The organism is Nitrosomonas sp. Nm34 (assembly GCF_900113925.1).
In the GTDB taxonomy this organism is placed as follows: Bacteria; Pseudomonadota; Gammaproteobacteria; order Burkholderiales; family Nitrosomonadaceae; genus Nitrosomonas.
In genome coordinates, this window is the sequence record NZ_FORD01000005.1 from 1 (window position 1) to 115,343 (window position 115,343).

Consider the following 115,343-nt stretch of genomic DNA (forward strand, 5'->3'; position numbering starts at 1 on the left):
TCGCGGTTTCCCCCTTGCGTTTCACTACGGTTGTCGTTACTAACTCCGGTTATCTCCTCTCAGATAACAAGTTTTAACCCATGCCGGGCACACTAGGGTGCAATAAGTGAAACGCATTGCACCAGATGGTGAAATAGCACATACGGTGCAATGCCTTATAGTTATTGCTCCTTACGCGGGTTATGTCACGATTTATCTACTTAGAAAGCTAATTGGAATCCAGTTGAATCCGCCTGTATTTAGTTTGCGTTGATGCGCACATACACAAGCGGGTGCTCTGATTTTCCATTAAGTTTTTCAATAGCTGCTGAAACATGATATTGCCTAAGCCAGTGATGTAAACTTGCTCTGAAGGCTCTATTGACATAGCCGATTTTCTGTCCCTGGCAAATTACCAGCAAAGCATCTTGATCTACCGGGTTATTCTGATCAACTGCAAACTCAACTGGATCATCTAAGTGAATATTGCTTACATCTAGGCAGGAAGTATGACGTATACCAGCGACCTCCATGAGGTAATCACATGGGGTTTCGCATTCGGAGAAATCCGGAACCAAGGCAAACCCATCGCTTGGTAAACGTGCGCCCGTATAGCCGAGTAAAGCCATATCAGAGTAGTTAAACGGATAAGGCAGGCGATGTTGAGCAAGAAATTCAGCAAAGTCCTCACGATTACGCGGTGGTAAGCGGCGCAGCAATGATTCAATGACGCCTTGGCGTACCTCGTTATGTTTCAGTCGGAATGCTGGAAAATCTTTAAAACCTGCTTTTCTAGCTGCTTCAAAATCAGGGTTATCTTTCAGATACCGAAAAACGATCTGGCCGCTGTTTTCTTGACATATCTCACCAATGACGCGCCGCGTACACGAGGGTGCATTTAAATCCAGCGGTTGCCAAGTCATCAGCAACCGGGAAGGTTCGATAATATGGCGCAGAAAATTCATAAGAGCATCGTTTTTAACAAGGCGAGCTGTGGTTGTGCCTTGGTTTGGGTTTGATTTTGCTTTCAGCGCGGGATGATCGAATGCGCTCGAGCAACACGCTTGCAGGCTCGTCGCTGGGATTCTGCGGCACCAGTTCACCGCGAAAGGCTTTGGCGAGCAGGGCAGGAGTGAGTTTTTCCACTTGAGTGCGGGCGGTGGTGTAGCGGGCTTCTAGGCGGTCGGCATAGGCGAACAAGGCCTCGACACGACGCACGATTTCTTTTTGTTCATCTATTGATGGGCATGGAAACTCTAGATCATTAAGGATAGCAAGATTGATATTTTTCTGAGCAGTAGCAGGAGCAAAGGATTTTATTTTTTTGCTCATGACATCAATTGACCATTTAATAAATTCTGGCAGGCATTTCTCAGGATTATTAATAAAACCGACAACGCTATCCGGAAAGCATGCTGGGTAAGTAAGAATCGCAGTATCGGCAATATTTGCGGCAATCGTAATACACACAGTGCCAGATGGCCATAGCTTGCTCTGCGCGAGACCAAACTCGCTATAGGTTTGGCTATGAGTAATAATTATTCCACCAGATTGCGCTATATCACCAGTTTGGATAAATGGGTAAGGCCCTCCATACAGTCGTGAATCATTGCGTGGACGGTGCTTTGACTTGCCTCTGTTTAATTCTCCAACGTCAGTAAACTTAACAGACTCCCATTTTACTTTGTCACTATTGATTTTTTGCCAATCTTCAGTCAACTTCCCCGAGGTTGCAGCAACAAGTACTGCTTGGCGGAAGCGTTTGAGGATGGCGGGGATACGGTCGAGGCGTTCGCGGCAAGCATCTACTCGCACGAGGAGAGTATCGAGTTTGTCGGCGATGCGTTTTTGTTCGTTGAGGGGGGCGAGAGGCACACTCCATTCTTTTATAATTGATTGCGATATATTTGGTTGTGCACCTCCTTTTCCTGCTTCAACAAAAGAATTCTTTTGAGAACATAGGTAGTAATACAAATATTCCTTTGAAGTGAGATCTTTATTAGGAATTCCAACAGCACAAGCCTGATTCGTAGTTGCTTCAATACCGAGAATACTAGTTTTTCCAATAGTTGCTCCATACATCGCAATAACAACAGAGCCAGCAGGAAATAGCTTTGCGCTGGAATTATTCAGGCCTTCTTGGGAAATTGTTTCATCGGTTGTAATAATGATGCGTTGACCGAGTTCTCCTGTTTTTATCCACGGTATTCCACCACCATAATAGCTAGGGTTATTTCTTGATGGTGTTCCCCCAGATCCCCAAGAAGCGATTTTCCCTAACACACTCAAGGTCCACCCTTTAGGAAGATCACTCACGCCTCAATCTCCTCGATATCCTCACCCAACTCTTCCAAGATCCCGCGCAGTTCTACCAACGCCCCTTCAAGCTCATCCATTGCTTCGTTTGCCAGTAAAGCGGGTTCGTGCAATTCTTCATTATCGACTTGGCTCTCATCCTTGAGCCAGGCAATATCCAGGCTGTCACCACGCGCAGTGATTTCCTCGCGGGTAAAGACGCGAAATCTTGCAATTTCTGGATTTCCGCTTTGACGGGAATGACGGGATTCGGTGTTGTTACCATGCGGGTCGGCGCCGAAAAAGGCTTCAAATTCAGCGAAATGCTCTTGCGTGAGCTGGGTACGCTTGCCAAACTGCGGCATGTTGGCGCGCAGGTCATAAACCCAGACTGCTTGGGTGTTACCTTTGTCGCTTTCGCCGCGCGTGAAGAACAATACATTGGTTTTCACCCCTTGCGCATAAAAAATGCCGGTGGGCAGACGTAAAATAGTGTGCAGGTTGCATTTGTCCATCAGATCACGGCGGATATGCGTGCCGACATTGCTTTCAAACAACACATTGTCCGGCAGTACCACGGCAGCGCGACCACCGGGTTTGAGTGCGCGGTAGATATGCTGCAAAAAGGCAAACTGCTTGTTGCTGGTGGCATAGGTGAAATCATCGCGGCTCGGCAGGCCGCCACCTTTCTTGGTGCCAAACGGCGGATTGGTCAGGATCAAGGTGGCTTTGGGCAGCGCCGCACCTTCCGGACTCAGGGTATCGCCATAGCGGATGCCGCTATCGATGCCATGCAACATCAAATTCATCAGCGCGAGGCGGTGAGCGTCCTGCACATGTTCCATGCCGTAAAAGGTGTTGTGACGGTATTTGCGTTGCTGCACTTCGATCAGGGCATCAAAGTCATGGTGTGTGCGTAGATAATGATTAGCGGCAATGAGAAAACCCCCTGTTCCTGCTGCTGGATCCTGAATGATATCAGTGAGTGTCGGCTGCATCACCCGCACCATGCAATTGACCAGCGGGCGAGGAGTAAAGTATTGCCCAGCACCTGATTTCTTTTCATTCGCATTCTTTTCCAGCAGCCCTTCATACAGATCACCCAAATCTTCCCGATGCACGCTGTACCAGTCCAGCTTGTCGATTTCAGCCACCAGCGTGGAAAGAGTGGCAGGCTTGCGGATGAAGCTGCTGGCATTGGCGAATATTTCCTGCACCAGGGTGGAGCCATGATTGCCCAGGTAGATGAGCAGCATCTTGTAAAATTCCAGCCGATCCGGCGCAGCCCGCGCCTCCAGATCAGCCCAGCGATACCCTTCCGGTAGCTGATCTTCAGTGCCGGTTTCATTGGCCATTTTGAGGAACAGCAAATAGGTGAGTTCGGTGACGTATTGGTGGTAAGTGACACCGTCATCCTTGAGGATGTTGCATAGATTCCACAGTTTGCTGACGATATCGGAGGTGATTTTGTTATTGGGTAAAACCATGTTGTTTCTTCTTTCTATCAATTAAGCCGAGTGAGTATCCGGCCAGAGTGAATCGTTAAAGCTATCCAGCACTTGCTGTAGTTCACCATTGAACAGCTTGTCCAGGCGATTGAAATCGCCGCCTTCGCGCTTGAACACGAGATCGGGGTCATCCAGCGCTTCGCGGTCTACCAGCAGGTTGGCTTTGGTCTGGGCCGCGATGCGCTTGAGCCAGTCACGCTGCGGGGTGGTCCAGCCCCGGCTGGCGAGCAGTTTTTGCAGGGCGTGGTCGACACGTTCGCTGTAGGGCAGCAGCGCATCGCCAATAGCAGCTTGGCGGATATAGCCGATGATGCGCGCGGCAATATCCTGGTTGGTCATTTCGCGCCAGGCGGTCGCCAGGTTCGTTTCGGTGAAGCCGGCCTTATGGAGTTCCAGCTCCAGCTTGCGTAATTGCTTACGGGTAAGATCGCGTGGACGTGTGCGCACAGTCAGCAGCGCCGGGATATCGTTGCTGTGTTGCTGGATGAAAGTGGTAAACTCCTTGAGATAATCTTCCGGTTTCTTGCCCTTACCATAGCCGCGTTCTACTTTATGCAGTTTGTCTTCATGCTCGGAGATTAACACAGGTGAGGCTGCCCCTGCGCACTTGCGATCAAGGATTTCGCCCAGATCTGGGTTTTGAGTAAACCATGCCGCTACTTCATCAAGCGGCATCGCTTTAAGCTTGTGGATGAATGCTTCAGGCGTCATGCCGGCTTTGATTTCGAAATCACGGGCAGCTTGCTCTGACAGATGTCGTTTCTTACTTTGCAGTTTGGCGAGCAATTGATCACGTACCAGTTGACGGGCTTCCTCGCTCTTGACCGTGGCCAGTTCCTGCGTCAATTGGCTGAAGCTGATTTTAGGGTTAATTACGACGGGCTGCATGTCAGTCATATCCGCCAGGGTTGCAAAAATCTGTACCGCGTCAAACACACGGAAAGCTTCTTTGCCAATTTCATCACACAAGCGGGTCGCGCGCCCGAGCATCTGGTCAAACAATATACGACTGTTTACCCGGCGCAGGAAGACCAGATTACAAATTTCAGGTACATCGATGCCTGTGGTCAGCAAATCAACCGTCACCGCCACATTGGGATTCAATTCGTTCTTGTAACGGCGGATCAGTTGCAGCGGTTTATCCGCCGCGCCGGTAATTTTGATGACTGCATCATCTTCCACGCTGCCATAGTGGACTGCAAAAGCCTGTTTGAGTAAATCAACGACCATGTCGGCATGCGCGTCCGTGGCGCAGAAGATCAGCGTTTTTTGACGCGAAGCAGGGTCCAGCTCCTTTGCCAAATACTCACACACCACCCGATTGAACGATTCGGTAATGACTTTGCGATTGAAATCCTCTACTTCAAGCTTGAGGTCGTCAGGCGTTTTGAAAAGCTCGATCTGATTGTAGTGCCCGTTGAAAACCTTGATATTTTCTCCTGCTTTCCAGTTGATGCCCTGGATGGAGAGTTCAGTTTGAATCTGAATCGGCGGCTCGTAATCAACCAGATAGCCATCAATCACTGCTTCGCGATAACTGTAGGTATAAATCGGTAAACCAAAAATTTCAGTCGTGTGCAAGGCTGGCGTGGCGGTCAGTCCGATTTTATACGCATCAAAGTAGTCCAGCACACGGCGATATTTGGAAATGTAATCGTCAAAACCACGGAAAGTCATTTCGGTATCGGACAGTTCTCTGTCCAACAGATAGCCACGATGGCACTCGTCCACCACAATGCAATCGTATTGATCCACACTGGGTGGTTGTGCATCCTCCGCAGCAAACAGCAGGCGTTGCACCATGCCTTGTACTGTGGCGATGTGTACTGCCGTGTCGGTATCCGGGGTTGGCTCATCCAGCTCCTTGATATTGAAGATATTGGCGAAGGTTTGCAGGTTCTCCATGCGCGTATCTTTGAAGGCGTTCGCTGCCTGTTCACCCAGCGCTGAGCGATCCACCAAAAATAAAATACGGCGAAAACGCTGCACCTTGAGTAAACGGTAAATCAAGGCAATACAAGTTTTGGTTTTGCCCGTGCCGGTCGCCATGGCTAATAACATCGCACGTTGTCCCGCCTCAATGCCTTTTTCTACGGCAAGAATCGCTTGCTGCTGATAGTCTCGCAACGGAAAGCCGTAGTGGAAAGGGGCTTGCGCGAGTTGCGCGTGCGCTTTTGCTTCATCACGCTTGATGAATTCTACTAAACCTTCTGGCGTATACCAGCCATTGAGAGGATGGCCCAGATTATCTGCGCGGCGCAGATCACAGAACCAGATACCGCTCTTGGTGGCAAGCTGACGTAGGAATGGACGTCCATTTGCTGAGAAGGCAAAGGGAATGCGATAAACATTCTCGTTACCCCAATTCTCTGCGGGTAATACGGTTTCATTGCTGGGCGTGAAGGTGCGGCTGTAACGCTTAGCCTGCTGCAAGGCGCCGGAAACATCGATATGTTTACGCTTGGCTTCCACCACGGCGACCGGTGTTAAGCCGATAAACAATACGTAATCGGCTGGACCACTTTCAGTCGGCCATTCGGCAATGGCACGGTTGCGGTTTTTCTCAGGACGAGTACCTTTCTTAAATTTGAGTACTTCTGAATCCGCTTCCCAACCGGCTTGGCGCAGTTGCTGGTCGATGAGTTTGCGGGTATCGGCTTCATCCAATTGCACGGCATCCACAGCCTTATTGGCGGCAGCGACTATTTTTACCAGGACATCTTTGGGCTGCGCCACGGTAGCGTTCTGCTGTTTGAGCAAGCTTTTTTCAAGTGCGAGCTTGGCTTGCTCTGTCTCAGCGGCCATATTTTCCCAGAAAGCTTGTTCATCCTTGGCTTCGCGTAATCTGGCCTCGGTGATACTTAATTTCTCGGTTACCTCGGCATGCGTTGCCTGATAATCAGAGAGTTCTTTTTTCAGACGCTCCAATTCAGTCTGTAACTCGGCGCTTTCATTAGGTGGTGCTTGGGGTGGAATAAAAGGGCCCGATTTATAGTTGGCATCCCTGAAAGTACGATGAAACCATAACCCCATTTCCCTGGTGAGTTTAAGCGTGGACAGCGCAGTGCGATGATCGCCGGCTAGTGAATGACTGGCTGCATTTCCTGCACGCCGTACCTCATTGAACATTTGAAAGACTTCACGCGGCATGACGCTATTATCCTGCAATCGCCGCAGCAGATCATATTGCGTTTCTTCGGAAGAGATGTAGAGGCCGGTGCGGGCAGCCAGCAACTGAGCCAGAGATTCAGCTAACTGGCGTAGCTTGAGAAGGCAGGTATTGGGATCATCTGCGAAATACTTTTCAGCAAGCATACCAAGACGTAGCAATTGCTCATCATGCTGGCTCAATACTGAAAAATTTGATATGACCATTTATTCTTATTCTTTTTTTGAACTTCATCTTCCTTCCAGTCTTATATTCTAATGGCATTAACACAAAAACCATAAATATTCTGATGGGTGCGGACACTATCCAGTCACCTTACATCGCTTGTTACCTTTGAAGTAGCTGAAAAACAATCACAAAATCTGAACTAAATCCGGTTTGGTTGTTGCTGTTGTTTAAAGGCATGCATGAATTTGCAAGATAGCCGTCAGGTGTCTCATGGCAGTAAAACGCCACAATATAAAGTAATGTAATTTGCATAAGCTAATTTCAAGCTACTGGAGAAAATGATGGGAAGAAGAAAAGCTAGCCTTGCAGAAGATTTGATGGATATAACAGTTGCACTGCCGTGGTGGATGGGAGTTATTCTTGCTGTTATCGCCTATAGCATTTTGCAGCATTATGCTGTACTTGAACTGCCAACTAATGCTGTTCCGGGGAAGATGAGCCATGTGGTCATTGAGAAAATGGGTCGAACTTTTGCTTACTATGGGCAATATATTCTGCCACTGCTATTTTTATCCGGTGCGTTGGGATCTTTTATCAAACGGCGCAAGCGTAAGAATCTTATCCAAACTGTTGGCAAGGGAAAACTCAGTGAGGGTTTGCGCGATATTAGCTGGAGAGATTTCGAATTGTTGGTAGGAGAAGCTTTTCGCATACATGGATTTTCAGTTGTGGAAACAGGTGGGGGTGGGGCTGATGGTGGCATTGATCTGGTCCTTAAAAAAGAAGGAGAAGTTTTTCTCGTTCAATGCAAGCAGTGGCGAGCTTATAAAGTATCAGTCAACGTGGTGCGCGAGCTGCTTGGCGTGATGGTAACAAAAGGAGCAACGGGTGGATTCGTGGTAACCTCTGGAGTCTTTACAGCGGAGGCAAAGTCATTCGCCAAAGGGCGAAATATTGAATTGATTGACGGCTCTGCGCTTTCGATCATGATCGAGAAAGCGCGTGCGAATGTGTCGGTTTGTTCTTCTACTGAAGAGAAGGTTTCTCAGGCACCCTCACCAACACCTGACATACCAATAAATGCGCCCGACTGCCCCAAATGTGGTGGCTCAATGGTGCAACGGGTAGCCAAGCAAGGGGAAAAGGCAGATATCCCATTTTGGGGATGCGCTGAATTTCCCAAATGCCGAGGAATCCGAGTTACCAATTGAAGTAGTAAAGTAAGATCCTCTTTCTTGTGAGCATCAGGCGTTTTGCTTCATTTGCTGCATACTAAAAATCCTTCTTATCCTGTGTGTTACGCGTTAGCGTTACTATCAGATTTAGGTCTATTCATCAGCGCAATAATCGTTGCAGTGGGAATAAACCCATCAATCTGTTCAGTCACATCGAGCGCTTCTAGCCCATAGAGCAATCCGCTTGGACCAAACATGGCTGCGCAAAGGGCACAGCCGATCAGTTCTCCTCCAAAGGGAATGATGAAAAGCGTGCGCCCCAGTGTGAAATCAATTAAGTCAAAGAGTATGCATACGGCGAGTTTGAGCCCCCACATAGTACATTCCTATTAGTTATCTTTAAAAATGATAATGATATTTTGAGAATATGAATTTAATTTTTGTGAAAGAAGCATATCATTTTCTGGTGAGAATACTGGACAGCTACCTCCGCTTTTACGGAATGGCATTGGTAACAATTCGCTGATATCAAAAGTTTTAAGTTGAGGGTGATCATTTAGTCTAGTAGTCAAGCTGCCTATTTTGGTTCCAGGTGAAATAAATTGGATTAGTGAAAGTGCAGTTTCAGGTAAGCGTCCACACGCTGGTTTTTAACCTCAAGCAGGTTATGACATTGAATTTGGTTAAATAACGTTATGCCATACATAGGGCAAATCTGCTCTTAATATGCCAGCTAATTCCATTTCTAAATCAAAACAAACTTTGTCGGCTCTACCTGGCTATATTAGTTATACAGTCTGCGGCTCGCCTTCGTGTCATGTTAGATTTGGAAATGGAATCAGGCAAATTGAGAGGGAAAAGATTCCTAAGCCAAAGTTTCCGTTAATTTTGCGATTTTCTTGGCCTGACATTGCTGGATTTTTTGTTTCTATTCGCTTTGGTTGAATTTTCCTACAAGCCCATGTTGCTTATCTTGTTTATGGCGGCCAGGTTTATGCATGCTAATCTAATATACCCTTTTGGTAACAAATATGTTAGAGCGTATCGGAATAGGGGTAGGAGCGGGTTAAGACAGAACCTAATTAATACTTACAAACACAATACCTACAAAAAGGCCGCATATGCGGCCTTTTTCTATATCTGGCTTGAGATTGAATTGCTCATCCGCAATCTATCACTCTGGTAACGAGTAAGTAGTTAATAATCGAGCTGACTATTAATAACGCGAGGTACCAGGGGTACTAGGACTACCAGGAGCACTAGGAATACTAGGAGTATCGGGAGTACCAGGACTACGCGGGGTGCCAGTAGTGCCAGGACTAGAAGGAGTACCTGGAATAACAGAGCTACCAGGGGTGCCAGGACTAACAGGCGTACCCGTGGTGTTCGGACTAGAAGGAGTGCCAGGAATAACAGAGCTACTAGGAGCACTAGGAGTATCCGGACTAACAGGAGTAGTACGAGAACTATGAGGAGTTCCAGGAGTGCTAGTACTAGCAGCAGGGTTCTGATCATTTGTGATACTCTGAGCAAATACGATGCTGGTAAACATAAATGTACTAGCCAATATTGTTGTTCCTATGGATGTTAAAGTTAATTTATACATAACTTGTCTCCTTAATTTATCGCTAATGCATAGAAATCCTTGAAGCAATGAATAAATACAATCAAGGCAAACATACTTTATTATTTAACAATATAAAGTAGTGATAAATAACAAAGCAATAATGCAGGTGCTTACAGTTTTTATCTTTTATGTGGAAAACTTCGATTTATTGACCCACAGGATTTCACATAGAACCCTTATTTCTTATCAAGCTCTGCAAAAACTTCTTTGGCTACCAGTAGCGCATTCACCGCGGCCGGGAAGCCGGCATACACCGCCATTTGGATGATCACCTCCACAATTTCCTGTCGGGTGCAGCCAACGTTTAACCCCCCTTGGATATGGGCTTTCAATTCGGTAGGCGCATTGCCGAGGGTGGTGAGGGAGGCAATGGTGGCGATTTGCCGTTCTTTCGGTGACAAAACGCCACGCGAATAAATATCACCGTATGGAAATTCGATAATAAAGCGGGCAAAGTCAGGTGCGATATCCTTGAGGGTATCCATGACGCCCTCACCGATATGTCCATGAATTCTGGCAAGGGCTTCTTGTCCGCGTGTGTAGCGATTTGATTCCATCAGATTTACCTATGAAAGTTATTAGACCGTATCAATTTTATGCTTTTTTCGGGATGAATTCTCTCTGGCTACCTGCTTCTTTAAGATCTACATCAGAGGGATGCTAAGCTCGAGCCTTTGTACCGATAGCTAAAAGTGATTATCCACAATTTTCGTGGATAAGGCTGTGGGTAACTGGGTTATGTCGAGGGAGAGTAAGGGTTATTTCGACTGCTTTAAAAAGAAGCTAACATTTGCACATGGTCCGTCTTTATTTTCATTATGCCACTTTTACATCAAACCCGGCTTTGTTGGTTTTGCCCTGCCGTATTATTCATCCTATCTGCAGCTCTCTTTTACGCCATTTTTGATTTAAAAAGGGAATAAATGTTTTTTACCTTCTATACACATAAACAAGGAAACGCGATATCTCGATATTAATCCGTTTGGCTAATTATCTACCGAAAATAAAGTACATTTGCGTTTTAAATTATGGACAGGTTAATTTGAATATTACCCATTGAAATCCTTTATTCACAATTTTCGTGGATAAGGCTGTGAGTAACTGCTTTATGTTGAGGTAGGATAAGGATTATTTCAAGTGCCTCAAAATGAGGCTGGCAGTTTGTACCATATATTGACTGCTATTTCTGTCAGCGTTTTTTTGTCTCTAATTCCATTTCTAAATCAAAACTAATTTTGTCGGCTTCACCTTGCCGTATGATTGATACTATCTGCAGCTCGCCTTTGCGTCATTTTTGATTTAGAAATGGAATAACCTGAAAATCTAGTGAAGCTGATCTAGAGACGGGTGTATTTGAGATGAATTGAAGGATGCGATGTGATCTATAAAAATTTTTTTCATCAAAGATGGATAGACCAAATATCTCATCTGTTGTTAAATTACCTTCATAGAAATGTGAGGGGTATTTGTTTTATTATGCGCACTCAAATTATTGGGGGATTAATTTTCAGCCTGTCTTGTATTGTTTCCTCTGCTGGCTTTGCAGAGGAGCGGAAGACGCTTGCCTGGTTGCATGAGGTCAAGTTCGGCATACTGCACCATGATACCGGTGGTTTGTGGAGCGGTTTCAATCGCGAGAGCGGGGTTGATTTCAATCTGGAAGCCATTTTTTCACCTCATATCAAATTTCTCGGTGGCAGCATTCGTCCCGCCTTTGGCGGGTCGGCGAATACAGCGGGGGATACCTCCAAGTTGTATACGGATATTCGTTGGCAATACGAGCACACCAGTGGGGTTTTTTTCGGTATTGGTATAGGCGGGGCCGTGCACAACGGTAAACTTCATTTTGAGCAACATGATCGTAAGGCACTCGGGTCACGTGTGCTGTTTCATATTCCGATTGAGATAGGCTATCGCCTCGGCGCCAGAACCTCGTTGTCGGTTTATTTTGATCATGTGTCCAATGCCTTTCTCGCAGATGAGAATGAAGGTATGGATACCTTGGGAGGACGCTTCGGTTTACGGTTCTAGCTTTCCCATTCCATAGCAGTACATTCAATTCTTTTTGATCAAAAGGAGTAGCTGAAGTTAGGCTCTCTAACGCTGTTCCAAGCTGCTCACTCTTTTTAACGGGAGGTTGTAAATGAGCGATCTCAAGTTGATTCTGGGGCGCATTTTAAATGCATTGCCCATTTCTCCGTTGCTGGGAATGCTGGGTCTCATGCTGCTGATCGTGGCGTTGACTTCTACGTTTTATACCATTCCGGCCGAGTCGGAAGGAATTGTGCTTCGCTTTGGCAAATATATCGAAAAAGTTCCGTCGGGCTTACACGTCAAGTTGCCGTTTGAAATTGATACTGTGATCTCGGTACCGACGCAGCGGCAGCAGAAACTGGAATTCGGTTTTGCCACACCCGGGTATACTAATCCCGATCAGGCTGGTGATGAGCCAGAGCTGGAGAAATCGATGGTAACCGGCGATCTGAATTCAGCTCTGGTGGAATGGATCGTGCAGTATCGCATTACGGATCCTGAAAAATACCTGTTTGATGTGCGCGACCCTGGCCTGACTTTACGGGATATTTCCGAGGCAGTGATGCGCGAGGTCGTAGGCGACCGCACGGTCGATGAGATCATTACTATCGGTCGGCAAGAGATTGAGGAAACTGCCTTAGCGCGTATTCGTCTGCTGGCAGAACACTATCAGTTGGGGATGACCATTAACCAGGTGCAGTTGAAAAATGTCAATCCACCGGAGCCGGTGCAGCCCTCTTTTAATGAAGTCAACCGTGCCCAGCAGGATCGGGAAAATGCCATTAATCTGGCCAACGGCGAGTACAACAAAGCGGTGCCGCGCGCACGCGGTGAAGCCGATCAGAAAATACGTGCAGCCGATGGCTATCGCTTTAAGCGCATTAATGAAGCCGAGGGGGATGTGGCTGCCTTCAATCAGTTGCTGGAACAATATCTCAAAGCGCCGGAAGTGACGCGCACCCGTATCTATCTGGAGACCCTGGGTGAAGTTTTGCCGCAAGCCAGGCAGCAAATTATCGTGGACGATACGGTGCAGCAGATCTTGCCGATGCTGCCTTTTCCAACCAGACCAGTGGAGATGCCGCAATGAAACAGTCGATAAAAAGCATCGTATTTATCCTGGCGGTCGTGATTCTGGTAGCGATGTCTACTTATACGGTCAATCAGACCGAGCAGGTTATTATTACCCAGTTTGGCAAGCCGGTAGGGGATCCGATTACGACGCCGGGATTGCATTTCAAACTGCCTTTTATCCAGCGCGTGAATAGTTTTGATAAACGCTATCTGGCCTGGGATGGGCCGATGGTGGAAATGTCAACCAAGGATAAAACTTATGTGCAGGTTGATACGTTTGCCCGCTGGCGGATTCAAGAGCCGATGCGCTACTACCTGCGACTGCGGGATGAACGCAGCGCTCAGTCACGCCTGGAAGATATCTTGGGTAGCGAAACGCGCACAGCCATTGCGCGGCACGAGCTTATCGAAGCAGTGCGTTCGGATAAAGACCGGCAACCACTGCAGGATGAGAGCTTGGGTTCTCTCACAGGTACAGGCACACTGGGGCAATTACGGCCGATCAAAATGGGCCGTGCTGCGATCGAGCAAGAAGTGTTCGACGCAGCCGCACCTAAATTGGCAGAGTTTGGCATTGAATTGCTCGATGTCCGCTTCAAGCGCATTCATTACAATCAGCAGGTACTGGAACGCATTTATCAGCGGATGATCAGTGAGCGGTTGCAGATTGCGCAGCGTTTCCGTTCGGAAGGTGAGGGGGAGGCAGCACGTATCACTGGTAATAAGGAGCGCGATATTAACGAGATCGCATCGACCGCTTACAAGCGTGTTCAGGAAATTCGTGGTGAAGCAGATGCCAAAGCGTCGGAAATCTACGCCAAGGCTTATGCGCAGAAACCTGAAGCTGCCGAATTTTATAAATTCATCAAGAGCATGGAGACCTACCGCAAGATTGTTAATGGCGGTGCTACCCTGGTGCTTTCAACCGATAGTGAGCTGTTTGCATTGCTTAAACGAATCGAACAGAAAGGGCAGAAAGAGCATTCAATCAATGAATGAATCTGACTGCTAACGGCAGGTTTTGGCTAATGAGTTCAAGGCAGCTTATTCTTGTTGAGTAGAGATCAATGGGTATTTATGCTTAATATGCTTCCATTGCTTGCCATCCTCATGCTAATAGGCTGTGCGAGGGGACAACCATTCATGGGGCGCTTTATCTGATTTGGAATGATTAGTTTTGTCGCTGACCACAACGAGATTGTCGAAGTCATTCGCAAATGCTCTACGCTGCTTTTTTTGTCCAGCTATCGGCGCCATGCCGGTGGGCATGCGCGAGGGGCACAATATGGTCGATATCGACCTCTGAATCTTGGGTAAATATTTTTTCGGGTATATAGACGCTAAATTACTTCAAAAACAGATTTCAAATACTAATTATCACCTTGAGATTTATTTATCCGGTTCTTGTCAATAATCGCCACTAGGATCAGAACGAAGGAAAGAAGTCTGACCAAATAGTAAACCGGCTCATTCTCGCTGGCGTTATAGCTCAGCCCGAGCAGAATTCTGTTTATTCCTTCCAGAGTAAAAGACACCGCGAAAAAAAGAAAGAAACGGTCGTACGTTCTTTTCCAGAAACGCAGGAAAAACAATCCGATCGTCAAATTCGTCATGGCTATCGCCCCCAGCAACAATTGACTCATAATTTTATCCTTATTCCGAATCCCAGATCAGCCCGTACAAGAACACCAGAACTGCCGCAAATGCCACTAATAAACGAATCATTGAAAAGTCAAAGTACGATACTAGCAACTTGTCAACAACCAAGAGCGTGTTGTTCAACGTCAAGCCGATAAAACACAAACCACCCCAGAGCAGCAGTTTATACCCGCTCCGGTGATAAGCTTTCAGCAGAAGCCAAGCGCACAGCAAGGCGGTTAAAGCGCATAACAGATAAACCGCTCCGATCATTCTTATTTATCCTCCCTCCTTATGAATTTGAAGGCATCGGCAAACTTCTGGACCCTGCTTTGTGGCTTATTGTGGATCAAATTCGTGACAGGGATTAAATATTTCGCATAAATTTCAGCAACACGATTTACCATCTCTGCCAGTTCAGGCGAGTTTGGTTGATAAATGTAACTGATTAAATTGTTTTCCTTGACTGCCAGAAATCCCTGTGCATGGAGGTGCGCTAAAATTTCTTGGGTTTGCTGTGGATTTATATAGAGCCTGCGGGCTAATGTCGCGCTGTCCCATTCAATTTCCGCTTGATTGCGAAGGAGCAGGAGTCCTTCCAATTCAGCGACGGAATCAATCTTATCAATAATGAACTGCCGCACCTCTTCAGGAATCAATTCATCTGCCATAATTAAATTAGTTTAAAATATTTTTCCGGACAAGGGCAATGGTTCAGAAATTTTTAATTACTGAAACAAAAGAAAGTTAAGTATTTTTCAGATAATTAAAAAAGAAGGAGCGATTTTCAGGTAAAGTTATTTTTTGGGAATTGCAGATTTATAAATAACAAAACTTAAACAATAATTCATTTTTTGCAGAAATACGGATTTTAACAAATTACCGAAGAAAAATTCGGCTTTGTCCTTTCGAATGTACAGGAAAAATAAACATTCTTTTTAATAACAATGGAATATGCGGGAAACGGTTTGATCGTCAACCGAACGGAAAATCATCTGAAATTGGCAAAATTTGTGTTCGATCAGCCACAGAAAGTGTTGGGTTGAGGCTCTTTTTTTGCTATTTGCATGAAAGACGCCCAGGGGGAAGGTCAGCTCAATCATGAAGAGAGCTGTAAAATCTGGGCTGCGATTTAGCTAGTTCCGAATGGATCAAAGACCTGTACAGATGCTCTGGGTGGTGTCCGAGAGAACAAGCCGAGATGATCAAGAATTTTGGTGATCGCAGCTTTCTCCAGGATGGCGACGATGATTTCGTTTTAACATCACGCTTTTTGAATCTGACCTGTTTGATCAAAAAGTAGAAATGGCGCGAAATGACCTGCAATACTGGCGCAAGCTGAGCTCGGAATTCATCAATGAAGATGAGTTGATCGTATCGACCGCTTACAAGCGTATTCAGGAAATTCGTGGTGAAGCGGATGCCAAAGCGTCGGAAAACCACGCCAAGACTTATGCGCAGAAATCTGAAGCTGCCGAATTTCAAGAGCATGGTAAATCTAGCGCAAGATTGTTAATGGCGGTGCTACCCTGGTGCTTTCAACCGATAGTGAGCTTTTGCATTGCTTAAACGAATCGAACAGAAAGAGCATTCAATCAATGAATGAATCTGACTGCTAACGGCAGGTTTTGGCTAATGAGTTCAAGGCAGCTTGTTCTTGTTGAGTAGAGATCAATTGGTATTTATGCTTAATGTGCTTCCATCGCTTGCCATATTCACACCAATAAGCTTTGCGAGGGGGCAACCATTCATGGGGCGCTTTATCTGATTTGGCATGATTAGCTTTGTCGCTGACCACAACAAGATTGTCGAAGTCATTCGCAAATGCTCTACGCCGCTTTTTTGTCCAGCTATCGGCGCCATGCCTGTGGGCATGCGCGAGGGGCACAATATGATCGATATCGACATCTGAAGCTTGGGTAAATATTTTGCCGGTATAGACACCAAACCACTTCCCGGCTATAACCGTGCAGCGACGGGAATCTTTGAATTTAACAGGGGCTGTACTCGTCGCAATCAGTAATTCTTGTCGTGTATTCTGGCAATCTCCATCTGCGTCGATCCAGTGCGGCCAATCTTTGCGGTTATAGGGTTTGCTGGTGAGCGGAGTATCTACTTTTGGCGGGTGACGCCCGATCTGTTTATCTGTGGCGCAACCATGAAGCATGACCAAAGTAGCGATAAGCAGGAGGAATAGAAAAACATTTCTCATGGATCAAATTGACTTAATTTTAGGGGGAGCTATTGTGAGGGATTGGATGAGATTTGACTAGAATTTAACTGCTAATTACCTTTCATAATCAAACCTGACTTTGCCGGTTTCACCTTGCCGATTATTGAGATTGTTTGCGGCTCGCCTTCGCGTCAAGTTTGATTGGGAAATGGAGTAAAGGGGAAGAGGCGGCGGTTGGATAGGCTATCAGCTCGTGTTACACTGAAAAAAAACCTCATTGAGCTATTTATGGTCTACTGCTTCAGCATAGGCGCATTGCGCTATCAATTTAATGGTTTGAGAGAGTTGCTCGCCAAGGCGTCTCCCGCTCGTTCGGGTGATTGCCTGGCAGGGGTTGCTGCTGAGACTTATGCCGAGCGGGTGGCGGCACGAATGTGTTTAGCGGAAGTACCCTTAGCACGCTTTCTAGAGGAATTGCTGATTCCTTATGAAGAGGATGAAGTGACGCGCTTAATCATTGATACGCATGATAAGCAGGCGTTTAGCGAGATCAGCCTCTGACGGTGGGTGATTTTCGCGACTGGCTGCTTACAGACAGTACTGATTCCGTCATTTTAAAGCATGTGGCAGCAGGCATTACCCCGGAAATGGCCGCTGCTGTGTGTAAGTTGATGCGCAACCAGGATTTGATCTTAGTAGCAAAGAAATGCCAGGTAATTACTACTTTTCGCGATACGATTGGTTTGCCTGGCCGTCTTTCTGTCCGCTTACAGCCTAACCATCCCACTGATGATGCGTGTGGCATTGCTGCTTCCATTCTTGATGGCCTGTTATACGGTTCAGGTGATGCCGTCATTGGCATTAATCCGGCATCGGACAGTTTGTCTGCTATGAGGGATCTGTACTATTTGGTAGATGAGATCATTCAACGCTACGATATTCCCACCCAATCCTGCATTCTTACCCATGTTACCAATCAGATTCAGTTAATTGAAAAAAATATACCGGTCGATCTGGTCTTTCAGTCGATTGCAGGGACTGAAAAGGCGAACAAGCATTTTGGCATTGATCTCTCGTTGCTGCATGAAGCCAGATCGGCCGCACTCTCCCTTAACCGTGGTACTGTCGGTAATAATGTCATGTATTTTGAGACTGGGCAGGGATCAGCACTATCGGCCGATGCCAATTTCGGAATAGATCAGCAGACGTGTGAGGCACGAGCTTATGCGGTTGCGCGTCATTTCTCTCCCTTGCTGACCAATACGGTCGTTGGCTTTATCGGGCCGGAGTATTTATACGACGGAAAGCAACTCATTCGTGCGGGGCTGGAGGATCATTTTTGTGGAAAATTGTTGGGGGTACCACTGGGCTGCGATGTTTGCTACACGAATCATGCCGAAATTGATCAGGATGATGTGGATACCTTAATGACTTTACTTGCTGCTGCGGGTGTCACTTTCATCATGGGCGTTCCCCGTGCGGATGACATCATGCTTAATTATCAGTCTACCTCTTTCTATGATGCGCTTTATTTACGTAAGGTGATGGGGCTGGATGTGGCTCCAGAGTTCGAGCAGTGGCTGAAGCGTGTGAATATTATGAATGATCAAGGTAAGATCCAACCGGTGGAGCCGGCGCATCCTTTATTGCAAGGGATACCTGAGCATTTACTCAATTTTAAAACGCCCAATGAGAAAGCTTGATAAGCCCATCCTGAGAAGAGATCCTTGGCAACAGTTGAAGAGGTTCACTCGTGCACGGATTGCCTTGGGAAGAGCTGGCAGCAGTCTGCCAACAAAAGAGTTGCTGGATTTTACTTTATCGCATGCCATGGCGAGAGATGCGGTCCATCTGGCTTTGAATGTGGCCGCCCTTGCGCGGGAGTTAGAAGGGCAGGAGTTCTCTATTCAGCTGGTACATAGCAAAGCACCTGATCGCATGAGTTATTTATTACGACCAGATTATGGACGGCAGCTAAATAAGCAAAGTAGACGGCAGTTACAGGCCATCAAACCTGTCATTCCATCTGGTGCAGTTAATTTGGTTATTGTCGTTGGCGATGGATTATCTTCATTGGCTATTGAGCGCCATGCCAAGCCATTGCTTATCGAAATAAAAAAGAATATTCCTGAGCAATGGAAACTGGATCCTGTTGTGATTGCCTCACAGGCACGTGTCGCATTGGCTGATGAAATTGGGGAGTTGCTGGCGGCTGATATCGTTGCCATACTGATTGGGGAACGCCCAGGATTGAGATCACCTGACAGCTTGAGCATTTATATGACTTATGCGCCCAAGGTTGGTTGTAGTGATGCAGACCGGAACTGTATTTCTAATATTTGTTCCGAGGGGTTATCTTATGACACTGCCGCAAATAAACTGCTCTGGTTGGCAAAAGAAGCGATACGGCGAAAGCTGTCCGGCGTAGCGCTAAAAGATGAAGGCAGTATGCAAGAAATCGCAATTATTGACCAGCATAGAAAACTGCTTTAACTGTCCCTCTCTAAGCATATTTATTATTTAAGCAAAACTTAACAAAAGCTTATTTCGAAAACAGTTACTCATTATTTTTACCGGAACGATTCTTGATGGTAGACTCTTCAGGAATATTCTTGCGAGGCGGTGAATTTTCTGGAATGGCTTGTTCAAAAGGAATATCTTTATCAGGTTCCCGCTCAGGAGGATTTTCAACAGGATCTCTTCTCGGGAGATCCTTTTGAGGCGGTTCTTTTTGAGGCGGTTCTTTTTGAGGAGGTTCCTTTTGAGGCAGGTTGTCTGTAGGAATAGGGGGAAAAGTTGGTTCTACGCAAGGTGCATTATCACCTGGTCCGATGTCGATATTTCTTTTAGGCATGTTTGCTCCTTCACTGGGTTACTTGTATCCGTAGTACAGCTACTATCATGAGAACAGTGTTTTTATGTAAATCATGATAGTGAATATCTATTACTTAGTCAGTTCGTTATCACACATAATTTAGCGATCAGATTCTTAATCTATTGTTAATCTGAATTTAATTTGGTTCTTCCGGAAATTGCGTACATAGGAGCAGTAGCAGGTTAAAGAGGCGATGGGAAAGTAGAGCAAGACAGATTGAAATAGCCGCTATTATTTTTAATGATCAGGCTTTTCAAAATATCGACGAGTTTGCTCTATCACGCTTTTGGCATAATAGGTTATTGTTATCAAAGCACGCGACATATTGCAAATTCCATAGTCGTTCGATAAAAGAGGATCAGTTCGTCTAAGAGCCCTATTTGCCGAAGTCGCAAGGTATCTTGTCGAGGAAAAATGATTCGTTGCTTTCGAACGATACCGATAGGTCAAAAGGCTGTCTATATTGATCTTCCAGTCCAGCGGGTAGCATGTGCTCCAAGTGCCGTGCAGTGCGCCAGGTAAAGGTACGGTTTGCCGATGAATGGTTATACTCAAGTTGTTTAATGAAAAACTGACCAAGCTGTGCCGCGATCTGCAGCGAGAAGCAGAGAATGGGTTGGGTAATCCCGTTCTGAGAGGCATTCGTTGGCTGCTGCTCAAGCAATTCTCTAATTCCAATTTTCAATAAAAAAGTGAATAATTTTTTTACATAAAACTATTTACTTACAAGATATTACGTAAAACTATAATTTATTTTTCTATTCAAAATTAGAATAAAATCATTGCCGCTCATCATGCAGGTATTCTTGCTTATTTCGACTTCAATCGCTTATCAACTGGACCATTGGAAGGCATCAACAACAAGATCAAAACATTACACAAAATGGCTTATGGTTTTAGAGGGGTAGATTCTTTAAACTGAAAATTATGGCGTTGCATGAAACCAGTTATGTTCTGGTCGGTTGAATTCAAAGTACGTATTTACCGGATGAACCCAAAGAAACTACTCTGATTGGCAAAAGAAGCGATACGGCGAAACCTGTCGGGTGTAACGTTAAAGGATGAAGGCAGTTTGCAAAAAATTGCTGTTATTGAGCAGCATAGAGAGCTGCTTTAATTACAGCAAATAAAAATCCTGGTTATCTTAATCCAGATAGTTACTGCTTACGGTAAAGGTGAGTAATGTCTGGAGTTTCATAGCTACAAACCCCAGACTTCCTAAGAGGGGAGTAGATCCCCTCTCTTGATACGTTATTAACCTTCCGGAGTAATCACATTATCCCAGGTAGGCGGTTGACCAACCAGCGTGATCGATACATCATCGCCAAAGTTAACGATGAAGGTATCGGCCTCTATTTTGATATTGGTAATATGGCTGGCTATCTCATCACGAGTTAAACCATATCCGGTGAAGTCCAGCATATCTCCTTCTTGGCCATTATATTTGTCAATTTTCCAGTGGCCCAGATCATGGAACACAAAATTATCTGCTCCTTCGTCACCTTGGCAATGTTCATTAGGACGAGCGTCGACATGTTTATGACCACCATGACCTTTACCACCATGGTCATCACCTTTGCCGCCTGATCCGCCTGGGCCTTTACCGCCATGATCATCATCTTTGCCGCCTGGACCTTTACCACCATGATCATCTTTGCCGCCTGGGCCTTTACCGCCATGATCATCATCTTTGCCGCCTGGGCCTTTACCGCCATGATCATCATCTTTGCCGCCTGGACCTTTACCACCATGTCATCATCTTTGCCGCCTGGGCCTTTACCGCCATGATCATCATCTTTGCCGCCTGGGCCTTTACCGCCATGATCATCATCCTTGCCGCCTGGGCCTTTACCACCATGATCATCCTTGCCGCCTGGGCCTTTACCGCCATGATCATCATCCTTGCCGCCTGGGCCTTTACCGCCATGATCATCTTTGCCGCCTGGGCCTTTACCGCCATGGTCAACAACGACATCATCCCAACTGATTTGACCAGGATGGACTCCTGCCAATGTGATCTCTACATTATCACCAAAGTTAACGATGAGGTTATCTGCCTCAATTTTGATATTGGTAACACGACTAGTTAGTTCTTCGCGTGATAAACCATATTTGGAGAAATCCAGCTTGTCTCCTTGCGACGCATTAAAGTCATCAATTTTGTAGTGTCCGGCATCGTGCAAAATAAAATTATCTGCCCCTGATCCGCCAACGTAATGTGCGTCTGGAAGGACTACGATATTATCATCACCACTTGTGCCACTGGTAGCAGTAAGTACTGCAGTAGTATCCACGCTCCCCGTATCACCGGTAGAAGTGCTTTGTTGTTGGGAATCACTTCCAGCCAAATCTTTAATAGCATCAGTATTTGCATTGTCAACGCTTGTGCTCGTCATGTTTTCACTGCTTGTAGCCATTATTTTCTCCATTTATTCTAAGCTAATGTAACTAAATAATTCTTACCATCACGTTAATATTAAGAATTGCTATCGTATAAATTCTTTATATCCTCCTTTAATGCATATAAAAGTTGTGACAATTTATAAGTAGCAATATTCGTGCCAAGAAAAATTAATCTTATTAATTAATGTATTAGGCTAGTACATTAGAAGAAAATTGCAGAAAATGTCGCCAATAATTAATCAATTTTCATAAATATATTTGTTTAAGACATAACGCTTTGTTTTTAAATGGTTTGTTATGTCGTAAATTAACGACTATTTTTATGCTTAATACATAGGCACATGATTTTAAAAGGATTGATTTGTCGTTGATTAGGGGGGTGTGATATAAAAAGGAGCCTGGTTCTGAGAAAACCACTTGAATGTGCAAGTGAATTCAATGTCTTATTCTAGGTTTTATTTAAGGATAAGGGCTCAGTCGGCAAATTCTTCCTGGAAGCGCTAATAAGTGGGTTTATACTGATAGACAAAGCGAACTTATAAATTTGGGAAAAGCCGGAAACCGCTGGGCGAGCTTGAATTAGAGCGCTACCGAATCAAGCGTAAGTTGGCAGGAATTAAAATGGAGCGAGATTTCATAAAAGAGTGTGCGGCTTATTTCGCAAGGGAATTGCGGTGAAATACGGTTTATGCAAAAACTGGGTTTACGTTGTTAGCAAAAACGCAAATTCAAGGTAACTACTCATTCTAATCATTGCTTACCGTGCCGGTTTCCCAATATATTGAAAAGGGTTCAAATTGAGCGAAATTAAATAAATAGCTCGCGTAAGGGAAATTCTTGGTGACAGACCTTACATTTGACATTTTTCCTTCATTTTATCTGCTGATGTCAAATGCATGGTCTGACTAAAGTCTGCTAAAACTGGATCTGCTTCTCTTTGAAATTCAAAATTGCCCCCTTAACCTTGGCTTTTTCCAAAGTTCTAGAAACTATTCCGGAATGGGATCTGAATTTTTAGTGAGATGATTAATTTGCTTTGTTCAAAGCATCGCATTTATCGAGAAATGCTTGTCGTTCAGTTTCATTATTTCTAAAAGCTGTAAGCGCTTTCTCCATTCCTTTCCCCGAACAATTGACTGCATTGGCTTCGGGAGGTCCTCCGTCGCAACCGATGAGAGCGATACTAAGACCAATAATACAAACGACACTATATCTAGTATTCATCTAAAACTTTCCTCTATAAATTTTATTATGGCTGGACGATTGCTTGTTGATGATTGCTTGGCGTTGGTCGGTCATATCGACCATACAAACCTCACCCTATTATTCTACCTGAATTAGATAACGTTGTATTGCTGGCAATATTTATCAGAGATTTAAACCATTACCTTACTTATCGGATCATGTAGTCTAAGTGTTATAGCATATAGTTTTGTTCAAGCATTTCCTGGCGTAATGTAAAAAATAAGTCAATGCTTCGGGATCTGTCTTGCATTTATCGATCACCAAGTGATGGTCTTCTTCAGGTTCACCAATCTGAAAAAGCCATGCGCGAATGATTTTAAGATCGTTCGCTAAATTTTTTGATGGTTTAGATCGTATTAAATCTTGGCTATTTGATACAATCTCGGTACGAGCAAATTCCTGAGCTGGTCTATCCATAATAGAGGGGTCATTCGATTTGAATTTAAGTGTTTGCCGTTTAGGTTTGCTCATGGTTTTATTTAAATATTATGTGATATTGTTGCCAAGTTACTAATAAAAAAGAAAAAACATGATTGCTATGAGCAAAAAACTATGAAAGCGTTCCGACTATTTTTAGCTGTTTGTTTCAAACAGAAATAATAATCTTAATAAATACAATAATATAAAACTTGTGTAAGTGATTAGCAAGCTTTATGGTACTGATTATATTGATTTTTGTAATGCTAATAGCATGATGAATGCTGGCAACAATTTTATTGATATTGATTCATCTATTCGAGAATCTGATATTTTTGTTATATATATTTGATTTTTATTGGTTATTTTTAATAAAATGATTATTCAGGGGAGTTAGAAGTGGCTGAATTATTTGAATCATCATTAAGCAGGTGTGATTTCATTTTTAGAGTGATTGATTTTCAGGATTGTCTTTAATCTAAAAGTGGCTTTTGGATTTGAAGAGAGTTTTTTGCTTTTTTTCTTTTAAAGCATTTGATTTTGCATTCCATATCATTCCATCAAACATAGCAAACATAGTGCGAAGGCGAGCCGCTGGCAGTATCAATCATACGGCAAGGAGAACCCGGTAAAGTCGGTTTAGAGTTATAAATGGATTAAGACACGCTCACTCATGACTTCAAAATGAGGGACTTTAGATGCTCGGCAACCGGACAGGCGAAATATCCGTCCATCTCTTAAAAATCAATTACTTATTTCTTAATGTTGACCAAATGCTGACCAAACATCTCAAGCGCCTTGCTACCTTGTTTTGTATCTGATGGCATCCACCGAGCGTAAATCTGAGTGGTAATTAATACATTGGAATGCCCCATCTGCTGAGACACCCACGCTAAATTTTCTCCGGCAGAAAGCATCATTGATGCAAATGTATGTCTAGTTTGATATGGATTTCTATATCTCACATTTGCACATTTCAATAACTGAATCCAATACAATTTCCTGATTTGCTGATCACCGGTCCATGGCTTTCCACTGCGAGGATTAAAAAATATCTTTCCGCCTTGCAACAATGTATATTGCTTTTGATTAATTAACGCTTGCTCGACAGGCGGAAGAATGTCAATCTCGCGTGTTCCTCGTTTGGTCTTTGTGGTTTCGTCGGCTTTAGATGCGTAGGTTAGCGCCTTATTAACCTTGATTTTCTTTCTGTCCCAATCAATATCAGTCCATTCCAGAGCGATCAACTCTGAAGTTCTCATTCCAGTCCAGAAAAAGACAACACACTGATTCTTGATTTGTCCGGTTGCGGCCTCAATGATTGCCTGCTGTTCTTCCTGTGTGAATGGGTCAACGTGGTCTTTGGTAACTGGAGCGGCATTGCGCTGATATGTCCAGCCAAGCAGTGGATTCGATTGAATCAGATCATCGTGCGCTGCGTCCTGCAAAGCAGTTCTAATCGGGCTTAGGATGTTGGATAGTCTCTTGTTTGTACAATTCATGCCAGCAGTCCATGTCCTTATGTCTGCACGGCTCAGCGATGTTAATAATTTCTTCCCGAATTTAGGGATAAACAAATTCTCTATTATCTTTCTATAATTATCAGCTGTACTTGCTTTGAGAGTAGGCTTTTTATTAGCAAGCCACTCTCTTAGGTAAATCTCAACGGTGTATTGTGATGGCGCAAATTTAATAGCGTTTTTTGATTTCGGGAAAGTATAAGAATAATCAAATGTACCTGATTCAATAGCGCTAAGAATCGCCGCTCGATACAGCGAAGCTTTCTTTAAGTTAGCGGGGGTGGGCTTGAGGTTAAGACGCTCGCGGCAACGCTGGCCCTTGTAGTAGAAGTCGATCTCGATTGACGAATCACTTGACTCTCTGACGCCTGGATACTTGTTTCCACCCATGTATGATAACCCTCCATGTTAATTAGTATTCTGCCGTCAGGTGCTTTAGTGTACTCCTGGCCCCTAGTCCATTGGCCACGAGAAATCTTTTGCCTGATCGCATCTGGCGTGTATCCAGTTACCTGACAGAATTTTTCAATGGTCACATAGTTTGCAATCATAAATTACAACCCCTTGCTTTCCTCATCAGTTGTCATGGTTTTTTGTTCTTTGTCTATCTGATGGCATGTTTTTTTCCTGTCCCAGCCAGATGCAGATAGCTATTCGGTGTTTGTTCTTTATCTTTTCCTTCAATCATGAACGAGGTGCCGCCCACGCCTTCGGTGACTCTCAAATAATCCACTTCGACTTTGGCCGAGTTGATAATTGTTTGGCTTAAACCTTCTATTACTTTCGCTTTCTCCAGATCCAGCGTGCCCTCTTTTACCCCGCGAATTGCTTCAAACAATATTCCCCTCAGTTCTTCTATATTATTTCCCATTGATTTTTCTCCTCAAAACACCCTTTAAACGTATGACCTGTTTTAAATTTTCAGGCAGATTCTGAACTGTGTTTCGCTCCATCAACTCTCGCCTGGTAACGAGTTTCAGATTGTTAATGTCGCAGTCCTGTTTATTGCCGTTGATAAATATTAGTGCTGTCCCTTTTGGTGGATATTCACCTCGATGCTGTTTCCACACTTCACGGTGTAGTAACCGCCATTGGTGCATTCCCTCTGCTACCTTGATTTCTATATAGCCATCGACATTTACTCGAGTGCTGCCGACAGGCCTCCAGTTAGCAGGTTTGCTTCCGGATTTATATTGAGTCTCATGCATCCTTCCAACGGAAGGAACACCTTTTACGCCCTTGTTCCATGGTATAAGCCCCTTTACAAATCTGCCTGTTGCAATGTCTCTCCCCATATCAAGCCCTCTTAAACTCAATCTTCCACGCGCTCATGATTTCAAGACCATAGCAACAAGTTGTGTTTTGTTTGCTGTTCGATCGGCTGAGGTGGTGCAATGCATTATGAATTGAGTTTGTCAATATCATAATTTTGTTATAACCTTTACATTCACTTCACACATGTTGCCAAGAGACGACAATGGCTGAACCTGATGTAAGATGGGCTGTATATCCATGGGATGAAGGTAAAGTTGCGCATAGTGAGGCTTTATGTGAATCATTATGTGATTCATCTTATACGCTGCCAGGTGATGGTGATTTAATCGTACGACCTTGCCTTGTTCATCCTGAGACATATGAGCCGATTCCTGTACGAGTTGTTGAGGTTCGGGAGTATCCTGAGATGGATCCACCAGTTCTGATTTTCGTTGTGACCCCAGCAGGTGATCTAAATTAAAGGAAAGCTCGTGCCCGATCATTGCAGTAAGTTCCATTTCAATCATTTATTCCAATCGATTTTCAAATTTGATAGGCTGCTTTCCACCGCCAGTGCGGCGCACATTACTGGTTAATTTGGGTTCGATGCGGTTAATGTCTGCCAGCTCACGTCGATCATCTGTATCGTCATCATCGATGTCATTAGATTTGTCTAACGATGAATCTGTGATCCTGTCGTGCATAAATATAGATGCCTGGTAATAGCGCTCTGATTTGTGCAAGCCTTTCTTCATGGCTTTGGCTCTGATCTTGTCATGGGCAAAACGCCCCCTGAACAGCTTAACCAATGCTTGGTGGTGGCTGTTTGGGTAGAAATGCGCCAACAGTTTTTCCTCGTCTTTAGACCAGAGGGTATACATTTATTAGCTCGCGGCAGGTTTCTAATATATTGTTGCTCATAACATTTCCCTTATTGTTAAATCTGTGGGTTCAAACTCAGCCCATTTATGAATCTCTATGCATAAAATCGTAAAACTCGTAATACAGGATGCTATTAATATTGCGAGCCTGTCTTATTGATTCGACTATGGATAATTTGCGATCACGCCAGAACCTGTAACGCTCCCAAAAACTCATATCTGCGGCCTCACATAATCAAACTTGTGTGCAATGTGTACTAATTGCTTTTCTTTTTTTCCGCCAACAAATTCCATGACTACTCCCATAAAAATTATTTGATTGAATCTTTGATGCTTTTATAGATTTCAGGATGCTGCTCCTTGAGCATTCTTGTTATCTTCAGATCGATTCTTTTGACTTTAGCCAAATCTACCTCTTCAACATAAATCAGTCTCACTAGCTCTCTTACTGGTTTTGGCATACTTCGACCTGACTCATATCTTGATCCGCCGGTTTGTGTAATTCCTACCGCGTTCCAAAATTCTTTCTGGCTCAGGCCAAACTTAAGCCTAAGTTCACGAAGATTTTCTATATTGCTAAATTGCCTGCTCATATCAATAACCTTTATTAACTATCACAACCAAGATCGTAACAGTCTTTTGATGACGTAGGCATAGTTAATGATCGTATGTCGACCGGATCGAGTTTCCCTTCCAGCCAGGCATAGTCACGGCCATACAGCTTCCCAATACATCTCACCTCGTAGAGGTTTCCATCGTGCCTGCCTCCTATGATCGGGTGGAATCTCACTTTCATTCCTAAGCTAATATTCATGAGCAGCATCCTTGTTTTTTGATTGAATCCAAAACCAATGGAAAATAAACGTCGTCAACTGAAAGTAATGTGCAAACCAGTGTTGCTACATACAGCACTGCGATAATCAACTGAAATACAATCTGCTGGATCAATTCGCGCATCGCTCCACTCTGATCTTTGGCTCAATGCCAAACTGATCTCTGGCCCATGTTTGTGCGGCTGATGAATTGGGGAACAGCATCTTTGTGCTGGTGTATAAGCCGCCAGGCCATGTGACTTTTATATGGAAGTGCGGTAATGGCTTTACTGTCACGGCTGATCTCATGATTGCTCCTCCACTATGCGGTAGATTTCTCTGATTGAATTCTGATCAAAGAAATTTGTTTGGCATCGCATATAATCATTGGTACTTGTTTTATACCATTCCCCTTTTCCAGGAACCCTAACCTCCCCAGTAAACTCAAACACAATGCGCTTAGGTTTTATCTTGCGGTAGCAGACCTGAATCCACATTTTGCAATCTGTGGTCAAGCCGTTTCGATGGATTAAACTGCTGCCATCAGTGTTCAGCACGTAGCAATCATCCTCGTACATTGGAATTCTCATGCCTATACACTCATACCCATCAAACGTGGGTACATTTATATTTTCAGTTCCCGCACTCATTTTTCCATCTCCGTTACTTTATAAATTGGCCATTCACGCTCCGTTTTTTCGTAACAAATTGGATATAGCAATCCATTTGTGCCCATCCAATACTCGCCGGGGCATCCGCGTCTAATTTCGCCGGTGTATTCAAATACGATGCGCTTTGGTGGCTTACTGTTTTCCATAATCCCTCCTTAAAATCTGCCAGCTCCCAGAACCCATGCTGGCGATGGTTAAAAGGAAACGCTCTGAGTGCGGATAGTTAGTTTTTGTTGTGTTGATGCGATCTACGCATTGTTTATATCCAATAAACGCAGAGTTTCTATGTATTCAAAGAAGCACATTTATTTAATATTTATGTAGCGTAAAACGCATAACCATAAAACGCAATATACGCTTCTTAAAAATGTGCGTCAATAGCTACAAATAGAATATTTGTTAAATGATGAATTGAGGGGTAAATTCAATCTAATTCGCGGTTATCAAATGCTCGTTTTAATTTGACCGTCTGTAATTGACGACAGCGTCATATAAGAAGAGAATCTCCACTTTTTGCTAATTACTCAAAGGGGAGGGGATGAAAAAATTAGCGATGATTTTGGCTGCGATTATGTTGTTATCAGGCTGTGTCACTATGGTGCGGGGAACTAAGCAGGATATATCGGTTAATACTGATCCCGCCGGAGCTGATGTAAAGTTTAATAATGGAGAAAGCTGCACATCGCCATGCACTATAAAAGCCAAGCGCAGTCATCCGCTGCAGGCAGTAATTAGCAAAGATGAATGCCGTCAATATGTGGTAAATATGTTTCCATTTGTATCTAGCGGCGCCATGTTTATGGGCGTTATGGGTGGATTCCTGGATTATTGGACTGGAGCATATCACGATCTACAGCCAAATCCTGTGACTGTTAATTTGGCGTGTGGAGAGCAGGCAGAAGTGGCCGTGCAAGACGAGAGAGAAAGAGCCATTCAATCCCAGCGATCCGCAGTAAGTGAGCGTGCGCATGCAGCAATAACTCCATCGGATGAGGCGAGAGGACACCCTAATTACGAAAAAGATCTTTATGAGTGCGATTGGTACGCAACCAGTAAAAAGGCTGATGTTGTAGGTAATGCATTGGCCGGAGCTGCTGTAGGGGCCGGAGTATCTGCGGCTGTGGGTGCGATATTTGGGGTGAGTGGAGATTTTGTTGGCAAATTGGCTGGGGCTGGAGCATTAACTACAGGGTTATCTTCCGGTGTCAATGCAATGGCTAGCAATAACGCTAGATACAATCAAGTAATGGTGCAGTGCATGAGGGATAAAGGGCATCACGTTTACTAATCAATAAAACAATAACAGGAAAAATAATAATGAAAAAATTTATCGTTGCTTTATTTTTATCGTTTATCGCTTTTAACTCAAGCGCATCTGACTACAGAATGAAGCGCTCTATCGTTTATTTTGAGGGCAACAGGGGCATTCTGGATACTTCTTCGGGAAATTTTGAATCATCAGGAACAATGAGACTGATTGACAAAAGTGTAACGCAGGAGGTTACTGTTTGTATGCAGGGAATCTGCCATGCCGTAAAAAACATATCAACTATAACTAATATAGCTCATGACAACTCAAAGATTACTGTCAAAAATGATTTATTAGGGTCAAGCGATATATACATAATTTCATTGGCACCTAATATTATAACTATGGCGATCTTTCCAGGAAATCTAACGGAAGTTGATGAGTGGGAGCCAATTAATCCTTTTGCTGGCACGGCGCAAGAAGTGCAAGAGAAAGACATTAATCAATCTGGTGACGGCCAAATAGGTTCAATGGTTGGCAATATTCTGAAAGATAAGTATTAATACTAGCCTACACCCAACGCCACGAGATGGGGCGTTTTTAAAATACTGCAAAGCAAAAATTTCTAAAACAAAATGTGGTCAAATAATCTATATGGAATTAGCACAAAACAATTAATATACTCTCACTCATAACGACACGTTAAATTAAAAACAAATGATTGCTCAAGATAAAGCGCAAGAATTGACACTGCATCTGGAGGGCATTGATTCAGATGAAGGCAACCTGCGCTTGAGTGTTTACGCTAAAAAGCTTGATGAGTTCAGGATACTTTTTGACGAGGCCAAGCATTTTGTTGATAAAGAAAATTGCAATGATGATTTGCTGGTAACCAATCTATCCCATAATAGCCCCACAGCAACAACTATCAAGTCTACTGGTGCAATGGGCGCCGAGGCTTTGGGTTTAATTGTGAGCACGATTAAAAACGCCAATTCTAAAAAATATGAGTTGGTTACTGATTCAACAGATTTTATTGAAAAATTAAGCGGTTTCTGCAAAACAAATTTTTACCAATTCAAACGGATTTGGTTTAGCTCTAACGGAATAACTCTAGCTTCTGTTACAAGAGAAACGGTTGAGTTTATTGATTCATTGTTAGAGCCAAAATATACAAGTATCGGAGAAGTAAAAGGAGTAGTAGAGGGGTATAACAGTCATTCAGATAAAAAATATTTTTATATTTACCCGCTTTTGGGAGGAAGGGTGAAATGTAATTTTCCGGCAACCAAAAGACATGAAGCAGCAAGCGCAGTGGAAAAAAATATTTTAGTCAGGGGCACATTGAAATATCGTCACAACAGCTTCTTCCCTTACGAAGTTGATGTGAGTGAAATTGAAGTTCTTGATAGTAATGAAGATCTACCAAAATTAAGAGATGTAAGTGGCGAGAATAATTTCAATAATTTAAATTCTGTTGAATCTATAAAAAGAATAAGAGATGAGTGGTAATCTGTCGGGCGAATATTGGGATACATGTGTTTTCCTTGCTTATATCAATAGAGAAGTTCATCGAAATGGCGAGGCAGAAGAAATCGATAATAGAGTTAGGTTATTTGAAAATGGATCACTTAACCTATTCACCTCGACAATTACAATAACAGAACTATATGAGGCTGGCAGATTTGACGAGCCAAATAGAAAGACGCTTAATAATATTTTTCATAGAACTAACTTTCAGTTTATTGAGGCTAACAGACAGGTATGCAATCTAGCTTCTGATATACGGAGTTACTTTAAACTGAACCCAGTTAAAGGCAAATACCCAACAACTCCTGATGCAATACAGGTTGCGTCGGCTATTGCTGTTAAAAAACATGGGGTTGATGGATTAAATCTTATAACATTAGACTCAAACAATAAAGCTAAAGAGCTTGCTTTCATTGATATGGCTCCTTATATAAAGCAAGCATATGGCGTGAATATTACCCGGCCCGATCCGCCCGGATTGTTTCGCTAGAACTCTTTTTACGTAACAACATGTTCACAAGAAAACTGCTTACAACAAAGCCCGCCCAGCGCGGGCTTTTTTATTGCCCGAAAAACAGAATAAAAAAATCGGCATCCTGTGGAGGTATGCCGATTTTTTTTGATGTTAAGACTTTGTTGCTCTCTTTAAGAAAATCCTATGTTCTACCACAGTGCCTATTATTTTCGCTCCTTGTGTCAAATCAGAGCTAATTGTTGGAAATGCATCATTGAGAGGCGATAAATCAAACGCAGGCTCTCCGTTAGTAATTATTTCTCTCATCTTATATTTTCTAAAATACGATTCCTTTCCAACGCTAGCAACAACAAAATCACCCGGCTCAGGCTTTACCTCTGGATCAACGATGACAGCATCACCCTTATTAAATTCTGGAGTCATAGATTCATCGGTGATATCCAACGCAAACGCTTTTAATGACAAGTTCCTCTCCGTAAACACAAATTTATCAGACTCAAAATTATTGCTTGTTATGTAGTCTGTCACCTGTTTGTCATTAATCAGCGACAGCTTACGGGTGCCAATTGTAGCTTTGCTTAAACCACCCCCGCTAGCTGTAAGCATAAATAATTCCTCTAATGTGCATTGAAGTGCTTGCAGAATTAAATTTAGCGTTTTCTCCCTGGGACGCTGCTTGCCCGATTCGATTCTTGATAGGTTGCTGTGATGCATGCTGCCGCCTAGCTCCTCTATTCTGTCACAAACATCTTGCAAGCCCATTCCTAGCGCGACTCTTCTCTGTCTTATCTTATTTCCTATTTTACTCATAGGGTCATTATTCATTATTGACGCCTCTCATAACAAGCACAGTCAAGCAGAAATGCGCTTGACGAATTGTAGTTAATAACGCACAATGCAGTTAAAATTTTTTGGCTTTTAATTTTTACATGACTCCACTACGAAGATTAAGGATAAGAAAAGGTCTCACTCTGCACCAAGCGTCAGAAGCCATAGGAATAGATTATTCCGGACTGCTTAGGATTGAGCGTGGCGAGAGATGGCCAAGAAAAGAGACTGCTAAAAAAATTGTTGAATATTTCAACAATGAGATAAGCGAAGAAGAGATCTTTTGGCCAGAGAAATACATTAACTAGATTCATTGTGTGCGTTATATGAACAATATATTAATTGCGGTATTAGACAAAATTAATTGTACGTTAGTACGTATTACGCACAAATACGGCAAATGCATACATGGAAAGTCTTATTTATCTGATGAGTCAATAGGAGCCTCCGGATTACCAATACAAGACGCATCCACCTCAGCCTTACCCGTCCTGATCCGCTCAGCCTGGATGACGGCTTCAATGATGGTTGCCCAAGCTGCAGCTGACCGCATATCAAGCGGCTCTGGTGGCTGTGTTTTGACTGGCGGCAAGAATTTTTCCATGACGTCTCCTTGTTAAATGGTGACGTCATTATTAAAGAATAAATAACAAGCGAAAACGCGAACATAGCGAGGCAATCGTGAAGCAGAACATTAAAAACACACATAGAGCGCTGTTTCTGGCTCTACAGGCTGGAGCAAAGCGCTACCCGGGTGGGATAAAGGCATTGGCTGAAGTGATTGAACTGAATGGAAGCACATTAGCGAACGGCATTAACCCTGACCACGATTGTCCACCACCCACCTTCGCAACGATTATTGAAATCATCTCGCTGGCTCAGTGCAAAGAGGCTGTGTTTTACATCAATCAGTTAGTTGGATGCGTTCCGGTCGACGTGGAGATAGCTAACAGAGAAGCCGAGGAAAGAACCAAAACGGTAGCGGTTTTATCTGTGATGGCCAAAGCGTCAGATGTGATAGCACATGGCTCTGAGGCTCTCAAAGATGGCCGTATCGATGCGTCAGAGTGCCAGCAGATATTGCAAGACCTGCAGAATTTGCTCGAGGAATCGACGAGCACTCACAGCATATTAAGAAAATAATTTTAGAGTAGTTGACATGACGATGCCCCATGACACCACTTCCCCCCAGCCGACTTTCCCACGGCATGGTGTTACGGGGCTCTTCTTAGGGAATGATTCCATGATTGGTAAAGAGATTAAATTGATCGGCTTAAGCGGGGCGATTGGTGCGGGTAAAAGCACGGTGGCTCAGCTTTTGAAAAATTCATATGGTTTTTCTGAGACCACTTTTAAAGAAGATATGGTTTGCTGCCTGGCTTATATATTCGAGGTGGACATGGATATCTTCAATGACCGCGCTCTGAAGGAAAAACCGCATGATGATCTGCTTGGTAGATCCCCCAGGGAGGTGATGCAGTCGTTTGGTACTGAATGGGGCAGAAAATTGATTCATCCGGATATCTGGGTGAAAAGAGTTAAGAATTTGATTGGCCATTATCCAAGGTTGGTTTTATCCGATGTTCGTTTCGACAATGAGGCGCAAATGATCAAGCGCAAAGGCGGGGTGATCTGGCACATTGAGCGCAAGAATAACCCATTTGTAGTCAATACCGGGCATGAAAGTGAGCACGGTATTGATGATAGGTTTATCGACCAGATCATTTGTAATGATAGGGATATGGATCAGTTGCGGGCTGAGGTTGCCGGGGCAATGGCTGGATTAACAGGAAGGGGATAAGCATGAATACAGCCTCACATATGCTTACTATTGAGCATCCAAATTTACTGGCTTCATTGAAGGTTATTGCTATTTCTGTCGCCATCTCTGAAGAGATCGCTGGTTCCCGTTTGAGTATTGGCGATGAGATAGTCGCGGATCGGGCCAGCCTGGTCGCTAGGAATATCAAAGATCAGCCAGCCAAGCCCTGCATTTCTGAGCCAGAATCTGATCCTGTTATCTTTGAGTCTTGCAATGGCTAGCCGCGGGTTGTCTTGTATGGATGCTGTGCCATCTTCCCTTTTAATAGGTGGTTTCATTGATACTTCAGGCAGCATGTTTGCTCTGATAACTGCCAGCTCGGCTATTAGCGTGGTCAGCTCGCTTGCCGATAGTGTTTCGTTGATTGACAGGCTTACAGATTTTTTGTCATCACTTAACTTCATGGCTTCTCCTTTGTTGTTAATAGTTTGGTGGAACTTTCTATTCTATCAGCATAGGAGAGGCCGCCTAAATAGGCGATTGGCAATGAATCAGTTAATGATTTTTAGTTTGATTAATAATAGAGGTGGCCAATGAGCGCGCCTCTAAAGGGTTATCCGAATCATGCTCATGAGCAATTATCACAACTCCATATCCCTGATCAATCGCTTCAAAGTACTGGGCTATTGATTCTGGGTCCAAATTCGAAACAGAGGAAGGATCGGGTACGAAGGTATCCAGGACTTTTGTTAGGCGGTATCCATAATTCATTAACGCAGAACGAGCCTGTATCTTTGCTCGTTCTTGAGAAGTCTCGGCAACAAAAATGATTGCATCAACCTTGACAATACTAGAATTGATTGCAGCTCTTGCACGTATTCCTTCGGCATACACAAGGTATATCTCTTTCATGGTTTTCTCTTTGCTATTAATGGCTTGCGGAACCTCTTATTTTATCAGCATCGGAGAAGCCGCCCATTGTACGAAGGTACAGGGGAAGTTATTCAAGAGTATCAATCATGGTTACTGATTCTTTTTCGCAAATTATTTTTACACATCCAGATAGCATAAACATGACGATGCCCCGTGACACCACTTCCTTCTCGCTGACTATCCCTCAGTGTGTGACGGGGCTCTTCCTAAGGAAAGATTCCATGGTTACTAAAGAGATTAAATTGATCGGGTTAAGCGTCAGATATTCTTCAAAAGAGATTGTGCGGATTCGCTCGTTAACTGGGAGGCTTCAATGTATACGGAAAGCGTTTGTCCTCTCGTTAAATTGTTTACCTTACCCGATCCGCGAATGTTTAGGTATCCGGAAATTATGTCACCGAGACTAATATCGCTGCCATCCGTTATGTCGAAAATCGTATATCCACGATCAGTCAGAACTGCGACGCGATCATATTTCTTCATAAGGACCATACCTCTACGCATGGTTTCTCCTTTGTTGTTAATAGTTTGGTGGAACCTACTATTCTATCAGCACAGGAGAGGCCGCGAATTATGATGCTGCTGACATCTCTAACTTTTCTGGCTTACTGCGGAGCTCCGGACTCAATTACATCCCATGTAGCTTGTTGGATTACGATCTCAGGTACGCCATGTTGTTTTAGCGCTTCGATGAAACTGGCTATTGATATGCCGGTATATAGATATTCATCTCTGCGCAAACCTTCGGTGATGTATAGCTTCACCAATGCCTGGTATTCGGGACATCCTTTGATTGGCGCTATTCTCTTCATGGAGTCCATTACATCAACCGGAACATTTATTGTAATGGACACCATGGGGCGGTCTTTCTGCAAGGGTTCTTTAGAGTATTCAGAAAACATAATGAGATTCCTCTTATGGTTATATGTGGAGTTCGGGAATTTAAGCAGAAAACGTACCAGATTTGGTCGCAACTTAAATGCGGATTAAGAGATGAAATACAGCTCAAATCATCAATTATCAAACTAGGCTAAGGAAAACGTAATGACAAACGATGAATATTTCATGCTTCTGGGAAAACAGACGCATATCAAAGATCAATCGATTAAGGCATACAACGAATCACAACGTCTTTATCGTGAGTTGCAATCATGGATACACGAATTGCATCTCCATAAGATGGATGAGCAGCTGACAAATCGCGGTCATACGCTGGTTGATCAATTGTTCGAGAGCAAAAAACTGGAGGCTTACTGGAAAGCTGAAGAAATCCAAATCAACAAGGCTTTAGCAGGGCAAACCAAGCCGCCAGAAGGTAATGCCTGATTGCTTATTTGACATGCTCTTGACACCGCTCACCCATCAGGATTGCGCTAATCAGCAGAGACTAAATGCTCTGCTTGATACCGGCTCAATCAATCAAAGCAGCTTGACCAAGGCAGCAACGATACCGATTGAGAACGCCATGAGCGTACCAAGTTTGATGATGAGGCGCTGCTCCAGTTGGATAAGACGCAAATCCACCATAGCGAAGCGTGAATCTATATCGCGTCTAAGGGATTCTATCTCTCGGTGCAAATCCTCTTTCGTGGCTAATAAATCTTCTTTGGTAATTAAGTCCTTGAGATTGACTTCAAGCACCTCGGACAGAGCTTTGGCCTCGGCTTCAGCCTGCGCAGATGGAACACCAGCTTCCTTTAGGGTATTCGCATATTTAAGCGTATCAAATGTAAGTGTTGTCATAGCCTTTCACTGGAAGAATCTGTTTTATCAAAACATAATAGATCATAGACCACAAGAAGATAATTATAAAGTACAGATTGACAGCCGCGTTTACCAGGCTTATCCCTTAGCTCAGATTATGCTCTGGCGTGTTTGGCGTAAGCTCAAAGATCACGTATCTTTCGCAGGAAATCATCAATTATTATTTCCGAGATTAATTCGTCAGCATAATGCTTATTCAGTAAGGCGGCCACACCGATCATTATTGATCGAGTCTTGTCAGGTAAAGTGTCCCAGTTTTCTTCAAGTTCATCTAAGAGCACATCAGCAAGTGCCGCTGGATCGAAAGGCGGTAGTTCATCTTCCTTTGAAAGAGACTCGAGGAAAACAAGCATCTTCTCATTCAACTCATCTTGCGTCATGTTGGCTCCTTGTTAAAAGATTGACAGTTTGCCATAGCATAGACTATTCTTTTGCTCAGGTGTCTCAAACACCCATACTTAAGCAGAAGCGGATACCGCACCCGACAGACAAGCGGTTTTTTTACGTCCATAGTTTTTCTATGGTCGAGCGTGCGGCTAATAAAACACCTGCCTTGGCAGGGAATATGCCCACCGACTTCTGCCGGTTTGAGACGCTCGACCACCCGCATATTGCCGACGGTCAACTCCACTCAAAGGAGCAGAAGAAAATGACAGAACTCACCGTTCTTACGACCAAAATCCGTCAACTCAACGGGCTATACTCCCTTAACGATTTACACAAAGCTGCTGGTAGTGAAGCTAAGCATGAACCAAATCAATTCATGCGTAATGCAATCACTCAAGAGCTGATTGAAGAAATTTCTAAATCCGCAGATTCGCGGAATTATGTTCCAGTCAAAATAACACGCGGTAAATCTGGTGGCACCTATGCATGCCGTGAACTGTTAATCGCGTACGCAGCATGGATAAGCGCTGCGTTCCATCTGAAAGTCATCAGAGTGTTTTTGGAGCAAGCAAACCCAGAAGTCATTCAGGCTGAACAAATCGCTAAGCAAGTCAGCAAACACCTCCAAAGAGCTATACCAAGTAAATACTGCCTGCTTCCTGAACATCAGGAAAAAGAAATCCTTGATCGCCTGCATAGGGTTTGGGGGATGTTTCACCCATTTAGCGAACAATTCATGGATTTGCTCGGAATGCTCCGCATTCTTCGTGGATGTCATCCTAATTACGATATTGAAGAGCCGAGCTATAGGGCTGTGATAAAGCAGCATGAGCTTGATAAGAAAAGCCGTGTGGGCAATGTTGGGTAGGAGAAGGGAAGAATGGATAAGAATATGAATCAACACATTGATTTCCAGCAAATAGCACGCGCAGCATTAGGACAGTCTTTAATTCTGCTTGGCAGGTGGTTGCCGGGTGGCAAGGTGGATGGACGTGAATATAAGTCGCTGAATCCTACGCGATCAGATAGCAAGATCGGTTCATTCGCGGTAAATCTTGATACTGGGAAATGGGGTGATTTTGCATCGGAAGATACCGGGCTGGATTTGATTAGTCTGTATGCCTATCTGAATGGATTATCCCAACTTGATGCCGCCAAGGAAGTGGCGCCACAGGTTGGGATTAACCTGGAGCAAGCTGAGCAACAGCAATATAAGCATATTAAAGCAGCAGCTGAGTCAGTCAAACAAGAGACAGAAAAAGCAGAATGGGTGCCGATATTGCCGGTACCGAAAGAAGCCGTTGATCCGCCAGTTGCTCACCCAGTGCGCGGACGATCACCAATGCATTGGGATTATTTCGATGCTGACGGCAAACTTTTGGGCGTGACACATCGTTTTGTCACATCCGATGGCGGCAAAGATGTGTTGCCATGCGTGTATGCACGTCATAGCAAGTCAGGTAAATGCGATTGGCGCTGGATGGCTTTTCCTGAACCAAGACCGCTCTATGGACTGTATGAGTTGGCACAAAACCCTGATAAACCTGTGTTGCTGATCGAGGGTGAGAAATGTGCTGATGCTGGACATGGGCTGCTGAAAGATTGGATTAACAATGTTACTTGGTCAGGCGGTACCAATGCGGTGGATAAAACCGACTGGTTACCATTGGCAATGACTAAGCAAACGATTTATGCCTTTCCTGATTGCGATGCGAAGCGACAGAAACTAAGCAAGCAGGAAAAAGAAGCCGGGGTTGATCCAGCCAGCAAGCCATTCTTGCCAGAGAACGAGCAGCCCGGAACCAAGGCCATGCTACGCGCGTATGCATTGATCAAGCAACATAATCCGAATGTGGATTTTCGCATGGTACAAATCCCTGCGCCTGGCTCAATGCCGGATGGGTGGGATATAGCCGATGCTATTCAGGAAGGCATGAGCGTTGAAGAGATCAAGCAGATGATCCTTAACGCTAAGCCGGTAGGAATCATGCTGGCTGATGAAAAATCAGCGAGCAAGCCGCCAAGGATAGCAGAAACAAGACGCAAGAAGCCTACCGGGCCGCCAGAAGAGGAACAACGTACGGTGCTGGATCGTTTTGCATTGATTTACAGCACTGAGACGGTATACGACATCGATACTGCTCTGGTGATGAGCGTGGCTGCCATGCGCTTGGCGCTGGGTAAAAGCTGTGTGGATTGGTGGTTACAGCATGAAAAACGTCGCATGATCAAGCCGGATCAATTGGTATTTGATCCAACTGGCAAGTGTAAGCTGCCAGCGATCAATCTATTCCGTGGCATTGAGATGGTGCCTAAGCCGGGAGATTTCGGGGCAATCATGGAACTGCTATACCATTTATGCGAGGAGTCAGCAGAGAGCGACCAAGGTGTGTTGGAGGTGGTGGAGTGGGTCATTAAATGGATTGCTCTTCCTCTTCAGCAGCTGGGTACGAAAATGCGCTCCGCGCTGGTCTTCCATGGTCCGCAGGGCACGGGCAAGAATCTATTCTTTGAGATTGTGGCTGCGATTTATGCCAGATATGCGATTGTGGTGGGTCAGGAGCAGCTGGAAGAGAAGCATAACGATTGGTGCTCTTCCAAGCTATTCATGATCGGTGATGAGGTGATTGCAAGAGCAAGCCTGTTCGACCAGAAGAACAAGCTGAAAGCGTTTATTACGGGTGAGACGATCCAGATCAATCCTAAGTTTCTGCCTATCCGGACTGAGAAGAACCACGTCAATGTGGTGTTTTTGTCCAATGAGGATCAGCCGCTTGCGCTGGAAGAATCAGACCGTCGCTATTTTGTAGTGTACACGCCACCCTCACGCAAGGATGATCTTTATGAGAGAGTGTCTGAGTGCATTGAAAACGGCGGTATTGAGGCGTTTTACCATTATCTGTTGTCGATTGATTTAACCGGCTTCACTGCCTTTTCCCGGCCGCTGATGACCGTGGCGAAACGTGAGTTGATCGATATTGGCATGAAGCCTGAGCATCGGTTCGTGTATGAATGGATTAAGGGTTTTCTGCCGGTATTCTTTTCACCCTGCACGGCAGGGCAACTATTCCGGTTATTCCAGCATTGGGCCTATATCAATGGTGAGCGCTCGCCACCACAGAATAAATTTACCGCAAGCATCAAGAATTTTATCGGCGTGCTGTCGGATAAAGCCGGTAGTACAGAGCCTTTGATGCGCTATAAGGTCGTCAAGCTCATACACTCGAATAACGGGCAGAAATGCGAACGCGTGTGGATTCCTAAGGGGCATGGTGTGCCTGATGGACAGACCGAAGGGGAGTGGATGACAGGGGCGATTGAGCGGTTTGAAGGCTACTTCCTTGATTACAAGGAGGGGAAATCATGCGTAAAAGCAGTCTAGGCGCGCGGTTACGCCGGTTACGCTTCGGTTACGCGTCAGTTACGCCTGAAACCCGCGTAGTTACGCAGTTACGCGACTTTTTGGCTTTTCCCATACACGCGCGCGAGAGATTTTTAAAAATCTTCCACGTCATGAAAAATTATTTTTTGCATGAGTTTGCGCTTCAAACCATGCGTAACCAGCGTAACCGCGTAACTACAGGCATTTCAGCCGTAACCAGTGCGTAACCAAACTTATTAGGCGTAACTGATATGAAAAAAGAAGAGGTAAGAAGAAATTTTTCAAAATGTTGTTCGGTAGCAGGCCAATTCAGAGAGGTATTCGGCAATGAGGTGCGATTGGTTTATGCGAATGAGAATGGGCAAGAGATTGGCAAGCAATCATCAGCTGGCATTGTGGTTGGTGGGGTCACCGGCGATATGTGGGTTGAGAAAAAGAAAGGGGTGAGAAATGGCGACCATTAGCATTGAGCAACAGATCGAGCAGGTTAAGCGTGATCTTAACCAGGTTGCGCAGAAGCAAGTTCCGTTCGCAATCAGGCTGACTGTGAATAAGCTGGCTGAGAATGCAAAGAAGAACTTCGATATGAAGGAGCTTCCACGAATTGACCGGCCAACCAGGTATGCTGCCAACATGATGCGGGTGCAATATGCGACCAAGACAGACTTGACCTCAACTATCAGAGTTAAGACTAAGAGCATGACGACCAAGCGAGGTGGCTTTGCTCCTGATGAAGTTCTGAGGCATTTATTCGAGGGAGGGCGGCGCATCAACAAAGGATTTGAAAAATTGATGCAACAAAAGGGAATGATGCCTAATGGATGGTTCGCTGTGCCAGGTGAAGGGGTCAGGTTAGATCAATATGGGAATATTCCACGGACGCTATTGACCCAACTGCTGGCCTATTTTCGAGCGTTCCAGGAGTCAGGCTTTAGAGCAAACATGACTGACAAAGGAAAGAAGGCTTTTGAGCGCAGGGCAGCCAGGGATCATTTCGCAGCTGCGCAACTTACTAGATTCTTCACTATCCAGCCAGGAGACAGAAGCAAATTACACCCTGGCATATGGTCAAAGTCAGGTTTTTTCGCGGGCGGAAAGATAAGAATTTCAAGAACACCTAAGCCCATTTTGATGTTCGTGAATGCGGCTCATTATCAACGCATGTTCAATCTGCCTGAAGTTGTAGAAAGGATAGTCAATCGTGATCTCAACCTTGAATTCAATAAAGCAATGGAACATGCATTGAAGACTGCGAAATGAATAACCAAGTCAATTGTTTTAATTGTCAGCGTTGGACAAGTCCAGAGGTAGAGCAAGACGCTTATATAGGCAACTTGCATGGTGAATGCAGTCGCTATCCCGCCTATCAGCTGGTGGAGGATACAGTCATAGAGACTAATGCTCGAACTGTTCCAAGTATGTTGTGTGATCAATTTAGACCAAGGAGATAAAGTAGAAATGCAAATAGGTAATTTAGATGTGAATCAGGCAATCGAGGCAGCCAAGAAAAGACTCAATGCGTCAATCTATGGGTATCAGAAAGACAGGCTTACTTTATATGTTGGTAAGAATGCTGAAGATAACAGGCTCAGGATAGGTGACTATGAGGCTTCAAATAATTTTGAAGCGTCTGTTTATGACAGCTGTGGCACGAAAATACTTGTGCTTGAAATGCCGTTGCGTGAAGTAAGTAAAGTACTCTCAAAAGAGGGCTAAGGTACTTCCAGAGGATAAACAGCCTGAGGGTAATGAAATGCTGGTTGGATCGCTAGGTTGTGATGTTTAAACATACTTAACACTTTGTATTTATTAAATTTAACAAAAAAATGGCTACTGTTAATCAGTCCGAGTTTGCGAAAATTTTAGGGTACAGCCGGGCAGCTGTTACTCAATTTAAGAAAGCTGGCAGGCTCGTGATGACAGAGGATGGCTTGGTGGATGTCGAAGCTAGCAAACAAAGGATTAAGGAGACAGCAGATCCGAACAGGGATGATGTTGTGCAGCGTCACGCTTCCGCGCGCGGTAGCAATATCGAGGATGACAGCGATACAGGACCAGGCTTCCAGGAAGCCAGGGCACTGAAAGAGCATTACCATGCGCTGCAGGCCAAGATCGATTATGAAACCAGAATAGGAGAACTGGTTGAACGTGCTGAGGTAGAGCGTGACTGGGTTGAGGTGGCAACTGTCCTGCGCACTAACCTGGAAAAAATACCCGACAGCATGGCATCTGTGCTGGCGGCTGAGACTGACTCTAGCAGGGTGCACGCAATATTGACTGAGCAGATTGAGAAAGTTCTGAAGAAGGCATCAGACCATATTGAAAGGCTGGCATGAGAGAGCATAAGCAAGCATTTGCCAGGGCGATATCCCCCCGTAAGAAACTGACCGTATCGCAATGGGCCGATGCCTGCCGCATCCTGTCTGGCAAATCCTCCAGTGAGCCTGGGGAATGGCGCACATCCAGAGCTCCTTATACCAGAGAAATTATGGATTCCTTATCAGTATCCAGTCCGGTGCAACGGATTGTGCTGATGTTTTCCGCGCAGACGAGTAAAACAGAAATTGGTCTGAACTGGCTGGGTTATATCATCCATCACTCACCCGCACCGGCGCTGGTAGTGGTACCGACTTTGGAAGTGCGCAAAAGGTGGGTCAAGCAGCGATTGAATCCGATGCTGGTCGATACTCCAGTGCTGGCGGAAATATTTGATGCCAGGCGTGCGAGGGATGCCAGCAACGCAGAAGACATCAAGGATTTCCCAGGCGGAGTCATTGTGATCGGGGGAGCCAACAGTCCTGCATCGCTGTCCTCGATGCCGATCAAGTATGTAATGTGTGACGAGGTAGACCGCTTTCCCTGGGAGGCGGGTCAGGAAGGTGATCCACTGGGTTTAATTGACGAGCGTACCAAAACGTTTCCGCGCCGGAAAGTTCTGCTGGTATCTACTCCTACCATCAAAGGTGCCAGCAGGATAGAAACTGAATACCTGAAATCTGATCAGCGGCGCTATTACGTGCCGTGTCTTCATTGCCAGGAAATGCAGACGCTGAAATGGTCCAACATCCGCTGGAGCATAGATGATTTTGAGGTGAAGCATGCATGGTATGTGTGCGAGCATTGCGGGGCAGAATTTGATGAGAGTTGCAAGACCTGGATGCTGGAGCATGGCCAATGGATACCGTCCTACCCTGGACGGGAAATTCGCGGCTATACCATCAACGGTCTTTATTCCCCCGATGGGTTAGGTTTTAAATGGGTCGAGATCGTCAGGCAATGGCTGGATGCACAATCCGATCAAACCAAGCTGAAACGGTTTATTAACACCACGCTTGGCGAAACGTGGGAAGACAAAGCATCCAAGCTCGACGTGCACGACATGTTGAAGTGTCTGGAGAATGTCCCTCAGCGTTCCATTCCAAAAGGTTGCCTGGCTCTGACGGTAGGCATCGATACTCAGGATAAATGGCTGGCTGTGAAGCTGCTCGGCTGGGGAGTCGACAACCTGTGGATTATCGAATGGCACACGATTGAGGGCGATACCACCAGGCCCGAAGTATGGGATAAATTAGAAGAATACCTTAATACCCCCTTGATCAATTCATGCGGTAACGCCATCCGCATCGAAGCGGCTGCGATCGATACCCGTGGACACAGAGGTGAGCAGGTCAAGAAGTTCATTGCGCGCAAAACATTGAAGGTACCTGTCTATGCTGTACAAGGCTCGACCACCAGGCTAGGCAGGGCGATTGCTACCACGGCATCCCATCCTGAAAAAACGCACAGAGGCAAAGTCGTCAAGACTGGCTATTCTTTATGGAACGTTGGTACCGAGTATTGCAAGGATTTTATTTACGGCACCTTGGCCAGTGATGAAAAGCTCCCTACCCATAAGCGGGTCATCCATTTTCCTGAAGGACTGACTGAAGATTATTTCAATGGGCTGCTATCGGAAATACTCGATCCGGAAACAAATCGATACATCAAAAGAAAGGGCGTTAAGCACCAACGCAATGAACCGCTCGACACGCTGGTTTATGCCTGGGCGATCGGTCATCACAACCGGGTCAGAATAGGCATGACTGCGCGCGGAGAATTCGATCCAGGCTATTGGACACGAAGAGAAGCCATCCTTGAAAACCCATCGCTTTTTACTTTCGAGCATCAAGATGCCGATAAGGTAGGGGCAATACCCAAACCCATACCAGAATCAGGAGGTATCTCACTCAATGGCTGGAGACGTGGATGATTGAAGAGAAAGATATCGTCGAGGATATTTTCTCTCAAATCAGAGAGATTATGGGCAACCAGTTTCATGGCGAGGTATTCATTAAACTCAATCAAATTGAAGCGAGAGTGCGCCAGAAGTGGGGCGGGACTGAACCGTATATTCCAAAAAACAGGGAAAAAAAGAAGGCAAAGGAGAAGGCGGCAAATGATTTGAAAAATGGAGTGCCTCCTAAAGAGGTTATCAAGTCTACAGGTATTAGTAGAACAGAAGTTTATCGTTTATTGAATCGCAATAGATAAGGGGTAATCATGGCAGGAATAACACTTGAGCAGGCAGAGGCTGAGCTTGATAGGTGGATGGAAGCAAACAAAAAAGTTGCTTCTGGACAATCCTATGAAATAGATGGGCGAAGGCTCGATAGGGTTAATGCAAAGGAAATCAGGGAACAGATAACCTACTGGAATGGTATGGTAAAAGACTTGTCAGTCAAAGCCAGAGGAAGAAGCAGATCAGCAAACGTGAGTCCAGGATGGTGATGAAATGAAAAATCTTCCTAAGATGAATTTTTTAGATCGAGCAATCGCGGTCATTGCTCCCGGCACCGCTTTAAACAGGATAAGAAATCGAACAGCTTTGGCGCTTTCCGGATCCTATACTGGAGGCTCAAGAAGCAGGGCGTCGATGAGAAACTGGAATCCATACGCAGGCGACGCAAACAGTGACATTATTTATGATCTGGAAATATTGAGAGCGAGGTCAAGAGATCTTGCGCGCAATGCTCCTATTGGTGGGGCTGCTATTAACTCGGTCGTCACTAATGTGATTGGCACCGGGCTATCGATGCAGTCAAATCCGGACACTAGGTTTCTTGGAATGACTGATGAGCAGGCTAACGAATTTAAGCGAGAGGTCGAAGCGGAGTGGTCTATCTGGTGTAGTAGCACTGAGTGCGACGTTTCGCGCAACATGAATTTCTATGGATTGCAGGGACTGGCTTTACGATCCATGCTGGAGTCAGGTGACGTGCTGGTATTAACCCCTGCCATCGCCAAGAAAAACAATCCTTACAGGCTGGCTATCCAGTTGATAGAATCGGACAGGATCAGCAATAAGGGCTATGCAGCCGATACCGATACTAAATTTGCTGGCGTTACTCTGGACAGTAACGGTGCGGCTATTAAATACGACATAGCAAAAAAACATCCGGGATCTTTATTAAGAGGGGGAAATGAATGGATTGAGGTGGACGCATTTGGACAGGATGGGCGAATAAATGCAATACATCTTTTGGACAAGACCAGACCGGGCCAGGTGCGTGGTGTTCCATTTCTTGCGCCAGTGATTGAGCAGCTCAAACAATTGTCTAGATACGCCGAGGCTGAGTTGCAGGCGGCAGTAGTGTCTGCCGCGCTTGCTATCTTCGTTAAGATGGATACGGACGCTTTTGAGAGTTTGTTTCAAGAAGACGCAAAACAGAGCTACATTAAAAATGCTGCTGGATGGGACGGTTCTCTCAATTTCACCATGGATGATTCAGGCAAGGTGATTAACCTGTTGCCCGGTGAGGACGTTTTATCTCCTGATTTAGGCAGGCCGAATGCAAACTTTGATCCTTTCTTTCTGGCGATGCTGAAACAAATAGGGCCAGTGTTAGAGATTCCGTTTGAGGTTTTAACCAAGCATTTCTCGGCCAGCTACTCTGCAAGCAGGGCTGCGCTATTGGATTTCTGGCGGATAGTCAGGAGACGCCGCGATTTTATGGCAACCTATTTTTGCGAACCGATCAAAGAGCTATGGTTCGAGGAGGCGGTATCATCAGGCAGAATCGCAGCTCCTGGCTTCTTTGCAGATATTAGAATCAGGCAGGCATATACTCGGGTTACGTGGGTAGGAGATGGCCCTGGCAGCATTGATCCATTGAAAGAAGTAAGCGCAGCTGAAAAGCGTATTGCAGTTGGCATCAGTACCAGAGAAAAGGAAACGGCTTCTTATGATGGGGGAGATTATGAATCCAACATTGAGCAGCTTGGCAAAGAGAAAAAGCTGATGGAAGCAGCTGGATTATCTACAGAATCAAAGGCAGTGGACACAGGATCGCTTGTTACTTCACCTGAGCAAACCTGAATATCATAAAAAGTCCCATTTTCCCCTAAAAATGGGACAGTCATATCTATAAAGTATAAGCCAGTTTATAGGACTGGCTTATGCAAATCACAGATGTACTGACTAGCCCTTGGGCTATCGTTCCCGAAAAATTACTTGAAATACATGCAATCTATGATGCTCGCGTGAAAGGTGAGCGCATAGACCTTGCGGCTGTGGAAGCTCGCATAGGGAAACCGTTAGCCAACGAAAGTCAGGGCTATCAAGTTAGTAACGGCGTGGCAGTCATCCCCATTCATGGCGTCATCGCCAAGAAAATGAATATGTTCGATGCCATATCCGGCGGTGTATCTACTCAATTAGTAGCACGGGATATTCGGGCAGCGGTTGATGATCCTGCCGTCAAGTCAATTCTCCTGCATATCGATTCACCAGGTGGAACAGTGGATGGTACGCAAACTCTGGCAAATCTGATTAAAGAGGCTTCAACGATTAAGCCGGTTATGACGTTTGCTGATGGCGTCATGGCGAGCGCGGCTTATTGGATCGGCTCTGCTGCCTCTGAAATTGTTTCATCTGGAGATACGACTCAGATCGGATCAATAGGTGTCGTCACTACCCATAAGGATATTTCCAAAGCCGAAGAACAGCGCGGCGTCAAAACTACAGAGATAAGCGCGGGTAAATATAAGCGCATTGCAAGTCAATTTTCCCCGCTTTCAGAAGAAGCTCAGGCCCACCTGCAAGACCAAGTGGATCAGCTCTACACCATATTTGTTGATTCTGTTGCAGAGAATAGAGGGATGTCGTCTGACGTTGTGCTGGAGCAAATGGCGGACGGGCGCGTATTTCTGAGTAAAGAGGCGCTTAAGCGCGGAATGATCGATCACATAGCAACCTTTGAACAAACGATTACTAACATGCAAAACGGAGTATGGCCAATGAATCAAGAGGTAACGAATCAACCAGCGGCAACAAGCGCAACCAATGCGCCGGTTGCAAACAAGCCGGTAAGCATTGATGAGATTAAAGCCGCGTATCCAGAAATCTCCCAGGCACTGATTAACGAAGGCGCGGAAAAAGAACGAGCTCGTATCAAATCCTGTGAAGAAGCCAGTATGCGCGGCTATGAAAATTTGGTGGCAAGCATGAAATTCGATGGCAAGTCTACCGGCGAAACCATAGCACTTGCAATCGTTCGGGAAGAACAAAAAATCCGCAACGATAAGAATGCGGCCTTTGTCTCCAATGCACCACAGCCAGTTAAATCAGATCCTGTGAATGCACTGGAAAAACCAAAAGACGAGGCAAAGGACAAAGTGAACGATCAATCATTGCCGCTTGAAGAACGCGCTAAAGCAGCATGGGATAGCGATGCAAGCTTGCGTGCTGAGTTCAGTTCATTCGGCTCCTATCTATCATTCGTTGAAGCAAATGGAGGAAAGCTGTAATGACAACCCTGGCCAAAGACCAACCACGAGATTTCTTGAAAGGTGATTTCCACGATTATCCGGTGATTGCATCGGACATTATTTATCAAGGTGCGGCAGTAGGAGATAACGGCTCAGGCTATGCAAGACCTTTACAGGCCGGTGATCCTTTCCGTGGCTTTGCTGATTATCGTGCTGACAATGCAGCTGGTGGGGCGGGTGATGTTTATGTTCGTTGCCGCACTCGTGGAAAGATCAGATTATCAATCTCCAGCCTGGCAATTACTGACGTGGGCAAAGATGTGTTCGCGTCAGATGATGACACATTCACTTTGACGCAGGGCACTAATACACGCATTGGTTATGTTTCCTCCTGGGTATCTAGTGGCGTCGGCATCGTGGAATTTAATGTGACGGAAGGTGTGCTGACTGAACTGACGGATAACTCCACAGGCACAGCCTCGGACACGATTGCTGCGATTACTGATGCTGCGACTAAAAATGCGGTTGCCTCACTTGCCGCAAAGGTGAACTCGCTCATTCGTAGATTAGGCAATTAATCCGGCGAACCATTTTAAGTTAATTACCAGGAGAATTTAAAAGCATGTCCCCAATTATTACAGAGCGTCGAGTAATCGGTGATTACTTCGAGCGGCTAAAACAAAACACTCAGAGCGCCTTAGTTGAATCTATTTGCACCCCTGTCATGACTTCTGATCAGGATAGCGAAGAATATGCGTGGATTGGTATGGTGCCAAGCATGGTAGAGCAGCGCGGTGAGAAACAGTTCGGTCAACTGCGTGATATTGCCTGGGCTGTTAAAAACGTGAAATATCAAAACGGTCTTTTAATTCCTGAGAAGCATCTTCTCTATGACAAGACCGGCCAGGTTCAAATTCGCGTTAATGAATTCGCTGATGCAACCACTAAGCACTGGTGGGTATTGGTTGCGGCTTTGATTATTGCTGGTGAATCAAGCGTGTGCTATGACGAGCAATATTTCTTCGACACTGATCACAGTGAAGGCAGTTCAGGAGTACAAAGCAATTCTATTACTCACAAAGTAGCTAAGACTACTGAGCCAACCGCAACAGAAATGATTGACGCCATTCTTAGCGGCGTGGAAGCAATGATTGGATTCAAGGATGACCGTGGCGAATTCGTCAATGAAGACCTTAACGAGTTCATTATCCTGACCGGAAAAAGCTTCGTGAAAAGTGGCTTGAAAGCTTTGAGCCAGTCTCAAATCGCAAAAGACAACGGCAGCGAATCAAACATTCTGATTGAGCAGGACTCATTCCGATTCCGTGTTGTTGCAAGCCCACGTATCAGCTGGACTGATCGCTTTGCATTAATCACACCCCAAGGCACACAGAAACCTTTCATTCGTCAGCAACGAGTTCCGAATCAAAATGGCACCGGCTTTAACTCTGATGGAATCAGATTGCGTACATGGTGGACTGATTCCGAATACTGCCGTGATCACGATGAAGTCAAGGTATCCGTAGAGACTGAGCGTGCGGCTGCATATGGTGACTGGAAAAAAGCCTGCTTGGTGACGTTGACTCTTTAAGCGGAAGCATTAGCCAGGCAAGCATATAAACCTATTTAACAGGAATCACCATATGAATAAATTAGTAATCACAGGAATGGTGGCGCATATAAATGCTGGCACCACTATTGGCTTGCATCCTGCTCAGGCAAAGGCAAGAGCGCATAGTCTCAAGCCCATTGCTGACGGTGTTTATGAAGTCATAACCAGAATCCAATTCAAGCGCGGTGAAATCATCGAGCTTGGCATTGACCTTCCTCGTAACCTGGCTGATCAGATGGAATCTGTGGACACACTGGAAACCTATGAAAGAGAGCTTGGGCCAAGCGAGGAAGAAATTCAGGCTGAGAAAGAGCGTGCGGAAAAGGAAAAGGCTGAGGCTGCGGCTAAAGAGCTGGCTGAAAAAGAACGGGATGAGGCTGAGCTAAAAGCTAAAGAGGAAGCTGAACTCAAAGCCGAAGCTGAGGCTGAGCGTAAAGCTAAGGAAGAGGAAGAACTCAAGGCCAAGCAAGAGTCTGAGCTGAAAGCAAAGCTGGAAGCTGACGAGGAAGCACGCCGCAAAGCTGCTAACGATGAAATGTTACAAAACATTAAAGCGCGGAATCAGGCAAAGCAAGAAGCTGAGCTAGAAGAAAAGGCAGAAGAAAAAAAGCAGGCATCAAAGCGTAAATAAATAGCATGGCCTTCGAGGAAGATTTAAGCCTATTCATTAACGAGGATACCCCTGGCTATACGGTGGCGACAATCCAGGGGCAGCAAGTAGGGGGCATCTTTCGCAATGGATATGCTGAGGCTGGAATGATCGGGACCAGCAATCCGTCATTTCTGTGCATAACGGAGCAGGTTAGCGAACTGATTACTAATCATGAGAATGGCGTGGCTAACGAGATCATCATTAAAGGTATCAGCTACTACGCGCAAGAAGCAGAGCATAGTGGTGATGGATTAACCAGGCTGCATCTCAGGAAGCTTTGACGATGGCGCATATCAGGCAACAACTGAGAGACAAGGCAAGGGTGATTGTGCAGGCTGCAATCAATCGGCCTGTCTATGGCAACAGAGCACATCAGATAGACGATGCCAGGCTTCCTTGTGCTGTGATCTTTACTGATCGTGACGCGAACGAAAGGGTTAACTTGTCGAGCATTGGCAAGAAAGTCTACATGACGATTCAAGTGTATTCGATAGCCAACCCTATCAAAGAAGCTGATGACTCGCTGGATGATCTCTGTGTTGCTATCGAGAATGCGTTCAATGCAGACACGACCATAAACGCTACCGACTTCTTCCTCGTTTCCACCTCGATTGATTTATTCGATGAAGGGGAGCGGCCAATTGCTATGGCGACACTGAATTATGAATTTGATTTTTTAGGGATAAGCAGTTCTGAGCAGTTAATTTAATTTTCATTAGGAGAAATCATGTCACTTTTTAAATCTGCTGGCGCCACGTTGCACATATCTTCTGCTACTCCAGCCTCATTTGATCAAGCTGGTTACAGTGCATTGAGCTATACCAAAGTTGGGCAAATTGAATCCATTGGTGATTTCGGACGCGAGCGTGAGATAAATAAATTTGTTCCACTCGATACTGGCATAGCCATGAAGGTAGTCGGCTCAGCTGATGCCGGTGCACCTGATATCGTGGTTGCACTGGATACGGATGACGCAGGCCAGATCATGATGAAGGCTGCATCGCGTTCTGATAATGCCTACTCAGTCAAGATCACTACTAAGCAAGGTGATATTTACTACATGCAGGTTTTCGTCAAGAAATGGAAGGTGCAAATCGGTGATGGCAACGCAATCACCAAAGCCTCTACAGCCCTTGAGATAGACAGCCAGCAAGGCGGCACTGATGTGGTAGAAGTTCTGGCTTAATTAACTTCGCATACAAACAAATAAAACAATCAGGAGTTAATAAACAATGGCTACCTTAACAGGAAGTATAAACATCACGCTGGCCATAGCTCTAGCCAACGTGATGGATATCGGGCAATCAAATTACCCTATCAATTTCGGGGTAAATTTCCCATTTGAAAATGGATCAGGAGATGGCCAGGCGAGTGCGGCGTGGACTGATGAGCGCACTATTGCTGCATCAGGTTCTGAAAATCTGGACATGGCTGGCGTGCTGGCTGATGCATTTGGCGCAACCTTTTCTGTCACCAAGATCAAAGGTCTGCTGGTTGCAGCGAACGCAAACAATACCAATGATGTTCTGGTCGGAGGGCATGCAAGCGCAGCCGTGGCCTCATTCTTTGGAGATGCCACAGATATCCTTCGAGTCAAACCAGGCGGCGCCATCGCTTTGATTGCTCCTAAAGCGGCAGGCTACGCGGTTATCCCAACTACGGCTGATCTAATCAAGGTGGCAAACAGCGCGGGCGGCACCCCAGTTACTTACAAGATTCTTATTATCGGAGCTTAGAACTTATGTGGATGCATAGAACAATTATTGTTCCTGCATCGCATGTAGGAATCGCAAGAGAATTAACGGAGGCGGCTGATCCAGCTGGTGCCGGTATGTTCACCACAAAGCTTTCTGCAACTGGTGATCTACCGGCTTCTCATTTTATCAGCAGTGGATTCATCAGAGAGCAATACGCATTAATCCTTGATGAGAAAGATGCTGCCTTAGTTCAAGCGATTTCAGATGCAGCGGGGATAGGATATACGCAGGAACAAATAGACGAACTGCTATCGTTAATTGATGTTAGCTCGGAAGATGCATTCGCGGCGTTAAATCGCCTCGGTCTGAGAATATGCAGGGAGGTTGAATAATGGCGCTTATAGATGGCTTTTTTGCCTCGGGGGAGCAGGGAATCTGGCTTGATCCAAGTGATGTGAATTTGGATTGGCGAAAGAACCTGCTTCAAAGAACTGAGGAATTTGATAATGCGGCATGGTTAAAGACAGCTAGTGATGTTATAGCAAATGATAGGGCGGCTCCAGATGCCACGATGAAGGCTGACAGGATTACATTCACCTCAGCAACAGCACTTTCAGTCAGGCAAGGTGGGCTTTCACTTGGGAGCGGGATAACTTACGCTTTTAGCGTTTATGTCTATGTTCCGTCAAGCTTGGGCTGGGCAAGCTGGCGACTAGGAATAGATTTCTCTGATGCCGATAGTACCAATAATGATATTTTGTCTTTATTCGATCAGTGGGTAAAAGTTGAGATAGTCAAAACCTTGACAGGGGACAGAGCATTTTTAGATATTAATATATTTAGAAATGGTGGCGTTAATCCTTTGGTCGGTGATCATTTTTGGTTGACAGAAGCGCAGCTTGAAGTGGGCAGCGTAGCAACCTCTTATCAGAAAATAAAATCACCCTGGCGCACTTATCTGGAAACCATTCAGACTCAGCCTGTAATGTTTCAAGATGGCGCGGGAAGCATTCCTGTGTACGCGCCAGATCAGCCGGTGGGATTAATTCTCGACAAGAGCAAGCAACTTGCATTGAGCGCAGAAAAAGCAGTCAATGGGATATTTGCTGCGGACACAAACTGGACTAAAGGCACTGGCTGGACAATCGGCTCAGGCGTGGCAACCAAAGCGCCAGGCTCAGCAAGCAACCTGACTCAGAATATGAGCTTGTTGCAAAACAAATTTTATCGGGTCAGCTTTGATGTTGTGCGCAATGCGGGAACGCTTAATATAGGCATAGGTAACACAAGCGTGATAGCTGCAATCATAGCTTCAGATAGCTATACATTCCACATTGGCACGGCAGCGGCATCTGATGGGATTCTGTACCTGATGGCTGATGCTACTTTTGATGGGACTATTGACAACATAACCGTCAAAGAAATCTCAGGCAATCATATGGTAATCGGCACGGCCACGGCCCGGCCTACTCTCAGAAGGGGGGCGGACGGAATAGTAAAAATTGAATTTGATGGCATTGATGACTACTGGAATAGTAGGGGCTCTCTTGATATGTCTACAAAAGATGAGCTTTTTATATTCGCAGGAATAGAAAAACTATCAGATGAAAATATGGGAACTGTGGTCGAGCTTAGTGCTAACTTCACCTCAAACAATGGCACGTTCGCTATTCAGGCACCATCGGCTACGCTTGAGGATTTCATGTTTGGAGTCAAAGGTACAATCCAAGCGATTCCTAAAAAATCACAAGCAACCAGTCCCAAGAAAGCATTGCTTACTTGTTCGGCAGACATCAGTAATGATCAGGCCAAAATTAGATTTGATGGAGTTGTTGCTCAAGAAACCTCCACAGATTTAGGAGCCGGAAATTTTGGCGGAGCATACGCATTTTTTATCGGAATGAGAAGCGGCTCGGTATCGGCATTCAAAGGATACCTTTACCAATTAATCATTCGAGGCTCACTAACCCTTGATGTGAATGTAACAAAAATAGAAGATTTTGTTGCCTCTAAAATGGGTTACACCCTGCCGGAATTGGGAAGCAACATGGAGGCAAGGATCGCACTTCACCCTAACATTATTCTGGCCAACAAACTTGATGTAAGTCAGATTGACTATAAGCCAGATTGGCGACCGGAATATTATTTTCAGTTCGGCTCAGGAGCTAACCAGGCGAATAAAGTCTTTACTGATACACGCACCATCGGGGCTTCATCAACTGAAACTATTGATCTAACGTGGACGACATTGGATGCAATAGCTAAAAGGCTTAATCTCACAAAGATCAAAGCTTTGATTCTGGTGGCTAGTGAAAACAATTCAAATGACATATTACTGGGAAGCAATTCTCTTAATAACCCTATAACGTCATTCTTTGGCGCGGCCAATGACAGGCTCAGGATTAAACCAGGCGGCATGATTGCCTTGATTGCTCCTGATGCCAATGGTTACGCAGTAGTGCAGGGCGCGGCTGACAAACTCGATATTGCCAACGATGGGGCGGGATCGCCAGTCACTTATACAATTTTAATCATGGGAGTTTCAAGCTAATATGGAAGCACAAGTAATGGAAGGTCAAGTAATCAATCAAGCGTCAAATGAAAGCTTAACTGGTGAAGTTATCCAGGCAAATAGCGCACCGGCCAAGCGTGATTTTAGTATGTTCTTTCTGGCTGTATCGGGAACCGTAGCGATCAATATGCCCAACGGCAAGCCTATGATGTATGAGGGCAAGCAAGTGACTGTTGATGTATATGGGCCGGGATCACTCCAGCATATCAAAGCCACTGAGTTTATTCAGAATGAGGCAACCAAGCGCATTTTAATTGCTGCCGGAAATACTGATGTTAAAGAAGATCCTGACGCAGATGTGAAATACCTGCTGGCTATTACTCGTTCAATCAATAATTTTCCGTATGAAGGTGGCGCAAAGGCAATCTATAGCGAGCCTCGATTGAACTATATCGCGCATCAAGTTCGTGCTTATGTGGGTAGGGCGGGAAACTTCTTCGAGGATGCAGACGTAGAGCAGAGCTATATGCTCAGCAACTAGGCTACCTGCATTCTCGGCCTAAAGACTATAAAGGGAAGCAGGAAAAGCACATGCGGATTGACCGGCTCAGAAAGTACGGCATTGCTGACCTGCTTCCTCCTTTGAATGAAATTGAATACCTGGCTAATCACTGGCGCAACGCAGGCTATGTGATGGCCGGTGGAATGGGACCGGCTCCCTTAACCAGCCAGGAGCTGATAGCCTGGCAACAAGGAAGTGGAGTCGAGCTTAACCCATGGGAATTTTATACCATCCTCGGCATGTCGAGAAAATACATTGCTGGCTTTATTAACGGCTCAGAGTATGGGGCGCAGGCTCCTTTCGATATCGGGCATGTAACGTCAAGCGATGTTGACGACAGCATCAGGGCAATTTTTGGATCGCGTTCAAGGAAAGCAAAATGACCACAGTTTCCCAGGTTTCCATCGAGATATCGGCTGATGTAAAGAAGCTGCTGTCTGAGATGGAACGCGCCAAGTCAGCGGTGGGAACTGCGGTGGGCAGCATGAATAAAGTGCTGGGCACCATCGGCATAACTGGCGCTACATGGCTTGCTGTTAAGGGTGTCATATCACCCTTATTAGAAAAATTTGCTGAATCTGAAACCGCATTAGTCGGGGTAGCGAAAACTACAGGGCTTGCAGGGGAAGAACTTGACCGCTTTGCTACTCGCATTGATGCTGTTTCAAGATCGACTCCTATCACATCTGCCGAGCTGTTAGAGCTGGCTCAAGCTGCCGGTCAGATGGGCGTGACCGGCGCGGACAATCTGGAGAAGTTCGCAACTACCATTGCCAAGCTTGGGAAGGCCAGTGACCTTGCTGGCGAATCTGCGGCCAAAGCACTTGCCAGGATATTGAACGTGACCGGCGAAGCGGTGGATCAGATAGATGTTCTGGCCAGCGTTATTGTTTCACTTGGCAATAACTTTGCGGCTTCTGAATCTGAAATAGCCAGGATGACAACTGAGGTGGCCAGATCAACAGGCGTGTTCGGGGTGTCGTCAGCTCAGGCGGCAGCGATGGGAACGGCTATGGCCGCTCTAGGCATACAGGCGGAAACCGGCGGCTCATCAGTTGGGCGCGTTATGCAGGCAATAACGAATGCCGTTATGGGCGGCGAGGCTCAGCTCAAGAAATTTGCAGGGGCATTGAACATGAATGCGGAAACCCTGAAAGAGCTGTTCGCACAGGATAAAACAAAAGCATTCGAGTATTTCTTGAGGCAGGTAGATTCTCTGGGATTAAGAGCCGGTGTCGCGCTTGACTATGTAGGTCTTAGCGGTCAGGAGATATCTAAAACTATTGTGCCTCTTGCCAAGAATACCGACATTTTTGCCAGGGCAATGAAATTGGCGATTGCAGAAGTCGAGAATGCTACCGCACTGAATCGCGAATATGACGCGACATTAGGAACACTGAATTCAAAGTGGCAGATTGCAAAGAATCATGTAGAAAGTTTTGCCAGTTCAATCGGAGGATTCCTGGCTCCTGCTGCAAACTTTGCACTGGATATATTTAACAAGCTGGCCAGGGCTATTGGGTCAACTGCGGCAACTTCACACCTGAAAACGCTTGATATTCAGCAGTTAAAGGTTACTGAATTGACAGCTAAGGTTAAACAACTGGACGAGGCCTGGCAGAAGCCAGGGTTTCACAAGTTATTTGGAGAGGATAGCACGTCCTTCAAAGACCTACAGCAAGCCAAAGGTGAGCTGGAGATTGCTGTTAAGTGGCGTGACCGGCTGAGTGATCAGAGCAAGGCTATTGCAGAAAACAAGCAGGCTAAGGAACAGCTCAAGCAAACTGACCAGGCTTTAGGAATAGAGCAAATGGAATTTATCCGCACCACAACTGAGGCCGCGGATAAGGTAGGCAAGTCCAGGGTTGAATTGCTCAGAGAGGAAGCGGCCAAGCTTGGTGTCACTGATGTGACTAAGGAACTGATAGACAAGATTGAGAAGCATGAAAATGCTACCAAAAAGCAAACCAAGACAGTTAGTGAACAGGTAAAGCTTGAGCAGAAACAGGCTGAGGCCTTTGTCGATTTGGTGCAAGGGATACAGAAAAAAATTGATGCTAACAAGCTTGAGATTGCAACAGGCAAGTCACTAACTGAAATCCAGAAAATGAATCTCGAGATTAACGGCAGGGTGATTGCTGGCGAGATCGTGCTGGATAAGGTCAAGAAAGAGAAAGTCAAAACGATGCTGGCTGAATTGGAAGCCAGCGACCAGCTGATAAAAAATAATCAGTTCATTGTCGACTCATCGGCTCAGCTGAGCAAATCTTCATTCGATGAAGTGCAAGCCATGCAGCTAAAAGTCGATTCGCTTAGGAAACAGAATTCTCAGATCGGTATGACTGAGGAAGCTGTGCTTAGGATGACTACGGCCAGCAGGCTTGAGGAAGCTCAGAATATACGGACAGCTGCGGCCTATGCGGGACCATTGAAGGAATCCTATCTACAGCGTGCCAAGGATATTGAAAAACTGACCTCGCTGGAAGAACAGCTTTTCCAGGAGCAACAGGTTCAAAGGTACGCGCAGGAATGGAACCAGGCTTGGAGAAACATGGAGCAGACTGGCCGTAATGCTTTTGTCCAGTTCGGGGCGCATGGAGTGGGCGCAATGGAAGCCATAGGAGATGCAATTCAATATGCAATCCTAGACCTACTCTTTCAGTTGACCGTTCGCAAGTGGATTATAAATATCGGCACGGCTATTGAAGGGGAAATGTTCGGGACTGGAAGCAAAAGTTCTGGCAGCAAGAAATCAGGAGGAATGGGTTTCTCAGATATCCTGAGCGTAGGCTCATCGCTTTCCAGTGCTGGCGCATCATTTAATGGGAGTAGCCTGGCCGGTTCTTTCGGTGCCGGCATGGCTGGAGGATCAGAAGCGGCTGCATTCATAGCTTCTGAAAGCGCAACAGCTGGAGCGGGGGCTGCGGCCAGCGCTGGCTCAAGCTTTGGTGCTGTTGCGGGACCTTTGATGCTTGCTTATGCAGCCACGGCCATACTAAAAGGAATCGCTGGCGACAAGCGCATGGGAGGCGGCTTTGGCAAAGGTCTTAACTTCATAGGCGACATTCCGATTGTGGGTGACTTCATTCCAGTAGTGCCATTAATGAACACGCTTTTTGGTCGAGGGCCTTTGAAGCAGAAAGAAACTAATCTCATAGGAGACATTTCTTCAACAGGTTTCAGTGGCATCACTTCCACCAAGTTCAAGGCTCAGGGCGGCGCATTCGTTAGCGACAAAGTGGACCGCATCATGACAGATACGGACACAGGGGAATTGCTGAATGAGTACAGGGGAATAGTTGAGGGCGGCATATCCAAAGAACTGAATCCAATAGCTGAGGAAGCGAGAAAAGCTACGCTTGAGCTTGGCAAATTCTTGGACGATAGCATCACCACAGTTTCTAAAACGGTTCGCAGTATTGGCGAAACATTGCAGAAAGATGTATCCGCAATAGATCAGTTCAAGATGGAAATAAACATCGCCAGTAAAAAAGGCGAGGCCTTGACTGATGAACAGATTGCTCAGGTTATAACTGATGCTGGTGACGCAATGGCTAGAAGTCTGGTTCCTGGCATTGATGCATTTAGCAGATCCGGAGAAGGCGCATTCCAGACATTGCAGCGATTAGGAAGTGAGTTCGATTCTCTGGAAAGTGCAATCACTATTTTGACTGGATCGGCAGAGGGTGCGACCAATGCTGTTAAGGGTCTGACCTTTGAGCAAAGAGCTGAATTAGTGGATCGAGCTGGTGGCGCAGATATTCTGAATACCAGGATTGATTTTTTTGAGGCTAACTTCCTGTCACAAGATGAAACATACAAGCTCCAGTTTGAGCAGCTGGATACTGAGCTGAGCAAGTTAGGCTTCTCGGCTTCCATGACGAAGGAGGATTACAGCCAGCTTATCAGATCAGTGACAGAAGTGGGCGGGGTATCCGTAGAAACCGCGAGCAAACTTCTCGAACTTGCACCATTGTTCCTTCAGGTTAAGACTATGGCGGAATCTGCTTCTCCTGATGGCGGCCAGGCAAAAGCAAATACACTGGCACTTGCTGAGACTTTTGCTCCTGGCGAAGTACTAGGGATTAAGCAGTCAATGGCCAACGATGCCCTTAGTGAATTTGGGCTATCTGTTGAAATGGGCAAGGAAGCAATCACCAGCGTGCTAAGGGAGTACGTTAATGCTGGCGGCGTGCTTACAGATAAGATAATGAATGCAGCCTCTGTGACTGCTGGATACTTTAGCGCAGCAGGACAGGATAGCGAGACAGTCAATCAAAATATTATTTCCCTGGCTGAATCCTTTGCTCCAGGAGAAACGGCCGCGATTAAGACTAACTTGCTGAATGAATCGCTTACTAAGCTTGGGCTGTCCACCGATATCAGCAAGGAGGAATTCACCAGCCTGCTAACTGAATTCGTCAAATCGGGAGGCATGTATACAGACCTGGCCGGTGATGTGATGATTGCTGCTAATCGTTTTCTTGATGCTAATAATACGATTAAGCAAATAAATCTTGATGCAGTCAATAAAGCATTCGCTACTTTGCAAAGGTCTGTAGAGGCTGAGCGCACCAGGCTAACTGATGACTACAACAAACAACTTGAGGACATTAATAATCAGATTCAACTTATTAATGATTCCGTGGGCGATCTTAAATCGCTGGCCAATGCATTGAGTCAGGCAGTCAATCAGATACAGCCTCCTACTATTTCGGAAGCCAGGGACCAATTAAGGCAAGCCATAGAACAGGCTCAGGCAGGAAACTTTGTTAAGGCTGAGGACATTCAATCCGCATTGCAAGCGATCACCAGTCAAACTGGAAGTGGCTTTTCCAGTCGAGAAGAATTCGCCATGTCTCAGGCTGAGAGCGTAAATCTTATTTCTCAGTTAAACGTGATGACTGAGGATCAAATAAGCGTGGATGAAGCCACATTAAAAACACTTGAGGCATCTAAAAAATCCCTTGAGCTTGGCTTCGAGGGTGACATGAAACGGCTTGATGACATTATTACATCTGCTCAGAAACAGATCGAGGCTTTACAGGGGATCGAGAGTGCTATTGTTTCTCTGGCTGATGCTATCAATAACTTCCAGACAGCTATAAATACAGCTAATGCAAGCGGCTCAGGAAGCGGCAGCGGTGCCGGTGGTGGCAGCTCGTTTAGTTTCAGCGGTTCAGGCATTAAGACAAAGGCCAGTGACGCAGAGATCAAGGCTTTTGTAGAAGCCAATATAAATGATCCTCTAAAGATTTATAACAAGGCTTTAGAGCTAGGTTATAGCTCCGGCGATATATCCAAAGCTACCGGATACTCTATTGATGAAATTAATGCGACTACTGATGCATTGGGGATTGCCAGGCTGCCGGAGGCAGTGACCCCTGCTATTACTGCCACACCTGTTTACGGTGTCACTAATCAGATGGTGGGTGATTTCTACCAGGCTAATAAAGATAATCCTTTGCTGGTTGCTCAGACCGCATTGAAGTATGACGTTAATGTGCAGCAATTGTCGCGTCAGACCGGCCACAGCGTAAAGGAAATAAATGATTACATGAAATCACAGGGGCTTCCATTGCTCGATCAAAAGGGATTCGCAATGGGTGGCTTTACTGGTGCCGGTGGCAAGTTTCAGCCTGCCGGTATCGTCCACGCTGGTGAATATGTTTTCAGCCAGGAGTCTGTGAAGAATATAGGAGTTCACACGCTTGACCAATTGCACCAGGCTACAAAGAGCGGCACGGCCTTAGGATACGCGACAGGGGGATTGGTAGGCGGCGGCGTACAGAATGCCGTGGCTCGCACTGTCGCAAGCGGAAACGTCATTGATGCAGTAGATAGATTCACCAAGTCAACTGAGCATCATGAGTTAAGTGCCGCAGCTTCCAATTTTGCCACGGCATCTGACAATCTAAGTTCAGTCATAAATGCGGCCGATATCTTCCGTCAAAAAGATAGTTCGCACTCTAGCAAGGAAATTTCAAAAGTTTCTAACTTGCACAATTTGGCAAGCATCTCCTCGATTGGGATCCGTGAACTTGAATCTAACCTGATCAAGCAGGAAGAAATCATAAGCATGTTTGAGGAAAAGATGGTGGCAGGGTCAGACATTAATCATGTCGAGGCGCCAGCTGCTATTCAATCAATCAATCATAGCGAGAGTGTGGCATCAGACCGTGAAGAATTCTTTAATGAGCTGAGGGAAATTATTGTGGAATCTAAAACTGAATCGAGCGGCACGCCAGAAATTGACTACGCAGAGCAGGCTTATAATTTGTTGCTGCGGGTTACTCTTGGCGGTACCAGGATAAGGACTACTGACAAATGAACGTAGTTATTCCCATTACAGTTCGAGCCGCGCAGCTGACAAGCAGCTCTATCCCTTATCCAGATACCGGCGAGGCTGCTTACAATGCGGGTACCGCTTATGCATTAGGTGACACGGTAGCTTACACGATTGATGGCCTGATCCATAAATTCAAAAGTAAGCAGGAGAGCAACACTGGACATACACCAGAAGCTTACCCCAATGAGAATTCATGGTGGCTAGACTTGGGCGCGGCTAACCGATTCAATATGTTCCAGCTGGAGCGCAACACGCAAAGCGAAGGCGCAAGCCCATTGGTAGTTCAAATTACCCCTGGGCAAAGATTCGGTGCAATTGGCCTGGGGAATATCGAGGCTGATAGCGTCCGGCTCCAGGTATATAACGGTGCATCATTGATCTATGATCAGACAAGGGACCTGATAGACAGGACGGTACTATCTTGGTATGACTATTTCTATCAGCCATTCCGCCAGATTAAGAACACGCTATTCACTGACCTTCCCATACTGACCACGGCAAAAGCAAAGCTGACCTTCACCAGATCGAGCGGGAATGTGAAAGTTGGATTCGTGGTGATGGGCGTTCCATTTAACCTGGGGAAAACCGAAAACAAAGTAAAAGCTGAGGCTTTGAATTTCTCTGAGATCGAGCGTGACGAATTTGCAGAAGCCAAGCTTACACCACGGCGTGACATTCCAAAAACCACGCAAACTGTTCTGATCGAGAGAGAAAAACTCAACCAGGTAAGAGGAACATTAAGTGAACTAAATGCAAAGGTGGCCTTGTGGCATGCATTGAGTGACCCACTGCTGAGCTACTTTGATGCCACTTTCATCATTGGTGTATACAAGCGGCGTGACATTGATATCAGTCCTAAAAGCCACGCTTATCTCAACTTAGAATTGGAGCAAATTTAACATGGCAATCACACCATTGCCCACTCCGCCAGCAAGTACGGACAGGGCAAATTTTGATGCAAGGGCTGACGCATTCATGCTGGCATTGCAAACATTTGCAAATGAATGCAATGCTGCGGCTGAGGCTTTTAATTTCAATAGCACGAATGGGACCAGTGCAAGCAGTGTGGCAATCGGGACCGGAGCAAAGTCTTTCACGACCCAAGCTGGGAAATCCTATGTGGTAGGAATGACCCTTCGCCTGGCGAATACAGCTGACGCATCTAAATGGATGCAGGGTGAAGTGACTAGCTACAACTCAACTACCGGCGCATTGGGCATGAATATCACCCACATTAACGGCTCAGGGACGCTGGCTGCTTGGACAATCAGCCAGGCCTCGCCAATCATCTTGCCATTCCCGGGTACCGATAAAGTAACGGTGCATACAGGCAACGGCTATGCATCGACAGATAATAAAATACTCCGGTTCGCTACCATTCTGGAAAACTTGGGAGCATCAATCACCTATGCAGACAGCCTGGCCAACGGCGGCCGGTTCACTATTAATACAAGCGGAATCTATCATGTGAATTTATCCCATGAATTCAGCGCGTCGCTAGGTTCTTTCGGGGTGTCTAAGAATTGCACGACTCTGACTACCGCATTCACTTCGATAGCAGAAGCACAGAAGCTAATTTATGCAGGCGGTAATAATTCGTCAGGTGGAACGGATGCACCTACAGGCAACGGATACACCGGCTACCTTGCTGCCGGCACGGTTCTAAGAGCGCACAGCGATGGTTCCGCTATGGCTGGAGCGGCAGGTAGAGCGAGAATGATTGTGGAGAGATTGTTTTAAAACTACATCATATGCACGAGCCCTGTTCCAGCAGAGCCCGTGTTCAATTCAATTTGGAGTTCATCCAGTGGTCATTTTATCATTTTTGTCTCTAATTTGAGACATTTTTATAGAGGTGAATCATGGGTATAGAACGGACTGGAGCATGAATCGTGGCGAGAGAGAAGATACCGGATGAATGCCCAATGAATCCTGAGAGCGTGCGGGATATGACTGCCACATTGAAGAATATCGATCAGCGTTTGCAAAGCATAGAAAGAATGATGTTTGCCGGGAGGGTTGCTCTGTACGTTGTAATGGGTTGCGCGTCCGTAGGCTGGTGGTTTTTTCAGAACGTGGATTACATCAAGCACGGAATCAGCAACTGGCTGAGAAATTGACCGTTTTATTTGAGCTGCAAGCAATTATTTTTATTAAAACAAGGAAAAGGTATGAATAAAAACTTAAAAGACATTCTGACGCATTCTGGTGTAGCGCTGGCGATGGTGATCATTTTGTTGTTATTGCCACACTCAATTGCTGTGACTATTGCCGTAGTAGCGAGCTGGTACATGTGGGAACTTGGCCAGCGCGTTGCTATGGATCAGGAACGGCGAGGCGCTGAATGTATGCTGTATTGGTTCGACATCAGGAACTGGAGTAATCAGGCAAGGCTGGAATTTTTGGTGCCGTCAATTGTTGCAATTGTCGCGGTCAACATCTACGTGATCATTACATTGTGAGGCAGGGCATATGTGGAGTTATTACGAAATTGTAATGCTCGCGCTAACCATTTGGCGTGAGGCGAGGGGAGAAACACGTGAGGCAAAAATTGCTGTCGCTCATACCATCGTTAACCGGGTGAACAACCCGGGCTGGTGGGGCACTGACATCATTAGTGTGCTAACAAAAAAATGGCAGTATTCAAGCATGACTGATCCCAATGATAGGCAACTTACCAATTGGCCTAAAACGGGCGACCCAGTATTTTCAGAATGTCTTGAGATAGCCAGATCGGTAGTCGATGGATCGCACAAATCATCCCTCAAAGGTATTGACTCATACTATGACGACTCCCTTAAAGGTAATGCCATTCCAAAGTGGGCGAAAGAAAATCCTGACCGGCTTGTCGGGAAAATCGGAAGGCTGAATTTTTATAATCTTGATAAAGACGTGGAGCGATAACATGTGGCAATTATTATTCCCGGCGATAACGCCAATCATTAATAAGGTTCTCGACCTGATTCCCAATGAGAATGAGCGTGCTCGGGCAAGAGAACAACTGGAAGGCGATCTGCAGAAAGCGATCAACCAAGCAGCTGCGGATCAACGTGAAATTAATAAAATTGAGGCGGCTAGTTCCTCTATTTTTGTTGCTGGCTGGCGTCCTGCTTTGGGTTGGTGCTGCGTGTTTGGATGCTTTTGGGCATTCATTGGTCAACCCTTCATGCTTTGGATCGTTCAAGCATTTGAGCTGCCATTTAAAACCCTGCCGGATATTCATACTGATTACCTGCTGGAATTGGTATTGGCTATGCTAGGACTGAGCGGGGTCAGAATGGTAGAGAAGATTAAGGGTGTTGCTAAGTAATTGATTGAGAGGTGCAGACGTAAGCTTGACCTACTACAGCCTAAATAAAGGGGTGCGACATTTTGCCACATTGTTAATTTCTTAATTACAAAATACTATGCTGCCTGTCACTTAAATCATACTTTATATGCTAAATGCTTGCATAAAAGGAAAGTGGCATTTAAAAAATATTTAGCATTGAAGGTTTGATGAAACCCTCTTTTTTCCTGTTTAAGGAGGGTATTTATATAAAAACTAATGGCAAAAGTAGTAGTAAGCTAAATTAAAAAATTGAGATTGGAATCTAATAAATGATGAATTCTACAAAGTTTAAATGTCGCGCTTTAGTTTTGATGGCTGCTATTGGATTAGTTGGATTCGGGCAATTTGCGTTTGCACACACCCGATTAAAAACACCTGAAATACAGGAGAATGCAGCAAATCATGGCAGTAATTATAATGACGTGGTGGTTTCGCATGGCTGCTTGAATCCATCCACGGGCAATTCTGATTCCAATGTACTCGGAACTGTAGTGGTGTTTCCAGACGGTAAGGATTCGAGCATAACGGTAGATGGTGCACCGCACAACGGCACATTGACTGATTTTGTTACGAATTGGGGCAATCCTGTCACTAAAATTCAGGACCGTAGTATTTTTTCCCATGAAGATCATATAAAAGATTCTCTGGGCAATAAACTTGGTTTCTGGACAGGAGGTGGTAGTGGTTTAACGGGAGGGTTTAGAGGAGTGCTTCCATTCGTAACAGCGGGGGTTGTGATTAACCCGGCCTCTTGCGCAAAAAGCGTAACTTTTGTGGTTAGTATCGCTGACATTTGCCAAATTACTGATGAGGGTGGATTTGGAGAACAAACGGTTAATCTATGGACTCCGGCGGTCGGTTCAAAATACGACGGTCCCGGCCTGCACGGGTTTGATTCACCCGCTACATTGAAAGTTAATCGCAGCATTACTCCTTTACCTGAATCATGTGGTGCAGGAGTTGATGTTGTAGTTAAACCATCTGCCAATCAGTTAAATCGTGATATGCGGATAATGTTCGATGGCAAACAGATATGGCCTGCTGAGTAATTTAAAATCATGCTTGCACGAACTAGTACAGAATTTGTACTAGTTCATAATCTTTTTATGGTTTTATTGCAATAGATTCATAAACCCACACAATACAAAATACGGCTAAAGCACACCAAATTATAATTATTGTTATACCTGCGCTCCAACTTACGGGCTTTTTGTTTAATACCGTTTTTTTGGCTTTAATCCGATACTCATCTAGAATTGCAGAAGGAATTAATTTAATTGCAAAAGCGATGCCTAGCGGTACTAAGATAAGATCATCTAGGTACCCAAGAATCGGAATAAAGTCAGGGATTAAATCAATAGGGCTTAAAGCATAAGCAATAATGCCAATCACCAGAAGCTTTGCATACCAAGGAGCTCTGGGATCACGCGCAGCAAGATAAAGAGCGTAAGTTTCGGTTTTTAAATGCTGTGCTCGCGCTTTTAACTCTGCAATCCGTATCATTTTTATAGATTATAAGTTATTAATTGATGATCAATTTGCTATAAGAATGCTCAAACCCTCTTAGCAATATCCTCAACGATTTCCCGATAATAAATTTGCAACATCCTCATATCACGGTGTCTTGATGTTCTGACAAGAGTTAGAATATCAATCTTCTGATAATGACCTCAATGATTTATGTCTACGTTTACAGCTTTCCGCTTGCTAGTAACATCTCTACTCATCGTCCATTTAGCAGGATGTGCTGTCTTAGCAGTCGCCGATGCCGCCGTCACTGTTGTTGCGACAACAGCTAAAGTGACTGCTAAAACGGTTGGCGCTATTGCTGACACTGTTATCCCGGATGGCGAGGAAGACAAGTAAGTTCCAGATAAATGAGCATCGTAACTGTGCCTATCAGCAAGCAAAGAGATAAAGGCAAAAGTCAGCTTCTCATTAGATCTTCCATCTTCTCTTGTATTTATCTCTGGTTGATTTTAACGACCAAATCACAACTGCCATTCCAACCAAACTTACAAGTCCAGTCAATACAATAATTAGTGTGTCCAATTTTTACTTTCCTTCTTGAGATAATATTTCTTGTGGATGTGCGGAAATCAATAAATTCATGATCTAACTTGTTGATTGATATTGCGTTATGGGTGCGCGGTTTAACCGTCAGGATTGAATGAGTATTTCATATCAGGCCACCAAACTGGATTATCATCAATAACCCATTGTCCGCAACCGTTATACCAGTAAACCTCCCTCCCAGTCCTGGCCCATTCGATGATCATTTCGGAGTGGGGGTGGGGTTGGCAGATCATATATTCCGCTACCTCATAAAAATTCACTAAATGAAAATCATGGTTTTCGCCATCATCATCAAATATGCTTGATAGTGTTCCATCCTTCCATTTAACAATCCATCCATGCTTTGATTCTTTAATCTCACTAAGCTGCTCTTCACTTCCAGTGAATTTTTTCCAGGTTGACATTAGTTGGGTTCCTTATCTTTTGAACAGCAAGCTATCTTTAAACGTATCATTTTTCTTTTTTGCCAATCTAAGCATGAGATCTATGTCGAGATTCAATCCTCGTAATAAAAAGAATTTATGGGTTTTAGTAATGACTAGATCGTCTGCAGCAATCCTACCTGTTTCGATCCCAGACAAATAAGAAAGATTCTCCTTCATGTGAGTTGCCATGCTCATTAATGTTTCGCCTATCTCAAGCCTGGATTCCCTAATTAATCTTCCGTATTCAGTAAGCAATTAACCCTCCTGCTTTGCCTTAAATTATGACAATGACACTGACCAAAATGCTGACCAAGCTATGTAAAAAATAGTCATATCCAGTCATAAAACGGTCATTCTCAATATTGTAACTTATTGATTTAATTGTATTATTATTTCTGAGCCGGACAGGCGAAACTTCCGGTCATTATTGCTGCGGTTAGCGCAATACAAGTGCACTAGGGTGATGGATCAATATTGAGTAGTGATCATTACGATGAGATACCCATCCACGAATTTCCAGCGATTTATGAAGGTAAGTTTCCAGTACTGGAAATAAGGCGAGATTGTTATTATCGATTCTAATATCTACTTTATTATTTAAAATCAATTGACTATACCGCTTATTTTTCTTCAATGACATGGGTGTTCCGAGGAAACGTTGCCAGCCACGTGATTTCTGCGATATTTGCGTAAGCGGCCGCGTTCGATAGTCAGGTAGCGACCAAATTCCTGATTTTTGTCTTTCAGCTCGTTGCTGCGCCCTGATCATTGCATCAGCATGTCTGAGATTTGGCGGCAGTAAATTGACTACCGCCAACCCTTTTTCCACGAGCATAAGGTTAAGATGCTCTCCATTTGGCAGATAGAGATGAGCAAGCAAGCGATTATAATGATCGTGTTTTTGTTGGTCATATTCCAGGTATACTTTCCGATTCTTTAATTTTTCCTGTAACCACTCTTTAGCAGCTATACTGCCAGCTTCTCCATCGCGATAACGGCTTTTGACTTCGGGTGCATTAATACCCAGCAATCTCACGCGTTCTCCCCCATTTAACACAACGGTATCGCCATCCAATACTTTAACTACCTGATGCCGGGTGCGATGTGGGATTGGTGAGAGATTTAATGGTTTGGCATCAGGAGCGGGGATATCTGAATAGGTGATATTGCCCTGCGCATCTTGGGTACGATAGATGGTGTCAGCAGCACAACCCGGTAAATGCAGGCCAATGAAAACAGTCAACAACCAGAATAATGATATTGTTATGATCGGTTTCATCTATTGCATGGCTTTACAATGAAGTTTAGACAGTGCCTTTTATTGAGTACTGTATAATTCTATTATGAGCACCTTTAAAAATTCATATTTGCGAGCATCCGCTTCGCGGATTGGCTGCTTGTTCTGTCTCGTCACAATTTTAGAAATGGAATTACAGTCTTTACTGAAGTTTTAGTAATTTTTACATTTTGAACATATCATTGATTTTTTTTGTGAAAAACATAAAAATAGCATTGAGTTACCGACTCTTTATAAATAATTAGAAGATAAAATCATATCCATGAGCAATATGGATTAAAATCCAGCATTCTGCTTAAAATATATCAATCCATAGTTAGTCGTAAGTAATGTCTGCCCCACTGATCGAAATCAAAGATCTTGCTTTTTCATATAATACTCGTCCCATTCTGAGAAGTGTCAATATGACTATGCCTCGAGGTAAGGTCATCGCTATTATGGGGGGAAGTGGTTCTGGCAAGACAACTTTGTTGCGTTTGATTGGTGGAGAAATCAAACCAACTGCCGGTTATGTCAAAGTCGCTGATCAGGTGGTACATAAACTCAGCAGAAATGATCTTTTTAAATTACGCAGAAAAATGGGGATGCTGTTTCAGTTTGGCGCCTTGTTTACTGATTTATCCGTGTTCGACAATGTTGCTTTTCAGATACGTGAGCATACCAATCTTCCCGAATCTATGATCCGTGATTTAGTATTGATGAAACTACATGCAGTGGGCTTGCGCGGAGCGTATCATCTGATGCCGGCAGAACTTTCAGGCGGTATGGCGCGGCGTGTTGCCTTAGCTCGCTCGATTGCGCTTGATCCCATGCTGATCATGTATGACGAACCTTTTACCGGACTGGATCCCATTTCATTGAGTGTGATTGGTAGTCTCATTCGCCGATTGACCGATGCACTGGGCATGACTTCAATCGTAGTGACGCATGATGTGCAAGAATCCTTAAAAATTGTAGATTATGTCTATTTTCTGGCAGATGGGGTCATCGCAGCGCATGGAACTCCGCAAGAAGTAAAGGATTCGGTTACTCCATTTGTGCACCAATTTGTGCATGGCGAAGAAGATGGGCCGGTTCCTTTTCATTATCCTGCAGATGCTTATCAAGAGGATTTGAAGCTGGAGAACCATTTTGCCTAAACGCATTATTACCAGTATTCAAGCTATCGGGCATCGGGTGATAGATAGTATTTGGCGTTTAGGTCGCGCCGCACGCTTTTTTGCCTTGGTACTCCTGAAATCAACGACAAGCTTCTTGCGTTTTAGTCTCGTTATACGTGAAATTTATTTTGTCGGCGTGTTATCACTCATCATTATTCTGGTGTCTGGCCTGTTTGTGGGAATGGTATTAGGTTTACAAGGATACGAGACACTGCAGAAATATGGTTCTGAATCAGCAGTCGGGACGCTCGTGGCATTGTCACTGGTGCGAGAACTGGGGCCAGTGATGGCAGCACTGTTGTTTGCAAGTCGCGCGGGTTCTGCCATCACTGCGGAAATAGGTTTGATGAAAGCGACTGAACAGTTGTCTGCCATGGCAATGATGGCGGTGGACCCGGTTGCACGCGTGGTGGCCCCACGCTTCTGGGCAGGGGTGATTTCTATGCCACTATTGGCAGCCCTCTTTTCCGTTCTAGGCGTATTTGGAGGGTATCTGGTGGCAGTCGTTTTCATTGGGGTGGATGAAGGTTCATTTTGGTCCTCCATGCAGAATGCAGTCGATTTCCGCTATGACATTGTAAATGGCGTCATCAAAAGTTGTTTTTTCGGTGTGACAGTGACCGCGATAGCCGTTTTTGAAGGGTTTGATGCGCCTCCTACAGCTGAGGGGGTTTCAGGTGCGACCACCCGAACGGTAGTCACTTCTGCGCTGGCAATTTTGGGATTGGACTTTGTTTTAACCTCTTTTATGTTTAGAGGAGTAGATTGATGCAACGAACAATAATCGATTTTTGGGTGGGATTGTTCGTAATAGCCGGTATTGGAGCATTACTGATACTCGGATTAAAAGTGGGAAATCTAACGAGTTATAATACTGGCGAAAGCTATACCCTTACAGGAAATTTTGAAAATATTGGTGGCCTTAAAATTAAAGCGCCTGTCAAAAGCGCGGGAGTAGTGGTAGGGCGGGTCACAGATATCCAGTTTAGCCTGGAAACCTATGATGCGCTGGTGACAATGGCTATCAATGCTCATTATCGATTTCCTAAAGATACTTTTGCGAGCATTCTGACATCGGGATTACTTGGGGAGCAATACATTGGTCTATCCCCAGGAGGAGATGAAGAAATGTTAGCGGAAGGCGATAAGATAATGAAAACCAATTCAGCCATGGTACTGGAAGAGATGATTGGACGTTTTCTGTTCGATAAGGCTGCAGAGGATTAACATTTCTTAATGATTGATAAATTCTGATAAGGTAAACATGAAAGCACTTTTTCAAAAAATTATTATTCTGGTAACTTGTTTTTTATTGATTGTTCCAGTATCAGCCAAAGAGATACCTCCCGATCAGCTAGTGAGAAATACGGTGGATGAAGTTATCACTATTCTTAAGCAGGATGATGGGATTAAAAAGGGTCAGAAAGATCGTGTGCTGGATTTAATTGAAACCAAGATACTTCCTCATTTCAATTTCACCCGTATGACTCAACTCGCAATGGGAAAAAACTGGTCTAAGGTTGAGGCTCAGCAACGAAAAGAGCTGGTCAGTGAATTTCAGACTTTACTTGTGAGAACTTACTCCAACGCATTAACGAATTACCGTGATGAAGTGATCGAAGTGACGCCATTGGCATCTCAACCTAATACCAAAACGACAACTGTCAAAACACGTGTCATCCAAGGCCGTGGCAGAGAACCCGTTCCAATCGATTACAGCATGGAAAAAACGAGCAATGGTTGGAAGGTGTATGATGTGACCGTTGCTGGAGTCAGCCTGGTAACAAATTATCGGAGCACTTTTAATAGCGAGATTAAAAAAGCAGGGGTAGAGGGTCTGATTACTTCACTTACCAAGAAGAATAAATCATTAGAAGGACAATAAGCGATTGCATTATCTTAGATCATTCTTTTAAAGCAATGGTAATTCAGCGTGAAGGTAGAAGAATTTACGTGCGTGGCCCGGTCATTTTCGATAATGTAGCCGAAATGACCCGACAGGGAATCGCTCTTCTTAATGAAGATGGCCTGATAGTTGATCTGGCAGAAGTGATTGAACTTGATTCATCCGCGATCAGTATGTTATTCGAATGGTTGCGTGTCGCTCATACCAGGAATCAGCAGCTCTATTATGTCAATTTACCTGCGAATTTAGGCAGTCTTATGCAGTTATACGGCGTGACTGACTTTGTTCCGTTTGATAATACTATTACGCAATAAACTGCTCTTCCTCTATTCCATCTGATTGTCGTTTTTTTTCAAAGCTCGTTCTGCCATGGTTGCAGCAATTGAAATCCACCAGCTTTATAAGCGTTATGGCGCTTTTTCTGCTCTGGAAAATATTAATCTTTCAATCTATCCGGGTGAATTCTTTGCTTTGCTGGGCCCTAATGGTGCGGGAAAAACCACGCTCATCAGTATTCTTGCAGGGTTGACGTTGGCAACGAGCGGTCACGCTAAAATTATGGGGCATGACGTTGTTTCTGATTACGTTAATTCACGCAGAAATCTTGGGGTAGTGCCCCAGGAATTGGTGTTTGATCCATTTTTTACTGTCAGAGAAGCGCTCATCATCCAATCTGGCTATTACGGCATTAGAAAGAATGAGACTTGGATCGATGAGATCTTGCATCGTCTGGATCTTACTGCTAAAGCCGATACCAATATGCGAGCGCTCTCGGGCGGAATGAAACGGCGCGTATTGGTAGCCCAGGCGTTAGTACACAAACCGCCTGTCATCATTCTGGATGAACCCACTGCCGGTGTCGATGTAGAGCTCAGGCAGGCACTATGGTTTTTTATTAATCAGTTAAACCGAGAGGGACATACGATTGTCCTGACTACCCATTATCTGGAAGAAGCAGAAGCATTATGTCATCGTGTTGCGATGCTCAAGCAGGGTAAAATTGTTGCATTGGATAGTATCCGGAATCTTATTAATGGGATTCAGGGATGCTCAATCCAACTTCGGCTTTCTTCCGAGACACTGCCGCCTATTTTGCAAGAATGGCCTGGTAGCCGTCATGAGGGGTTGCATATCTTCAAAATAAAAGATTATTTCCAGGTTGAAACCTTACTTGCCATATTGCGTTCGGAGCATATCCAAGTACTAGAAATGCAATTACAGCAGCCAGATCTGGAAGAAGTATTTATAAAAATCATGGGAGCCGAATCTTCGGATGTATCATGATTGGTTTTTACACATTATTTTATAAAGAGTTATTGAGATTCTGGAAAGTAAGCTTCCAGACGATATTGGCACCGATTTTATCGAGCTTACTTTATCTGCTGGTTTTTTCCCATGTACTGGAAACCCGTGTACAGGTATATCCGGGAATTTCTTATACGTCGTTCCTGATTCCAGGTTTAGTGATCATGGCTGTCTTGCAAAACACTTTTGCAAACTCATCTTCCAGCCTGATTCAATCCAAAATATCCGGTAATCTTGTATTTATTTTGTTATCGCCTTTATCTTATCTGGAGATTTTCCTGGCCTACATCGGAGCAGCAGTAGTGCGTGGCTTATTAGTAGGTTTAGGGGTTTATGGGGTAACGATGCTATTATATGACGTGCCACTACGGCTGCCTTTATGGGCTTTATTGTTCGCAATTGCAGGCAGTATGCTATTAGGTGCATTGGGCATTATTGCAGGTATTTGGTCAGAAAAATTTGATCAACTTGCTGCTTTTCAGAATTTTATTATTCTGCCATTGACATTTTTGTCAGGTGTATTTTATTCGATCCATTCACTTCCCTCCGGATGGCAATATTTATCACATTTGAACCCTTTTTTTTATATCGTTGACGGGCTTCGCTATGGTTTCCTGGGAACATCCGATATTTCTCCCTATTTTAGTTTAGGAGTTGTGATATCGTGTTTAATTGTGATTTCCTGGCTAACAGTATGGATGTTAAAGAGCGGTTATAAAATTCGCCATTAAACGTGTATAGAGTAATTTATTCATCCCATTTCCACATCAAACCTGGCGCGAAAATAAGCCGTAGATAGTATTAATAATACGACGCGGAAAAGCGATAAAGCAGTCTGGGTTTTGAAATAGAATAAGCGTTTTCCTGGTTTATTCTCAGTACAGCAACATGAAAATTATTTATCTAAAGGATCGAAAATGATTACCTCAGATTATATTAAACAATGTATTGAAACATCTTTACCATGTGAATGGATTCAGGTAGAAGGAGAAGATGGGCGTCATTTTAGCGCTGTCATCGTTAGTGAACAATTCAAAGGAAAAAGTATGGTTCAGCAACATCAACTGGTTTACCGGGCCTTACGCGATAAAATGAAGGAAGAGATCCATGCGTTATCCATGAAAACACTTACGCCTGAACAGTGGGAAGAATATAAACAAGCTGAGCAGCAGGCTTAGAGGTTGTAGAGTGGTCATAAAGGAGAAAACTATTCTCTGGTATATAGTAGGAAAAGGCGTGCCGCTATAGTCGCTACCATAGCAGTATATTTTTTAGTTCCATTTCTGAACTAAACCTGACTTTGTCGGCTTCGCCTTGCCGTATGATTGATACTGTCTGCGGTTCACCTGCGTGTCATGCTTGATTTGGAAATGGAGTGACCTATCAGTGATAGGTTGCGCCAACCTCTCTTGTTCTCACCTTGTCTTGTTGAAAACTCTGAATTTTTAGAGCGCCCTTATTTTATCTTGATCAGTTCTGCCCATAACTTGATAAGGATTTAGCTCTTGCCCAGAACTTCCATAAATTATTGGGTGTCATTATAAAGTTTTTTATGCCACTTTCATTTAAAACGGTAATCGTCAGTTGAGAAATTATTCGTTTTTTCATTGCTTCGAGCAAGGGTATAAACCAGTTATTTTCTAGCGTACTTAAATATTCGCGCCATTCATATATATTCCTATATTGCGTTTTCCCCCATAGAGAATCAAGTACGATTAAATGGTTACCTGGTATGGCCTGGTGCTGCCACGCTTTTGCATCAGGAGGAAGTGGATGACGGTTTACGCCGCTTGCAACTGCCAGGGCATGAGTAAAAGGATGATCACACCATATTTGGTTAAAAGTTGAGTGTATATTCTGTGGCATCATTCCTCCTCCCCAGAACCAGATGCTATTGATCGCCAATTCGCCATGCTCTTCTCTTTCCTGGTTAAGCGGATGCTGATGTAGCAGCATTTGTATTTCATTAAAAATGTTGTGCCATGCTGAACTCTCTTCTCCAAGCGGGAGCAAATTATTGATATTTTTACCAATCATTTCGCTGAGCAATCGGGTTTGCAAGGAAGGGATTTTGGGAATACGCACATACCAGCGATCAGCGTGGAGTGGTAAAAATAAGATACCATTTTTGCTGTAATACTGGTTGAGCATATCGGTAAATTGTATCGATTCCTTTAAGGAAATTGAGAAAACCTGGCTGTCAGCTAACAGCATATGATTGTGCTGAATCCGCAGATGAACTGGATCAGCGCGCAACCAATACCCATTCTGATCAAATCCTTTCTCTGCCCCATCAAGTTGTAACATGATGGGTGCAACTGGCCAATCTTGCTGTTTCGACACACCGAACGACCGGCATAGCCATTCTTCTATTCCTTGAGGCTGACTCTCGGTATAGCGGCTTTTAGCCAGGATGACTTCTAAAGCAGACAAAGACAAGTCGCTATAAACTTCAGGCCTTCCAGCTTCAGGCCAAAATAATCCTGGAATGAGAAGATGTATATGCATAAATTAAAGAAAGGTCAAAGAGGTAGGTAAAAATTATTATGAATAGAAATATCAGGAAGAGGGTGAAGCCGTGATAAAACTTCCATATGGGTAGCTTGGTGGCAGATTATTCTGAGTAAATAATTATAATCCAGGTTCAATTCTAATACCTCATAGCAAGCAGGAAGCTCCATTTTTTCTCGGAATCAACTTGTTACTTTTCGAAACAAAAGCAGGTTGAAAATAGGATGTTTAAAGCATTCCATCAATCCTAAATTATTTATGATGGCGCATTATATTTTTTTACAGCTTGTTCAGGCTGTATTCATTTTTTAAATTTATAATTGTACTTTTAGCTAGATGTGATTCTGATATCACAATTGGTAGTAATTTTATTTTTATTATGTCAAACAGATAAAGTGCTCATTACTAATTCCATTTTCAAATCAAACATGACACCAAGGAGAACCGCAGACAGTATCAATCATACGACAAGGTGAAGCCGACAAAGTCAGTTTTGATTTAGAAATGGAAAAAGCGATAGCAATTAGTTTATCGCGACAAATAGGGCATAAATAATTATTTGGCTTAATAATACCTAGTAAAATTCAGGAATCTTCTACCCCACTTTTAATTTTTTGTCGAAAAAACTCTATTTTTCCAGCCATCACAGTGATAGCCTCTATAGCTTTTACATTGCAACACATCATCATTTTGTTTAAATCTGCCTTAACTTCCCTAAGATCCAAATTAAAAGTTGATTAGAAACTATATGCGGAAATTTATTATCTTACTCAGCTTGTTTTTTTTATTAAGCCCTATTGTATGGGCTCAAGAGCCAGGCAAAGTATGGACTCAAGAGTCAGCTAAAAAGTTTTCCATCGAGGAAATCCAGCGTTTGGGATTGGAAGCAAATGGTTTAGTCCTGGCTGCACGTTCGCAAGTGAATATTGCTAACGCGGGCGTAGTCGCTGCATCCGCCTACCCGAATCCAGAGGTGATGGTAATGGCGGGTCCGGTCGATAGGCGAATCCCGGAATCCCTAACCGGACCAATGTCAGACCAACGCACAGTTACAGTTAACCAGCCGATTGAAAATCCTTTTATGCGCAGCGCACGCATTGGTGCGGCAGAGGCTGGAGTTGAGGCCGGACGTGCCAGCCTGGATCAGGTACGAGCTGATTTGGCTGCACAATTACGCGTGCGGGCTTATGAGTTATTACTGCGTCAAGAACAAGCTGCATTGGAACAAAGTATTTTTGATCTGCTTAAGGAAGTTCACAGGCGTATCAAATTAAATGTAGAGAGAGGAGAAGCGGCCCGTTTTGAGCTTATTCGGGCAGAGACCGAGCTTAAGAGTGTAGAGAACCGTAAAGAGGCAGCGCGACTGAATGCCGAGCGGGCACGGGTTGCTTTATTGCAGTTTTCAGCAGGTGCGTTACCGGCTAATTTTGAAGTCAAAGCCTCTTTGAAAGACGCAGTAGCATTGCCTCCATTAGATATGTTACGAAAGGAAGTTCCAGAAGCGAATCCAGAGATAGTGCGTTTGCAAGCCGAGCAAGAACGCGCTAAGTTGCGTATTGATCAGGAACGTGCTTCCGTGCTTCCTTCTGTAAACGTTCTATACTCTAATTATCAAGATACCCAATTTAACTCTAACACCGCTGGTTTAAGCGTGAGAGTTCCCATTTTTTATCGCCGCCGTGGCGAAATTGATAGTGCAATCTTTGATTCTGCGCGCGTCCGGGAAACCCTGGATTATCGCCGTTACGAGGTGGGCCAGCTATTTGAATCTGCATGGCAGGCTTTGCAGATTGCCCAGCGAAGAGTTGAAATGTTTGAGAGCGGGTTAATCAAGGAAGCCGAGAATGCAGTAGAAGTTGCCCAGGCTGCCTATCGTTTTGGTGAGCGTGGTTTGATCGAGGTGCTAGATACTCAACGTGTCCTTCGTGGCATCCTGGGTGATGCTTTACAAGCGCGTTTTGATCTGCAAGCAGCCGCGGCCGAAATTGACCGGCTACGTGCACATTACCCCAAGGAGTTGATTCCAGAATGAAAATTACGTTACCTATAGTGGGCTTCGTTTTATTTGCACTACTGGCAGGGTGCAATCAGAATCAGTCTCCTCAATCTTCTCAAAATGAGGAAGTTACACAACAGGAATCAGAAGCTGAAAGGGATATTAATAGTATTACTATCCGACCTGAATTGGCAAACAGACTGAAAATTGGCCAACCTATGCTGGTTGATCTGGCTGATAGGATACAAGTTCCCAGCCGAGTTCAGGTGGATGAGGAAAGGACAGCGAAAATTGGCTCTTACGTAACAGGGCGTATCATCAATTTGTTTGTCGTATTGGGGGATTACGTTAAAGCAGGTGATCGATTGGCACGTATTACCAGCCCAGAGTTAACGCAATCACAACTGGCCTATTTACGTGCTCAATCGCGCGTCGTCGTGACTCAGAAAGCGGCTGAGCGTGCAAAGTATCTTTTGGTCGCTGATGTCATACCCCTTGCGGAAGTTGAACGTCGGCAGTCCGAGCTGGAAATTGCCCAGGCTGAACTGAGTGCGGCAACAGATCAATTAAGGTTGTTTGGAATGAGTAGTACTGAATTAAAAGAACTCTCTAAAAAAGGAAAGATTCTACCGTGGCTTGATATCAAGTCAACCAGAGAAGGCTACATTATTGAGCGTAACGTCATTGTAGGCCAAGTGGTGCAACCTTCTGACCCACTATTTCAGGTTGCTGATCTTTCTTCCGTGTGGGTGGTTGGAGATGTGCCGGAGCAAATCGCCAGGGATGTTCGGCTCGGTCAGCATGTACAAATTGATGTTCCTGCCATAGGCAATAGTGGACGTGATGGGGTGATCATTTTTGTCTCGGATATCGTCAATCGCGTCACGCGCACTGTGATGACTCGGGTTTTAGTGGAGAATCGGGATCGTAAACTTAAGCCCGATATGCTGGCGAATATGCACATTACCGATCCGCAGCATAAAACATTGGTTGTTCCAGAGGCGGCGGTGGTACGTGAATTGAACCAGGATTATATTTTTCTCGCAAAAAGTGATGATCGTTTTGAGCGAATACCGGTTGAATTGGGGCCCGAAGTTGCTGATTTCCGTCCGGTGCTGAGTGGACTCACAGAGGGGCAGCGTATTGTAATAGAAGGCGCTTATCATTTAGACAGCGAGCGTAAGCTTGCTGAGTTGGAGTAATGTGTGATGGCAGCAATTGTACGTGCCATGTTAAACCAGCGCCTGCTGGTTTTAGTGATCGGGTTAGCGCTATGTGTTGCTGGCGGGTTTGCTGCTAAAAACCTTTCTGTGGATGCATTTCCTGACGTGACCAATATTCAGGTGCAAGTGGCGACTGTTGCAATAGGCCGCAGCCCGGAGGAAATGGAGCGATTAGTCACTGTGCCGGTTGAAATTGCCATGACGGGCTTGCCGGGATTAGTCGAGATGCGCTCTCTGAATAAGAGTGGATTATCACTCATCACATTGGTTTTCACGGATGAAACCGATGTGTTTTTTGCGCGCCAGCTCGTGATGGAACGGATTATTGATGTGACGCCACGGTTGATCCGTGGCATTACACCGGTACTTGGGCCCGTTTCCACTGGTCTGGGTGAAGTTTATCAATATACGATAGAGCATCCGAATGATGGTAAGCGGGCATTGACTGAAGAGGAGCTGACTGAGCGGCGTACCATACAGGATTGGGTGGTGCGTCCAATGTTGCGCTCTATCCGGGGTGTGGCAGAAATCAATTCCATTGGCGGACATGTCAAGGAATACCAGGTATACGTCGACCCTAACAAGTTGCGGCATTATGATTTAACCCTAACCACAGTTGATCGCGCACTGGCCAGTAACAATGCCAATGCCAGCGGAAATATATTAGCAATGCACTATGAGCAATACCTGATTCGCGGAGTGGGTTTAATTACTACGCTGGATGATATCCGCAATATCATCCTTAAGGAAGTGGGTGGGGTGCCGATCTATGTGCGTGACGTGGCGGAAGTAAGATTTGGTGGTGAAGTTCGCCAGGGCGCGAGCATCAAAAATGGCTACACTGAATCGGTGACGGGTATTGTTATGATGCTGCGCGGGGGCAATGCCAAGGAGATTGTGGGGCGGATTAAGGAAAAAGTCGCTGAAATTAATGAGCGTGGCTTGCTGCCAGATGGTCTGCAGATCGTGCCGTTTTATGATCGAACGGATTTGGTGGATGGTGCCTTAGCAACTGTTCAGAGTACCTTAGCCGAATCGCTGATTCTCGTCATTGTAGTGTTATCCATCTTTCTTGGAACCGTTCGAACCAGTGTCGTCGTATGCTTCACACTGATCATTACTCCGCTCGTCACCTTTATAGTGATGAATTACTACGGTCTGCCTGCTAATTTGATGTCTTTAGGTGGGTTGACGATTGCTTTAGGGATGATGGTAGATCCCACTGTGGTAGTGGTTGAAAATATCTACCAGCGTCTTGGTCAAGCAAAGGGGACGGATCAATCCAAATTCGAGATTATCGTTAAGGCAGTGGCTGAAGTCGGCACACCAGTCATTTTTGGCGTATTCGTGACCATTTTGGTGTTTATACCGCTCATGACACTGGAAGGCATGGAGGGAAAAACATTCAGTCCACTGGCGATCACGATTGCGCTCTCATTGCTGATTGCACTCTTTGTATCTGTGCTGTTGTCACCCGTGCTGAGTGACTATCTATTGACTGGTGGCAGCGAGCATGACACCAGAATTGTTGCCGCTCTTAAGCATGGCTACCTGCACATCTTTAATCTGGCAATGCGTAATCAGAAAAAGACCATGATTATTGCAATCAGCTCGTTGATGGTTGCCTTTGCATTGTTCCCGCTCTTGGGTAAATCGTTTATTCCAATCATGAAAGAAGGGGCAGTGACCCCCGTTATTATTCGGGCGCCTTCCATTTCTCTGGAAGAAGCCATCGAGCTGGAGACAGAAGCGATGCAGAAGATTGCCGCCATACCGGGGGTTAAGTCTGTGGTATCCAAGCTAGGGCGTGGGGACACACCGGCAGATCCGGCCTCACAGAATGAGTCAGACCCAATTGCGGATCTGGATCTGGCAGGATCCGGTCGCACCCAGGCAGAAATTGAAGAAGATATTCGTAAAGCGTTGGCAGATCTGCCAGGGGTCAATATCGTGCTCTCCCAGCCAATTGCACAGCGGGTGGACGAGATGGTAACCGGAGTCCGCTCCCAAGTCGCAATTAAAATTTTTGGTGATGATCTGGAAGAATTGCGCAAGCTATCTGAGCAAGTCGCACGCATTGTCAAGTCAACGCGCGGAGCGAGGGATATCCGCATTGAACGTTTATCAGGTCAGCAGGAATTGACTATTAATATTGATCGTCGCGCGATTGCCCGCCATGGCCTCAATGTGTCTGATGTTAACGAGCTGATTGCTACCGCCATTGGCGGTAAAGCAGTGACTCAGATTTTTGAAGGTGAGCGCCGCTTTACACTGCTTTTGAGGTTCCCGGAAGGATTTCGCCATGATGTGGAAGCGATCAAGGATCTTCTCTTGTTAAGGCCCGCCAGCACGGCTGCACCGGCTGGAGCGAAGAGTGGTGGCATGCTGATACCCCTCAGCGCAGTAGCAGATATTAAGGTGGTTGACGGTCCGGCAATTATTTCACGTGAATTTGCTAAACGCCGGGTGGTGGTGGGCGCTAATGTACATGAGCGCGACATGGGAGGTTTCGTCGCAGAGCTTCAGAAGCGTACTGCGAAAGAAATTAAATTACCTCCCGGCTATTATTTTGTCTGGGGTGGGCAGTTCGAGAATATGGAGCGAGCCATGGCAACACTTGGTGTGATTGTACCCGTTACCTTGGCGGCAATTTTCTTCTTGCTGTTCATGTTGTTTAACTCAGTCAAACTTGCCGGGCTCATTTATTTAGTTTTACCGTTTGCTTCAGTGGGAGGAATTGTTGGTCTCTTTGTGACGGGCGAGTACCTCTCTGTCCCAGCTTCAGTAGGCTTCATCGCAGTATGGGGTACATCCATATTGAATGGTGTCGTGCTCATTTCTTTTATTCGTGAATTGCGTGAGCAAGGACTGAGTGTAGAGGAAGCAGTGAGAAAAGCTTGTACGCAGCGCTTTCGTCCTGTCATGATGACCGCAGCCACAACCGTTCTGGGTTTAGCGCCATTTCTGGTGGCGACAGGTCTGGGTTCTGAAGTACAGAAACCGCTCGCTATTGTGGTGGTCTGTGGTTTGACAACAGCGACGCTGATGACGATGGTGGTCATGCCCATGCTGTATCGCTGGTTTGATGATAAGCCTGCATACGTTAACTCAACCTTAGCACCGGACCAAATCCATGATTACTCAAAATTTTAAGAATGTCTGATTACTTTCTCGGGAAAAGCCTAACATCCAAAATGTTGGAAACCAATGTAATGGAGGGATAAAGTATCACTCGTAGGATCTAAGTGTCGTCTGATTATGTGATCTTATTTTATGCCAGGTTCTACGAGTCACTGCTGATCACAGCACACGAAATGCGAGTACGGCTACCAAGGTAGGGGGTAGTGCAGCAATGAGGAGTCCCAGCGGGTGAATAGTTCCTTCCTCAAATTTTCCACGCAAAATAGCGATGCCAGCAGGATTCGGGGCATTAGCGATGACGGTCAAGCCGCCGCCTGTTACTGCACCGGCTACTAATGCTACTTTGAATTCCTGGCTTAAGCCATCGACTAATGACCCTAAGTAAGTGAGTGCAGCATTGTCTGTAATCGCGGTTAATGCTGTAGCGCCAAAGTATACGGCTGTATCATCCATCTTCATCAAGATGGGTTGCAGCCACCATTGTTGCTGACCACCGAGTACTACCAGTCCACCCAGGAAGAAGGCTACTAGTAATGCTTCACGTAAGATAAGCGGATTCTGGTGCCGTTGATAAGCCGTCGCAAATCCCAGGAAAAAGAGAAATGCTCCTATAAATACAGCAGGGTAGTGGGCAAATACGACGACTATTGTCAGAAACACCAAATGAACAAAAATTATAGATATCGGAACCGTGGATGCATTGGTGCTATCTTGTTGCCCCATATGTTTGAGTTCATGCCGGAATAACAGCATGGCTGAGCCTGCATTGATAACCACTGCCAGCGCGGCCTTCCAGCCGAAAGTGGAGATCATGAACCAAATATCCCAATTCCATTTGGCAGCTACCATTAATACTGGCGGAGCTGCAAAAGGTGTGAGTGTGCCGCCAATAGAGATATTTACGAATAATACACCGACTGTGACGTATTTTAGTTTAGTAGAGACTTCTTTACTGAACAGCGTGTCACGCAGCATCAGCGCCGCCAGCGTCATTGCGGCGGGTTCAGTGATAAATGAACCCATTAGTGGCACGAAAGCTAACACCAGGAAATACATGGCCATGCCCTGGTTTAATGGTAAATAGCGTGCAGTCCACCGCACGGCAAATGCAGTGAACTCAAGAATGGGGCGCGTACCTGCAATTACCATAATCACAAATACAAATAACGGTTCAGTAAAGTCGCGTGAGTTGAGATAGTCAGTAGCTTCCTGCTTGCCGCTTATGGCAAACATAAAAAGCATCAAAACCATTGCCCAGAAACCGAATACTACTTCGACTTCTCCCAGCAGATGCCAAATACCCGCATGACGCGGCTGGATATGGGCTAAATGCTCAAAATATTTTGTAGAAAAAGTATGAATCACTGCGAGTGCAAACAACACAGCGGCGATTAATTGAGTAGAAGTGGGATCACTCATGCGATAAATTGTGTAGGTATCAATTGATGAAACATGAAAATACAGTATTATGAGATAAATTCGAGAAATTTCACTCGCTATAACTTCTCAGGATTTGAAAAATGATCAAAACTGTCTGAGTTTTATCGGAGAAAAATAAGCTTCAGTAGTATTCGTTGAATTATATACTCAAACTTGAATGGTATTGCTGAAATAGAATTAATAGCTTATTTAATTCCATTTCTAAATCAAAACTGACTTTGTCGGCTTCACCTTGCCGTATTATTGATACTGTCTGCGGTTCGCCTTCGCGTTATTTTTGATTTGGAAATGGAATAAAATCAATTGGCTGGATTCAACATAACATAAGGATCACGACAACACGGCTGGAAGAGCTGGAGGGAGACTGATATTAAGTAAGGACTTCTTGTCGCGGGCATCGTCCCGCGACGCCGTTTCAGCGATAATTCCAACAAGCGCTGCTCTCATTACATCACAAACCCTTTGCAAAAGCCTGCAATTGTACAAAAAATTATTATTATCTTCTCGGAATCTGATTCCTCTAATTTCTAATGATGAAACTCTTTTCCAAAATCCTTTCATCACAAAGAATTTAGGTTCCTTTTACAGTTTCTTTTATGCCGAACTCACGCTACATTAAGAAACTTAAGTATGAAGAAAAAATTAACATAATTATAAACATTTGAGGCTTCATTACTTAAATTGGTTTTACTGGTTAAATATGATAGCTATTTTTAAGGAATTAATTTATGGAAGATAATTCTGTTGATCATAATCTACTGCTTGCTACCGACCTTAGCTGTCGATGCGACCGTGCATTGGACCGTGCGGCGCAACTAGCTAAAGCCTGGGAAGCTAGATTATTAGTGGTGCATGCAATTGATCCTGCTTATGCTGCTCGCTATGTGAAGGTTACGCAGGAGCTGCCTTCGTGGCGCCGTCCAGAGGATTACCGGACTATTGCATCACGTCGATTAAACAGGGATTTAGAGGCAGATAACATTGACGCTGAGATATACATGGCTGAAGGCGTGGCCCACAAAATCATACTTGAAGCTGCACGTAGAGAAAATAGCAATTTAGTGATCACTGGCGTAGGACGCGATGAACCTATCGCCCGTACTCAATTTGGAAGCACTCTAGATGAGCTGCTGCAAGAGTTATCGATTCCATTATTGATCGTGCGCCGTCGTGTTCGAGGGTCGTATCGGCATGTGGTAATAGCAACAGATTTCTCACCAGTTTCGCAACCTGCTCTTGAGATTGCGGTGCGCTGGTTCAGTGATGCACAACTAACGCTCTTCCACACATATGAGGGGGCTGGTTTGGGAGGAGACACAATGGTAAACGAGAAGCGGAAAGCTACTGCCAACAATCAGTGTGACAGCTTTCTTGCTCAAATGGCATTAGAACCCTCAGTTATAAATCGTCTTCATCGTGTGATTGAAAAAGGATACCCGGAAGTATTGCTGTGCGATTATGTACGTCATGAGGAGGTTGACCTTGTGGTGCTTGGTACACAAGGCCGCAAAGGATTGCTTAAAGCTATGATTGGAAGTACAGCTCAAAATCTATTGCATCTACTGGAGTGTGATACCATGGTGGTACGAGGTTAATAGTTTTCTATTGTAACGTGAGTTCGACATAAGAAAAATAATAAAAGGAATCGGAATTTCTTATGATGAATCGATTTATGGAATGTTCAGATTCCGATGGATACGATAGTAGTGATTTAATGTGCGATTGGCGATTTTTTGAAGGGTTTGAGATATAGTGGGGGCAGCGCTTGTTGGAGTTATTGCTAAAACGGCGTTACGGCGAGGGAAGCTACGACAAGAAATAATATCAAGTTCCCTCAAGCTCTTCCAGCCGTGGTGTAATGATTATTATATCGATCTCATGCTATTTAGCTTGTATTTACTGCATGCCGGTAAATTTTCAGACAGCACTCTTAGAAGTCACTTGTTTGTAAATCATCGTGGAGGGTCGCGGTGAAAGCATTGTTATGGGGTAGGTTATCCAAAATGTTTGCATCAAAAATAGAATGGATAAGACTGGTCGACTCACTGCCAAGGCTTGTGAGAGACCCACATTGCCATCTGGACACAGATGTCACATAAACCAGAAAACAGACTGTAGTGTTGTTATTTCAAGCGCGTCAATTTATCACAACCCAGCATCACCTTTTGCCAAATAAGTCTTCCAGCGCTGCCGATAAATCAGTAAATTTGAATCTAAAATTATATTCTTGCAGTAATCTGGTAGGAACGATGTGATAACTGTTCAGCGCAAGCGCAGCTGCTTCACCTAATGCCAGTTTTAGTACAAAAGCCGGTGTAGGAAAGAACGCTGGCCGGTGCAGCGTCTTGCCAAGTGCAGCTGCAAATTCGCCGTATCGAACCGGATTGGGTGAAACGGCGTTGATCGGACCATGATAGCGCGTATCTAGTACAGCGTTGCTGTATATCGAAACCAGATCATCAATATGAATCCATGGAAGCCATTGGTGCCCGTCACCGACCGGTCCACCTAATCCTATTTTGAATAAGGGCAGGAGTTTATCCAGCATGCCGCCATCACCCAATACTATACCCGTCCGGATGCTAATCCGACGTACCCCCTTGTTTTCGATTTTTGCAGCTTCTGCTTCCCAGTCTCGGCAGATGGTCTGCATAAAATCTGCTTGGGCAGGTACGTCATAGGATTCATTATAAACATCATCTCCTTCACCTGGGTAGATGCCGATAGCTGAAGCACAGACAAAGCATTCCAGACTGGCGGGGGCTGCGGCTACCAGCTTGCGGGCACTTACTATACGTGAATCATACATTTCGCGCTTGCGCTCTTTAGTCCAGCGGCCACTACCTATATTCTCGCCCATCAGATGGATGATGATCTGAATATTTTCTAATGCTTCAGCAGGTACCTCCTCTTTTGCATAGTTCCAGCTAAAGGCTGGTACACCCAGCTTCTGGCTTGCACGTGCCCCATTCCGGCTGAGTACCTTAATGGTATGATGGTCTTGTTTGAGGCGCTGTAGCAGGTGCCGGCCTACGAATCCTGTTGCGCCAGTAATGAGTATGTTCATTATATTTGGCAATTCCCAAGTTGATTAATGGCTCATTCAAGATACGTGTTCTTCGCATCTTCTCCGCATCAAATGGCAAGATACAAATCTAGCTAGAGAGTAAATGCAATGGAATTATTTAGAGTAGTTCCAATGATAGCGGACAATTATCTTATTTTTTAATCATTTTTTATTGTATTGAAATTTGACTCGTTATGCAGCGATGTTCCCTTTAGTAAGCGTAAGCGTTCTACTCACGGCCTGTGCCTTGCCTGTTGAAAATTTATGGCCACCCCCTCCCAATTCCGTTGCCCGAACTGTTTATGTATCGCTTGATACATGGCATGCAATGATTGCTTTCCCTCAAAGCGAGGAAATGACAGTGAATAGTGCACACCAAGTAGAACATCAATTTCCTCAATTGCCTTCTTCCCTAGGCCATCTCCTACCTTTCATTCGCAATCAGCGTTTCGAGGAATGGGGCTATGCCGAGCAAGCCTGGTATTTAGAAGGAAGGTGGGGTCTGACTGGGGTGATGCGAGCGCTTTTCTGGCCAACAGAAGGAGTGGTTGAAGTTGGCTGGTATGACCAAGTGTGGGCGAATCGTACACCTCAGCCTCCTTCTGATCTTTTCATATTTCGCCTGAGTGAAGAAGGTTACCAGCGGTTACGCCATCACCTCGATACTACGATAGCGGACCGTAACTCTGTTACTGCTTTTGGAACTTCTTTGTTTTATCCTGCAAAACATTCGTACCATGTTCTCCATACCTGTCATCAGTATGCAGCTTACGCCTTGAGAGAGGCGGGGTTGCCTTTCTCCTCATTCTGGGCTTTCAGCAGAACTTCCTTTGCTTGGCAGTTACACCGCGCTGTGCAGATCGCAGAGAAGCAGTCAACAGCCATACCTTATAGTGAGCCTCAATAAGATATTGGTTAAAATCACAAACTGAGTTATTTCCAATGCTACATACAAAATGGTAGGTTGCAAAAGTCTCAAACAGCGTAAGCAAGGATTTATTCCATTTCTAGATCAAACCTGGTCTTGCTGACTTCTTCTTGCCATATTATTTTTATATTATCTGTGGATCGCATTCGTGTCACGTTTGATTTGGAAATGGATTTAACTGCTTTATTAGGCGTTATATTGTGATACTTCATGGCAGCCAAGATGATCATTTATAGTGATATGGCTAGATGCTGGTAGCAATTAAATACCTTTAAGTCAGTTGTGGTACATAATCTTGTTAGCTCAGACAAGCTGGAGGATATCCTCCAGCGCGCATTAAAGTTTTCTAACTCACCAGTAACTTCCTGAGCACATAAGGCAAGATGCCGCCATGCCGGTAATAGTCGACTTCAATAGCGGTATCAATGCGGCAGAGCAACGGGATGCGGTGCTGACTGCCATTTCTGGAATGGATAACAAGCGTAACTTCTTGCTGGGGTTGAATGGTGTCGATGCCAACAATATCGAATTGTTCGTCACCTTTGATGCCAAGGGAGGAGGCAGTATGATTGCCCATGAATTGTAAAGGCAGCACCCCCATGCCGACCAGATTGCTCCGATGGATACGTTCATAGCTTTCCGCAATGACAGCTTTGACCCCCAACAGCTGCGTACCCTTAGCTGCCCAATCACGGCTTGATCCCGTGCCATACTCCTTACCGGCAAACACTACGGTAGGCACATTTTGAGCGATATATCGCATAGCAGCATCGTAGATGGGCATTTGTTCACCATCAGGAGTATTGCTGTCACGGAATAATGTTATCCCACCTTCACTGCCAGGAACCATCAGGTTTTTAATGCGCACATTGGCGAAAGTGCCGCGCATCATGACATGATGGTTACCGCGGCGAGAACCGTAACTATTGAAGTCTGTTTGAGTCACATCATGGGTGAGCAGATATTGACCTGCCGGTGAGGTTTCCTTGATAGCGCCGGCCGGGCTGATGTGATCAGTGGTAACGGAATCGCCAAAGATCGCTAATGCTCGCGCACCCATGATGCCTCCAGACTGGTTGTTAAGTGCTGGTTGCAGTGAAAAATCCTGAAAGAAAGGTGGCTCGGCGATATAGGTGGAGCCTGGCCAGTTATAAAGCTTGCCAGTGACCGAGGTAATATTATTCCAAAGGGGGATATCTTTGGTGAAATCACTATACAGTTGACGGAAAGTGTCGGCCTGGGTAGCGAATTTCATGAGAGAGGCGATTTCTGCACTGCTTGGCCAGATATCGCGCAGCCACACAGGCTGATTGTCCTCTCCTACACCTAGCGGTTCAGTATCGAGATCTTTCAATACCGTGCCGGCGATAGCATAAGCCACTACCAGAGGGGGTGAAGCCAGAAAATTCGCACGGATATTGGCATGAATCCTTGCCTCGAAATTTCGGTTGCCGGACAGGACTGCTGAGCATACGAGGTCTTCCTTGACGACGCATTCTTCAACAATCTCGGGCAGCGGCCCCGAGTTACCGATACAAGTGGTACAGCCGTAACCCGCCAGACTGAAGCCAAGCTGCTCCAGATAGGGCAATAAGCCGGCAGCGGTCAAATATTCTGTGACCACACGCGAACCGGGGGCAAGTGAAGTCTTGATATGGCGCTTGACACTCAGACCTTTCTCAACCGCTTTTTTTGCCAGTAGCCCAGCAGCGATCAGTACCGTAGGATTGGAGGTGTTGGTACAGGATGTGATCGCAGCGATCAGGACGTCGCCATGGTGCAGTTCCACAGGGTGATCTACCTTGCCGTTGATTTTGACAGGATTCTGAGTGGGGCGATTATTGACCAGTTCAGACACATTTCTCTCAGAGCCAGGCGGAAGAGTGATTTCATCCTGATTCATCGGACTAGTGACGCATACTACATTATTCGGGTAGGCTGCATCGCGGGTGGGATAGGGGCGAGTCAAATCTTCCGCTGGCTTACCATAACCGTTGTCAGCCATGGGTTTACTGAAAAGCTCAGTAAAAGTTGATTTAAGATTGCCAATTGCAATACGATCCTGCGGGCGTTTTGGTCCGGCGAGCGAAGGTATAATTGAATTCAAATCCAGTTGCAATTCCTGACTGTAGTCAATATCTCCTTTATTCGGCATGCCAAATAGCCCTTGTGCCTTGAAATAGGTTTCAAACGCATCGATTTCTTCATTTGTGCGGCCAGTATATCTAAAGTATTGAAGAGTGGCGTCATCAACTGGGAAAAAGCCCATCGTGGCACCATATTCGGGCGCCATGTTAGCGATAGTGGCACGATCAGGTAAGCTTAATGATGCGGTACCTTCACCAAAGAATTCTACAAATTTGCCGACTACTTTTGCTTTACGCAGCATTTCAGTGACGGCCAAAACCAGATCTGTTGCAGTGACGCCTTCACGTAGCTGGCCAATTAGATTGACACCGACGACATCCGGGGTGAGAAAGTAAACCGGTTGCCCTAACATGCCTGCTTCTGCTTCGATCCCGCCTACACCCCAGCCTACTACCCCGATACTATTAATCATGGTGGTGTGCGAGTCGGTACCGACCAGCGTATCTGGATAAACCAGGCCATTCTTCTGATGCACGCCGCGTGCCAGATATTCCAGGTTGACCTGATGCACGATACCAATGCCAGGCGGGACAACTTTGAAAGTATCAAACGCTTGCATCCCCCATTTAATAAACTGATAGCGTTCTTTATTGCGAGCAAACTCCATTTCCATGTTGCGTGCGAGCGCATTTTTATCGCCATAGTAATCGACCTGAACGGAGTGGTCGACTACCAGATCAACCGGTACCAGCGGTTCAATACGTTTGGGATCTTTCCCTAGCCTTTCTGCCGCGCTGCGCATGGCCGCCAGATCGACCAGAAGCGGCACACCCGTAAAATCCTGTAACACAATACGCGCAACTACAAACGGAATTTCCTGCGTACGAACGGTATTCGGCTGCCACCCAGCCAGCTGTCGAACATGCGTTTCAGTGACTTTTTTATCATCGTAATTACGCAGCACCGACTCCAGCACAATGCGGATAGAAACAGGAAGTCGCGATACCTTACCAAGACCGGCTTCTTCCAATGCTGATAAAGAGTAAAATTGAGCGGTTTTGCCATCAGGGAGTGGTAGCGATTGCAGTGAGTTGAATAAAGTGTGAGTCATGGCATATCCTTAAAAGTAAGCGGGATGATTTACTAATAGCAGTTTATGAAGTTGGGGTTTGAGTTTATCATTCCAAACTTATTGCGACAAAAAATAAGGTAAAAAATGGGTATTGCACAATTAAATAGAGATCATGGCATTGCTGGGCAGGTTGAATTTTTTGAAGGACAGGGTGGCTTTCCATTCATTCGAGTAAAAAACGCTAAGGCCAGTGCACTGATTTCAGTCTACGCCGGTCAGGTGCTTTCTTTTCAGCCGGCTGGTAAAACAGATGATTTGATGTTTCTCAGCCAGAAGGCTTATTATCAGGCAGGAAAAGCCATTAAAGGGGGCGTACCGATTTGCTGGCCTTGGTTTGGCCCTGATCCAGAAGGAAAAGACCGTGCGGCGCATGGTTTTGTGCGTAACCGCATGTGGGATGTGATTGAAACGAGTGTGACGGCTAATGGTGATACTCAAGTGGTATTAGGATTGACAGATACACCGGAGACGCAGACTATCTGGCCACATGCCTTTATTTTGAGGCTGGAAATGATAGTCGGAGAAACGCTTAATCTAGCACTAGTGACACGCAACACTGGAGATCAGGCCATCTCGATTACGCAAGCCTTCCACACCTATTTCAGTGTAGGTAATATTCATCAAGCCCGTGTTTCAGGATTGGAGGGCAGGCAGTACCTCGACAAGGCCGATGAGGGACAGCAAAAAATGCAATCAGGTGCTGTGACCATCAGCTCGGAAGTGGATCGCATTTACCTGGATGTCTTAGACGATATCATCGTGCATGATCCTGCTCTGAAGCGTCGGATTTATATCGCGTCTCAAGGCAGTCAAACGGCTGTAGTGTGGAACCCATGGGCCAGAATTTCGGCAGAGATGGCTGATTTGCAAGATGACGATTATCTGCGTATGTTGTGCGTGGAAACGACCAATGCCGCCACGGATATCATTACAATACAACCAGGCAGTGAATTTAGACTAATTGCCAATTATCGTATTGAGCATATGTGATAATAAGGTTTAGATAAAACCGGGGTTGGAAAAAACGCCGGTTAATCAATCAATCTGTTGTAGTCTCGATAGGGGCATGACGCATGATGTGCGTTTCCCCTGTCTGCTTGCTATTTCCTTTCAAATCAAATATAACACAAAGGTGAGCCCGGGCTGAATAAAGCGACAAGGGAAAGCCGACAAAGTTAGGTATGATTGAGAAACGGAATGAGATCTTCTTTCATAATGCGGATAAGCTGTATTAATCAAAAGCCAAGAGGGTAAAAATGAAAACCAGACCAAAAATTATTATTTCAACGCTTGATGCGGAGAGATTGGAGAGGCTTATTGATTCATTACCCAGCAATGCTTTCCCGGGTAAGGATGAACTAGAGGCTGAATTGATGCGAGCGGAAGTCGTTGATCCGATGGATGTGCCACCTACTGTGGTGACTATGAATTCTACAGTAAGGTTTAAAGTTGAATCTTCATCTGAAGAATTTGAATTAACACTGGTCTATCCTAGAGACATTGACGCCAGCGGCAGCAAGATTTCAATTCTTGCGCCAGTCGGCAGTGCGCTGCTGGGTCTTTCTCAAGGAGATGAAATCGAATGGCCAAAACCTGGCGGTGGCGTATTGCGCGTTCGTATCGTAGAAGTCACCTACCAACCTGAACGTGCTGGTGAATACCATCGCTAGAACATCCCTGGCGATAATGCCCCCAATCAAAATAAGGACCTGGGTCGGTTTTACGCATGGGGGCAATATCAGCATGCCCTGCAATATCGGTAATGGGGTAGGCCTTGAGCAAAGAGACCGTGAGCGTAATGAGCTGATCGTACTGAATAGGTTCAAAGGGTAGGGCATCACTTCCTTCCAGTTCAACCCCGATGGAGAAGTCATTACAGCGCTCCTTGCCTTGCCAGCAGGACACTCCCGCATGCCAGGCGCGCAGCCTGCACGGAACAAATTGGATGATTTCCCCATCACGGCGAATGAAAAAGTGGCTGGAGACCCGGAGATGATGCAATGATTCAAAATAAGGATGCGCTTGCGGATCAAGCTGGTTAGTAAATAACTCGATTACACCATTTCCGCCAAATTCATCCGGTGGCAGGCTGATGTTATGAATCACCAATAAACTGATAGCACATTCAGTCGGGCGTTCATCACAGTTCGGTGAAGGAATGAAACGCACGTTATCGAGATAACCGGCAGAATTGATTTGCATATGCTGTTTTATTCTGATGACAGAATTTAAGTTATTGAACAGATATAATAAGGCAAAGCAGATCGGGTTGGATTTTATTTATTGAATATTTAGAGATGAGCAGGCTACCTTATGCAGCGGGGGAAATTCATTACTTTAGAAGGCCTTGATGGCGCAGGCAAGAGCACTCATTTGGCCTGGCTGGAAAATTTTTTAGAAGATAAAGGAATCGATGTCGTAACAACACGTGAGCCAGGTGGCACCTTACTGGGTGAGCAATTGCGCACCTTGCTGCTCGATCCTGGTCAGCACATGCATGCGGAAACGGAAGCATTGCTGATGTTTGCAGCACGGCGGGAGCATCTGGATAAAGTCATTCTGCCCTCGCTCCATAGAGGGGAGTGGGTCATTTCGGATCGCTTCACCGATGCGAGTTTTGCTTATCAGGGAGGGGGCAGGGGAGTGCCATTCGATAAGTTACACATACTGGAACAGTGGGTACAGGGCGTGTTCCAGCCTGATCTTACATTATATTTCGATGTACCGGTAGAAATGGCTAGACAGCGTGTACAATCGGCCAAAATAACCGATCGGTTCGAGAGAGAACAGGATGAATTTTTTCTCCAGGTGCGCGCAACTTATCTACAGCGAGCGCAGCAATTTACCGAAAGAATCTGCTTGGTCGATGCAAGCCAACCGCTGCATGAGGTGACAATCGCCTTGGAAGCTATCATCCAGCAAGCATTGTTAAATGAATGAACTTTATCCCTGGCAATATACCATCTGGCAACAAGTGAGAGGCTCGGTGGCTTTGAAGACACATGCCTTGCTGCTGAAAGGCAGAAAGGGAATAGGCAAACTAGGCTTTGCACGAAGCCTTGCCAAATCATTATTGTGTGCGCAGATAACGGTGGAGCAGGTTGCCTGCGGCGTATGTGCAAGCTGCAAATGGTTTGAGCAGGAAACCCATCCAAATTTTTATTTAATGACACCAGAAGCACTTATTGAATCATCTGGCGAAGCGGGCTCCGCAAGCAGTGGCATAGACAGGCAAGAGGCAGACCACACCAAATCAGGGAAAAAGCCCAGCCAACAGATTACTATCGAGCAAGTGCGAGCGCTGAACGATTTCGTTTATCTTTCCGGTCATCAGGATGGGCTCAAGGTAATTCTGATTCATCCAGCAGAAGCCATGAATGTAGCGGCAGCCAATGCCTTATTGAAGAAACTTGAAGAACCTCCATCCCATATTCTTTTCATTCTGGTGGCGCATCGTGCGCAAGATCTGCTGCCAACCATTCGTAGTCGTTGCCAGCATATTACGCTGCCCCTACCTGATGCGGCCACTGCGCGCAAGTGGTTGACACAGCAGGGAGTAGAACATGCCGATATCTGTCTGGCTCTGTCAGGTGCTTCACCTTTGCAGGCTGCGGCATTCAGCCATCAAGATTATTTTAACCAGCATACAGATTTTATCCGGAAAATCAGCATGCCAGCCAGCTTTGACCCTATTTCTCTGGCCAACAGTCTGCATAAACTGGATTTACCCGAGATTGTCAGTTGGTTACAAAAGTGGTGCTATGACCTGATATGTGTTTGTACCACAGGAAAAATTCGCTACCATGTCCATCAAGAAACCACTATAAGAAAATTGGCCTCAACTGCAGATCCCAAGCTGCTTGCCAGCTTCTGGCGCAATTTGATCATGAGCCAGCAATTAGCGCGCCATCCTCTCAACGCCAAATTGTTTCTGGAAGAGATACTGCTTTGCTACGTTAAGGTAATGGCGCCGACGCGATACCAGGGTTGATTACTCATCAATCTTCCAGAGATTCTTCTGACAATCTACCCCCTAACGCCTCTAAGGCAACATAAGCCAGGCCTCTCCATTCCTCTCTATCCCAATACTTTATATAACGCCTGAATTGGCGTTGTGTTGACAGGAGCGGGAATTCATCAGGATCAAGCTGTGCCCGCATTTCACTGCAATAACGAATAATCTCCTCTTTTGCGTGCTGATCACTGAAATATGGTCCACCATAGGCTACCCCGAGCAGAGCGAGCTCGGCCAGGGTTGCTAAGGTGTACGCGCGATCATCTCCGCTAGCCTTATTCGACTCCCACTCGACAATTTGGCGAGCTGCGATCCACCATTGGCCATAATTTTCTGGTAAGGATCTAAAAGCTGCGCTACTGGTTAAGGCAGGTATGGCTGTAATGGAAAGATATTGCGTCATCACCCAATAATTATGCGGCTCAAATTCCAAGGCTTCACGATAGCATGCTTGCGAAGCTTCATAGGCTTTTTTGCTTTCCTTTGCCCACTTCGGAATTTTGCTGGGATCAACCGCATGGTTACTCGCAAGTAATGAATAGGCGATGCCAATACGTTTCTCACTGGCTGCACTCATGCCGAGACGTTCGGCTTTGATTTCGAAAGATGCCATTGCTTCAGGCGCCTCACGCCATGCCTTGAGTTCGTTACGAATAGACTTGCACAAGAAACCGATTTCTTCTTCAAGTTCAGCGGAATTGAACGTTTGCTGGGTTTGTTCAATCTCGATATTAGCCCCTACCAATTCATCGATGCGGTCGAATTTGACTTCCAGTCGTCTTCTGATTTGTTGGTCGCGGAAGGCATCGACCTGGTCTTCAAAATTTAATGGTACGGTGGCGTAAGCGACGATACTAGCCCAATCATGAGTGCCTGCTGCATCGGTGCGTAAGCGCTGACGTAATTCATAGATGACCCAGCGCGGGTCGTTGCCATCCAGTAGCCGTTGATAAAGTACTTCGGCAGCAATTGCCGAAGCACTCATCCATAGCGGGAACTGTGATGCAATCACCCAGGGAATACCTGCAGCATGCAGTTCATGTGCGATACTGCCGCCAGGGGTAAGCATCGATTCGATATTGCCTGAATCACAGGTTGCGAGCGTAACGAGTGTCGGGCAGAATTTTGTATTTCCCGATGAATCACGCGCTGTCAGCGCAATGGCAAGCCTTTCGCCATCAATGATATCTTTGCTTGAATCAAAATCGCTACATAACGCTACGCCGTAGCGTTTATTACCGGAATTTTCCAAGGGTGCACCATGTGCCAGAATATGTACATGAGTATACTCAGCTTGGGCACATGCTTCACGGATCTGTTTCAAGGTCGCATTAGGCAGGACAGTCAAAATATTTTTAACATCCTCTACGCGTTCCTTATCCCTCCCTGGGTTTCTGATTTTCACCCACGGTTCGATAGCTGAACGTAGGGCTTGTAAATGAGATTGAGCGGGAACATAAAGTCCATCGGGTTCTGCAAAAGCAAAGAGGATACGGGGTGGCCGGTTCCAATTAATTGGAAGAGGCCGCCCGCGGCGGATTTCCCGTGTGATTGAAATCGGTGCACGTGTTTGTAGGAATAACGGGGAGCCAGAACCTGGGAATCCATCCACGCCGACAGCAAGCTCAAATGGAACCAGGCCAAGCTCAAACGCAGATAAGGAAAGGCGCAGATGAACCAGTTTTCCGGCTTCCACTGCGGCATTACCCAATTCGGAAAGCAGCGCTGGAATCTGACCGAGCACTCTCCCAATCGCTTCACCTAAATCACGAACTTCAGCCTGGCGTTGCTCATCATTGGCGGGGTCCTTATCGGATTCATAACGTAACCTGCGCAAGCGCATTAATAATTGTCGGTGCTCAAATGGCATTTGCACCGTCACTGGCCCTTCTTCCCCACATAACGCAATATAGGGCGTAAGGGGGGAGAGCAACTGATTGTGCGAGGGTCCTGGTCTGAGAAATTCAAGTTTAACTTTTTGGATGGCTTTGCTGGGAAGAGTGCTCATATCATTGCTCCGGGAATTTTTTTATCTCAAGAGGTAGGCCTGAGCCGTCACCCACAACATGGGTCAACCTCCCAACTACTTTGCCGCTTTCTTTTTTAATCGATATAGCGCTGGTCTGGTCCATCACAAATGGCTGATTATCAAATCTTGCCTGATCAATCGCTTCCATTTTTCCATTGATGAGTACATCGTATACTGGTTTGAAGGAAGCCGTGTCTTTTAACATCGCTTCGGTAAACTGTAACAAGCGAATCCAGGTGCCACTATTGAAATAATAACGTCCGCCTCCCATGTTAATGGCACGTTCAAGATGCGTGTGACCGGTAATAATAAAGTCAATGGATGATCCGACCGCGGCCGTCACTTGTTTGTAAGTATCATCCTGATCGGAGATATCAAACGTTTTGTCATCTGCCAACCAGTCTTTAAGCGCACGACGCAGTGCTTCATCTTTACCGACACCCCTCATCCAACCCGTTAAACTATCCCAGATGAGTTGTGGTGTGCCTAAGGTGCTGTTAGCGGCTAAGACAGTCTGTGCACCAGTACGAAAGCTCTTTTCCGCAGCAAGCAACATGTCATCAGCGCTACGGGTGTCAGTTGCGGTAGCGCCTAATAAGCCAGCTTTAAGGTTGGGTCCTAATAAACGGTCAGCGGTAAATGGGATGGCAGTGCCCTGACTGGGCTGGTGAAAGCCTTCAGCGGAAAGCCGTTGATCAATTTGCTTTTGTCCTCCTACCTTTTCACCCACAATCGGTAGCAGTTTATTGATTTTACTTGCTTGTGACGGGTCAAGTACCAATAAGGTACCGACGGCGGCAGATGTTTCTGGTTTAAGCAGATCGATCCAGGCAAACTTGCGCTTCACGTCATTCATGATATCTTTAACCATGCGCGTACCGGCATTGGGGTACCATTCGCTGGGACTAAGTGAACGGCCCACATTCAAGCGTCGCCCTACTTTTGCGAGATCTTCATAACGGTTGTAATTCCACGCATCGACTTCATTCCCGTGAGTACAATAGATGCGTGCATTTCCAACCGCGCAGGTGTAGCCTGCGCCGGTTGTACAAAATTCAATGCGCGCGCGCGCTGTTTGATCGGCTCCTGCCAGATACGTGATAATCAGGCGTTGTACCACAGGAAAAGATAATTCAATATCGTGGTTGCCAATGATGATGATCAGGGTGCGTCCTTCCAATTTGACAAAATCAGCCAAAGCTTCCCAGATATTGGAAAAAGAGACGTCTTTTATGATTCGCTGTACGGTGGCAATGGCTTCATCCGTGGCTACATAGCCATGAATGTCTTCTGCCAGTGTATCGATGATATCGCCATTCAATATCAATGCCACGCGTCCGCCAGGCCGTTGCTGTCCGACCCAACCGATATAGTTGGCGAGACGCTCGGTTTCACGCAAAATTTGAAAATCTACCTTATTGCCACCCATGTGAATGTCTGAAATGACATGGATTTCATCATATTCGGGAAAATCGCTCATATCGTTATCTTTTTAAATTAAGTAATTACAGCCCTATTTTTTTATTCATAGAATTAATCTTTTGTCTCTACCTGAATTAATGGCTCAGATTCAATCATTTTTACGGCTGCTGGCTTACGTCGTTGTCTCTTGGGGGAAGTCAGATCTTCCATTGCTTCAGAAATTTTATCAGGGGCGGTCTCAATCATGATTAAGCCACTTTTGGATAAATCCGGGAATTCGAAAGTCGGACATGGCTCAGCCGGCTCCGCTGATTGAGGCAAGCTGGGTGGGGAAGCAGATAATTCCTGTTCTGCTGGCGTCGAGATGTGCTCGAATGGCAAGTTAAATTGTGGAACAGGAACAGGCGGTGCGGTTACTGGCAGATCAGGAGAATAATCAGCTGATTCAGATTTCTCGCTGGTTTCACTCATTTCAGTGAGGACACTTTCTGCCTTAAAAGTAATGAGTTTGGGCGCTGATGCGTGATCATTTAAGTAGCTTTCAGACTGATTTTCAGGCTGAGTTTCTTCCAAGGAAGCGGCTTCCTCAGTATCAGCTACTTTATGCAGACGTGATCGCTCAGAGCGCTCACGCTGCCGCCCTCCACGACGGCGGCGTGAACGACCACGCTCTTCACGTTCTTCAGTTTGCTCAGGTAATGCCTCAACTGGCGAGATGCCTTCTTCGGTCGTTACTTCTACCTCTGTATGTACTTTTTCTTCACGCGGCGGATGAGCTTGTTTTCTTCGCGCAAGCTGGCTATCACGACTTCTCTGTACGGTTCTTTCATGGGGCTCAGAAACAATCTGCTCTTCTAGCAGGATGCCCGCAGACTCTTGGGGCAATTCTTGCAGAGGCTCATGTAGATCATGATGCTTGCGTTGTTCATGAGTAAGGAGTTCTTTACTGCGGCCACCACGACCACGATCCCGACGTCCCCGACCTCGTTCGTGACGCTGTGATTTCTCTTTATGGCTGGGTGGAGCAGATTCTTCTGGCGCATGCTCCTGGCTGGTTGGTTTGAACCAGCCAAAGAATTTATCCAAGAATGAGGCTTGTTCGCGAGTTTTTTCTTCACGTCCTGGCGCAGGTTGCGTGGGTGTAATTCCTTTTACTGCGGCCTGTGGACGTGTTGGCTTGGCTTCCTGCGCTGTCGGCAAGATAATTTCCTCTGCAACTTTCTCTACCATCTCATAACTGGCTTGCATTTCAGTTGATTTCATGTCCTCCTGGCGTAGCCGAGTAATTTTATAATTGGGCGTTTCCAAATAGATATTCGGAATGAGGATAATATTAACTTTCAGGCGTGCTTCGATATTATGGATATCAGAACGTTTTTCATTTAACAGAAAAGTAGCCACATCGACAGGAAGCTGCACATGCAGCGCACTGGTATGCTCTTTCATCGCTTCTTCCTGAATAATTCTGAGAATATGCAGAGCGGATGAATCAGTACCACGGATATGTCCCGTGCCATGGCAACGTGGGCAGGTGATATAGTTGCTTTCTCCAAGCGATGGACGTAGGCGCTGGCGTGATAGCTCCAATAATCCAAAGCGTGAGATTTTTCCGACCTGGACACGTGCACGATCATGATGCAGCGCTTCATGCAGACGTGATTCCACCTCCCGCTGGTTACGGGCGACCTCCATGTCAATAAAATCAATGACCACCAATCCCCCTAAGTCGCGTAAACGCAGCTGCCGGGCAACTTCGTCTGCAGCTTCCAGATTGGTATTAAGTGCGGTGCTTTCGATGTCAGCACCTCGAATGGCTCGTGCTGAATTGACATCGATAGATACGAGCGCTTCTGTGTGATCAATGACGATAGCTCCGCCTGAAGGCAGGGATACCTGCCGGGAGTAAGCCGTTTCTATCTGGTGTTCAATCTGGAAGCGAGAGAATAAGGGGATATCATCCTGATACAGTTTGAGACGATCGACATTATCTGGCATGACGTGAGCCATGAATTGGCACGCTTGTTCATAAATTTCAGAATTGTCGATCAGAATTTCACCGATTTCGTGATGAAAATAATCACGAATGGCACGAATAACGAGACTGCTTTCCTGATAAATCAGAAAGATACCGCTTTGATTCTTAGCAGCTTCTTCAATGGCGTACCAAAGCTGGGTCAAATAATTTAAATCCCACTGTAACTCTTCTTCATTGCGACCAATGCCTGCAGTACGCGCAATAATGCTCATCCCAGGCGCGATCTGCAGGTGCGAGATGACATCCCGCAGCTCAGTTCTCTCTTCTGCGGTGATGCGACGGGATATCCCTCCACTATGCGGATTATTGGGCATCAGCACGAGATAACGCCCTGCCAGGGAAATATAAGTGGTTAATGCAGCACCTTTCGTGCCACGCTCATCCTTATCAACTTGAACGATCAACTCCTGACCTTCTCGGAGTAAGCTTGGAATACGATGACCCGGTAAATCAGGGCTCTCACCGAAGCAGGTGGGGGAGATTTCCTTATAAGGCAAAAAACCATGGCGGTCTCCACCATAATCAACAAAGGCGGCTTCTAATCCTGGTTCTAAGCGGGTAATCACTCCTTTATAAATATTGCCTTTACGTTGTTCTTTACCAATTGTCTCAATATCGAGATCAATCAGTTTTTGTCCATCTACAATTGCGACACGCAACTCTTCTGGCTGTGTCGCATTGAATAACATGCGTTTCATTTTATGCCTCCCGCGCTCAATTCACGGGCAGATTGCTGCATATCAGGCAGCATAGCTTCCTATCGTTTACGCATAATAGAATTTATTGTTCAGTAATTGGATCATGGTATTAGGAAAGGACGGTATGGAGGGTTATAGTGGTACATCGCAGTATCGCGGAGCTTGACCCATTGAGTTCTTCTCGATGACAGGGAGCCACGCCAAGATTTGCCTGGCTTGTTATATGGGAGCTCATGCTCTGGGTGCTTCCAACACTCTTTCTCTTATTCAGACCTTCTTTAATTTTCCCTTCCGTGAAGATTGGCCAATTTCTAGCGTGTAGCTTGGTTCCTGTAAATTGTGGAAACAGGATTGAAATCAAGTTATACAAGGTTTCGACAAAGTCTATCCCGTCGACGGGTACTACGAAACCGGAAACTAAATTCATATGTGCTTTGAGCGCGCAAATCAATTACTATCGCTACTTTAGGTGGTGAGCGACATTAACCAAATCAGTGCTGATTTTCTTCAACACTTCAAAACTTTAAACCTATCGAGTGAGTTAACCATTACCCGGTGTCATTATGCTCATCATGTAATTAGTACATGATTTATGTAGTATATGGGTAAATTTGTGAATTCCAAATGAAGAGTATAGGTAAAATTAATACGTTAAACAAAAATATTATGCCAGATATGGTCATTGTAGAAAATATCAATGAAGAAGCCGATGGGCAACGTATTGATAATTTTTTCTTCAAGCGTTTTAAAAGGGTGCCCAAGAGTCACATTTATCAACTCCTGCGCAGCGGCCAGGTACGTGTCAACAGTAAGCGAATCAATGCAGATTATCGCTTGCAGCAGAATGATAAGGTGCGTATTCCGCCCATCAGAACATTCCAAAGTGCTCAAAAAATAATAAAACCTCCGCTTGCTGCTTTCGAAGTGTTGTTTGAAGATGAATGGCTGTTGGCTATTAATAAACCCTCCGGTATCGCAGTGCATGGTGGCAGTGGCATCAGTTATGGTGTAATCGAACAGTTACGCGCTCATCATCCTGACTGGAAATTCCTGGAACTGGTACATCGCCTGGATCGGGAAACCTCTGGCGTTCTGCTGCTTGCCAAGAAACGCAGCGCATTGGTCGAGGCACATCGACAGATTCGAGAGGGAATCGTCCAAAAACGTTATTCGGTAATGGTCAAGGGAAGATGGTGCAATGCTAAACAAAGTGTGAAATTATCACTTAATAAATTTGTTACCGCTGACGGTGAGCGGCGTGTCATGGTGATGTCAGGGAAGAATGAGGAAAAAAAAGAATTGCCAGCTCATACCGTGTTTACTTTGAAAAAAAATTGGCAAAACTTCAGCTTGCTCGAGGCAGAATTAAAAACCGGCCGTACCCATCAAATCCGGGTCCATTTGGCACACCTAGGTTTTCCGATTGTAGGGGATGATAAATATGGCGATTTTGAGTTGAATAAAAAACTGATGAAAGGGAAGCAAAGGCTTGCCTTAAAACGCATGTTTCTGCATGCGGCTAGTTTGAAGATGACACATCCAGCAACCGGGGAATATATTGGCCTCGAAGCGCCATTACCCAATGATCTGACAGCTTTTCTGCAAAGATTGGATGAGGAGACTCCTGTTACCGGGCCGTAAAAACGAGCTTACGAGTTTTCTCATGGAGCTGCATTTCGCCCACCTCGCGCTTGGGGCGCTTGCTTTGTTTCCTTCACAGCTTGTGAACAATCTACGGACATCCTGTTTTTTCTTATCAAATTAGTTATCAAATGCGGGTTCGAATTGTATGCTTTTCTGCACAGTAGAGTAGTTTGATTCCAGCATCGGGTATAACACTTCCCATACATTTTCTGTAATCAACTTTTGGGCAGCTACGTCCGGATGAATGCCATCCGCTTGAAAAAACTCGCGCTTATCCCCAAATCCGTCCAGCAGAAAAGGAATCAGCTTTAATTGATAGCGCTCAGCAAGTTGGGGATAAATATTGCGGAACTTTTGGGTGTAGGCTGTGCCATAATTGGGCGGTAGTTGCATGCCAGCGAGTAAAGGCATCACATTATTTCGCTGACAAACTTGAATGATGGCCCCTAGATTATCATGGATAGATTGAATGGATGCGCCGCGTAAACCATCATTACCACCTAATTCAATGATGACGATGTCCGGTTGATGCGTTTTGAGTGCTTGCTCAATACGATGACGTCCCCCCAGCGTTGTTTCACCGCTGATACTGACATTGATGACTTGATAATGAGGGGAGAGCGCCTGCATTCGCTGTTTGAGCAGATTAACCCATCCAACTTCTGCTGGCAAACCATAGCCGGTTGATAAGCTATCTCCAAATATCATGACAGTGATGCCATTAGCTGGGTTAGCTACGGCATAAGACGTAATAGGGAATAGAAAAAAAAGAATGATTAAAAAATTTTTCATGTTGAATAATCGTGCTAAACAAATGGCACATCCTATCGTGCGAACAGACTCCCTTACTAAACAAGTCGATACCGGCGATAATCGACTAACGATTTTGCAGGATATCTCCCTGGAAGTAAATGCAGGCGAATCGATCGCTATAGTGGGTGCTTCTGGTTCGGGAAAATCTACCTTACTTGGACTATTGGCCGGCCTGGATGTTCCGACCAGTGGCCATGTTTATCTGGATGGTGAGGATATTTTTCTGCTGGATGAGGATGAACGGGCGGCTTTACGCAGTAGATTGCTTGGTTTTATGTTTCAGTCATTTCAATTACTGCCTGCGTTGACCGCTATCGAGAATGTAATGTTGCCATTGGAGCTCGCCGGCATAAATGATGCGAGGCGAGCAGCACAGGCATTGCTTGAGCGGGTGGGACTGGGAATGCGGCTTAAACATTATCCGCGGCAGCTTTCGGGTGGTGAACAACAACGTGTTGCAATTGCTCGTGCTTTCGTAACTCAGCCGAAAATGTTATTTGCCGATGAGCCAACGGGTAACCTCGATTCTGCAACGGGTGCTCAAATCATCGAACTGATGTTTGAGTTAAATCGGGAACGAGGAACCACGCTGGTGCTCGTGACTCATGATGAAGCCTTATCTACTCGCTGCTCGCGGCAAATACGAATGGCCAGCGGTAGAATAATCCATTGAAAGGATATGGTTCTATATTCAGATCATTTTTAATAGAGTAATGACAAATAAGGTATCGGCAGCAGCAATTTCCCAGAAGGATTCGGCCGCTGGCAAAGGCTATTCGAGGATGGCTTTCATCAGTTTTTTGCTCATTGTACTGGCAGCGGGTTTTTGGTTTTTGCGAACTCATGATTCAGCTGCCAATCGCATCCCAAAAAATGAAGTAAGTGTCATGCCGGTTCCAGTCGTAGCAACCCTGACTTCGCAACGGGATGTGCCGGTTAAATTTAAGACTAAAGGTACCGTATCGCCTATACAAATAGTTGAGGTACGGCCGCAGGTCGCAGCCGCGATCAAAACAGTTCATATCAAGGAAGGCCAGTTTGTGGCTAAGGGCGAACGATTGTTTACCCTTGATACACGTGCCGAGGAAGCCAATCTCGCTAAATCCGCTGCGCAGCTCGCCAAGACAAGAGTCGAATTGCATAATGCAATGCGTCAGCTCCATCGCCAACAGGAATTGTTTCACAAAAATTTTATTTCTCAGGCAGCACTGGATGTTGCAGAAAACCAGGTTGAGTTGTTGCAGAATCAACTGAAATTTGATGAGGCTGCCGTGCAGGCAGACCGTGTTACCCGTGGTTATGGAGAGATAGTGGCGCCGATTGCAGGTCGGACAGGTGCCATCCAGGTTTATCCCGGCAGTCTGGTCCGACCGGAAGCTTCTCTGCTGGTAAGCATTACACAGATTGACCCTATTTATGTCAGTTTTGAGCTGCCTGAGCGTGAATTAACCACTCTGAAACAAGCGCTTGCCAAAGGAGAAGCGAGAGTCAGCGCCCGGCTTAACCTTTCTGACAAACAGGAGCGAGAGGGACGCATCGTATTTGTTGATAGTGCAGTCGATAAGGCCAGTGGCACGATCCAAGTAAAAGCGGAATTCGCTAATGCAGACGGAAAGTTCTGGCCTGGCATGTTTGCTAATGTGACATTGATCGCCAGTATATTGCCTAAGGTATTAATCGTTCCCACTCAGGCGCTACAAACCGGACCCAGCGGTCAATTTGTTTTTGTCGTGGGAGAAGATAATAAAGCAATACCCCAAGGAGTTGATGTCAAGTTGATCCAGGAGGGGATTGCGGTAGTAGAAGGAATAGAAGCGGATAGGTGTGTCGTGATTGAAGGAGCCCAGCATCTCCGTGCCGGCACTACGGTAAACGCGAGCAGAACTTGCGGGCAAGTGTCTGATTCTGATCAGAGTGGGTTGAGATCGGATTCTGGCAATAACAATACTCCATCCCTTTCACTCCTTCCCTCGCTCTAAATAAGCAATGAATCTGGCCGAATTATGTATACGCCGTCCGATAATGACAATATTGTTGTCATTGACAGCCGTCATTGCGGGTATTTTGTCTTATAGCGGTGTTCCTATTGCAGCATTACCCCGTTTTGATACCCCTACCATTACCGTCAATGCGGTGTTACCAGGGGCAAGTCCGGATACGATGGCCTCAGCTGTGGCTACTCCTCTTGAGCGCCAGTTTTTAGCGATTGCGGGTTTATCAGTCATCAGCTCAACCAGTACGCAAGGGACTACCGTGGTCACGCTGGAGTTTAATCAGGATCGTGATATGGACGGTGCAGCAGTCGATGTGCAGGCGGCATTGTTGCGGGCGCAGCAATCGCTGCCGGTGGAAATGACCACGATGCCTTCCTATCGCAAAGTCAATCCAGCCGATACGCCGGTTACCATCCTTTCGCTGACATCAGAAACGATGCCATTACCGGAGCTGAATAATTTCGCTGATAAGCTGATTGTACCGGCTTTGTCTACGCTGCCGGGCATCGGTGAAATACGACCCAATGGTCAGAAAAAGTATGCCGTACGCGTGCAGGTCAATCCACTGGCACTGGCCGCGCGCAACTTAACGGTGGATGATATCGCAGATGCATTGGCGCGTGCCAATGACAATTCGCCTGTGGGTACACTGGATGGGCCTCGTCAGACCTTGATCGTTCAGGCTAATCGCCAGCTTGATAACGCGGATGCCTTTGCAGAGTTGATTGTTGCGACTACGCCCAACGGTCATCCGGTTAAATTATCAGAAGTGGCCACGGTGGAAAATAGTGTGGAATCGGTCAAGACTGCGAGCTGGACAAATGGCCAACCATCCATCGGCTTGCTTGTTTATGCACAGCCTGGAGCGAATGTCGTAGCTGCTGTCAATGCTGTCAAAACCGCCTTACCGAAAATAAGTGCGCAATTACCTGCTTCGGTGCAATTGGCTTTTTATCTTGATCGCTCTCAATCGATCCGGGATGCCATTTTTGATGTGCAACTGACTTTTGGCTTAACCGTTGCGCTGGTGATTCTGGTCATGTTCCTGTTTCTGCGTAAACCTGCGGTCACGCTTATTCCCGCGTTATCGTTACCGATTTCATTGCTGGGTACGGTGATGCTGATGCGCGTTTTTGACTATACGCTCGATAATATTTCCCTGCTGGCCATTACCCTCGCTGTTGGGCTGGTGGTGGACGATGCCATTGTAATGCTGGAAAACATCGTGCGACATATCGAAAATGGCTTGCCGCCACTGCAGGCAGCATTACGTGGCTCGAAAGAGATTACCTTTACCATCCTCTCCATTTCGATTTCGCTGGTAGCTGTCTTCATCCCGGTTTTTTTCATGCCAGGAGTTATCGGCATGATGTTTCACGAATTTGCTGCCGTCGTCAGTATTGCAGTACTGGTGTCGGCTGTTGTTTCGCTCACGCTGATTCCCATGATGGCAAGCCGTTATCTGGTATTGGATTCATCAGATGGATGGAGTATGAGATTGACGCAATGGTTTGAGAACGGATTTAATCATCTGTTGGCAGCCTATACCTATGTGCTGGACTGGGCGTTGCGTCATCGGCGCACCGTGCTGGCCATCGCCCTGAGTACCTTTGTTGCGGCGGGTATACTCTTTCTGGTACTGCCCAAAGGCTTCTTTCCCGAAGAAGATACGGGCCGAATCATGATTTCGATTGAAGCAGCAGAAGATATTTCCTTTCCCGCCTTGACCCGCTTGGTAGAACAAACCAGTGAAATCATTCGTGCTCATCCTTTTGTTGATAATAGCATTACCTTTACGGAAGGCGCCAACAACGCACGCATGTTTGTTGGTCTTAAGCCACGTAGTGAACGTCCCGCGATGAGCAAGGTGCTGGAAGTATTGCGTAAGGAAGTACGCGGTATAGCTGGCGTCAGGATATTCATGACGCCCTCGCAAAATCTGAGAATTGGCAGTATGCCCAGCAAGAGCCGCTATCAATACGTGATGCGCAGCGTTCGGACTGAGGATCTGTATGCGGCAGCAGATGCCGTCATGTCGCGTATGCAGAAGCATGCCGTGTTCCGGGATGTGACGAGTGATATGAAACTCAAAGGACTGCAAGCGCGGCTCGAAATTGATCGTGATAAAGCCAATTTACTGGGTGTAGAAGTCGCTGCGATTCGGTCAGCGTTGTATAGTGCTTTTGGCGAGCGGCAGGTTTCGACCATTTTCACCTCAAGCGATAGTTATCGCGTCATTCTGCAGGTGGCAGGGGAGTATCGTACTGATGAAAGTGCTTTTGATAACATTCACTTGCGAGCAAAAAATGGTGCGCTCGTACCGTTATCGAGCGTGGCAACGGTAGTACGCGAAATGGGACCGCTGGCAATCAATCATGTGGGGCAGCTTGAATCTTTGACCATCTCATTTAATCTTGCGCCAGGCGCTGCGTTGGGGGAAGCTGCTAAACTGATCGAACAATTCAAACATGAAATCAATTTACCTGACAGTATTCTGACCAGCTTTGCCGGCGATGCGGCAGCTTTTCAATCCTCCCAGACAAGCCAGCTCATCCTGATTGTGGCGGCACTGCTGGTTATTTATGTATTACTCGGAGTGCTTTACGAAAGCTATATTCATCCCATTACGATTCTTGCGGGTCTTCCTTCCGCAGCAGTAGGTGCGCTCGGCATTTTATGGTTATTCAATATCGAGCTTTCCATCATGGCTATAATTGGTATTTTATTGCTGATCGGTATTGTGAAGAAAAACGCCATCATGATGATCGATTTTGCGCTGGACGCCCAACGGGAGCAACATCTGACACCCTACCAAGCAATTCGTACAGCTTGCCTGCTTCGTTTTCGTCCGATTATGATGACCACACTCGCTGCCATGATGGGTGCGCTGCCGATTGCCCTTGGTCTCGGTGCCGGCGCCGAGTTGCGGCAACCGCTCGGGCTGGCAGTGATAGGGGGCTTATTGTTTTCCCAAGTGATCACCTTGTTTATTACCCCGGTGATTTACCTGTATCTCGACCGATTCTCAGGCAGTCGGCAGACGCCTGCCAACGAACAGTCTAAGCAGTCTAGCACGCTGCTTCCTGAGTGATTGACCACTACCGGAGTCATTCCCTTTCCCAATCAAAGCTGACTTGGTCGGCTTCATTTTACCGTATGATTGATCCTGTCTGCGGTTCACCTTCACGTCATGTTTGATTGGAAAATAGAATAAAATGAATAGCATGCTGTAAATTTTTGATGGAATCCTCTTTATGAATCTTTTTCGACTCTCCTTTCGTATGCTGCGTCGTGATTGGCGCGCAGGTGAATTACGCATACTGGTGCTGGCACTCATGATTGCGGTGAGCAGTATCACCACGGTTGGATTTTTTGCTGATCGAGTGGAGCTTGCTCTTTCCAGAGAGAGTAATCGATTACTGGGTGCTGATTTACTCGTCATTGGCGATCGTCCTTTGTCAGCTCATTATGCGGATAAAGCCGAGCAACTCGGTTTAAATACCGCTACATTGACCCGATTTTCCAGCATGGCGAGCAAGGAGGAGAATAATCTGCTGGCTGAAATCAGGGCCGTATCGACTGGCTATCCGCTACGGGGTGAATTGCGGCTTGCGCACACTGCCAGTGAAATCCTCACAGAGGAAAGGACCTATGTGGCGCAAGGGATTCCTTCTCCAGGTACCGTCTGGATCGATGAAAAACTAATGGCGGGTCTCGATATTACTCCGGGGGAAACACTGGAATTAGGCGCTACCCGGATGACTGTAGCTGCATTGGTTGCGCGTGAGCCGGATTATTCGGTCGGCTTTATCAATATGGGAGCAAGATTATTGATGAATGCAGATGATCTGGTTGCGACCCATCCGATTCAGCCAGGTAGTCGAGTTACCTATCAACTGTTAGTGGCGGGGGAAGAAAAACAGGTTGCCGAGTTTCGTAGCTGGGCGCAGAAGCAACTCGTGCCTGGACAACGCATCGAAGGCATACGTGATGCGCGTCCGGAAATCCGCTCCGCATTGGAGCGTGCAGAAAAATTCCTGAGTCTGACTGCGTTAGCAAGTGTAGTGGTTGCTGCTGCAGCCATGGCGCTTGCTGTGCGCCGTTTTACCCAGCGTCACCTTGATGGGTGTGCTATTATGCGCTGCCTGGGAGCAAGCCAGTCAACGATATTGCATCTGTATCTGTATCATTTCGTCATATTGGGATTGGTGGCCAGTGGGTTAGGTTGTTTGCTGGGTTTTGTTGCACAAGAGTTTCTATCGCATTGGTTGGCAGGGTTGGTGGAAACCTCATTACCTTTGCCCAGTGGCTTACCCGCAGTGCATGGCTTATTGAGTGGTATGGTATTGCTGCTCGGCTTTTCCCTGCCCCCCTTGCTTAATTTACGGCGTGTGCCTGCGTTACGGGTGTTGCGTCGCGATTTCGGCATCACCAATCTGCATGGTCTGGCAGGGTACGCTTTTGGCCTGTTGGCGCTCTCGATCTTATTCATATGGGAAGCAGGCGAACTGCGCATGGGTATCCTAGTCATGCTAGGATTCATGGCTGCGATTGCAGTTTTTGCATTACTCGGTTGGGTATTGATTAAGTTATTAATGCTGGTACGTCAGCAAGCTGCCAGTGCGTGGCGTTATGGGCTGGCTAATATCCGGCGCCGCACTATTGCGAGTCTGGTTCAATCGATTGCATTGGGGCTGGGTTTGATGGCGATGCTAGTACTCACCCTGATTCAGAGTGATTTACTAAGGGATTGGCGCACCAGCTTACCGCCGAATACCCCTAACCGGTTTCTGATCAATATTCAACCTGATCAGTTACAGCCCTTGGCAGAATTTTTTGCACAGCATGGGATGCAGCAGCCTGATTTCTATCCGATGGTGCGGGGTCGCTTGATGACAATTAACGGCCAGCCAGTGCGCATCGATGATGATACCGAGGCACGGAAGAAGCAATTGCTCAACCGTGAATTCAATCTGTCCTGGGCAGATAAACTCCAGTCGGATAATGAGATTGTGGCAGGCCGCTGGTGGCAGGGAGCAGATTCGCCTGAGAACGAATTATCCCTGGAGGAGGAAGTCGCGGGAATCATTGGGGTCAAATTAGGTGACCGGTTAACCTTTGATATTGCGGGCAGCCCGTTCTCCGCCACGATTACCAGCCTGCGGAAAGTTAACTGGGATACCTTTCGCGTTAATTTTTTTGTAATCGCCCGTCCCGGTGAGCTGGATGCGTATCCGATTAATTATGTCACCAGCTTTTATTTGCCACCTTCACAAGTCGGCGTGATGCACGAATTGGTCAAAAGCTTCCCCCATTTGCTGGTGGTTGATGTGGCAACGGTGATCGAGCAAGTACAGAAAATGATTGCGCAAGTATCCCGTGCGATAGAATTTGTGTTCTTGTTTACTTTATTGGCTGGTTTTATCGTGCTTTATGCCGCTATTTCAGCAACCCAGGATGAGCGCATTTATGAGGCGGCGATTTTTCGCACGTTAGGCGCCAAACGTAGGCAACTGGTCCGTGCCTGGGCGGCTGAATTTGCCATACTGGGTGGCCTGGTGGGGATCTTTGCGTCAGCCGGTGCAAGCGTGCTTGCTTATGTGATTGCTCAGTATGTCTTGCATGTTCCATATACCTTTAACGCCTGGATTTGGCTCGTCGGCATTTTGGTGGGGATGATAGGTGTCACCATTGCAGGATTGCTGGGAACGCGCTCAACCCTGACACATCCTCCTCTGTGGACATTGCGCAAAGTCGGATAAAGAAAGTGATCTAAAGGAGAGGATAAGGCTGAAAATCATTGTTATGCTTCTCCCATCCTTATAGCACATTGCCAACTTTCCTGGGCGGTTAAACAACTCGATTCATCACTTATTATTAGCATACAATATGCCGACTTAATAATTAGGGTGATGGAATGCTTGCGGTCATGCTAAAACTGTCCTGAGTATCCAGAAAAACAGTTGGAGGCGTGCTACTTTCTTTATTTCTTATAAGCAATGGAAAAACAAGTTTTAAATCTATGTCTGATTGCGCCCATTCAACCGGCGCTTTGCGATGCTTATCGCCGGGTTCTGCGCCTTTTAGAGCAGAGCCGGGAATCAGTTGGTGCTGTCATTATCAACAGAGGATCAAGCTCGTTACAGGAGGAAACGGGTTGGACAACCTTCCAGTCTCTGACCGATCTTGATTCGGAGGAGAGAAAGCCGGATATGTATCTTTGTTGGGATCTGTTGGCGATCAATGAGATACTAGGCAAGACTTCCTGTCAGCCTGTGGTTTACGGCGTGACGGTCTACGGCATCTTGCAAGGGGTTTTCCCGGTGCATCCCTGCATCGTGGGTTATCTTTCCGATATACCCTTACTGCGAGGGATTTTGGTGGAGTGCGGTATTCCACTGAATCGGCAATTCAGCCTTGCCGCCGGGATAGAGGAGAAGAACTGTCCTTCTACCGAGTCAATGGCTGCTCAACGGAATGACGTACAACCAAATGGTGTACTCGTAATATCCGATGACGCTGCCTTTAGCTCAACCGTGGCGGCTGCCTGCGAAGTGTTAGGTATGCGGCTCGAACGCTTGTCCTATGCCACATGCTTGCAGGGAATTCCACCCGAGTTTTATGCACGTTATAGCTGTGTGATCGCAACCGGTCAACCGGCGCTTCAAGCCGCGGCAGCCGGCGCTGCCGTTATCATAGCGGATGAGCGGGGCAGTGCTGGGCTGCTGACGCGGGAAAACCTGACTCGGGTGCTTGATGCACATGCGGGACCGGCTTGCTTTGAACATCCTGCTGGGACAGAAGCCTTTATGTCAGCTCTGGGAGACAGCCAGGCTGTGGAGACAGACGTTCTGGCTCAGCAGCTTTGTTTAAGTCACAGTGTGACAGCGCGTGCGCATCAGTTCTCTGTCTGGCTACGGCAGACGCACAAGAATGCAGCAGCAGGCATCTCCGACCGGAATGACGCCGCAGAAAAACCTCAATTGCGCAGCATCGCGGCGATGACGAGTATGGCAGCTTGTAAGATAAGCACGACGCTCACCCTGGCCTTGCAGGAAAATTACCGTTCCTTCTCTTCGTCACCTTCTACCGAAGTGTTAGTTGAGTGCAGCACACTCGTCAAAATCGTTCCCCAGCCATGTCTACCGTTAAGCCGTTATATTGCTGTCGATGAAGAACACGCTTTGGCGGGATTGTTTGGTGAGGGTTGGTCTGCCAATGAGCCATGGGGCCGCTGGACAGACGGTTCTGATGCGACGATCCAATTCGAAACCGAGACAGTGGACGATCACATTGAGCTGTTACTCCATCTTCGCACTTATTTGCCGCCGGACCGCTTGTTTCAGCGCGTGGTGGTGAGTATTAATAGCCGCCCTCTATTATGCTGGAGATTAGACCGTAGCACGCACAACACGCCTTTTAGCCTGCCATTGACTCCGGAATATCTGGATGGGAAAAGTACGTACCGAATTAAGTTTCAACTACCAGACGCCAGTTCACCTCAGGCTTGGGGAAAGAATGACTCACGCAAACTTGGGTTGGGGCTGGCTGGACTTGAACTACTCAGGGGTTAAGAGCAGGAATCTATGCTTCAAGAACCTGATACTACTAATATTCCTTCATAATTCAAAATTTCCATTTCATAAGTTCTTTCAGCTCGTTGCGTTTACAATGAGTGAGTTGACTCATCGTAATAGATTATTTCTTGCCAATTGTTACCCTGTCCGTAATTTAATTTCTCTGACCATCAACAGCACCCAACCCAATTTAACTAACGAAAGTTAAATTGGTGGTGCTTAAGCACATGTACAGGTTATTGTAGCCCACATTGTGAAAGCCTGTAATAGCAATAGCTATCCATATAACTATATTTCCTACATCGAGATAGGAAAAAGTGCCTGCAATATTCATTTCCAATAATATTTCTGACATATAGGAAAGATTCCTACATAAAGTAGGGGTAATTCATATAATATTTAATTTAAGTAATAAAAATTCCTACATCATATTAAGAAAATCTCTTATAATATTTCCCAATGTAGGAAAAGATCCTACATTGGAAAGGAGAATTCCTTATATTATTTTTCGTATTTTGATTAAATAAGTTTGGGAAATTTGAGATAAAAGCTTGCGCAAACGAATGACGGTGTGAAGTGAATGATGTTAGGCGATACTCAAAAGCTGATTGATAGGCGTTACGCCAAAATGAAGTTTAATAAAACTCTCTGGGTTCGTTTTATAGCGCGTTTCTGATAAGGAAGCGAATGATTTAAAGATTTATGACTTAGAAAATTTAACGACTGACACACTTTTTCTTTATCGCTGTGATGCACACACAGCGAATTACTAACTATTTTATGAACCAGGGAGAACAAAGAATATGGCTCTAACTTATTCAAGCGTAATTATTAGTAGTGTTGCTGGTGATAATACTATAAATGGAGCTGAAGCTTCTGATGGCTTTAGTATTTTAGGCACGGGTGCCTTTTCAAATGGTAGCCTTAAAAACGGCGATTCTATTACAGTTACGATTACGTGGGATGACCCAGCAACTGGTACTAAATCGCAAGCTAATTTTACAGCTACAGCTTCGGATGTTGTTAAATCAGGTTCCAATGGAACATTCAATTGGACCATTAACGAAACTTCAACGCAGTTTTCTAATCTTGCACTAGTTTTAGGTGCAGGCACTGTGAAGGTCACCTTTCCTGGGTCTGTAAATTCAAATACTTTTGATTATACTTTCGCCTGTTTCCTTCGTGGTACTCGAGTGCTGACTCGACATGGTTATTGCCCAGTCGAGGAACTAGCGGTGGGTGATGAAGTACGAACACTGAGTGGAGGCTGGCAACCCTTGCGCTGGATTGGTCATCAACGTATCACTACCCCTTTCGGTTTGGCAAAGGGCGCGCCGGTGCGTATTACTGCTGGTGCTTTCGGGCCAGCGCTGCCGGAACGAGATGTCTGCGTTTCGCAAGATCACGCAGTTTTTTTCCGTAATCAGCTCATTCCCGCCAGATTTTTAGTCAACGGAATAACGGTATTTCGCGATACTAGTGTCAAGGACATCGAATACTTCCATCTGCTGCTTGACCAGCATGCGGTGATTTTCTCGGAAGGATTGGCCACCGAGAGTTATGTGCCATGTGAAAATATCGATTGGTTCGATAATACCGCAGAATGCCCGCAAGCATTGCTGAACGCTATCCGCGCCGGAACCGCGGAGTGCTTGAGTGAATGCTATCCGCGTAAAACCACTGGTCCTGCCGTGGAAGCGGCTCGCGCCTTATTGGCCCGTTTTGCGCCAGC

The 115,343-nt window shown here is 45.6% G+C and carries 119 protein-coding genes (1 of these 119 running past the window's edge); 75 read left to right on the forward strand and 44 right to left on the reverse strand.

Translation table 11 applies throughout. From position 1 onward, the window contains the following. Positions 1-239: 239 nt before the first annotated feature. From BM283_RS03230 to hsdR, 4 genes are read right to left on the reverse strand one after another with little or no spacing between them, the layout of a single operon-like run. Complete coding sequence (locus tag BM283_RS03230) at positions 240-944, reverse strand: hypothetical protein (RefSeq protein ID WP_090689434.1); 705 nt, start codon at positions 942-944, stop codon at positions 240-242. 13 nt (positions 945-957) lie between these two features. Next, positions 958-2,295 (reverse strand): restriction endonuclease subunit S, encoded by a 1,338-nt coding sequence (locus BM283_RS03235; RefSeq protein ID WP_090689437.1) that lies wholly within the window; start codon positions 2,293-2,295, stop codon positions 958-960. After that, positions 2,292-3,761 carry a class I SAM-dependent DNA methyltransferase gene (locus BM283_RS03240; RefSeq protein ID WP_090689440.1) on the reverse strand — a complete coding sequence of 490 codons (1,470 nt, stop codon included), beginning with the start codon at positions 3,759-3,761 and terminating at the stop codon, positions 2,292-2,294. Before BM283_RS03240 ends, BM283_RS03235 begins: the two co-directional genes overlap by 4 nt. A 21-nt stretch (positions 3,762-3,782) precedes the next feature. Further along, positions 3,783-7,157 (reverse strand): type I restriction-modification system endonuclease, encoded by a 3,375-nt coding sequence (hsdR, locus tag BM283_RS03245; protein WP_090689443.1) that lies wholly within the window; start codon positions 7,155-7,157, stop codon positions 3,783-3,785. Positions 7,158-7,460: 303 nt separating this feature from the next. On the opposite strand from hsdR, the gene BM283_RS03250 reads away from it, so the two are divergent. Beyond that, positions 7,461-8,330 carry a restriction endonuclease gene (locus BM283_RS03250; protein ID WP_217646425.1) on the forward strand — a complete coding sequence of 290 codons (870 nt, stop codon included), beginning with the start codon at positions 7,461-7,463 and terminating at the stop codon, positions 8,328-8,330. A gap of 86 nt (positions 8,331-8,416) precedes the next feature. On the opposite strand, the gene BM283_RS03255 is transcribed toward BM283_RS03250, so the two are convergent. From BM283_RS03255 to BM283_RS03270, 3 genes are all read right to left on the reverse strand, one after another. Continuing rightward, complete coding sequence (locus BM283_RS03255) at positions 8,417-8,671, reverse strand: hypothetical protein (protein WP_046850705.1); 255 nt, start codon at positions 8,669-8,671, stop codon at positions 8,417-8,419. 839 nt (positions 8,672-9,510) lie between these two features. Continuing rightward, positions 9,511-9,900 carry a hypothetical protein gene (locus BM283_RS19230; RefSeq protein WP_139225178.1) on the reverse strand — a complete coding sequence of 130 codons (390 nt, stop codon included), beginning with the start codon at positions 9,898-9,900 and terminating at the stop codon, positions 9,511-9,513. A 197-nt stretch (positions 9,901-10,097) separates the two neighbouring features. Beyond that, a complete protein-coding gene (locus BM283_RS03270; RefSeq protein ID WP_090689455.1) occupies positions 10,098-10,478 on the reverse strand; it encodes a carboxymuconolactone decarboxylase family protein in 381 nt (126 codons plus the stop codon). A gap of 919 nt (positions 10,479-11,397) precedes the next feature. Between BM283_RS03270 and BM283_RS03275 the strand changes: the two genes are divergently transcribed. The 4 genes from BM283_RS03275 to BM283_RS18595 all read left to right on the forward strand — a co-directional run bounded on the left by BM283_RS03275 (position 11,398) and on the right by BM283_RS18595 (position 14,346). Then, positions 11,398-11,952 carry an acyloxyacyl hydrolase gene (locus BM283_RS03275; RefSeq protein WP_090689458.1) on the forward strand — a complete coding sequence of 185 codons (555 nt, stop codon included), beginning with the start codon at positions 11,398-11,400 and terminating at the stop codon, positions 11,950-11,952. A gap of 112 nt (positions 11,953-12,064) precedes the next feature. Next, entirely contained in the window at positions 12,065-13,045 is a 981-nt protein-coding gene (gene hflK / locus BM283_RS03280) for an FtsH protease activity modulator HflK (protein WP_090689462.1), read from the forward strand. Next, positions 13,042-14,028: a protease modulator HflC gene (gene hflC, locus BM283_RS03285; protein ID WP_090689464.1), complete on the forward strand. Its 987-nt coding sequence runs from the start codon at positions 13,042-13,044 to the stop codon at positions 14,026-14,028. The genes hflK and hflC overlap by 4 nt, the downstream gene beginning before the upstream one ends. A gap of 168 nt (positions 14,029-14,196) precedes the next feature. After that, positions 14,197-14,346 (forward strand): hypothetical protein, encoded by a 150-nt coding sequence (locus BM283_RS18595; protein ID WP_175492007.1) that lies wholly within the window; start codon positions 14,197-14,199, stop codon positions 14,344-14,346. 53 nt (positions 14,347-14,399) lie between these two features. Here BM283_RS18595 and BM283_RS03290 read toward each other — a convergent pair whose 3' ends face one another. Genes BM283_RS03290 through BM283_RS03300 form a run of 3 tightly spaced genes read right to left on the reverse strand, consistent with a single transcriptional unit; the run spans position 14,400 to position 15,338 of the window. Beyond that, the gene (locus BM283_RS03290; protein ID WP_090689470.1) at positions 14,400-14,672 is read right to left on the reverse strand and encodes a DUF5985 family protein; all 273 of its coding nucleotides are present in this window, start codon (positions 14,670-14,672) and stop codon (positions 14,400-14,402) included. Positions 14,673-14,682: 10 nt separating this feature from the next. Continuing rightward, on the reverse strand, positions 14,683-14,940 hold the full coding sequence (locus BM283_RS03295) for a DUF5985 family protein (RefSeq protein ID WP_090689473.1): 258 nt from the start codon (positions 14,938-14,940) through the stop codon (positions 14,683-14,685). A 2-nt stretch (positions 14,941-14,942) separates the two neighbouring features. Beyond that, positions 14,943-15,338, reverse strand: a complete 396-nt coding sequence (locus BM283_RS03300) for a hypothetical protein (RefSeq protein WP_090689477.1) — start codon at positions 15,336-15,338, stop codon at positions 14,943-14,945. Positions 15,339-15,972: 634 nt separating this feature from the next. Between BM283_RS03300 and BM283_RS03305 the strand changes: the two genes are divergently transcribed. Next, positions 15,973-16,236, forward strand: coding sequence for a hypothetical protein (locus tag BM283_RS03305; RefSeq protein ID WP_090689480.1), 264 nt, complete (start codon positions 15,973-15,975; stop codon positions 16,234-16,236). Positions 16,237-16,282: 46 nt separating this feature from the next. On the opposite strand, the gene BM283_RS03310 is transcribed toward BM283_RS03305, so the two are convergent. Further along, positions 16,283-16,879 carry an HNH endonuclease family protein gene (locus tag BM283_RS03310; protein ID WP_090689483.1) on the reverse strand — a complete coding sequence of 199 codons (597 nt, stop codon included), beginning with the start codon at positions 16,877-16,879 and terminating at the stop codon, positions 16,283-16,285. Between the two features lie 249 nt (positions 16,880-17,128). Between BM283_RS03310 and eutB (BM283_RS19830) the strand changes: the two genes are divergently transcribed. Genes eutB (BM283_RS19830) through eutC form a run of 3 tightly spaced genes read left to right on the forward strand, consistent with a single transcriptional unit; the run spans position 17,129 to position 19,333 of the window. Continuing rightward, entirely contained in the window at positions 17,129-17,401 is a 273-nt protein-coding gene (eutB, locus tag BM283_RS19830; RefSeq protein ID WP_254776133.1) for an ethanolamine ammonia-lyase subunit EutB, read from the forward strand. A 2-nt stretch (positions 17,402-17,403) separates the two neighbouring features. Next, the gene (gene eutB / locus BM283_RS03315; RefSeq protein ID WP_254776135.1) at positions 17,404-18,543 is read left to right on the forward strand and encodes an ethanolamine ammonia-lyase subunit EutB; all 1,140 of its coding nucleotides are present in this window, start codon (positions 17,404-17,406) and stop codon (positions 18,541-18,543) included. Beyond that, the gene (eutC, locus tag BM283_RS03320) at positions 18,530-19,333 is read left to right on the forward strand and encodes an ethanolamine ammonia-lyase subunit EutC (protein ID WP_090689486.1); all 804 of its coding nucleotides are present in this window, start codon (positions 18,530-18,532) and stop codon (positions 19,331-19,333) included. The genes eutB (BM283_RS03315) and eutC overlap by 14 nt, the downstream gene beginning before the upstream one ends. A gap of 64 nt (positions 19,334-19,397) precedes the next feature. Here the strand turns inward: eutC and BM283_RS03325 are convergent, their stop codons facing one another. Further along, positions 19,398-19,694, reverse strand: coding sequence for a hypothetical protein (locus tag BM283_RS03325; protein WP_090689489.1), 297 nt, complete (start codon positions 19,692-19,694; stop codon positions 19,398-19,400). Between the two features lie 397 nt (positions 19,695-20,091). Further along, positions 20,092-20,400: a hypothetical protein gene (locus BM283_RS17920; RefSeq protein ID WP_139225179.1), complete on the reverse strand. Its 309-nt coding sequence runs from the start codon at positions 20,398-20,400 to the stop codon at positions 20,092-20,094. Between the two features lie 96 nt (positions 20,401-20,496). On the opposite strand from BM283_RS17920, the gene BM283_RS20445 reads away from it, so the two are divergent. Next, entirely contained in the window at positions 20,497-20,637 is a 141-nt protein-coding gene (locus BM283_RS20445; RefSeq protein WP_368086400.1) for a transposase, read from the forward strand. Positions 20,638-20,969: 332 nt separating this feature from the next. Here BM283_RS20445 and BM283_RS18600 read toward each other — a convergent pair whose 3' ends face one another. The 6 genes from BM283_RS18600 to BM283_RS03360 all read right to left on the reverse strand — a co-directional run bounded on the left by BM283_RS18600 (position 20,970) and on the right by BM283_RS03360 (position 26,595). Further along, positions 20,970-21,137, reverse strand: a complete 168-nt coding sequence (locus BM283_RS18600; protein ID WP_175492008.1) for a hypothetical protein — start codon at positions 21,135-21,137, stop codon at positions 20,970-20,972. Continuing rightward, on the reverse strand, positions 21,110-22,132 hold the full coding sequence (locus BM283_RS03335; protein WP_090689493.1) for a hypothetical protein: 1,023 nt from the start codon (positions 22,130-22,132) through the stop codon (positions 21,110-21,112). The genes BM283_RS18600 and BM283_RS03335 overlap by 28 nt, the downstream gene beginning before the upstream one ends. Before the next feature lie 1,012 nt (positions 22,133-23,144). Then, a complete protein-coding gene (gene trbK, locus BM283_RS03340) occupies positions 23,145-23,342 on the reverse strand; it encodes an entry exclusion lipoprotein TrbK (protein WP_090689497.1) in 198 nt (65 codons plus the stop codon). A 1,190-nt stretch (positions 23,343-24,532) separates the two neighbouring features. Beyond that, positions 24,533-25,690, reverse strand: a complete 1,158-nt coding sequence (locus BM283_RS03350; RefSeq protein WP_090689503.1) for a site-specific integrase — start codon at positions 25,688-25,690, stop codon at positions 24,533-24,535. A 214-nt stretch (positions 25,691-25,904) separates the two neighbouring features. Then, a complete protein-coding gene (locus BM283_RS03355) occupies positions 25,905-26,171 on the reverse strand; it encodes a hypothetical protein (RefSeq protein WP_175492009.1) in 267 nt (88 codons plus the stop codon). After that, positions 26,161-26,595 (reverse strand): HNH endonuclease signature motif containing protein, encoded by a 435-nt coding sequence (locus BM283_RS03360; protein WP_090689506.1) that lies wholly within the window; start codon positions 26,593-26,595, stop codon positions 26,161-26,163. The genes BM283_RS03355 and BM283_RS03360 overlap by 11 nt, the downstream gene beginning before the upstream one ends. A 182-nt stretch (positions 26,596-26,777) precedes the next feature. On the opposite strand from BM283_RS03360, the gene BM283_RS17925 reads away from it, so the two are divergent. Next, a complete protein-coding gene (locus BM283_RS17925) occupies positions 26,778-27,035 on the forward strand; it encodes a hypothetical protein (RefSeq protein WP_139225180.1) in 258 nt (85 codons plus the stop codon). 46 nt (positions 27,036-27,081) lie between these two features. Here the strand turns inward: BM283_RS17925 and BM283_RS03370 are convergent, their stop codons facing one another. From BM283_RS03370 to BM283_RS18610, 5 genes are all read right to left on the reverse strand, one after another. Then, positions 27,082-27,435 (reverse strand): hypothetical protein, encoded by a 354-nt coding sequence (locus tag BM283_RS03370; protein WP_090689514.1) that lies wholly within the window; start codon positions 27,433-27,435, stop codon positions 27,082-27,084. Positions 27,436-27,746: 311 nt separating this feature from the next. Beyond that, a complete protein-coding gene (locus tag BM283_RS03375) occupies positions 27,747-28,028 on the reverse strand; it encodes a helix-turn-helix domain-containing protein (RefSeq protein ID WP_090689517.1) in 282 nt (93 codons plus the stop codon). 14 nt (positions 28,029-28,042) lie between these two features. Next, complete coding sequence (locus BM283_RS03380; protein WP_090689520.1) at positions 28,043-28,249, reverse strand: hypothetical protein; 207 nt, start codon at positions 28,247-28,249, stop codon at positions 28,043-28,045. Positions 28,250-28,379: 130 nt separating this feature from the next. Continuing rightward, on the reverse strand, positions 28,380-28,556 hold the full coding sequence (locus BM283_RS18605; protein ID WP_175492010.1) for a hypothetical protein: 177 nt from the start codon (positions 28,554-28,556) through the stop codon (positions 28,380-28,382). 337 nt (positions 28,557-28,893) lie between these two features. Next, positions 28,894-29,064 (reverse strand): hypothetical protein, encoded by a 171-nt coding sequence (locus tag BM283_RS18610; RefSeq protein WP_175492011.1) that lies wholly within the window; start codon positions 29,062-29,064, stop codon positions 28,894-28,896. 392 nt (positions 29,065-29,456) lie between these two features. On the opposite strand from BM283_RS18610, the gene BM283_RS03390 reads away from it, so the two are divergent. The 4 genes from BM283_RS03390 (at position 29,457) to BM283_RS03405 (ending at position 32,187) form a co-directional block, all read left to right on the forward strand. Next, entirely contained in the window at positions 29,457-30,206 is a 750-nt protein-coding gene (locus BM283_RS03390) for a hypothetical protein (RefSeq protein WP_090689526.1), read from the forward strand. 29 nt (positions 30,207-30,235) lie between these two features. Next, positions 30,236-30,730, forward strand: a complete 495-nt coding sequence (locus tag BM283_RS03395) for a hypothetical protein (protein WP_090689529.1) — start codon at positions 30,236-30,238, stop codon at positions 30,728-30,730. Between the two features lie 154 nt (positions 30,731-30,884). Continuing rightward, positions 30,885-31,679 (forward strand): hypothetical protein, encoded by a 795-nt coding sequence (locus BM283_RS03400; RefSeq protein ID WP_090689532.1) that lies wholly within the window; start codon positions 30,885-30,887, stop codon positions 31,677-31,679. Next, positions 31,669-32,187 carry a type II toxin-antitoxin system VapC family toxin gene (locus BM283_RS03405; RefSeq protein ID WP_090689536.1) on the forward strand — a complete coding sequence of 173 codons (519 nt, stop codon included), beginning with the start codon at positions 31,669-31,671 and terminating at the stop codon, positions 32,185-32,187. Before BM283_RS03400 ends, BM283_RS03405 begins: the two co-directional genes overlap by 11 nt. Before the next feature lie 135 nt (positions 32,188-32,322). Here BM283_RS03405 and BM283_RS03410 read toward each other — a convergent pair whose 3' ends face one another. Next, on the reverse strand, positions 32,323-32,997 hold the full coding sequence (locus BM283_RS03410) for a helix-turn-helix domain-containing protein (RefSeq protein ID WP_090689539.1): 675 nt from the start codon (positions 32,995-32,997) through the stop codon (positions 32,323-32,325). Positions 32,998-33,101: 104 nt separating this feature from the next. On the opposite strand from BM283_RS03410, the gene BM283_RS20450 reads away from it, so the two are divergent. Then, positions 33,102-33,308, forward strand: a complete 207-nt coding sequence (locus BM283_RS20450) for a helix-turn-helix transcriptional regulator (protein ID WP_090689542.1) — start codon at positions 33,102-33,104, stop codon at positions 33,306-33,308. A 110-nt stretch (positions 33,309-33,418) separates the two neighbouring features. Here BM283_RS20450 and BM283_RS03420 read toward each other — a convergent pair whose 3' ends face one another. Beyond that, positions 33,419-33,604, reverse strand: a complete 186-nt coding sequence (locus tag BM283_RS03420) for a hypothetical protein (RefSeq protein ID WP_090689547.1) — start codon at positions 33,602-33,604, stop codon at positions 33,419-33,421. Positions 33,605-33,681: 77 nt separating this feature from the next. Here BM283_RS03420 and BM283_RS03425 point away from each other — a divergent pair, with 77 nt between their 5' ends. Together BM283_RS03425 and BM283_RS03430 are read left to right on the forward strand one after the other, a co-directional pair. Further along, a complete protein-coding gene (locus BM283_RS03425; RefSeq protein WP_090689550.1) occupies positions 33,682-34,143 on the forward strand; it encodes a phage regulatory CII family protein in 462 nt (153 codons plus the stop codon). A 16-nt stretch (positions 34,144-34,159) separates the two neighbouring features. Then, on the forward strand, positions 34,160-34,801 hold the full coding sequence (locus tag BM283_RS03430; RefSeq protein WP_139225181.1) for a deoxynucleotide monophosphate kinase family protein: 642 nt from the start codon (positions 34,160-34,162) through the stop codon (positions 34,799-34,801). Between the two features lie 53 nt (positions 34,802-34,854). On the opposite strand, the gene BM283_RS03435 is transcribed toward BM283_RS03430, so the two are convergent. The 3 genes from BM283_RS03435 to BM283_RS03450 form a co-directional block, all read right to left on the reverse strand. Further along, entirely contained in the window at positions 34,855-35,226 is a 372-nt protein-coding gene (locus BM283_RS03435; protein WP_090689557.1) for a hypothetical protein, read from the reverse strand. 91 nt (positions 35,227-35,317) lie between these two features. After that, positions 35,318-35,674 (reverse strand): hypothetical protein, encoded by a 357-nt coding sequence (locus tag BM283_RS03440; protein WP_090689560.1) that lies wholly within the window; start codon positions 35,672-35,674, stop codon positions 35,318-35,320. Positions 35,675-36,300: 626 nt separating this feature from the next. After that, on the reverse strand, positions 36,301-36,597 hold the full coding sequence (locus BM283_RS03450) for a hypothetical protein (RefSeq protein WP_090689566.1): 297 nt from the start codon (positions 36,595-36,597) through the stop codon (positions 36,301-36,303). A gap of 142 nt (positions 36,598-36,739) precedes the next feature. On the opposite strand from BM283_RS03450, the gene BM283_RS03455 reads away from it, so the two are divergent. After that, complete coding sequence (locus BM283_RS03455; protein WP_090689571.1) at positions 36,740-37,021, forward strand: hypothetical protein; 282 nt, start codon at positions 36,740-36,742, stop codon at positions 37,019-37,021. A gap of 93 nt (positions 37,022-37,114) precedes the next feature. Here the strand turns inward: BM283_RS03455 and BM283_RS03460 are convergent, their stop codons facing one another. After that, complete coding sequence (locus BM283_RS03460) at positions 37,115-37,438, reverse strand: CCDC90 family protein (protein WP_090689575.1); 324 nt, start codon at positions 37,436-37,438, stop codon at positions 37,115-37,117. A 143-nt stretch (positions 37,439-37,581) separates the two neighbouring features. Continuing rightward, a complete protein-coding gene (locus BM283_RS18615) occupies positions 37,582-37,839 on the reverse strand; it encodes a hypothetical protein (RefSeq protein ID WP_175492012.1) in 258 nt (85 codons plus the stop codon). 59 nt (positions 37,840-37,898) lie between these two features. On the opposite strand from BM283_RS18615, the gene BM283_RS03465 reads away from it, so the two are divergent. From BM283_RS03465 to BM283_RS03615, 31 genes are all read left to right on the forward strand, one after another. Continuing rightward, complete coding sequence (locus tag BM283_RS03465) at positions 37,899-38,714, forward strand: KilA-N domain-containing protein (protein WP_175492013.1); 816 nt, start codon at positions 37,899-37,901, stop codon at positions 38,712-38,714. Positions 38,715-38,726: 12 nt separating this feature from the next. Beyond that, positions 38,727-41,228 (forward strand): DUF5906 domain-containing protein, encoded by a 2,502-nt coding sequence (locus BM283_RS03470; RefSeq protein WP_090689584.1) that lies wholly within the window; start codon positions 38,727-38,729, stop codon positions 41,226-41,228. Beyond that, entirely contained in the window at positions 41,210-41,455 is a 246-nt protein-coding gene (locus BM283_RS03475) for a hypothetical protein (protein ID WP_090689588.1), read from the forward strand. The genes BM283_RS03470 and BM283_RS03475 overlap by 19 nt, the downstream gene beginning before the upstream one ends. Positions 41,456-41,479: 24 nt before the next feature. Then, on the forward strand, positions 41,480-41,692 hold the full coding sequence (locus BM283_RS03480; protein ID WP_090689593.1) for a hypothetical protein: 213 nt from the start codon (positions 41,480-41,482) through the stop codon (positions 41,690-41,692). Continuing rightward, positions 41,679-42,488, forward strand: a complete 810-nt coding sequence (locus tag BM283_RS03485) for a hypothetical protein (RefSeq protein WP_090689596.1) — start codon at positions 41,679-41,681, stop codon at positions 42,486-42,488. The genes BM283_RS03480 and BM283_RS03485 overlap by 14 nt, the downstream gene beginning before the upstream one ends. A gap of 198 nt (positions 42,489-42,686) precedes the next feature. Further along, a complete protein-coding gene (locus tag BM283_RS03490; RefSeq protein WP_139225182.1) occupies positions 42,687-42,944 on the forward strand; it encodes a hypothetical protein in 258 nt (85 codons plus the stop codon). A gap of 110 nt (positions 42,945-43,054) precedes the next feature. After that, positions 43,055-43,564: a hypothetical protein gene (locus BM283_RS03495; protein ID WP_090689607.1), complete on the forward strand. Its 510-nt coding sequence runs from the start codon at positions 43,055-43,057 to the stop codon at positions 43,562-43,564. Further along, positions 43,561-45,477: a phage terminase large subunit family protein gene (locus tag BM283_RS03500; protein WP_090689610.1), complete on the forward strand. Its 1,917-nt coding sequence runs from the start codon at positions 43,561-43,563 to the stop codon at positions 45,475-45,477. The genes BM283_RS03495 and BM283_RS03500 overlap by 4 nt, the downstream gene beginning before the upstream one ends. Next, positions 45,474-45,758, forward strand: coding sequence for a hypothetical protein (locus BM283_RS03505; protein ID WP_090689613.1), 285 nt, complete (start codon positions 45,474-45,476; stop codon positions 45,756-45,758). Before BM283_RS03500 ends, BM283_RS03505 begins: the two co-directional genes overlap by 4 nt. Positions 45,759-45,767: 9 nt before the next feature. Next, on the forward strand, positions 45,768-45,995 hold the full coding sequence (locus tag BM283_RS03510) for a DUF6148 family protein (RefSeq protein ID WP_090689617.1): 228 nt from the start codon (positions 45,768-45,770) through the stop codon (positions 45,993-45,995). Positions 45,996-45,999: 4 nt separating this feature from the next. Next, positions 46,000-47,583, forward strand: coding sequence for a phage portal protein (locus tag BM283_RS03515; protein ID WP_090689620.1), 1,584 nt, complete (start codon positions 46,000-46,002; stop codon positions 47,581-47,583). 80 nt (positions 47,584-47,663) lie between these two features. Continuing rightward, positions 47,664-49,013, forward strand: a complete 1,350-nt coding sequence (sppA, locus tag BM283_RS03520) for a signal peptide peptidase SppA (protein ID WP_090689624.1) — start codon at positions 47,664-47,666, stop codon at positions 49,011-49,013. Next, positions 49,013-49,552, forward strand: coding sequence for a cytoplasmic protein (locus BM283_RS03525; RefSeq protein ID WP_090689626.1), 540 nt, complete (start codon positions 49,013-49,015; stop codon positions 49,550-49,552). Before sppA ends, BM283_RS03525 begins: the two co-directional genes overlap by 1 nt. A 44-nt stretch (positions 49,553-49,596) precedes the next feature. Next, positions 49,597-50,565 carry a Mu-like prophage major head subunit gpT family protein gene (locus tag BM283_RS03530; RefSeq protein ID WP_090689628.1) on the forward strand — a complete coding sequence of 323 codons (969 nt, stop codon included), beginning with the start codon at positions 49,597-49,599 and terminating at the stop codon, positions 50,563-50,565. A gap of 52 nt (positions 50,566-50,617) precedes the next feature. Continuing rightward, positions 50,618-51,217: a hypothetical protein gene (locus tag BM283_RS03535; protein WP_090689631.1), complete on the forward strand. Its 600-nt coding sequence runs from the start codon at positions 50,618-50,620 to the stop codon at positions 51,215-51,217. Between the two features lie 5 nt (positions 51,218-51,222). Further along, the gene (locus BM283_RS03540; protein WP_090689634.1) at positions 51,223-51,519 is read left to right on the forward strand and encodes a hypothetical protein; all 297 of its coding nucleotides are present in this window, start codon (positions 51,223-51,225) and stop codon (positions 51,517-51,519) included. 2 nt (positions 51,520-51,521) lie between these two features. Further along, complete coding sequence (locus tag BM283_RS03545) at positions 51,522-51,947, forward strand: gp17 family tail completion protein (RefSeq protein ID WP_090689637.1); 426 nt, start codon at positions 51,522-51,524, stop codon at positions 51,945-51,947. Between the two features lie 18 nt (positions 51,948-51,965). Beyond that, complete coding sequence (locus BM283_RS03550; protein ID WP_090689640.1) at positions 51,966-52,424, forward strand: hypothetical protein; 459 nt, start codon at positions 51,966-51,968, stop codon at positions 52,422-52,424. A gap of 46 nt (positions 52,425-52,470) precedes the next feature. Then, complete coding sequence (locus BM283_RS03555) at positions 52,471-52,974, forward strand: hypothetical protein (RefSeq protein WP_090689643.1); 504 nt, start codon at positions 52,471-52,473, stop codon at positions 52,972-52,974. Between the two features lie 11 nt (positions 52,975-52,985). Next, positions 52,986-53,327: a hypothetical protein gene (locus BM283_RS03560; protein ID WP_139225183.1), complete on the forward strand. Its 342-nt coding sequence runs from the start codon at positions 52,986-52,988 to the stop codon at positions 53,325-53,327. After that, entirely contained in the window at positions 53,327-55,486 is a 2,160-nt protein-coding gene (locus BM283_RS03565; RefSeq protein ID WP_090689652.1) for a phage head spike fiber domain-containing protein, read from the forward strand. The genes BM283_RS03560 and BM283_RS03565 overlap by 1 nt, the downstream gene beginning before the upstream one ends. Position 55,487: 1 nt before the next feature. Then, positions 55,488-55,988 (forward strand): hypothetical protein, encoded by a 501-nt coding sequence (locus BM283_RS03570; RefSeq protein WP_090689656.1) that lies wholly within the window; start codon positions 55,488-55,490, stop codon positions 55,986-55,988. 50 nt (positions 55,989-56,038) lie between these two features. Beyond that, positions 56,039-56,392: a hypothetical protein gene (locus tag BM283_RS03575; RefSeq protein ID WP_090689658.1), complete on the forward strand. Its 354-nt coding sequence runs from the start codon at positions 56,039-56,041 to the stop codon at positions 56,390-56,392. Beyond that, positions 56,389-62,340 (forward strand): phage tail tape measure protein, encoded by a 5,952-nt coding sequence (locus BM283_RS03580; protein WP_090689662.1) that lies wholly within the window; start codon positions 56,389-56,391, stop codon positions 62,338-62,340. Before BM283_RS03575 ends, BM283_RS03580 begins: the two co-directional genes overlap by 4 nt. Beyond that, positions 62,337-63,257, forward strand: a complete 921-nt coding sequence (locus tag BM283_RS03585) for a hypothetical protein (protein ID WP_090689664.1) — start codon at positions 62,337-62,339, stop codon at positions 63,255-63,257. The genes BM283_RS03580 and BM283_RS03585 overlap by 4 nt, the downstream gene beginning before the upstream one ends. A 1-nt stretch (position 63,258) precedes the next feature. Next, entirely contained in the window at positions 63,259-64,098 is an 840-nt protein-coding gene (locus BM283_RS03590) for a hypothetical protein (RefSeq protein WP_090689667.1), read from the forward strand. A gap of 152 nt (positions 64,099-64,250) precedes the next feature. Then, on the forward strand, positions 64,251-64,478 hold the full coding sequence (locus BM283_RS03595; protein WP_090689670.1) for a hypothetical protein: 228 nt from the start codon (positions 64,251-64,253) through the stop codon (positions 64,476-64,478). A gap of 51 nt (positions 64,479-64,529) precedes the next feature. Continuing rightward, on the forward strand, positions 64,530-64,820 hold the full coding sequence (locus BM283_RS03600; protein WP_090689673.1) for a hypothetical protein: 291 nt from the start codon (positions 64,530-64,532) through the stop codon (positions 64,818-64,820). A 10-nt stretch (positions 64,821-64,830) separates the two neighbouring features. Next, complete coding sequence (locus BM283_RS03605; RefSeq protein ID WP_090689676.1) at positions 64,831-65,262, forward strand: cell wall hydrolase; 432 nt, start codon at positions 64,831-64,833, stop codon at positions 65,260-65,262. Position 65,263: 1 nt separating this feature from the next. Then, entirely contained in the window at positions 65,264-65,668 is a 405-nt protein-coding gene (locus BM283_RS03610) for a 3TM-type holin (RefSeq protein ID WP_090689679.1), read from the forward strand. A gap of 290 nt (positions 65,669-65,958) precedes the next feature. Continuing rightward, complete coding sequence (locus BM283_RS03615; RefSeq protein ID WP_090689684.1) at positions 65,959-66,738, forward strand: hypothetical protein; 780 nt, start codon at positions 65,959-65,961, stop codon at positions 66,736-66,738. Between the two features lie 55 nt (positions 66,739-66,793). Here the strand turns inward: BM283_RS03615 and BM283_RS03620 are convergent, their stop codons facing one another. Continuing rightward, a complete protein-coding gene (locus BM283_RS03620; protein ID WP_090689688.1) occupies positions 66,794-67,192 on the reverse strand; it encodes a YkvA family protein in 399 nt (132 codons plus the stop codon). A gap of 177 nt (positions 67,193-67,369) precedes the next feature. On the opposite strand from BM283_RS03620, the gene BM283_RS03625 reads away from it, so the two are divergent. Further along, positions 67,370-67,555 carry an NF038104 family lipoprotein gene (locus BM283_RS03625; RefSeq protein ID WP_090689691.1) on the forward strand — a complete coding sequence of 62 codons (186 nt, stop codon included), beginning with the start codon at positions 67,370-67,372 and terminating at the stop codon, positions 67,553-67,555. 287 nt (positions 67,556-67,842) lie between these two features. On the opposite strand, the gene BM283_RS03630 is transcribed toward BM283_RS03625, so the two are convergent. From BM283_RS03630 to BM283_RS03640, 3 genes are all read right to left on the reverse strand, one after another. Then, positions 67,843-68,169, reverse strand: a complete 327-nt coding sequence (locus BM283_RS03630; RefSeq protein ID WP_090689694.1) for a hypothetical protein — start codon at positions 68,167-68,169, stop codon at positions 67,843-67,845. A 12-nt stretch (positions 68,170-68,181) separates the two neighbouring features. Continuing rightward, a complete protein-coding gene (locus tag BM283_RS03635) occupies positions 68,182-68,445 on the reverse strand; it encodes a helix-turn-helix domain-containing protein (RefSeq protein WP_090689697.1) in 264 nt (87 codons plus the stop codon). Positions 68,446-68,626: 181 nt separating this feature from the next. After that, positions 68,627-69,469, reverse strand: coding sequence for a thermonuclease family protein (locus BM283_RS03640; RefSeq protein ID WP_090689700.1), 843 nt, complete (start codon positions 69,467-69,469; stop codon positions 68,627-68,629). Between the two features lie 347 nt (positions 69,470-69,816). On the opposite strand from BM283_RS03640, the gene BM283_RS03645 reads away from it, so the two are divergent. From BM283_RS03645 to BM283_RS03680, 8 genes are all read left to right on the forward strand, one after another. Continuing rightward, positions 69,817-70,626 (forward strand): ABC transporter ATP-binding protein, encoded by an 810-nt coding sequence (locus BM283_RS03645; RefSeq protein WP_090689704.1) that lies wholly within the window; start codon positions 69,817-69,819, stop codon positions 70,624-70,626. Next, positions 70,619-71,416 (forward strand): lipid asymmetry maintenance ABC transporter permease subunit MlaE, encoded by a 798-nt coding sequence (gene mlaE / locus BM283_RS03650; RefSeq protein ID WP_090689707.1) that lies wholly within the window; start codon positions 70,619-70,621, stop codon positions 71,414-71,416. Before BM283_RS03645 ends, mlaE begins: the two co-directional genes overlap by 8 nt. Then, complete coding sequence (gene mlaD / locus BM283_RS03655; RefSeq protein ID WP_046850671.1) at positions 71,416-71,874, forward strand: outer membrane lipid asymmetry maintenance protein MlaD; 459 nt, start codon at positions 71,416-71,418, stop codon at positions 71,872-71,874. The genes mlaE and mlaD overlap by 1 nt, the downstream gene beginning before the upstream one ends. Positions 71,875-71,911: 37 nt before the next feature. Beyond that, positions 71,912-72,532 carry an MlaC/ttg2D family ABC transporter substrate-binding protein gene (locus BM283_RS03660; RefSeq protein WP_090689709.1) on the forward strand — a complete coding sequence of 207 codons (621 nt, stop codon included), beginning with the start codon at positions 71,912-71,914 and terminating at the stop codon, positions 72,530-72,532. Positions 72,533-72,600: 68 nt separating this feature from the next. Further along, a complete protein-coding gene (locus BM283_RS03665) occupies positions 72,601-72,867 on the forward strand; it encodes an STAS domain-containing protein (RefSeq protein ID WP_254776137.1) in 267 nt (88 codons plus the stop codon). Between the two features lie 55 nt (positions 72,868-72,922). Beyond that, entirely contained in the window at positions 72,923-73,837 is a 915-nt protein-coding gene (locus tag BM283_RS03670; RefSeq protein ID WP_090689714.1) for an ABC transporter ATP-binding protein, read from the forward strand. Further along, positions 73,834-74,589: an ABC transporter permease gene (locus BM283_RS03675; protein ID WP_090689718.1), complete on the forward strand. Its 756-nt coding sequence runs from the start codon at positions 73,834-73,836 to the stop codon at positions 74,587-74,589. Before BM283_RS03670 ends, BM283_RS03675 begins: the two co-directional genes overlap by 4 nt. 186 nt (positions 74,590-74,775) lie before the next feature. After that, positions 74,776-75,036 carry a BolA family protein gene (locus BM283_RS03680; protein WP_046850667.1) on the forward strand — a complete coding sequence of 87 codons (261 nt, stop codon included), beginning with the start codon at positions 74,776-74,778 and terminating at the stop codon, positions 75,034-75,036. Positions 75,037-75,328: 292 nt separating this feature from the next. Here the strand turns inward: BM283_RS03680 and BM283_RS03685 are convergent, their stop codons facing one another. Further along, positions 75,329-76,366, reverse strand: coding sequence for a phosphoglycerate mutase (locus BM283_RS03685; RefSeq protein ID WP_090689721.1), 1,038 nt, complete (start codon positions 76,364-76,366; stop codon positions 75,329-75,331). Positions 76,367-77,117: 751 nt separating this feature from the next. Here BM283_RS03685 and BM283_RS03690 point away from each other — a divergent pair. Genes BM283_RS03690 through BM283_RS03700 form a run of 3 tightly spaced genes read left to right on the forward strand, consistent with a single transcriptional unit; the run spans position 77,118 to position 82,741 of the window. After that, on the forward strand, positions 77,118-78,401 hold the full coding sequence (locus BM283_RS03690) for a TolC family protein (RefSeq protein ID WP_090689724.1): 1,284 nt from the start codon (positions 77,118-77,120) through the stop codon (positions 78,399-78,401). Continuing rightward, positions 78,398-79,567: an efflux RND transporter periplasmic adaptor subunit gene (locus BM283_RS03695; protein ID WP_090689727.1), complete on the forward strand. Its 1,170-nt coding sequence runs from the start codon at positions 78,398-78,400 to the stop codon at positions 79,565-79,567. The genes BM283_RS03690 and BM283_RS03695 overlap by 4 nt, the downstream gene beginning before the upstream one ends. Positions 79,568-79,570: 3 nt before the next feature. Further along, positions 79,571-82,741 carry an efflux RND transporter permease subunit gene (locus BM283_RS03700; protein ID WP_090689731.1) on the forward strand — a complete coding sequence of 1,057 codons (3,171 nt, stop codon included), beginning with the start codon at positions 79,571-79,573 and terminating at the stop codon, positions 82,739-82,741. A 147-nt stretch (positions 82,742-82,888) separates the two neighbouring features. Here the strand turns inward: BM283_RS03700 and BM283_RS03705 are convergent, their stop codons facing one another. After that, entirely contained in the window at positions 82,889-84,148 is a 1,260-nt protein-coding gene (locus BM283_RS03705) for a putative Na+/H+ antiporter (RefSeq protein ID WP_090689735.1), read from the reverse strand. A 749-nt stretch (positions 84,149-84,897) separates the two neighbouring features. Between BM283_RS03705 and BM283_RS03710 the strand changes: the two genes are divergently transcribed. Further along, positions 84,898-85,764: a universal stress protein gene (locus tag BM283_RS03710; RefSeq protein WP_090689738.1), complete on the forward strand. Its 867-nt coding sequence runs from the start codon at positions 84,898-84,900 to the stop codon at positions 85,762-85,764. A gap of 563 nt (positions 85,765-86,327) precedes the next feature. Here the strand turns inward: BM283_RS03710 and BM283_RS03715 are convergent. Continuing rightward, on the reverse strand, positions 86,328-87,236 hold the full coding sequence (locus BM283_RS03715) for a TIGR01777 family oxidoreductase (RefSeq protein ID WP_090689741.1): 909 nt from the start codon (positions 87,234-87,236) through the stop codon (positions 86,328-86,330). A 184-nt stretch (positions 87,237-87,420) separates the two neighbouring features. Here BM283_RS03715 and BM283_RS03720 point away from each other — a divergent pair, with 184 nt between their 5' ends. After that, complete coding sequence (locus BM283_RS03720; protein WP_139225184.1) at positions 87,421-88,143, forward strand: DUF2459 domain-containing protein; 723 nt, start codon at positions 87,421-87,423, stop codon at positions 88,141-88,143. 367 nt (positions 88,144-88,510) lie between these two features. Here BM283_RS03720 and BM283_RS03725 read toward each other — a convergent pair whose 3' ends face one another. Beyond that, complete coding sequence (locus tag BM283_RS03725; RefSeq protein ID WP_090689748.1) at positions 88,511-91,363, reverse strand: aconitate hydratase; 2,853 nt, start codon at positions 91,361-91,363, stop codon at positions 88,511-88,513. Positions 91,364-91,468: 105 nt separating this feature from the next. Here BM283_RS03725 and BM283_RS03730 point away from each other — a divergent pair, with 105 nt between their 5' ends. Both BM283_RS03730 and rnk read left to right on the forward strand, forming a co-directional pair. Then, positions 91,469-92,374 (forward strand): D-hexose-6-phosphate mutarotase, encoded by a 906-nt coding sequence (locus BM283_RS03730; RefSeq protein WP_090689752.1) that lies wholly within the window; start codon positions 91,469-91,471, stop codon positions 92,372-92,374. A 266-nt stretch (positions 92,375-92,640) separates the two neighbouring features. Further along, on the forward strand, positions 92,641-93,054 hold the full coding sequence (gene rnk / locus BM283_RS03735; protein WP_046850653.1) for a nucleoside diphosphate kinase regulator: 414 nt from the start codon (positions 92,641-92,643) through the stop codon (positions 93,052-93,054). Here rnk and ampD read toward each other — a convergent pair. Further along, a complete protein-coding gene (ampD, locus tag BM283_RS03740; RefSeq protein ID WP_090689755.1) occupies positions 93,014-93,586 on the reverse strand; it encodes a 1,6-anhydro-N-acetylmuramyl-L-alanine amidase AmpD in 573 nt (190 codons plus the stop codon). The two genes, rnk and ampD, sit on opposite strands and share 41 nt — an antisense overlap. 111 nt (positions 93,587-93,697) lie before the next feature. On the opposite strand from ampD, the gene tmk reads away from it, so the two are divergent. Both tmk and holB read left to right on the forward strand, forming a co-directional pair. Next, complete coding sequence (tmk, locus tag BM283_RS03745) at positions 93,698-94,324, forward strand: dTMP kinase (protein WP_090689758.1); 627 nt, start codon at positions 93,698-93,700, stop codon at positions 94,322-94,324. Further along, complete coding sequence (holB, locus tag BM283_RS03750; protein WP_090689767.1) at positions 94,317-95,375, forward strand: DNA polymerase III subunit delta'; 1,059 nt, start codon at positions 94,317-94,319, stop codon at positions 95,373-95,375. The genes tmk and holB overlap by 8 nt, the downstream gene beginning before the upstream one ends. Before the next feature lie 7 nt (positions 95,376-95,382). Here the strand turns inward: holB and BM283_RS03755 are convergent, their stop codons facing one another. The 3 genes from BM283_RS03755 to BM283_RS03765 are packed head-to-tail and all read right to left on the reverse strand — an operon-like array spanning position 95,383 to position 101,583. After that, positions 95,383-97,407: a CHAT domain-containing protein gene (locus BM283_RS03755; protein ID WP_090689770.1), complete on the reverse strand. Its 2,025-nt coding sequence runs from the start codon at positions 97,405-97,407 to the stop codon at positions 95,383-95,385. 1 nt (position 97,408) lies between these two features. Then, positions 97,409-98,908 (reverse strand): metallophosphoesterase, encoded by a 1,500-nt coding sequence (locus BM283_RS03760; RefSeq protein ID WP_090689774.1) that lies wholly within the window; start codon positions 98,906-98,908, stop codon positions 97,409-97,411. Positions 98,909-98,961: 53 nt separating this feature from the next. Beyond that, positions 98,962-101,583 carry an Rne/Rng family ribonuclease gene (locus tag BM283_RS03765; RefSeq protein ID WP_090689777.1) on the reverse strand — a complete coding sequence of 874 codons (2,622 nt, stop codon included), beginning with the start codon at positions 101,581-101,583 and terminating at the stop codon, positions 98,962-98,964. A 624-nt stretch (positions 101,584-102,207) separates the two neighbouring features. Here BM283_RS03765 and BM283_RS03770 point away from each other — a divergent pair. Further along, on the forward strand, positions 102,208-103,224 hold the full coding sequence (locus BM283_RS03770) for an RluA family pseudouridine synthase (RefSeq protein WP_090689780.1): 1,017 nt from the start codon (positions 102,208-102,210) through the stop codon (positions 103,222-103,224). A 120-nt stretch (positions 103,225-103,344) separates the two neighbouring features. Here BM283_RS03770 and BM283_RS03775 read toward each other — a convergent pair whose 3' ends face one another. After that, positions 103,345-104,019 (reverse strand): arylesterase, encoded by a 675-nt coding sequence (locus BM283_RS03775; protein WP_090689784.1) that lies wholly within the window; start codon positions 104,017-104,019, stop codon positions 103,345-103,347. Between BM283_RS03775 and BM283_RS03780 the strand changes: the two genes are divergently transcribed. From BM283_RS03780 to BM283_RS03805, 6 genes are all read left to right on the forward strand, one after another. Next, positions 104,018-104,713 carry an ABC transporter ATP-binding protein gene (locus BM283_RS03780; RefSeq protein ID WP_090689869.1) on the forward strand — a complete coding sequence of 232 codons (696 nt, stop codon included), beginning with the start codon at positions 104,018-104,020 and terminating at the stop codon, positions 104,711-104,713. The genes BM283_RS03775 and BM283_RS03780 overlap by 2 nt on opposite strands. Before the next feature lie 40 nt (positions 104,714-104,753). After that, complete coding sequence (locus BM283_RS03785) at positions 104,754-106,019, forward strand: efflux RND transporter periplasmic adaptor subunit (protein WP_254776139.1); 1,266 nt, start codon at positions 104,754-104,756, stop codon at positions 106,017-106,019. Between the two features lie 7 nt (positions 106,020-106,026). After that, complete coding sequence (locus BM283_RS03790; RefSeq protein ID WP_090689789.1) at positions 106,027-109,125, forward strand: efflux RND transporter permease subunit; 3,099 nt, start codon at positions 106,027-106,029, stop codon at positions 109,123-109,125. Between the two features lie 163 nt (positions 109,126-109,288). Next, entirely contained in the window at positions 109,289-111,796 is a 2,508-nt protein-coding gene (locus BM283_RS03795) for an ABC transporter permease (protein WP_090689793.1), read from the forward strand. Positions 111,797-112,033: 237 nt separating this feature from the next. Then, positions 112,034-113,608, forward strand: a complete 1,575-nt coding sequence (locus BM283_RS03800) for a hypothetical protein (RefSeq protein WP_090689796.1) — start codon at positions 112,034-112,036, stop codon at positions 113,606-113,608. An 806-nt stretch (positions 113,609-114,414) separates the two neighbouring features. Next, on the forward strand, positions 114,415-115,343 hold the 5' portion of the coding sequence (locus BM283_RS03805; protein WP_090689799.1) for a Hint domain-containing protein. Its footprint extends 28 nt past the window's final position; 929 of the gene's 957 nt are visible here — the first part of the coding sequence; the start codon lies at positions 114,415-114,417; its stop codon lies off the right edge, out of view.

Coding starts and splice junctions, on each gene's coding strand:
- BM283_RS03605 (WP_090689676.1), top strand. CDS start 64,831: ATGTGGAGTTATTACGAAATTGTAATGCTCGCGCTAACCATTTGGCGT.
- BM283_RS03560 (WP_139225183.1), top strand. CDS start 52,986: ATGCATAGAACAATTATTGTTCCTGCATCGCATGTAGGAATCGCAAGA.
- BM283_RS03450 (WP_090689566.1), bottom strand. CDS start 36,597: ATGTTTTCTGAATACTCTAAAGAACCCTTGCAGAAAGACCGCCCCATG.
- BM283_RS03590 (WP_090689667.1), top strand. CDS start 63,259: ATGGCAATCACACCATTGCCCACTCCGCCAGCAAGTACGGACAGGGCA.
- BM283_RS03290 (WP_090689470.1), bottom strand. CDS start 14,672: ATGAGTCAATTGTTGCTGGGGGCGATAGCCATGACGAATTTGACGATC.
- BM283_RS03380 (WP_090689520.1), bottom strand. CDS start 28,249: ATGAATATTAGCTTAGGAATGAAAGTGAGATTCCACCCGATCATAGGA.
- rnk (WP_046850653.1), top strand. CDS start 92,641: ATGAAAACCAGACCAAAAATTATTATTTCAACGCTTGATGCGGAGAGA.
- BM283_RS03460 (WP_090689575.1), bottom strand. CDS start 37,438: ATGACAACACTTACATTTGATACGCTTAAATATGCGAATACCCTAAAG.
- BM283_RS03505 (WP_090689613.1), top strand. CDS start 45,474: ATGATTGAAGAGAAAGATATCGTCGAGGATATTTTCTCTCAAATCAGA.
- BM283_RS03725 (WP_090689748.1), bottom strand. CDS start 91,363: ATGACTCACACTTTATTCAACTCACTGCAATCGCTACCACTCCCTGAT.
- mlaD (WP_046850671.1), top strand. CDS start 71,416: ATGCAACGAACAATAATCGATTTTTGGGTGGGATTGTTCGTAATAGCC.
- BM283_RS03270 (WP_090689455.1), bottom strand. CDS start 10,478: ATGGAATCAAATCGCTACACACGCGGACAAGAAGCCCTTGCCAGAATT.
- BM283_RS03390 (WP_090689526.1), top strand. CDS start 29,457: ATGAAAAAATTAGCGATGATTTTGGCTGCGATTATGTTGTTATCAGGC.
- BM283_RS03680 (WP_046850667.1), top strand. CDS start 74,776: ATGATTACCTCAGATTATATTAAACAATGTATTGAAACATCTTTACCA.
- BM283_RS03660 (WP_090689709.1), top strand. CDS start 71,912: ATGAAAGCACTTTTTCAAAAAATTATTATTCTGGTAACTTGTTTTTTA.
- hflK (WP_090689462.1), top strand. CDS start 12,065: ATGAGCGATCTCAAGTTGATTCTGGGGCGCATTTTAAATGCATTGCCC.
- BM283_RS20450 (WP_090689542.1), top strand. CDS start 33,102: ATGACTCCACTACGAAGATTAAGGATAAGAAAAGGTCTCACTCTGCAC.
- BM283_RS03705 (WP_090689735.1), bottom strand. CDS start 84,148: ATGAGTGATCCCACTTCTACTCAATTAATCGCCGCTGTGTTGTTTGCA.
- BM283_RS03630 (WP_090689694.1), bottom strand. CDS start 68,169: ATGTCAACCTGGAAAAAATTCACTGGAAGTGAAGAGCAGCTTAGTGAG.
- BM283_RS03540 (WP_090689634.1), top strand. CDS start 51,223: ATGGCCTTCGAGGAAGATTTAAGCCTATTCATTAACGAGGATACCCCT.
- BM283_RS03555 (WP_090689643.1), top strand. CDS start 52,471: ATGGCTACCTTAACAGGAAGTATAAACATCACGCTGGCCATAGCTCTA.
- BM283_RS18610 (WP_175492011.1), bottom strand. CDS start 29,064: ATGGAAAACAGTAAGCCACCAAAGCGCATCGTATTTGAATACACCGGC.
- BM283_RS03490 (WP_139225182.1), top strand. CDS start 42,687: ATGCAAATAGGTAATTTAGATGTGAATCAGGCAATCGAGGCAGCCAAG.
- ampD (WP_090689755.1), bottom strand. CDS start 93,586: ATGCAAATCAATTCTGCCGGTTATCTCGATAACGTGCGTTTCATTCCT.
- BM283_RS03800 (WP_090689796.1), top strand. CDS start 112,034: ATGGAAAAACAAGTTTTAAATCTATGTCTGATTGCGCCCATTCAACCG.
- BM283_RS03510 (WP_090689617.1), top strand. CDS start 45,768: ATGGCAGGAATAACACTTGAGCAGGCAGAGGCTGAGCTTGATAGGTGG.
- BM283_RS03440 (WP_090689560.1), bottom strand. CDS start 35,674: ATGAAAGAGATATACCTTGTGTATGCCGAAGGAATACGTGCAAGAGCT.
- BM283_RS03600 (WP_090689673.1), top strand. CDS start 64,530: ATGAATAAAAACTTAAAAGACATTCTGACGCATTCTGGTGTAGCGCTG.
- BM283_RS03615 (WP_090689684.1), top strand. CDS start 65,959: ATGATGAATTCTACAAAGTTTAAATGTCGCGCTTTAGTTTTGATGGCT.
- BM283_RS03710 (WP_090689738.1), top strand. CDS start 84,898: ATGGAAGATAATTCTGTTGATCATAATCTACTGCTTGCTACCGACCTT.
- BM283_RS03620 (WP_090689688.1), bottom strand. CDS start 67,192: ATGATACGGATTGCAGAGTTAAAAGCGCGAGCACAGCATTTAAAAACC.
- BM283_RS03770 (WP_090689780.1), top strand. CDS start 102,208: ATGAAGAGTATAGGTAAAATTAATACGTTAAACAAAAATATTATGCCA.
- BM283_RS18600 (WP_175492008.1), bottom strand. CDS start 21,137: ATGCTGGACTTCACCGGATATGGTTTAACTCGTGATGAGATAGCCAGC.
- tmk (WP_090689758.1), top strand. CDS start 93,698: ATGCAGCGGGGGAAATTCATTACTTTAGAAGGCCTTGATGGCGCAGGC.
- BM283_RS03255 (WP_046850705.1), bottom strand. CDS start 8,671: ATGTGGGGGCTCAAACTCGCCGTATGCATACTCTTTGACTTAATTGAT.
- BM283_RS17925 (WP_139225180.1), top strand. CDS start 26,778: ATGGCTGAACCTGATGTAAGATGGGCTGTATATCCATGGGATGAAGGT.
- BM283_RS18595 (WP_175492007.1), top strand. CDS start 14,197: ATGATTAGTTTTGTCGCTGACCACAACGAGATTGTCGAAGTCATTCGC.
- BM283_RS03250 (WP_217646425.1), top strand. CDS start 7,461: ATGGGAAGAAGAAAAGCTAGCCTTGCAGAAGATTTGATGGATATAACA.
- BM283_RS03325 (WP_090689489.1), bottom strand. CDS start 19,694: ATGCCTAAAAGAAATATCGACATCGGACCAGGTGATAATGCACCTTGC.
- BM283_RS03625 (WP_090689691.1), top strand. CDS start 67,370: ATGTCTACGTTTACAGCTTTCCGCTTGCTAGTAACATCTCTACTCATC.
- BM283_RS03580 (WP_090689662.1), top strand. CDS start 56,389: ATGACCACAGTTTCCCAGGTTTCCATCGAGATATCGGCTGATGTAAAG.
- BM283_RS03775 (WP_090689784.1), bottom strand. CDS start 104,019: ATGAAAAATTTTTTAATCATTCTTTTTTTTCTATTCCCTATTACGTCT.
- BM283_RS03765 (WP_090689777.1), bottom strand. CDS start 101,583: ATGAAACGCATGTTATTCAATGCGACACAGCCAGAAGAGTTGCGTGTC.
- trbK (WP_090689497.1), bottom strand. CDS start 23,342: ATGAATACTAGATATAGTGTCGTTTGTATTATTGGTCTTAGTATCGCT.
- BM283_RS03545 (WP_090689637.1), top strand. CDS start 51,522: ATGGCGCATATCAGGCAACAACTGAGAGACAAGGCAAGGGTGATTGTG.
- BM283_RS03585 (WP_090689664.1), top strand. CDS start 62,337: ATGAACGTAGTTATTCCCATTACAGTTCGAGCCGCGCAGCTGACAAGC.
- BM283_RS19230 (WP_139225178.1), bottom strand. CDS start 9,900: ATGTATAAATTAACTTTAACATCCATAGGAACAACAATATTGGCTAGT.
- BM283_RS18615 (WP_175492012.1), bottom strand. CDS start 37,839: ATGACGCAAGATGAGTTGAATGAGAAGATGCTTGTTTTCCTCGAGTCT.
- BM283_RS03780 (WP_090689869.1), top strand. CDS start 104,018: ATGTTGAATAATCGTGCTAAACAAATGGCACATCCTATCGTGCGAACA.
- BM283_RS03485 (WP_090689596.1), top strand. CDS start 41,679: ATGGCGACCATTAGCATTGAGCAACAGATCGAGCAGGTTAAGCGTGAT.
- BM283_RS03300 (WP_090689477.1), bottom strand. CDS start 15,338: ATGGCAGATGAATTGATTCCTGAAGAGGTGCGGCAGTTCATTATTGAT.
- BM283_RS03470 (WP_090689584.1), top strand. CDS start 38,727: ATGGATAAGAATATGAATCAACACATTGATTTCCAGCAAATAGCACGC.
- BM283_RS03375 (WP_090689517.1), bottom strand. CDS start 28,028: ATGAGCAGGCAATTTAGCAATATAGAAAATCTTCGTGAACTTAGGCTT.
- BM283_RS03695 (WP_090689727.1), top strand. CDS start 78,398: ATGAAAATTACGTTACCTATAGTGGGCTTCGTTTTATTTGCACTACTG.
- BM283_RS03645 (WP_090689704.1), top strand. CDS start 69,817: ATGTCTGCCCCACTGATCGAAATCAAAGATCTTGCTTTTTCATATAAT.
- eutB (WP_254776133.1), top strand. CDS start 17,129: ATGGTCTACTGCTTCAGCATAGGCGCATTGCGCTATCAATTTAATGGT.
- BM283_RS03675 (WP_090689718.1), top strand. CDS start 73,834: ATGATTGGTTTTTACACATTATTTTATAAAGAGTTATTGAGATTCTGG.
- BM283_RS03755 (WP_090689770.1), bottom strand. CDS start 97,407: ATGAGCACTCTTCCCAGCAAAGCCATCCAAAAAGTTAAACTTGAATTT.
- BM283_RS03310 (WP_090689483.1), bottom strand. CDS start 16,879: ATGAGAAATGTTTTTCTATTCCTCCTGCTTATCGCTACTTTGGTCATG.
- BM283_RS03495 (WP_090689607.1), top strand. CDS start 43,055: ATGGCTACTGTTAATCAGTCCGAGTTTGCGAAAATTTTAGGGTACAGC.
- BM283_RS03475 (WP_090689588.1), top strand. CDS start 41,210: ATGCGTAAAAGCAGTCTAGGCGCGCGGTTACGCCGGTTACGCTTCGGT.
- BM283_RS03360 (WP_090689506.1), bottom strand. CDS start 26,595: ATGGGGAGAGACATTGCAACAGGCAGATTTGTAAAGGGGCTTATACCA.
- BM283_RS03760 (WP_090689774.1), bottom strand. CDS start 98,908: ATGAGCGATTTTCCCGAATATGATGAAATCCATGTCATTTCAGACATT.
- BM283_RS03610 (WP_090689679.1), top strand. CDS start 65,264: ATGTGGCAATTATTATTCCCGGCGATAACGCCAATCATTAATAAGGTT.
- BM283_RS03530 (WP_090689628.1), top strand. CDS start 49,597: ATGTCCCCAATTATTACAGAGCGTCGAGTAATCGGTGATTACTTCGAG.
- BM283_RS03670 (WP_090689714.1), top strand. CDS start 72,923: ATGGTTGCAGCAATTGAAATCCACCAGCTTTATAAGCGTTATGGCGCT.
- BM283_RS03640 (WP_090689700.1), bottom strand. CDS start 69,469: ATGAAACCGATCATAACAATATCATTATTCTGGTTGTTGACTGTTTTC.
- BM283_RS03240 (WP_090689440.1), bottom strand. CDS start 3,761: ATGGTTTTACCCAATAACAAAATCACCTCCGATATCGTCAGCAAACTG.
- BM283_RS03500 (WP_090689610.1), top strand. CDS start 43,561: ATGAGAGAGCATAAGCAAGCATTTGCCAGGGCGATATCCCCCCGTAAG.
- BM283_RS03535 (WP_090689631.1), top strand. CDS start 50,618: ATGAATAAATTAGTAATCACAGGAATGGTGGCGCATATAAATGCTGGC.
- BM283_RS18605 (WP_175492010.1), bottom strand. CDS start 28,556: ATGAGATCAGCCGTGACAGTAAAGCCATTACCGCACTTCCATATAAAA.
- BM283_RS03730 (WP_090689752.1), top strand. CDS start 91,469: ATGGGTATTGCACAATTAAATAGAGATCATGGCATTGCTGGGCAGGTT.
- BM283_RS03400 (WP_090689532.1), top strand. CDS start 30,885: ATGATTGCTCAAGATAAAGCGCAAGAATTGACACTGCATCTGGAGGGC.
- BM283_RS03515 (WP_090689620.1), top strand. CDS start 46,000: ATGAAAAATCTTCCTAAGATGAATTTTTTAGATCGAGCAATCGCGGTC.
- BM283_RS03795 (WP_090689793.1), top strand. CDS start 109,289: ATGAATCTTTTTCGACTCTCCTTTCGTATGCTGCGTCGTGATTGGCGC.
- BM283_RS03525 (WP_090689626.1), top strand. CDS start 49,013: ATGACAACCCTGGCCAAAGACCAACCACGAGATTTCTTGAAAGGTGAT.
- BM283_RS03370 (WP_090689514.1), bottom strand. CDS start 27,435: ATGTATACCCTCTGGTCTAAAGACGAGGAAAAACTGTTGGCGCATTTC.
- BM283_RS03690 (WP_090689724.1), top strand. CDS start 77,118: ATGCGGAAATTTATTATCTTACTCAGCTTGTTTTTTTTATTAAGCCCT.
- BM283_RS03230 (WP_090689434.1), bottom strand. CDS start 944: ATGAATTTTCTGCGCCATATTATCGAACCTTCCCGGTTGCTGATGACT.
- hflC (WP_090689464.1), top strand. CDS start 13,042: ATGAAACAGTCGATAAAAAGCATCGTATTTATCCTGGCGGTCGTGATT.
- BM283_RS03565 (WP_090689652.1), top strand. CDS start 53,327: ATGGCGCTTATAGATGGCTTTTTTGCCTCGGGGGAGCAGGGAATCTGG.
- BM283_RS03480 (WP_090689593.1), top strand. CDS start 41,480: ATGAAAAAAGAAGAGGTAAGAAGAAATTTTTCAAAATGTTGTTCGGTA.
- hsdR (WP_090689443.1), bottom strand. CDS start 7,157: ATGGTCATATCAAATTTTTCAGTATTGAGCCAGCATGATGAGCAATTG.
- BM283_RS03685 (WP_090689721.1), bottom strand. CDS start 76,366: ATGCATATACATCTTCTCATTCCAGGATTATTTTGGCCTGAAGCTGGA.
- BM283_RS03410 (WP_090689539.1), bottom strand. CDS start 32,997: ATGAATAATGACCCTATGAGTAAAATAGGAAATAAGATAAGACAGAGA.
- sppA (WP_090689624.1), top strand. CDS start 47,664: ATGCAAATCACAGATGTACTGACTAGCCCTTGGGCTATCGTTCCCGAA.
- BM283_RS03405 (WP_090689536.1), top strand. CDS start 31,669: ATGAGTGGTAATCTGTCGGGCGAATATTGGGATACATGTGTTTTCCTT.
- BM283_RS03790 (WP_090689789.1), top strand. CDS start 106,027: ATGAATCTGGCCGAATTATGTATACGCCGTCCGATAATGACAATATTG.
- BM283_RS03570 (WP_090689656.1), top strand. CDS start 55,488: ATGGAAGCACAAGTAATGGAAGGTCAAGTAATCAATCAAGCGTCAAAT.
- BM283_RS03575 (WP_090689658.1), top strand. CDS start 56,039: ATGCGGATTGACCGGCTCAGAAAGTACGGCATTGCTGACCTGCTTCCT.
- BM283_RS03715 (WP_090689741.1), bottom strand. CDS start 87,236: ATGAACATACTCATTACTGGCGCAACAGGATTCGTAGGCCGGCACCTG.
- BM283_RS03435 (WP_090689557.1), bottom strand. CDS start 35,226: ATGAAGTTAAGTGATGACAAAAAATCTGTAAGCCTGTCAATCAACGAA.
- BM283_RS03305 (WP_090689480.1), top strand. CDS start 15,973: ATGGCGCGAAATGACCTGCAATACTGGCGCAAGCTGAGCTCGGAATTC.
- eutC (WP_090689486.1), top strand. CDS start 18,530: ATGAGAAAGCTTGATAAGCCCATCCTGAGAAGAGATCCTTGGCAACAG.
- BM283_RS03355 (WP_175492009.1), bottom strand. CDS start 26,171: ATGGGAAATAATATAGAAGAACTGAGGGGAATATTGTTTGAAGCAATT.
- BM283_RS03550 (WP_090689640.1), top strand. CDS start 51,966: ATGTCACTTTTTAAATCTGCTGGCGCCACGTTGCACATATCTTCTGCT.
- BM283_RS03420 (WP_090689547.1), bottom strand. CDS start 33,604: ATGGAAAAATTCTTGCCGCCAGTCAAAACACAGCCACCAGAGCCGCTT.
- holB (WP_090689767.1), top strand. CDS start 94,317: ATGAATGAACTTTATCCCTGGCAATATACCATCTGGCAACAAGTGAGA.
- BM283_RS03395 (WP_090689529.1), top strand. CDS start 30,236: ATGAAAAAATTTATCGTTGCTTTATTTTTATCGTTTATCGCTTTTAAC.
- BM283_RS03455 (WP_090689571.1), top strand. CDS start 36,740: ATGACAAACGATGAATATTTCATGCTTCTGGGAAAACAGACGCATATC.
- BM283_RS03430 (WP_139225181.1), top strand. CDS start 34,160: ATGACGATGCCCCATGACACCACTTCCCCCCAGCCGACTTTCCCACGG.
- BM283_RS03275 (WP_090689458.1), top strand. CDS start 11,398: ATGCGCACTCAAATTATTGGGGGATTAATTTTCAGCCTGTCTTGTATT.
- BM283_RS03350 (WP_090689503.1), bottom strand. CDS start 25,690: ATGGGTGGAAACAAGTATCCAGGCGTCAGAGAGTCAAGTGATTCGTCA.
- BM283_RS03785 (WP_254776139.1), top strand. CDS start 104,754: ATGACAAATAAGGTATCGGCAGCAGCAATTTCCCAGAAGGATTCGGCC.
- BM283_RS03295 (WP_090689473.1), bottom strand. CDS start 14,940: ATGATCGGAGCGGTTTATCTGTTATGCGCTTTAACCGCCTTGCTGTGC.
- BM283_RS03335 (WP_090689493.1), bottom strand. CDS start 22,132: ATGGCTACAAGCAGTGAAAACATGACGAGCACAAGCGTTGACAATGCA.